General features: G+C 64.0%; 109 protein-coding genes (1 of these 109 cut by a window edge). 65 read left to right on the plus strand and 44 right to left on the minus strand.

Going from position 1 to position 111547, the window contains the following annotated elements; genetic code table 11:
- Positions 1-140, minus strand: a 140-nt coding sequence (locus tag ACFOW6_RS13970; RefSeq protein WP_382423172.1) for an adenosylhomocysteinase, incomplete at its 3' end; no start/stop codon positions are given.
- Positions 141-400: 260 nt separating this feature from the next.
- Here ACFOW6_RS13970 and ACFOW6_RS13975 point away from each other — a divergent pair.
- From ACFOW6_RS13975 to ACFOW6_RS14000, 6 genes are all read left to right on the plus strand, one after another.
- Positions 401-1108 carry a corrinoid protein gene (locus ACFOW6_RS13975; protein WP_382423013.1) on the plus strand — a complete coding sequence of 236 codons (708 nt, stop codon included), beginning with the start codon at positions 401-403 and terminating at the stop codon, positions 1106-1108.
- 32 nt (positions 1109-1140) lie between these two features.
- Positions 1141-1764: a DUF1638 domain-containing protein gene (locus tag ACFOW6_RS13980; RefSeq protein ID WP_382423014.1), complete on the plus strand. Its 624-nt coding sequence runs from the start codon at positions 1141-1143 to the stop codon at positions 1762-1764.
- Positions 1752-2072 carry a virulence factor gene (locus tag ACFOW6_RS13985; RefSeq protein WP_382423015.1) on the plus strand — a complete coding sequence of 107 codons (321 nt, stop codon included), beginning with the start codon at positions 1752-1754 and terminating at the stop codon, positions 2070-2072. Before ACFOW6_RS13980 ends, ACFOW6_RS13985 begins: the two co-directional genes overlap by 13 nt.
- 16 nt (positions 2073-2088) lie before the next feature.
- Positions 2089-3033 carry a methylenetetrahydrofolate reductase gene (locus ACFOW6_RS13990; protein ID WP_382423016.1) on the plus strand — a complete coding sequence of 315 codons (945 nt, stop codon included), beginning with the start codon at positions 2089-2091 and terminating at the stop codon, positions 3031-3033.
- Between the two features lie 136 nt (positions 3034-3169).
- Complete coding sequence (locus ACFOW6_RS13995; protein ID WP_382423017.1) at positions 3170-4087, plus strand: methyltetrahydrofolate cobalamin methyltransferase; 918 nt, start codon at positions 3170-3172, stop codon at positions 4085-4087.
- A gap of 22 nt (positions 4088-4109) precedes the next feature.
- Positions 4110-6146, plus strand: a complete 2037-nt coding sequence (locus ACFOW6_RS14000) for an ASKHA domain-containing protein (RefSeq protein WP_382423019.1) — start codon at positions 4110-4112, stop codon at positions 6144-6146.
- A gap of 15 nt (positions 6147-6161) precedes the next feature.
- Here ACFOW6_RS14000 and ACFOW6_RS14005 read toward each other — a convergent pair whose 3' ends face one another.
- The gene (locus tag ACFOW6_RS14005; RefSeq protein ID WP_382423020.1) at positions 6162-7157 is read right to left on the minus strand and encodes a GlxA family transcriptional regulator; all 996 of its coding nucleotides are present in this window, start codon (positions 7155-7157) and stop codon (positions 6162-6164) included.
- Positions 7158-7450: 293 nt separating this feature from the next.
- Here ACFOW6_RS14005 and ACFOW6_RS14010 point away from each other — a divergent pair, with 293 nt between their 5' ends.
- Genes ACFOW6_RS14010 through ACFOW6_RS14025 form a run of 4 tightly spaced genes read left to right on the plus strand, consistent with a single transcriptional unit; the run spans position 7451 to position 12675 of the window.
- Positions 7451-8704: a sarcosine oxidase subunit beta family protein gene (locus ACFOW6_RS14010; protein ID WP_382423021.1), complete on the plus strand. Its 1254-nt coding sequence runs from the start codon at positions 7451-7453 to the stop codon at positions 8702-8704.
- Positions 8705-8715: 11 nt separating this feature from the next.
- The gene (locus ACFOW6_RS14015) at positions 8716-9009 is read left to right on the plus strand and encodes a sarcosine oxidase subunit delta (protein ID WP_382423022.1); all 294 of its coding nucleotides are present in this window, start codon (positions 8716-8718) and stop codon (positions 9007-9009) included.
- 32 nt (positions 9010-9041) lie between these two features.
- Complete coding sequence (locus ACFOW6_RS14020) at positions 9042-12053, plus strand: sarcosine oxidase subunit alpha family protein (RefSeq protein WP_382423023.1); 3012 nt, start codon at positions 9042-9044, stop codon at positions 12051-12053.
- Entirely contained in the window at positions 12046-12675 is a 630-nt protein-coding gene (locus ACFOW6_RS14025; protein WP_382423024.1) for a sarcosine oxidase subunit gamma, read from the plus strand. Before ACFOW6_RS14020 ends, ACFOW6_RS14025 begins: the two co-directional genes overlap by 8 nt.
- A 28-nt stretch (positions 12676-12703) precedes the next feature.
- On the opposite strand, the gene ACFOW6_RS14030 is transcribed toward ACFOW6_RS14025, so the two are convergent.
- On the minus strand, positions 12704-14182 hold the full coding sequence (locus ACFOW6_RS14030; RefSeq protein WP_382423025.1) for a hypothetical protein: 1479 nt from the start codon (positions 14180-14182) through the stop codon (positions 12704-12706).
- A 23-nt stretch (positions 14183-14205) separates the two neighbouring features.
- The gene (locus tag ACFOW6_RS14035) at positions 14206-14595 is read right to left on the minus strand and encodes a response regulator (protein WP_382423026.1); all 390 of its coding nucleotides are present in this window, start codon (positions 14593-14595) and stop codon (positions 14206-14208) included.
- A gap of 315 nt (positions 14596-14910) precedes the next feature.
- On the opposite strand from ACFOW6_RS14035, the gene ACFOW6_RS14040 reads away from it, so the two are divergent.
- On the plus strand, positions 14911-16476 hold the full coding sequence (locus ACFOW6_RS14040; RefSeq protein WP_382423027.1) for a hypothetical protein: 1566 nt from the start codon (positions 14911-14913) through the stop codon (positions 16474-16476).
- Positions 16477-16535: 59 nt separating this feature from the next.
- On the opposite strand, the gene ACFOW6_RS14045 is transcribed toward ACFOW6_RS14040, so the two are convergent.
- Entirely contained in the window at positions 16536-17153 is a 618-nt protein-coding gene (locus tag ACFOW6_RS14045; RefSeq protein ID WP_382423028.1) for a hypothetical protein, read from the minus strand.
- 271 nt (positions 17154-17424) lie between these two features.
- Positions 17425-19020 (minus strand): trimethylamine methyltransferase family protein, encoded by a 1596-nt coding sequence (locus ACFOW6_RS14050; RefSeq protein WP_382423029.1) that lies wholly within the window; start codon positions 19018-19020, stop codon positions 17425-17427.
- 230 nt (positions 19021-19250) lie between these two features.
- Between ACFOW6_RS14050 and ACFOW6_RS14055 the strand changes: the two genes are divergently transcribed.
- The 5 genes from ACFOW6_RS14055 to ACFOW6_RS14075 all read left to right on the plus strand — a co-directional run bounded on the left by ACFOW6_RS14055 (position 19251) and on the right by ACFOW6_RS14075 (position 25758).
- On the plus strand, positions 19251-21704 hold the full coding sequence (locus ACFOW6_RS14055) for a GcvT family protein (protein WP_382423030.1): 2454 nt from the start codon (positions 19251-19253) through the stop codon (positions 21702-21704).
- Positions 21705-21880: 176 nt separating this feature from the next.
- On the plus strand, positions 21881-22267 hold the full coding sequence (locus ACFOW6_RS14060; RefSeq protein WP_382423031.1) for an MliC family protein: 387 nt from the start codon (positions 21881-21883) through the stop codon (positions 22265-22267).
- 36 nt (positions 22268-22303) lie between these two features.
- Positions 22304-23323: a betaine--homocysteine S-methyltransferase gene (bmt, locus tag ACFOW6_RS14065; RefSeq protein WP_382423032.1), complete on the plus strand. Its 1020-nt coding sequence runs from the start codon at positions 22304-22306 to the stop codon at positions 23321-23323.
- A gap of 31 nt (positions 23324-23354) precedes the next feature.
- Positions 23355-24818, plus strand: coding sequence for a betaine-aldehyde dehydrogenase (betB, locus tag ACFOW6_RS14070; RefSeq protein ID WP_382423033.1), 1464 nt, complete (start codon positions 23355-23357; stop codon positions 24816-24818).
- A 340-nt stretch (positions 24819-25158) separates the two neighbouring features.
- Positions 25159-25758 carry a hypothetical protein gene (locus ACFOW6_RS14075; RefSeq protein ID WP_382423034.1) on the plus strand — a complete coding sequence of 200 codons (600 nt, stop codon included), beginning with the start codon at positions 25159-25161 and terminating at the stop codon, positions 25756-25758.
- Positions 25759-25864: 106 nt separating this feature from the next.
- Here ACFOW6_RS14075 and ACFOW6_RS14080 read toward each other — a convergent pair whose 3' ends face one another.
- The 3 genes from ACFOW6_RS14080 to ACFOW6_RS14090 form a co-directional block, all read right to left on the minus strand.
- Positions 25865-27436, minus strand: a complete 1572-nt coding sequence (locus ACFOW6_RS14080; RefSeq protein ID WP_382423035.1) for a cisplatin damage response ATP-dependent DNA ligase — start codon at positions 27434-27436, stop codon at positions 25865-25867.
- Between the two features lie 5 nt (positions 27437-27441).
- The gene (locus tag ACFOW6_RS14085) at positions 27442-28470 is read right to left on the minus strand and encodes a ligase-associated DNA damage response exonuclease (protein WP_382423036.1); all 1029 of its coding nucleotides are present in this window, start codon (positions 28468-28470) and stop codon (positions 27442-27444) included.
- Positions 28471-28532: 62 nt separating this feature from the next.
- Entirely contained in the window at positions 28533-29702 is a 1170-nt protein-coding gene (locus ACFOW6_RS14090; protein WP_382423037.1) for a LacI family DNA-binding transcriptional regulator, read from the minus strand.
- Here ACFOW6_RS14090 and ACFOW6_RS14095 point away from each other — a divergent pair.
- The 5 genes from ACFOW6_RS14095 to ACFOW6_RS14115 are packed head-to-tail and all read left to right on the plus strand — an operon-like array spanning position 29701 to position 35409.
- Positions 29701-30768: a sugar phosphate isomerase/epimerase family protein gene (locus tag ACFOW6_RS14095; protein ID WP_382423038.1), complete on the plus strand. Its 1068-nt coding sequence runs from the start codon at positions 29701-29703 to the stop codon at positions 30766-30768. The genes ACFOW6_RS14090 and ACFOW6_RS14095 overlap by 2 nt on opposite strands.
- Complete coding sequence (locus tag ACFOW6_RS14100; protein WP_382423039.1) at positions 30761-31897, plus strand: Gfo/Idh/MocA family protein; 1137 nt, start codon at positions 30761-30763, stop codon at positions 31895-31897. Before ACFOW6_RS14095 ends, ACFOW6_RS14100 begins: the two co-directional genes overlap by 8 nt.
- Positions 31894-33402, plus strand: coding sequence for a sugar ABC transporter ATP-binding protein (locus ACFOW6_RS14105; RefSeq protein ID WP_382423040.1), 1509 nt, complete (start codon positions 31894-31896; stop codon positions 33400-33402). The genes ACFOW6_RS14100 and ACFOW6_RS14105 overlap by 4 nt, the downstream gene beginning before the upstream one ends.
- Positions 33399-34403 (plus strand): ABC transporter permease, encoded by a 1005-nt coding sequence (locus ACFOW6_RS14110; RefSeq protein WP_382423041.1) that lies wholly within the window; start codon positions 33399-33401, stop codon positions 34401-34403. The genes ACFOW6_RS14105 and ACFOW6_RS14110 overlap by 4 nt, the downstream gene beginning before the upstream one ends.
- Before the next feature lie 43 nt (positions 34404-34446).
- Complete coding sequence (locus tag ACFOW6_RS14115; protein ID WP_382423042.1) at positions 34447-35409, plus strand: ABC transporter substrate-binding protein; 963 nt, start codon at positions 34447-34449, stop codon at positions 35407-35409.
- Between the two features lie 117 nt (positions 35410-35526).
- Here ACFOW6_RS14115 and ACFOW6_RS14120 read toward each other — a convergent pair whose 3' ends face one another.
- Positions 35527-36426 (minus strand): VOC family protein, encoded by a 900-nt coding sequence (locus ACFOW6_RS14120; RefSeq protein WP_382423043.1) that lies wholly within the window; start codon positions 36424-36426, stop codon positions 35527-35529.
- 169 nt (positions 36427-36595) lie between these two features.
- Here ACFOW6_RS14120 and ACFOW6_RS14125 point away from each other — a divergent pair, with 169 nt between their 5' ends.
- On the plus strand, positions 36596-37015 hold the full coding sequence (locus ACFOW6_RS14125) for an HIT domain-containing protein (RefSeq protein WP_382423044.1): 420 nt from the start codon (positions 36596-36598) through the stop codon (positions 37013-37015).
- 11 nt (positions 37016-37026) lie between these two features.
- Positions 37027-37926, plus strand: a complete 900-nt coding sequence (locus tag ACFOW6_RS14130; RefSeq protein WP_382423045.1) for a pseudouridine-5'-phosphate glycosidase — start codon at positions 37027-37029, stop codon at positions 37924-37926.
- 2 nt (positions 37927-37928) lie between these two features.
- Here ACFOW6_RS14130 and ACFOW6_RS14135 read toward each other — a convergent pair whose 3' ends face one another.
- The 6 genes from ACFOW6_RS14135 to ACFOW6_RS14160 all read right to left on the minus strand — a co-directional run bounded on the left by ACFOW6_RS14135 (position 37929) and on the right by ACFOW6_RS14160 (position 44053).
- On the minus strand, positions 37929-38099 hold the full coding sequence (locus tag ACFOW6_RS14135; RefSeq protein WP_382423046.1) for a hypothetical protein: 171 nt from the start codon (positions 38097-38099) through the stop codon (positions 37929-37931).
- On the minus strand, positions 38096-39493 hold the full coding sequence (locus ACFOW6_RS14140; protein WP_382423047.1) for an amidase: 1398 nt from the start codon (positions 39491-39493) through the stop codon (positions 38096-38098). The genes ACFOW6_RS14135 and ACFOW6_RS14140 overlap by 4 nt, the downstream gene beginning before the upstream one ends.
- Positions 39483-40898, minus strand: coding sequence for a TRAP transporter large permease (locus tag ACFOW6_RS14145; protein WP_382423048.1), 1416 nt, complete (start codon positions 40896-40898; stop codon positions 39483-39485). The genes ACFOW6_RS14140 and ACFOW6_RS14145 overlap by 11 nt, the downstream gene beginning before the upstream one ends.
- Before the next feature lie 63 nt (positions 40899-40961).
- Positions 40962-41564, minus strand: a complete 603-nt coding sequence (locus tag ACFOW6_RS14150; RefSeq protein WP_382423049.1) for a TRAP transporter small permease subunit — start codon at positions 41562-41564, stop codon at positions 40962-40964.
- Positions 41565-41653: 89 nt separating this feature from the next.
- Entirely contained in the window at positions 41654-42844 is a 1191-nt protein-coding gene (locus ACFOW6_RS14155) for a TRAP transporter substrate-binding protein (RefSeq protein WP_382423050.1), read from the minus strand.
- A gap of 243 nt (positions 42845-43087) precedes the next feature.
- Positions 43088-44053, minus strand: coding sequence for a 2-hydroxyacid dehydrogenase (locus ACFOW6_RS14160; RefSeq protein ID WP_382423051.1), 966 nt, complete (start codon positions 44051-44053; stop codon positions 43088-43090).
- 140 nt (positions 44054-44193) lie between these two features.
- Between ACFOW6_RS14160 and ACFOW6_RS14165 the strand changes: the two genes are divergently transcribed.
- Together ACFOW6_RS14165 and pdeM are read left to right on the plus strand one after the other, a co-directional pair.
- Positions 44194-46644, plus strand: a complete 2451-nt coding sequence (locus ACFOW6_RS14165) for a ligase-associated DNA damage response DEXH box helicase (protein ID WP_382423052.1) — start codon at positions 44194-44196, stop codon at positions 46642-46644.
- A 49-nt stretch (positions 46645-46693) separates the two neighbouring features.
- On the plus strand, positions 46694-47419 hold the full coding sequence (gene pdeM, locus ACFOW6_RS14170; RefSeq protein WP_382423053.1) for a ligase-associated DNA damage response endonuclease PdeM: 726 nt from the start codon (positions 46694-46696) through the stop codon (positions 47417-47419).
- Here the strand turns inward: pdeM and ACFOW6_RS14175 are convergent.
- The gene (locus tag ACFOW6_RS14175; protein WP_382423054.1) at positions 47371-48087 is read right to left on the minus strand and encodes a cation transporter; all 717 of its coding nucleotides are present in this window, start codon (positions 48085-48087) and stop codon (positions 47371-47373) included. The genes pdeM and ACFOW6_RS14175 overlap by 49 nt on opposite strands.
- Positions 48088-48165: 78 nt before the next feature.
- On the opposite strand from ACFOW6_RS14175, the gene ACFOW6_RS14180 reads away from it, so the two are divergent.
- Positions 48166-48624 carry a MerR family transcriptional regulator gene (locus ACFOW6_RS14180; RefSeq protein ID WP_382423055.1) on the plus strand — a complete coding sequence of 153 codons (459 nt, stop codon included), beginning with the start codon at positions 48166-48168 and terminating at the stop codon, positions 48622-48624.
- Here ACFOW6_RS14180 and ACFOW6_RS14185 read toward each other — a convergent pair.
- Positions 48616-49122: a hypothetical protein gene (locus ACFOW6_RS14185; protein WP_382423056.1), complete on the minus strand. Its 507-nt coding sequence runs from the start codon at positions 49120-49122 to the stop codon at positions 48616-48618. The two genes, ACFOW6_RS14180 and ACFOW6_RS14185, sit on opposite strands and share 9 nt — an antisense overlap.
- 33 nt (positions 49123-49155) lie before the next feature.
- A complete protein-coding gene (locus ACFOW6_RS14190; RefSeq protein ID WP_382423057.1) occupies positions 49156-49632 on the minus strand; it encodes a fasciclin domain-containing protein in 477 nt (158 codons plus the stop codon).
- A gap of 178 nt (positions 49633-49810) precedes the next feature.
- Between ACFOW6_RS14190 and ACFOW6_RS14195 the strand changes: the two genes are divergently transcribed.
- From ACFOW6_RS14195 to ACFOW6_RS14220, 6 genes are all read left to right on the plus strand, one after another.
- Positions 49811-51253 carry a cryptochrome/photolyase family protein gene (locus tag ACFOW6_RS14195; protein WP_382423058.1) on the plus strand — a complete coding sequence of 481 codons (1443 nt, stop codon included), beginning with the start codon at positions 49811-49813 and terminating at the stop codon, positions 51251-51253.
- Entirely contained in the window at positions 51250-52581 is a 1332-nt protein-coding gene (locus ACFOW6_RS14200; RefSeq protein WP_382423059.1) for an NAD(P)/FAD-dependent oxidoreductase, read from the plus strand. The genes ACFOW6_RS14195 and ACFOW6_RS14200 overlap by 4 nt, the downstream gene beginning before the upstream one ends.
- Before the next feature lie 8 nt (positions 52582-52589).
- On the plus strand, positions 52590-53393 hold the full coding sequence (locus ACFOW6_RS14205) for a DUF1365 domain-containing protein (protein WP_382423060.1): 804 nt from the start codon (positions 52590-52592) through the stop codon (positions 53391-53393).
- A complete protein-coding gene (locus ACFOW6_RS14210) occupies positions 53390-54616 on the plus strand; it encodes a class I SAM-dependent methyltransferase (protein WP_382423061.1) in 1227 nt (408 codons plus the stop codon). Before ACFOW6_RS14205 ends, ACFOW6_RS14210 begins: the two co-directional genes overlap by 4 nt.
- Positions 54617-54624: 8 nt before the next feature.
- Complete coding sequence (locus ACFOW6_RS14215) at positions 54625-55965, plus strand: MFS transporter (protein ID WP_382423062.1); 1341 nt, start codon at positions 54625-54627, stop codon at positions 55963-55965.
- A 63-nt stretch (positions 55966-56028) separates the two neighbouring features.
- Entirely contained in the window at positions 56029-56577 is a 549-nt protein-coding gene (locus ACFOW6_RS14220) for a DUF3833 domain-containing protein (RefSeq protein WP_382423174.1), read from the plus strand.
- A gap of 30 nt (positions 56578-56607) precedes the next feature.
- On the opposite strand, the gene ACFOW6_RS14225 is transcribed toward ACFOW6_RS14220, so the two are convergent.
- Both ACFOW6_RS14225 and ACFOW6_RS14230 read right to left on the minus strand, forming a co-directional pair.
- Entirely contained in the window at positions 56608-57243 is a 636-nt protein-coding gene (locus ACFOW6_RS14225; protein WP_382423063.1) for a glutathione S-transferase family protein, read from the minus strand.
- Between the two features lie 172 nt (positions 57244-57415).
- The gene (locus tag ACFOW6_RS14230; protein ID WP_382423064.1) at positions 57416-58252 is read right to left on the minus strand and encodes an alpha/beta fold hydrolase; all 837 of its coding nucleotides are present in this window, start codon (positions 58250-58252) and stop codon (positions 57416-57418) included.
- Between the two features lie 110 nt (positions 58253-58362).
- Between ACFOW6_RS14230 and ACFOW6_RS14235 the strand changes: the two genes are divergently transcribed.
- The 3 genes from ACFOW6_RS14235 to kdsA all read left to right on the plus strand — a co-directional run bounded on the left by ACFOW6_RS14235 (position 58363) and on the right by kdsA (position 61367).
- Positions 58363-58971, plus strand: a complete 609-nt coding sequence (locus ACFOW6_RS14235; protein ID WP_382423065.1) for a CGNR zinc finger domain-containing protein — start codon at positions 58363-58365, stop codon at positions 58969-58971.
- Between the two features lie 287 nt (positions 58972-59258).
- A complete protein-coding gene (locus ACFOW6_RS14240; protein ID WP_382423066.1) occupies positions 59259-60281 on the plus strand; it encodes an alpha/beta hydrolase family protein in 1023 nt (340 codons plus the stop codon).
- A gap of 246 nt (positions 60282-60527) precedes the next feature.
- Positions 60528-61367 (plus strand): 3-deoxy-8-phosphooctulonate synthase, encoded by an 840-nt coding sequence (gene kdsA / locus ACFOW6_RS14245; protein WP_382423067.1) that lies wholly within the window; start codon positions 60528-60530, stop codon positions 61365-61367.
- A 146-nt stretch (positions 61368-61513) separates the two neighbouring features.
- Here kdsA and ACFOW6_RS14250 read toward each other — a convergent pair whose 3' ends face one another.
- Positions 61514-61966 (minus strand): Lrp/AsnC family transcriptional regulator, encoded by a 453-nt coding sequence (locus ACFOW6_RS14250; protein WP_022728168.1) that lies wholly within the window; start codon positions 61964-61966, stop codon positions 61514-61516.
- Positions 61967-62039: 73 nt separating this feature from the next.
- Here ACFOW6_RS14250 and ACFOW6_RS14255 point away from each other — a divergent pair, with 73 nt between their 5' ends.
- Positions 62040-62642 (plus strand): LysE family translocator, encoded by a 603-nt coding sequence (locus tag ACFOW6_RS14255; protein ID WP_382423068.1) that lies wholly within the window; start codon positions 62040-62042, stop codon positions 62640-62642.
- 33 nt (positions 62643-62675) lie between these two features.
- Here the strand turns inward: ACFOW6_RS14255 and ACFOW6_RS14260 are convergent, their stop codons facing one another.
- Positions 62676-63611: a GNAT family N-acetyltransferase gene (locus ACFOW6_RS14260; protein WP_382423069.1), complete on the minus strand. Its 936-nt coding sequence runs from the start codon at positions 63609-63611 to the stop codon at positions 62676-62678.
- A gap of 143 nt (positions 63612-63754) precedes the next feature.
- Between ACFOW6_RS14260 and ACFOW6_RS14265 the strand changes: the two genes are divergently transcribed.
- Positions 63755-64840 carry an Ldh family oxidoreductase gene (locus ACFOW6_RS14265; RefSeq protein ID WP_382423070.1) on the plus strand — a complete coding sequence of 362 codons (1086 nt, stop codon included), beginning with the start codon at positions 63755-63757 and terminating at the stop codon, positions 64838-64840.
- A gap of 69 nt (positions 64841-64909) precedes the next feature.
- On the opposite strand, the gene metE is transcribed toward ACFOW6_RS14265, so the two are convergent.
- Positions 64910-67204 carry a 5-methyltetrahydropteroyltriglutamate--homocysteine S-methyltransferase gene (metE, locus tag ACFOW6_RS14270; RefSeq protein WP_382423071.1) on the minus strand — a complete coding sequence of 765 codons (2295 nt, stop codon included), beginning with the start codon at positions 67202-67204 and terminating at the stop codon, positions 64910-64912.
- Positions 67205-67304: 100 nt separating this feature from the next.
- Here metE and ACFOW6_RS14275 point away from each other — a divergent pair, with 100 nt between their 5' ends.
- Positions 67305-68267, plus strand: a complete 963-nt coding sequence (locus ACFOW6_RS14275) for a LysR family transcriptional regulator (protein ID WP_382423072.1) — start codon at positions 67305-67307, stop codon at positions 68265-68267.
- Here the strand turns inward: ACFOW6_RS14275 and ACFOW6_RS14280 are convergent.
- Positions 68219-68689, minus strand: a complete 471-nt coding sequence (locus ACFOW6_RS14280; RefSeq protein ID WP_382423073.1) for an Lrp/AsnC family transcriptional regulator — start codon at positions 68687-68689, stop codon at positions 68219-68221. The two genes, ACFOW6_RS14275 and ACFOW6_RS14280, sit on opposite strands and share 49 nt — an antisense overlap.
- 117 nt (positions 68690-68806) lie before the next feature.
- On the opposite strand from ACFOW6_RS14280, the gene ACFOW6_RS14285 reads away from it, so the two are divergent.
- Positions 68807-70012, plus strand: coding sequence for a methionine gamma-lyase (locus tag ACFOW6_RS14285; RefSeq protein WP_382423074.1), 1206 nt, complete (start codon positions 68807-68809; stop codon positions 70010-70012).
- A 21-nt stretch (positions 70013-70033) separates the two neighbouring features.
- Here the strand turns inward: ACFOW6_RS14285 and ACFOW6_RS14290 are convergent, their stop codons facing one another.
- The 4 genes from ACFOW6_RS14290 to ACFOW6_RS14305 all read right to left on the minus strand — a co-directional run bounded on the left by ACFOW6_RS14290 (position 70034) and on the right by ACFOW6_RS14305 (position 72347).
- Positions 70034-70471, minus strand: coding sequence for a nuclear transport factor 2 family protein (locus ACFOW6_RS14290; protein ID WP_382423075.1), 438 nt, complete (start codon positions 70469-70471; stop codon positions 70034-70036).
- The gene (locus ACFOW6_RS14295) at positions 70468-71253 is read right to left on the minus strand and encodes an SDR family NAD(P)-dependent oxidoreductase (protein ID WP_382423076.1); all 786 of its coding nucleotides are present in this window, start codon (positions 71251-71253) and stop codon (positions 70468-70470) included. Before ACFOW6_RS14295 ends, ACFOW6_RS14290 begins: the two co-directional genes overlap by 4 nt.
- A 9-nt stretch (positions 71254-71262) precedes the next feature.
- On the minus strand, positions 71263-71964 hold the full coding sequence (locus ACFOW6_RS14300) for a DUF6134 family protein (RefSeq protein ID WP_382423077.1): 702 nt from the start codon (positions 71962-71964) through the stop codon (positions 71263-71265).
- 164 nt (positions 71965-72128) lie between these two features.
- Positions 72129-72347, minus strand: a complete 219-nt coding sequence (locus ACFOW6_RS14305; protein WP_382423078.1) for a hypothetical protein — start codon at positions 72345-72347, stop codon at positions 72129-72131.
- A gap of 190 nt (positions 72348-72537) precedes the next feature.
- Between ACFOW6_RS14305 and ACFOW6_RS14310 the strand changes: the two genes are divergently transcribed.
- Positions 72538-72834 (plus strand): hypothetical protein, encoded by a 297-nt coding sequence (locus ACFOW6_RS14310; protein ID WP_382423079.1) that lies wholly within the window; start codon positions 72538-72540, stop codon positions 72832-72834.
- 69 nt (positions 72835-72903) lie between these two features.
- Here the strand turns inward: ACFOW6_RS14310 and ACFOW6_RS14315 are convergent, their stop codons facing one another.
- A complete protein-coding gene (locus ACFOW6_RS14315) occupies positions 72904-74019 on the minus strand; it encodes a zinc ABC transporter substrate-binding protein (RefSeq protein WP_382423080.1) in 1116 nt (371 codons plus the stop codon).
- A gap of 155 nt (positions 74020-74174) precedes the next feature.
- Between ACFOW6_RS14315 and ACFOW6_RS14320 the strand changes: the two genes are divergently transcribed.
- From ACFOW6_RS14320 to znuB, 3 genes are read left to right on the plus strand one after another with little or no spacing between them, the layout of a single operon-like run.
- A complete protein-coding gene (locus tag ACFOW6_RS14320) occupies positions 74175-74639 on the plus strand; it encodes a transcriptional repressor (RefSeq protein ID WP_382423081.1) in 465 nt (154 codons plus the stop codon).
- 12 nt (positions 74640-74651) lie between these two features.
- Positions 74652-75446, plus strand: coding sequence for a zinc ABC transporter ATP-binding protein ZnuC (znuC, locus tag ACFOW6_RS14325; RefSeq protein ID WP_382423082.1), 795 nt, complete (start codon positions 74652-74654; stop codon positions 75444-75446).
- The gene (gene znuB / locus ACFOW6_RS14330; RefSeq protein WP_382423083.1) at positions 75436-76233 is read left to right on the plus strand and encodes a zinc ABC transporter permease subunit ZnuB; all 798 of its coding nucleotides are present in this window, start codon (positions 75436-75438) and stop codon (positions 76231-76233) included. Before znuC ends, znuB begins: the two co-directional genes overlap by 11 nt.
- On the opposite strand, the gene ACFOW6_RS14335 is transcribed toward znuB, so the two are convergent.
- Both ACFOW6_RS14335 and ACFOW6_RS14340 read right to left on the minus strand, forming a co-directional pair.
- Positions 76153-77913: a Na/Pi cotransporter family protein gene (locus ACFOW6_RS14335; protein ID WP_382423084.1), complete on the minus strand. Its 1761-nt coding sequence runs from the start codon at positions 77911-77913 to the stop codon at positions 76153-76155. The two genes, znuB and ACFOW6_RS14335, sit on opposite strands and share 81 nt — an antisense overlap.
- Positions 77914-78098: 185 nt before the next feature.
- Positions 78099-80882 carry an ATP-binding protein gene (locus ACFOW6_RS14340; protein WP_382423085.1) on the minus strand — a complete coding sequence of 928 codons (2784 nt, stop codon included), beginning with the start codon at positions 80880-80882 and terminating at the stop codon, positions 78099-78101.
- Positions 80883-81180: 298 nt separating this feature from the next.
- Between ACFOW6_RS14340 and ACFOW6_RS14345 the strand changes: the two genes are divergently transcribed.
- On the plus strand, positions 81181-82674 hold the full coding sequence (locus ACFOW6_RS14345; RefSeq protein WP_382423086.1) for an AMP nucleosidase: 1494 nt from the start codon (positions 81181-81183) through the stop codon (positions 82672-82674).
- Between the two features lie 76 nt (positions 82675-82750).
- Here ACFOW6_RS14345 and ppa read toward each other — a convergent pair whose 3' ends face one another.
- Positions 82751-83293: an inorganic diphosphatase gene (gene ppa, locus ACFOW6_RS14350; RefSeq protein WP_382423087.1), complete on the minus strand. Its 543-nt coding sequence runs from the start codon at positions 83291-83293 to the stop codon at positions 82751-82753.
- Between the two features lie 252 nt (positions 83294-83545).
- Between ppa and ACFOW6_RS14355 the strand changes: the two genes are divergently transcribed.
- Complete coding sequence (locus ACFOW6_RS14355) at positions 83546-84181, plus strand: rhomboid family intramembrane serine protease (RefSeq protein WP_382423089.1); 636 nt, start codon at positions 83546-83548, stop codon at positions 84179-84181.
- Here ACFOW6_RS14355 and ACFOW6_RS14360 read toward each other — a convergent pair.
- The gene (locus ACFOW6_RS14360; protein WP_382423090.1) at positions 84178-84939 is read right to left on the minus strand and encodes a sulfite exporter TauE/SafE family protein; all 762 of its coding nucleotides are present in this window, start codon (positions 84937-84939) and stop codon (positions 84178-84180) included. The genes ACFOW6_RS14355 and ACFOW6_RS14360 overlap by 4 nt on opposite strands.
- Before the next feature lie 133 nt (positions 84940-85072).
- The gene (locus tag ACFOW6_RS14365; protein WP_382423091.1) at positions 85073-86635 is read right to left on the minus strand and encodes a bifunctional aminoglycoside phosphotransferase/ATP-binding protein; all 1563 of its coding nucleotides are present in this window, start codon (positions 86633-86635) and stop codon (positions 85073-85075) included.
- Between the two features lie 163 nt (positions 86636-86798).
- Between ACFOW6_RS14365 and ACFOW6_RS14370 the strand changes: the two genes are divergently transcribed.
- The 11 genes from ACFOW6_RS14370 (at position 86799) to ACFOW6_RS14420 (ending at position 96720) form a co-directional block, all read left to right on the plus strand.
- The gene (locus ACFOW6_RS14370; RefSeq protein ID WP_382423092.1) at positions 86799-87701 is read left to right on the plus strand and encodes a DMT family transporter; all 903 of its coding nucleotides are present in this window, start codon (positions 86799-86801) and stop codon (positions 87699-87701) included.
- A 147-nt stretch (positions 87702-87848) separates the two neighbouring features.
- On the plus strand, positions 87849-88163 hold the full coding sequence (gene groES, locus ACFOW6_RS14375; RefSeq protein WP_382423093.1) for a co-chaperone GroES: 315 nt from the start codon (positions 87849-87851) through the stop codon (positions 88161-88163).
- A gap of 18 nt (positions 88164-88181) precedes the next feature.
- On the plus strand, positions 88182-89816 hold the full coding sequence (gene groL / locus ACFOW6_RS14380; protein WP_382423094.1) for a chaperonin GroEL: 1635 nt from the start codon (positions 88182-88184) through the stop codon (positions 89814-89816).
- Positions 89817-89961: 145 nt separating this feature from the next.
- Positions 89962-90366 carry a peptide-methionine (R)-S-oxide reductase MsrB gene (msrB, locus tag ACFOW6_RS14385; protein WP_382423095.1) on the plus strand — a complete coding sequence of 135 codons (405 nt, stop codon included), beginning with the start codon at positions 89962-89964 and terminating at the stop codon, positions 90364-90366.
- A gap of 8 nt (positions 90367-90374) precedes the next feature.
- Positions 90375-91142, plus strand: a complete 768-nt coding sequence (locus tag ACFOW6_RS14390; RefSeq protein ID WP_382423096.1) for an SDR family oxidoreductase — start codon at positions 90375-90377, stop codon at positions 91140-91142.
- A gap of 371 nt (positions 91143-91513) precedes the next feature.
- Entirely contained in the window at positions 91514-93532 is a 2019-nt protein-coding gene (gene uvrC / locus ACFOW6_RS14395; RefSeq protein WP_382423097.1) for an excinuclease ABC subunit UvrC, read from the plus strand.
- Positions 93533-93609: 77 nt separating this feature from the next.
- Positions 93610-94167, plus strand: coding sequence for a CDP-diacylglycerol--glycerol-3-phosphate 3-phosphatidyltransferase (pgsA, locus tag ACFOW6_RS14400; RefSeq protein WP_382423098.1), 558 nt, complete (start codon positions 93610-93612; stop codon positions 94165-94167).
- A 26-nt stretch (positions 94168-94193) separates the two neighbouring features.
- Positions 94194-94742: a molybdopterin-guanine dinucleotide biosynthesis protein B gene (gene mobB / locus ACFOW6_RS14405; protein ID WP_382423099.1), complete on the plus strand. Its 549-nt coding sequence runs from the start codon at positions 94194-94196 to the stop codon at positions 94740-94742.
- Positions 94726-95988 carry a molybdopterin molybdotransferase MoeA gene (locus ACFOW6_RS14410; RefSeq protein ID WP_382423100.1) on the plus strand — a complete coding sequence of 421 codons (1263 nt, stop codon included), beginning with the start codon at positions 94726-94728 and terminating at the stop codon, positions 95986-95988. Before mobB ends, ACFOW6_RS14410 begins: the two co-directional genes overlap by 17 nt.
- 21 nt (positions 95989-96009) lie before the next feature.
- Entirely contained in the window at positions 96010-96261 is a 252-nt protein-coding gene (gene moaD, locus ACFOW6_RS14415; protein ID WP_382423101.1) for a molybdopterin converting factor subunit 1, read from the plus strand.
- Positions 96262-96264: 3 nt separating this feature from the next.
- Positions 96265-96720, plus strand: a complete 456-nt coding sequence (locus tag ACFOW6_RS14420; protein WP_382423102.1) for a molybdenum cofactor biosynthesis protein MoaE — start codon at positions 96265-96267, stop codon at positions 96718-96720.
- 80 nt (positions 96721-96800) lie between these two features.
- On the opposite strand, the gene ACFOW6_RS14425 is transcribed toward ACFOW6_RS14420, so the two are convergent.
- Positions 96801-97706: a branched-chain amino acid aminotransferase gene (locus ACFOW6_RS14425; protein WP_382423103.1), complete on the minus strand. Its 906-nt coding sequence runs from the start codon at positions 97704-97706 to the stop codon at positions 96801-96803.
- Between the two features lie 213 nt (positions 97707-97919).
- Here ACFOW6_RS14425 and ACFOW6_RS14430 point away from each other — a divergent pair, with 213 nt between their 5' ends.
- From ACFOW6_RS14430 to ACFOW6_RS14440, 3 genes are all read left to right on the plus strand, one after another.
- The gene (locus ACFOW6_RS14430; protein ID WP_382423104.1) at positions 97920-98432 is read left to right on the plus strand and encodes a MarR family winged helix-turn-helix transcriptional regulator; all 513 of its coding nucleotides are present in this window, start codon (positions 97920-97922) and stop codon (positions 98430-98432) included.
- A gap of 30 nt (positions 98433-98462) precedes the next feature.
- Positions 98463-99155, plus strand: coding sequence for a response regulator (locus tag ACFOW6_RS14435; RefSeq protein ID WP_382423105.1), 693 nt, complete (start codon positions 98463-98465; stop codon positions 99153-99155).
- Between the two features lie 91 nt (positions 99156-99246).
- Positions 99247-100632, plus strand: coding sequence for an ATP-binding protein (locus ACFOW6_RS14440; RefSeq protein WP_382423107.1), 1386 nt, complete (start codon positions 99247-99249; stop codon positions 100630-100632).
- A 41-nt stretch (positions 100633-100673) separates the two neighbouring features.
- On the opposite strand, the gene ACFOW6_RS14445 is transcribed toward ACFOW6_RS14440, so the two are convergent.
- The 7 genes from ACFOW6_RS14445 to ACFOW6_RS14475 form a co-directional block, all read right to left on the minus strand.
- Positions 100674-101045 (minus strand): tRNA-binding protein, encoded by a 372-nt coding sequence (locus ACFOW6_RS14445; RefSeq protein ID WP_382423108.1) that lies wholly within the window; start codon positions 101043-101045, stop codon positions 100674-100676.
- Between the two features lie 177 nt (positions 101046-101222).
- Entirely contained in the window at positions 101223-101762 is a 540-nt protein-coding gene (locus tag ACFOW6_RS14450; protein ID WP_382423109.1) for a phasin family protein, read from the minus strand.
- A 98-nt stretch (positions 101763-101860) separates the two neighbouring features.
- Positions 101861-102502, minus strand: coding sequence for a TetR family transcriptional regulator (locus ACFOW6_RS14455; protein ID WP_382423110.1), 642 nt, complete (start codon positions 102500-102502; stop codon positions 101861-101863).
- 59 nt (positions 102503-102561) lie between these two features.
- Entirely contained in the window at positions 102562-103044 is a 483-nt protein-coding gene (locus tag ACFOW6_RS14460; protein WP_382423111.1) for a YbaK/EbsC family protein, read from the minus strand.
- Positions 103044-103862, minus strand: coding sequence for a pyrroline-5-carboxylate reductase (proC, locus tag ACFOW6_RS14465; RefSeq protein ID WP_382423112.1), 819 nt, complete (start codon positions 103860-103862; stop codon positions 103044-103046). Before proC ends, ACFOW6_RS14460 begins: the two co-directional genes overlap by 1 nt.
- A 7-nt stretch (positions 103863-103869) precedes the next feature.
- Positions 103870-104370, minus strand: coding sequence for a type III secretion system chaperone family protein (locus ACFOW6_RS14470; protein WP_382423113.1), 501 nt, complete (start codon positions 104368-104370; stop codon positions 103870-103872).
- Positions 104371-104523: 153 nt separating this feature from the next.
- A complete protein-coding gene (locus tag ACFOW6_RS14475; RefSeq protein ID WP_382423114.1) occupies positions 104524-104910 on the minus strand; it encodes an accessory factor UbiK family protein in 387 nt (128 codons plus the stop codon).
- A 141-nt stretch (positions 104911-105051) separates the two neighbouring features.
- On the opposite strand from ACFOW6_RS14475, the gene lgt reads away from it, so the two are divergent.
- The 5 genes from lgt (at position 105052) to ACFOW6_RS14500 (ending at position 109993) form a co-directional block, all read left to right on the plus strand.
- On the plus strand, positions 105052-105876 hold the full coding sequence (gene lgt, locus ACFOW6_RS14480) for a prolipoprotein diacylglyceryl transferase (RefSeq protein ID WP_382423115.1): 825 nt from the start codon (positions 105052-105054) through the stop codon (positions 105874-105876).
- The gene (locus tag ACFOW6_RS14485; RefSeq protein WP_382423116.1) at positions 105873-106988 is read left to right on the plus strand and encodes a class I SAM-dependent methyltransferase; all 1116 of its coding nucleotides are present in this window, start codon (positions 105873-105875) and stop codon (positions 106986-106988) included. The genes lgt and ACFOW6_RS14485 overlap by 4 nt, the downstream gene beginning before the upstream one ends.
- Complete coding sequence (gene pgeF / locus ACFOW6_RS14490) at positions 106985-107752, plus strand: peptidoglycan editing factor PgeF (protein ID WP_382423117.1); 768 nt, start codon at positions 106985-106987, stop codon at positions 107750-107752. Before ACFOW6_RS14485 ends, pgeF begins: the two co-directional genes overlap by 4 nt.
- Entirely contained in the window at positions 107667-108932 is a 1266-nt protein-coding gene (locus tag ACFOW6_RS14495; protein ID WP_382423119.1) for a M24 family metallopeptidase, read from the plus strand. The genes pgeF and ACFOW6_RS14495 overlap by 86 nt, the downstream gene beginning before the upstream one ends.
- Positions 108933-109009: 77 nt before the next feature.
- On the plus strand, positions 109010-109993 hold the full coding sequence (locus ACFOW6_RS14500; protein WP_382423120.1) for a hypothetical protein: 984 nt from the start codon (positions 109010-109012) through the stop codon (positions 109991-109993).
- Between the two features lie 75 nt (positions 109994-110068).
- Here the strand turns inward: ACFOW6_RS14500 and ACFOW6_RS14505 are convergent, their stop codons facing one another.
- On the minus strand, positions 110069-110989 hold the full coding sequence (locus ACFOW6_RS14505) for a methyltransferase domain-containing protein (protein ID WP_382423121.1): 921 nt from the start codon (positions 110987-110989) through the stop codon (positions 110069-110071).
- Between the two features lie 235 nt (positions 110990-111224).
- Between ACFOW6_RS14505 and ACFOW6_RS14510 the strand changes: the two genes are divergently transcribed.
- Positions 111225-111547, plus strand: partial view of a PAS domain-containing protein gene (locus ACFOW6_RS14510; RefSeq protein ID WP_382423122.1) — the 5' portion only. The gene runs 121 nt beyond the window's last position; 323 of the gene's 444 nt are visible here — the first part of the coding sequence; its start codon is at positions 111225-111227; its stop codon lies beyond the right edge, outside the window.

Genomic DNA, 111547 nt, shown 5'->3' on the forward strand with positions numbered 1-111547 from the left:
CCCTTCAGCGGCTGCGACGAAGCATACTCCTCGCGCGTCGCCATCAGACCCGGCATCTCCGTCTCAGCTATCTCAAGCTCAAGACGGCCCCAGTCCGCCAAACCAATGTCCTTAACCTTGTAGTCGGCTTCTTCGCTCATCCTTCGTTCCATTCATGACAATGGGCCTGATTATCAGCTGATGTAGCAACCCCCGCACCCCCCGGCAAGAGCTCGGAGTCCGCAGGAGACTGCGACTGTCGCGTTTCAGCCACGACGAGTCGCGGCCACCGAAGCTGGAGAAAGCCCAATCAAGAGACCATGCAGTGACAAAACAGCACAGCCAGCCAAAGGCCGCTGTGTCTGTTTGGCAACAGGTAACCGGGCGGTACACCGGGCCGCAGAAACAAGGGTGTGGTGACATGGCTGACACGGACGATCTGGACCTGCGTTCGCTCAACGACGAGGACCTCGTGCAGCAGATGCACGACGACCTTTACGACGGCCTCAAGGAAGAGGTGGAGGAAGGCGTGCACATCCTGCTGGAGCGCGGATGGGAGCCCTACCGCATTCTGACCGAGGCCCTGGTGGAAGGCATGCGCATCGTCGGCATCGACTTCCGCGACGGCATCCTCTTCGTGCCCGAGGTCCTGATGGCGGCCAACTCCATGAAGGGCGGCATGAACATCCTGCGCCCCCTGCTGGCCGAGACCAATGCCCCCAAGGTCGGCAAGATGGTGATCGGCACCGTCAAGGGCGACATCCACGACATCGGCAAGAACCTGGTCTCGATGATGATGGAAGGCGCCGGCTTCGAGGTCGTCGACCTGGGCATCAACAATCCGCTTGAGAATTACCTGGCAGCGCTGGAGGAGCACAAGCCCGACATCCTCGGCATGTCCGCCCTGCTGACCACGACCATGCCGTACATGAAGGTCGTCATCGAGGGCATGAAGGAACAGGGCCTGCGCGACGACTACATCGTGCTGGTGGGTGGTGCGCCGCTGAACGAGGCCTTTGCCGAGGCCATCGGTGCCGATGCCTACTGCCGGGACGCCGCGGTCACGGTGGACACCGCCAAGGACTTCATGCAGCGCCGGCATAACAGCCTGGCTTCGGCCTCCGCCTAGTGTGCCCGGCAATGCATGGCCAGGAGGTTGCCATGTCCGAACAGAAGACCCTGGTCCTTGCCTGCGGCGCCCTGGCACGCGAGATCGTGGACGCGATCGGCCTGAACGGCTGGACGCACCTGCAGGTCCGCTGCCTGCCGGCGATCTGGCACAACACGCCCCAGCGCATTCCCGAAGCCCTGCGCGAGAAGATCCGCAAGGCGCGCGCGGAGGGCTACCGGGACATCCTGGTGGCCTACGGCGATTGCGGAACTGGCGGCCAGCTCGATGCCATGCTGGCCGAGGAGGGCGTGGAGCGCATCGCCGGCGATCACTGCTATGCCTTCTATGCCGGCCTGGACAGCTTTGCCGAGCTTCAGGAACAGGACCCGGCTACCTTCTATCTGACCGACTACCTGGCACGCCATTTCGAGCGCTTGGTGGTGCGCGGCCTGGGCCTGGATCGGCATCCGGATATGCTGGGGCTGTGCTTCGGCAACTACAACCGCCTGGTCTATCTGGCCCAGACCCACGACCCCGCTCTCCAGCACCGGGCGAAAGCGGCCGCCGAACGACTGGGGCTGGCCTATGAATACCGCTACTGCGGGCTGGGTGAACTGGCGGACTTCCTGCAGCAGGCCGCCCGGCAAGAGGGGGCTGAGCCATGGCCAGCCTGACGATCCTCTACTGGCGGGATATTCCAGCCCAGGTCATCGCGAAGGAGGGGCGGCGCAACGCGAAGGCCGTCCTCTCGAACCGCTTCGAGACGGCCATCGATCGCGCTGCCATGAAAGCCGGATTGCGCGACACTGATGGCTACCTGGCGCACTGGCGGCGCGGGGAGCCACTTCCATGCGGCGCGAACCTTGAAGCGGCCGTCCAGGACATGGCCGCACAGCTGGAAGAGGATTACGACATGCAGCGTCTGCAAGGCCTGATCGACAGCGGCGGTCTGGCAGCGGATCAACCTGCGGACCACCTGTAGTGTAAGGACAAGGGCCATGAGCGTATTGGAAATGACCCCGATGCAGGACACCGACATCGATATGAAGGCCGCGGTCCGCGACTTCATGGAGGGTTTTACCGTGGAAACGACGCCGGGGGCCTCTGCCAAGACGGCAGATTATCGCGAGATGCTGCGTCCGGGCACCTCCGTGGCCGTAACCTTCCTGCCGGGCTCGGATTTCGCGGATACCATCGCCACGGCGGCCCGCTTGAAGCAGGAGGGCTTTCGCCCCCTGCCCCACCTGGCCGCGCGCTCGATGCCAAGTCAGCAGGCATTCGAGGATTGCCTCGCTCGCCTGCAAGGCGAGGTCGGCGTGGACGAGGTCATCGTGCTGGGTGGTGCCGTTCCCACGCCGCTGGGGCCCTTCGACAACTCCATGCAGCTTCTGGAAAGCGGCCTGCTCGATCACCACGGCATCCGCCGGATCGGGGTGGCCGGCCATCCGGAAGGCAGCCCGGATATCCGCGACGAAGACGTCATGGACGCGCTCAAATGGAAGAATGCCTTTGCCGAACGCACGGATGCCGAGCTTTACGTCATCACCCAGTTCTGTTTCCAGGCCGAGCCGATCATCGCCTGGGACCGCCGCATCCAGGCGGAAGGCAATCGCCTGCCCATTCGTATCGGCGTTCCGGGCCTGGCCACGCTCAAGACCTTGCTCCACCATGCGCGCAACTGCGGCATCGGCGCCTCCATGGGCTTCCTGGTGAAACAGGCGCGCAATGTCGCCAAGCTCATGACGGTCAACGCTCCGGACAAGCTGATTGTGGACCTGGCGCACTACAAGGCGACCGATCCCAACTGCGGCATCCACGATGCGCACATGTATCCGCTGGGTGGTCTGCGCAAGACTGCGGCTTGGAGCTACGCCGTGGTTGATGGCGACTTCGAGCTTAAACCGGACCACAGCGGGTTCACCGTCAACCGCAGCGTCGAATAACCCGCACTTCCAGGCTCCGCTTTTGGCCGCGGTGCAGGCGCAAAGCCGCCATTGAACGTCGCGCCGACACGAGCCCGACTCCGCCGCGAAATCCCCTAATGGCCTGACAGCGGCCAGCAATCAGGAGTTCCCCCGCATGTCCCGCACTGTCGTTTCCTCCCAGAGCCGGGAAGTGATCATTGGCTTCGATCAGCCTTTCTGCATCATCGGAGAGCGGATCAATCCCACAGGGCGCAAGAAACTTGCCGCCGAAATGGCTGCCGGCGACTACAGCACGGTCGAGCGTGACGCCCTGGCCCAGGTCCAGGCCGGCGCCAGCATGCTGGATGTCAACGCCGGCATCCCGCTCGCCGACGAGCCGGCCATTCTCGCGGATACGATCAAGCTGGTGCAGTCCCTGGTCGATGTGCCGCTGAGCATCGATTCCTCGATTGTCGAAGCCCTGGAGTCCGGGCTGTCGGTCTATCAGGGCAAGCCTCTCATCAACTCGGTCACCGGCGAGGAGGAGCGCCTGGAGGTGGTCCTGCCACTGGTCAAGAAGTATGGTGCGGCTGTGGTGGCCATTTCCAACGACGAGACCGGAATCTCCGAGGATCCGGACGTGCGTTTCGCGGTGGCGAAGAAGATCGTCGAACGCGCCATGGATCACGGCATCCCGCGCGAGGATGTGGTGGTGGACCCCCTGGTCATGCCGATCGGCGCCATGCGGACCGCCGGACAGCAGGCCTTCAGCATTATCCGCCGGCTGCGCGAGGACTTGGGCGTGAACACCACCTGCGGCGCCTCCAACATCTCCTTCGGGCTGCCCAACCGGCATGCCCTCAATGCCGCCTTCCTGTCCATGGCAGCCTGTTCCGGCATGACATCGGCCATCATGAACCCGTTGCACAGCGAGGAAATGGCTGGCGTCATGGCCGCCGACGTCCTGCTCGGCACCGACCGGGATTGCCGCGCCTGGATCCGCAAGTTCCGCGAACCGGCTGCAGAGGGCTCTGCCGAAGCTACGGCACGCGAAGCGCGCGGCGAACGCAGACGCAGGAGGGCGGCGGGCTGACAAGGCCGGCGTCACCAGATCCATGTCGGATAAATCTTCGCAGGCCTTGGTCGTCTTCACACCTTCGGGAAAGCGGGGGCGCTTTCCCGTTGGCACGCCCCTGCTGAAGTGCGCCCGCAACCTGGGAGTGGATATCGACACGGTCTGCGGCGGCCGGGGCCTCTGCGGACGCTGCCAGGTCACGGTCGGCGAAGGTGAATTCGCCAAGCACGGAATTGTCAGCCGCAAGGAAAATGTCTCCGAGTGGAGCAGTGTTGAGGCGCGCTACCAGGCGAAGAAGGGGATGAAGCCCGAGCGGCGCCTGTCCTGTCAGGCCATGCTCCAGGGCGACACCGTCATCGACGTGCCGGCGGAAAGTCAGGTGCACAAGCAGGTCGTGCGCAAACGTGCGGAAGTGCGCAACATCGAATTGGACCCGGCCATCCGTCTGCATTACGTCGAGGTGGAACAGCCCGATATGCACAATCCCACGGGCGACCTGGAACGCCTGCTCAAGGCGCTCGAAACCCAGTGGGGACTGACGGACCTGACGGCCGAGCTGCGTGTCCTCCAGGGCCTGCAGCAAGCCCTGCGTGCCAGTGACTGGAAGGTCACCGTAGCCGTCCACCGCGGCCAGGTGCTGACCACCATCTGGCCCGGCTTCCGCGACAAGGCTTATGGCTTGGCCGTCGACGTCGGCTCCACCACCATCGCCGCCCATCTCTGCGACCTGGCCACGGGCGAAGTCCTTGCATCCAACGGCATCATGAACCCACAGATCCGCTTCGGCGAGGATCTCATGAGCCGGGTTTCCTACATCATGATGAACCCGGGCGGCGACAACGAGATGACCGAAGCCGTGCGCGATGGCATCAATCGCCTGGTCCAGGAAATCTGTGGCGAAGCCGGCCTGATGCCACAGGACATTCTCAATGCCACCTTCGTCGGCAATCCCATCATGCACCACTTGCTGCTGGGCATCGACCCGACGGAGCTGGGCGGCGCGCCCTTCGCGCTGACCTTCAATTCCGGGATCACGCTCTGGGCCGAGCAACTGGGTATCGATTTGGCACCGGATGCACGCGTCTATGTCCTGCCCTGCATCGCCGGCCATGTGGGCGCGGATACAGCCGGCGTGATTCTCTCCGAACAGCCCCACCTGCGTGATGAAACCACGCTGGTGGTCGATGTCGGCACAAACGCCGAGATCGTGCTGGGCAATCGCCATCGCCTGCTGGCCTGTTCCTCGCCCACTGGTCCGGCCTTCGAGGGTGCGCAGATCTCGGGCGGTCAGCGTGCCGCCCCGGGCGCTATCGAGCGGGTGCGCATCGACCCGGAAACACTCGAGCCGCGCTTCAAGGTGATCGGCTGCGAGAGCTGGTCCGACGAGACCAGCTTCACCGAAGAGGTTCGCCGGATCGGTGTCACGGGGATCTGCGGTTCGGGGATCATCGAGGTCCTGGCCGAGATGTTCCTGGCCGGAATCATCCTGCCCGACGGCACCGTGAACGGTCGCAAGGCCGCCCAGAGCACCCGTGTCTTCATGGAGGGCCGCACCTTCAGCTATCTGCTCCATGAACCGGTGAACCCCGAAGAACCGCGCATCGTCATCACCCAGAACGACATTCGCGCCATCCAGTTGGCCAAGGCGGCGCTGTTCGCCGGCATCCGTCTGCTGATGGAACGCTTGGGCGTCGATCATGTGGACCGGATCCAGCTTGCCGGCGCCTTCGGCAGCCACATCGACGTGAAGTATGCAATGATCCTGGGCATGCTTCCGGACTGCGACCTGGACAAGGTGAGCTCGGCTGGCAATGCCGCTGGAACAGGTGCCCGCATTGCCCTGCTCAACCAGAAGACCCGCGACGAGATCGAACGTGTGGTCAGGCGCGTGGAGAAGGTGGAAACGGCCGTTGAGCCGGCCTTCCAGAAACACTTCGTCGAGGCCATGGCCATTCCGCACAAGAACCTGCTTTATCCGTCGCTGTCGCAGGTCGTCTCCCTGCCAGTCCCGGAACCAGAAGGGCTGTCTCCTCTGGAGGGAGACCAGCCACGCCGGCGGCGCCGGCGCGCCTCCTGACTTCTCCCCGGGCGCCTAGACGCCCTCGTGAACGCCCTCGGGCGCCGGCGGCAGGCCGCGCTCCTTGCGTGGTGTGCGTCCGAAGAAATCGCGATAGCACTTGGAGAAGTGCGAGGCGGAGACGAAACCGCAGGCCAGCGCCACATCGATCACCGACAGGTTGGTCTGCAGCAGCAGCAGGCGCGCCCTGTTGAGTCGAAGTTCCAGGTAATAGCGCGCCGGCGAGCGGCTGAGATACTTGCGGAACAAGCGCTCCAGCTGGCGTGTCGATAGTCCGGCTTCGCGCGCCAGCTGGGCCCGCGACAGCGGCTCCTCCAGATGGCGCTCCATGGTGGAGATAACGCTGAGGAGCTTGGGATGACGCACGCCCAGGCGTGCCGGCAGGCTCATGCGCTGGTGATCGTTCTGGTCGCGGATTCGTTCATGCAGGAACTGTTCGGCCACCGCGGCGGCCAGCTCATGACCGTGCTGCAGGCTGATGACGTTCAGCATCATGTCCAGAGCGGCCGTACCGCCAGCGCAGGTGAAGCGGTGCCGGTCGATCTCGAACAGCTCGTTGGTAACGTCCAGCTCGGGAAAGTCCTCGACGAAACCCGCCAGGTTTTCCCAATGGATGGTGCAGCTGTAGCCTTCCAGCAGACCCGCCTTGGCCAGAATGTAGCTGGCCGTACACATCCCCCCGATATCCGCGCCCTGGCGATCCATGCGCCGCAGCCAGGACAGCAGCCGCCTGTCCGCCACCTTCTTCACATCAAGGCCGGAGCAGAGAACGAAGGTCAGGATCTTCGAGGCATGCTCGAGATTGCCTTCGGGTGTGATCTTCAGACCGTTCGAGGCCTCGACGGGATCTCCGTCAATGGAGAAGACGGGCCATGAATAGAGATCCCGTCCGCTCTGTCGGTTGGCCTGACGCAGGGCTTCGACGGCCGAGGCAAAGGCGATCATGGAAAAGTTCGGCAACAGGATGAAGCCGATTGCCTGTGGGAATTCTCTCGGCACGTTGCCCAGCATCACACCCTCTGATCGCTCATCTTATCGTTGAATAGCCGAACCCAATTGAAGCGCACTATGCCATATTCCATCTGTGTTGCACGTGCCTTTGTGCCGCAAATTGCCATGTCGCGAAATGGAAACTAGCCGACGGCGTTACGAGAGCCAGGAAGCAGTTGAGCAAGTGGTGTAAGAAGTGACTTTACAGACGGCTTCGGAATAATTTCATAACGAATTAGCATTAATAATAAGCTTATAAATAAGTTATACGGGTTAATGGAAGACATGGTCGCATCAGGGAGTCGCCGCGGATAATGACAAAACGCTACTCCATTTTCTCCCTCGCGCGTAACGCGATGACTGGACACCGCGACTGGCCCCGGGCCTGGCGTTCGCCGGAGCCCAAGAAGCGTTACGACGTGGTGATCATCGGCGCCGGCGGCCACGGCCTGGCGACTGCTTTCTATCTTGGCAAACTGCACGGCATCACCAATGTCGCCGTGATCGAGCGCGGCTGGCTGGGCGGCGGCAATATGGGCCGCAACACCACCATCGTGCGTTCCAATTATCTATGGGACGAATCCGCTGCCCTCTATGAGCACGCACTCAAGCTCTGGGAGAGCATGAACGAGGACCTGAACTACAACGTGATGTTCAGCCAGCGCGGCGTGCTCAATCTCGCCCACAACCAGCACGACCTGCGCGAAGTCCACCGACGCGTCCATGCCAACCGCCTGAACGGCATCGATTCGGAGTTCCTGGATGCCGAGGGGGTTAAGGCCTACTGCCCGATTATCGACCTGCGTGGCAACGGGCGGCATCCGGTTCTCGGCGCCTCGCTGCAGCGTCGCGCTGGCACGGCCCGGCATGACGCGGTCGCCTGGGGGTATGCCCGGGCCTGTGATGCCATGGGCATGGACATCATCCAGGAATGCCCGGTCAACGGCTTCCGGATCGAAGAGGGACGGGTCAAGGCCGTGGAAACGCCGAAGGGCACCATCGAGGCCGGCAAGGTCGGCATCGTGGTCTCGGGCAACTCCACCGTCCTTGCTGACATGGCGGGCTTCCGCCTGCCGGTTCAGTCCCAGCCGCTGCAGGCCCTGGTCAGCGAGCCGGTCAAGCCGGTCATCGACTGCGTCGTCATGTCAGGGACAGTGCATGCCTATGTCAGCCAGTCGGACAAGGGCGAGCTGGTCATCGGGGCCGGGGCCGACAAGTACATCGGCTACGGCCAGCGCGGCAGCCTGCCGATCACCGAGGAGACCCTGGCCGCGGTCTGCGAACTCTACCCCATCTTCCGGCGCATGCGCATGATGCGCCAGTGGGCCGGCGTGGTGGACATCTGCCCGGACGCCAGCCCGGTCATTTCCAAGACTCCGGTGGAGAACATGTTCATCAACTGCGGGTGGGGCACGGGCGGCTTCAAGGCCACGCCCGGCTCGGGCTGGGTCTTCGCCCACACCATCGCCAAGGGAGAGCCCCACGAGATCAACGCGCCCTTCAGCCTGGACCGCTTCCGCACCGGCTATCTGATCGACGAACACGGCGCCGCCGCCGTCGCCCATTGAGGAGTACGACGATGCTACAGATTCCCTGCCCCCACTGCGGCCCGCGCGAGGAAACGGAATTCTCCTACGGTGGCGAGGCGCACATCATGCGCCCGGGCAATCCCGACGAGATGAGCGACGCCGACTGGGGCGACTTCCTGTTCATGCGCCGGAATACGAAGGGCGTTTTCTTCGAGCGCTGGGTGCATGCCCACGGCTGCCGTCGCTGGTTCAACGTGGCCCGCGATACCGTGACCTACGAGGTCCTGGCCGTTTACCACATGGGTGAGACGCCACCGACGGTTCCCGAGAGAACCTACCTGTAACCGCCGTACAAGACTGGAAGACCCGACGAACCATGGCGCAGACTCACCGCTTGGCCGAAGGCGGCCTGATCGACAGAAGCAGGACGATCGAGTTCACGTTCGATGGCCGGCGCTACGAGGGCCATCCCGGCGACAGCCTGGCCTCGGCCCTGCTGGCCAACGGCGTGCACTTCGTGGGGCGAAGCTTCAAGTATCACCGTCCCCGGGGCATTTTCAGCGCCGGCGTCGAGGAGCCCAACGCCCTCCTCCAGCTGGGAGAGAACCCCCGGACCGACCCCAACCAGCGCGCCCCGCAGGTTGAGCTGCATGGCGGCCTCGACGCGCATTCGCAGAACGCCTTTCCCTCCCTGAAGTTCGACTTGGGCGAGATCAACAGACTCTTCTCCCGCTTCATGCCCTCGGGCTTCTACTACAAGACCTTCATGTGGCCGAGCTGGAAGGTCTACGAGGGCGCGATCCGCCGGGCTGCCGGCCTCGGCCAGGCACCGGAACAGCCGGATCCGGACCACTATGACAAGACCAATGCCCATTGCGACGTCCTTGTGGTGGGCACCGGACCGTCCGGGCTTGCGGCGGCGCTTGCCGCTGGCCGCAGCGGCGCGCGTGTGCTGCTGGTGGAACAGGACAGCGAACTGGGCGGCAGCCTGCTGTCGTCCGAGCGCGAAGCCGAGATCGCGGGACAGCCGGCCATGGACTGGGTGAAAGCCGCCCGTGCCGAACTTGAGAGTCTGCCGGATGTCCGGATCCTGACGCGCACACAGTGCTTTGCCTATTACGATCATAATTTCCTGGGCCTGCTGGAGCGCGTTACCGATCACCTGCCGCAGGCTGAACGGCCGGCACACCTGCCGCGGCAACGCTTCTGGAAGGTGCGGGCCGGCCATGTCGTGATGGCCACCGGCGCCATCGAGCGGCCACTGGTCTTCCGCGACAACGACCGACCCGGCATCATGCTGGCCAGTGCGGCCAGCGCCTATGTCAATCGCTATGCCGTGAAACCGGGCAAGCGGGCGGTCCTGTTTACCAACAACGACAGCGGCTATGCCGCCGCCCTGGACCTGAAGCAGGCCGGCCTCGAGGTGGTCGCCGTCCTCGATGCCCGGGCCGAACCCTCCGGGCCCCTGACGGAACGGGCCCGCGAAACCGGAATCCCCATTAAGGCCGGCCGGGTGGTCACCGGCACGAAGGGCCGCTTCCGTATCACCGCACTCACTCACATGGCTCTCGACAAGGACGGCAAGTCCGTCAGCGGGCAGGCCGAGGAGATTGCCTGCGACCTGCTGCTGTCCTCCGGCGGCTGGACACCAAGCGTTCATCTCTTCTGCCAGTCGAAGGGCACGCTGCACTGGGATCACGAACTCTCCTGCTTCCGCCCGCACGAATCCATGCAGAAGGCCCAGGGCGTCGCCGGCAGCGCCAACGGAAGCTTCGGACTGGGACGCTGTCTGGCCGAGGGGCATGCAGCCGGACAGGCTGCAGCAGAATCCACCGGCCACAACACGAGCACCGTCGGCGAAGTGGCAAACTCCGAGGACCGAGGTTTCCTGCCGATCCGGGAACTGTTCCTCGTCCCCTCGGACAAGCCGGTAGGCGCAGGCGGCAAGCATTTCGTGGACCTGCAGAACGACGTCACCGCCGCCGACCTGCTGCTGGCGCTGCGCGAGGGGTACAGCTCCATCGAGCATGTCAAGCGCTACACCACCACCGGTATGGGCACCGACCAGGGCAAGACCAGCAACGTCAACGCCATCGGCATCGTGGCGGAACAGTTCAATGCGACGGTCCCGGAGGTCGGCGTCACCACTTTCCGGCCGCCCTACACGGCGGTGACATTCGGTGTCTTTGCCGGCCGCGACGTGGACGAGCTGCTGGATCCGGCGCGCATCACGCCCATGCACTCCTGGCACGTGAACAACGGCGCCCTCTTCGAGCACGTGGGGCAATGGCTGCGCGCCTGGTACTACCCACGGGAAGGCGAGGACCTGCGCACGGCCGTGTCCCGCGAGGTCAAGGCCACGCGCGACTCCCTCGGCATCCTGGATGCCACCACGCTGGGCAAGATCGACATCCAGGGACCGGACGCCGCGAAGTTCCTCAACCTCGTCTATTCCAACGCCTGGAGCAAACTGCAGGTCGGGCGCTGTCGCTACGGCCTGATGCTGAAGGAAGACGGCATGGTCTTCGATGACGGCGTGACCTCGCGGATCGACGAGAACCGCTACATCATGACCACGACCACAGGCAACGCTGCACAGGTACTGGCACATCTGGAGTCCTATCTGCAGACCGAGTGGCCGGACATGCAGGTCTACCTGACCTCGGTCACCGAGCAGTTCGCCACCATGACCATTGCCGGTCCCAATTCACGCGCCCTGCTTTCGGAACTTGCGGATTTCGATGTCTCGACCGAGGCCCTGGCCCACATGGGCATGACCACCGGCAAGGTGGCGGGCGTACCGGCGCGGGTCTTCCGCATTTCCTTCACCGGCGAGATGTCCTACGAGATCAACGTGCCGGCCCGATACGGCCTCGCCGTCTGGGAGGCCCTGATGCTGAGTGGCGAGAAGTACGGCATCACCCCATACGGCACGGAGGCCATGCACGTACTGCGCGCCGAGAAGGGCTTCATCATCGTCGGGCAGGAAACCGACGGATCGGTCACGCCCATCGATCTCGGCATGGACTGGATCGTCTCCAAGAAGAAGGATTTCATCGGCCGGCGCTCACTGTCCCGACCCGATATGCTGAAGGAGGACCGCAAGCAGATGGTGGGTGTGGTGACCTCGGACCCGAAGGAGGTCATTCCCGAAGGCGCCCATCTGGTGGAGAGCAGCGCCGGGCATCCGCCTATCCCGACGGTCGGCTACGTCACCTCCAGCTACTGGAGTCCCAATTGCGGCCATTCCATAGCGCTGGCCCTGGTCAAAGGTGGCCGTGCCCGCAAGGGACAGACCCTTTACGCCAACCTGACGGACCGGAACATCGCCTGCACCGTCACGGACTCCGTGTTCTTCGACAAGGAAGGGGAACGACTTCATGGTTGAGGTCAATCTGAAGCGACCGGCACTGGCCCATCTCGGCCTTGAGGCCGCCGCAGCCGACTTCCGGGCGCAAGAGCATGGCGTGGCTCTTGGCGAAACGCCCTTCCGCGCGGCCATCAATCTCCGCGGCCAACCCTCCAATACGGCTCTCATGAAGGCTTTCGCCAAAGTGCTTGGCGTGGACCTGCCGCACACGCCCAATACCATCGCCAAAGCGGGAGATATCTCCGTGCTCTGGCTGGGCCCCGAGGAATGGCTGGCCACCGGCCCCGAAGAAGCCGAGGAGCGGCTTGAACATGACCTTCGTGAGGCCGCCGGAGATCACTTCGCCTCCGTAAGCAACGTCAGTGATAACTACACGGCGCTGCGCATTTCCGGACCGGCCGCACGGGCAACGCTGGAAAAGGGATGCCCTCTTGACCTGCACCCCCGTGTGTTCGGTATCGGCAGCTGCGCCCAGAGCCTGGTCTCCAAGACAGCGGTCATACTCGAACGGCTTGAGGCCGATGAGGGGGAGGAATGGTGCTATCGGCTCCATGTCCGCCGGAGCTTTGCCGACTATCTGTGGCGCTGGCTCCAGGACGCCGCCAGGGAATACGGTGTCACCGTCCTGAAGAGCTCCTGAGCCGAGCAGCAGGGAGGACTTTGGCCGCTCAGGCCTCCTGCTCCGTTTCCCCGAGGGCCTCCTGGACCTTCGGCGCATAGACCTGTTCCCAGTCATAGCGGCGTAGCTTCGAGGTCATGCTCTCGATCGGGTCGAGGCGATCCAGGTCGATGAAGTCATAACCGGCGGCCGTGGCCGCCAGCAGCTGGCTGGTCTTGTGAACCCCGAACAGATAGACGCCCTGCCTGTTCTGCTCCGCCTTGGTGGCGAAGGTTTCCAGAGCCTGGAGCAGCTGGGCATCCTCCAAGCTCTTGTTCTGCAGCAGGACATCCAGGTCCTGCCCTATGGCGAAGAATCCCATGCCCTTCACGCGGGACAGAAGTTCACTCGAGAATTTCGTTCTCAGAAGGAACCCCTTGGCGCTGGAGCGCAGGTAATCCTGGACTTCCCCCAGCCTGAGCAGTGGAGTTTCGGTATTCACGCCGCAAAGCTCGATCAGGGTCAGGGAGGCATAGGGCGCCACATAGGCCTTCAGCAGGCGGCCAAGCTCCTCGCGATTCCGGCGTGAGGCCAGGCTCTGCACATGGATGGGCAGGACCATCACCATGGGGAACTTGTTCTGCCGGGCCTGTTCATGGACCTGTCCGACTTGCCGGGCCGCCAGGCAGTCGATCCGGCAGAGGGTATCTTCGGCCGCGCTGCCCAGGTCGTCCGGAATGCGTTGCCAGCTTCCGTCCTCGGCCTGCCAGAGCGTGTTGAGATGATTTGCGGCAATCACGCACTTGTGAACGTTCCAGACGGCGCGCAGGCTGTAGCTGACTGCCCGTTCACGCCCCTTGTAGATCACCGTCGGTCGGCGGCCGCCCTCTTCGGAATCCACGGGCGGTAAAGGAGCTTCCTCGGAAGCATAGTCATCGCTCAACGGGCGGATTGTGGTCGACTGAGGGCCTTTTTCCTGGTCTTTCCTGGCTGCCGGCTGCGGCCGCGGCTCTTCCGAGTGCGGCACCAGGGTTTCTGCACTTTTGAGCCCTTCCAGCAGGCGTTCCGCGTCCACGCCCTCGAACTCGATCTCGCCGTCGACGCGCTTCAGGCCGGTGCTGATGTTCACCTCCTGCAACGCCGGCTCCCCCAGGAAATACTGGTAGATCTCGGAAGCGATGCTTGCCAGCTTGAGCTGGGATTCCCTCTCGTCCAGATGCGCAAAGACGACGACGAACTCCAGCTCCCCGACCTCGGCGAAAATATCCTGCTTGTCGATGTGGCCCCGGATGCGCTTGGTGACCGCTTCGCATATCGAGTCGCGCATCTCGCCCCAGCGCTCGCCGAAATGCCTTTTCAGCAGATCCAGGTTGAGCAGATTGATCTGCCCGGCCGGCACCCAGCTGTGGTTATAGAGCATGGACATCAGCTGGTCGCGGAACGCCTCGAGGGTATCCTTCTGCTGCACCCGCGAACGATGTTCGCGCACCACCACCTTTTTCGACTCTTCCTGCCCGCCCAGCAGTCGGGACATCCAGGACCGAATCATGAGACCTCCACCGGTGTCAGGGTTTACTCAGTTGGCGCTGGCTGCGTCCTCTTCAGAAGATCGTCCAGCTCCGCAATCAGATCCGATGGCTTGAAGGGTTTCTGTAGTACTCGGTCCGCACCGAAATTGCGGCTCATTTCCAGGAAATGCATTTGGCGTGTACGCCCACCGCCGGAGATCGCGAGAATCGGCATATCCTTCGCCATGGCACGAATCTCGATGATGGTCTCAATGCCTTCCTTCTCGGGCATGATGATATCGGTGACCACGACATCGACAGGCTCGCTGCGCAGCAACTCGAGCCCCTCTTTCCCATCACCAGCGGACAAGACCGTGTAGCCTGCCTTGCCGAGAGAGTTTCCCATCACCTCCAGGATACTCTTCTCATCATCGATCAGCAGAATGGTCGACATGCTATAAGGCCTTGTATTATGAAAATTCTTGAATCCGAATGATTAGAATTTATGCAGCTAATGTATTTTATAAAAATTAACAAATAGAAAATATTCTATCGGAGAAAATCTCTTACTACATATTCTTATTTTTAAGAAAATTTGATAATAACTAATTATGAGGATATTTATTTAAATGTTACTCATTTTTGCTAACAATCCCTTTCACGAAGGTGCCGGTTTTGGATAATCTCACCAAACACGCGGGGAGCGGCTTGCCAATCCCGTTTCTACGGATCTCTCCGAAAGCATTGAAAAGAAAAGGGGGGCTATAAAATGTTCAGGAAATGGAAAACTGCCTGCGGTGCTCTCGCACTTGGCGCCTGGGCGATTCTGTCCGTCATGCCGGGCGCAGTCGCAGACGACAGCAAGCCCGACGGCATCGACTACGCCATGTATTTCATGAGCGAAGCCAAGGACGCGGAACAGTGTTCCATGTCCGTCGTGGAGGATACGCTCGTGGTCTCGCCAGAGATCAGCAATCCGGCCATGACCTGTCCGGACATGAGTGCTTGGAAGCTGTTCACGGAGGTGATCCAGGACCGCTTCTGGCGCAACTGGGCCAGCGACGACCAGGTCTGGCCCAGCCAACCCTACGGCATGTGCGAGCCTGGCGAGACCGGCCCAGACTGCTGCGCGCCGGGCGCCGAGAACCCCGGCTACGACAGCGACACGCCCGCGGCTCATTGCCCATACTATCCGGGCGATCACTTGGAGGAAGGCGAAAGCCTGACACGAACCGGACGGGCTTTGTCGAAGGCGCACTCCACCAATATGACCCAGGCCATCGGGCACAGCGTCCACCCGACGCGCTCGGACATCGACCCGGGCCGAGTCGCGCGCCAGGAGATGGCCGAGATCGTCCAGCGCAACAAACCGATGTTCGACTACATCTTCGAGCACAATCTCTACAACACCCAGGGCCTGGCCGACGCCTTCAAGGCCAACGCCCGGAATATCGACCGGAACGCCCCCTATCGCGTCGGTGATGGCAAACTGGCGAAGCTCGACCTCCCGGTGCAGTCGATCATGATCAAGAGCAACTGGCTGCTCGAGGAACAGGCCCAAGAGCTTGGTTTCGAGCAGGATAACGATCACCCCTACATAACCATGACCATCGACAAGAAGGAGGAGGACCGATTTGGAGAGAAGATCCAGCCCGGGACCTACTGGCTGGTAGCCATGCACGTCAGTTCCAAGGACACGCCGAACTGGGTCTGGGCCACATTCGAGCATGTGGATAATCCCGGCCGTTGCGACTACACCGGCTGCAACGACTCCTACGGATTTGCCTCGGCCGACGACCTGCCCGAAGGGGCAGCCGACAACTACACGGCACCGCACCAGACCAGCGACGATCTGGCCACGCCTCAGCAGGTGTTCGAGCACGGCCAACCCTATGACAGTGGCCCCATCAACCCGGAACTGGAGGACATCCTCGTGGACCTGGATATTGCCACCGAGCCGGGAAGCGACGAGCCCAGGATCACGGACCGAGCCTGGCGGTCCTACCGCCTGAAGGGCAGCCAGGTCGAGTTCACGGACTCCATGGGACGTGCGACCTACCTGGGCAATTCCGTGACGGAGGGCGGCTTCATGAATTCCGCCTCCTGCATCTCCTGCCACGCGCGTGCGGGCACCGATGGCGTGGCGGACAGCAAGCCGCCGCAGATGCCGCTGGGGGTTTTCGAGAACCGCCTGAACGTCACCGGCTATCAGCAGAGCAACAGCGGCGTGCCCAATCCGGCCTGGTATCACACCTCGGGTCAGCCACCGGAGCTCCAGGTCCTGCAGACCGACTTCAGCTGGGGCTTCATGCACGCCGCCCCAATAGAGAAATAGCGCTGCGATTCCCTCAATCCATTCGGGCCCTTTCTCCTCAGCAGAAAGGGCCCTTTTCCTTACGCCATCTCCAGCATGCCAACGCAGCTCGGGCAGATGCCGTGACTGACACGGACATCGGAATGTCCGCCCCGTGCATAATAGTCCTCGGGCGTGATCCATTCCCGTGCGTCTTCCCGATGCTCGCTAAGGGGCCAGGCCACTTTCTGGCAATACGAGCAGAGGGCGACAATGGGGAAATTGCGCTCGTTGGCCATGACTCCCAGGATCAGGTCAGGGTCAAGCAGATTGAGAGGCGGGCGCGCAACCTCCGAAAGCAGCTGTGACTGATAGAGAACCGCCCCACCAATCCCGTCCAGGGAAAGGTGCGACATGGACATGCGCATCTCGCGCTTCACCGAGGGTCCGTCGCAGCGATACTGGAAAGACAGCTTTTGCCCCTGGCCATGCCAGACGCTTTCATGCAGGCGCTGGTAACTGGATCTCACTTCGGCGCCGGTGATGAAATCAAAGAGGTTGTGCCCGATAACGTTCTTCGTCGGAGAGGCAGCGAAACCGGTTTTCTCGAGGAAGTCCTGCCATTGCGGCTGTCCCACCGCGAGAATGCGCCCGCCCCCTTCGACAATATAGCCGATCCCGTCCAGGGCATTCAGGAAGTTCTGGATATCTTCGTTCATGAAGGAAACGGATACTTGCATCTTGATTGCCGGGTCGTGAACGGAACAGCCACTGCCGTTTGTCCATCGGCACGACTTCGGGGTCGGCCGCATTGTGTGGACCAAACGTTAGTATCCGATGAACACACCTCGCTTAAGCAGATGGCACTCCGCTGTATTCTGAAGATGACCCCGATTGGGAAAGTCTATCGAGGCACCCGAGTCTCGTCCAGAACACACCGGCCAAGCCGACAAAGCGCCGGCTCAGTGGATGCCTGGCCAGCCTGCCCGGTCAGGCGAAGGCATCAGGCATGGAGTCCTTGCGCTGCCGGATGAAGTCCTGCAGCGCCTCGTCGACGCCCGGATCCAGCCCCGGCTCCTGGTAGGACTCCAGCCACTGCTTCCATAGCCGGTGCGCCCGCGCGGTGGTGTCCAGGCCGCCTTCCGACTGCCACTGCTCGAAGGAGTTGTTGTCGGCAACGCTGGAGCGATAGAAGGCGGTCTCGAAATTTGCCTGGGTATGGGCACAGCCCAGGTAGTGCTTACCCGGCCCGACCTCGCGGATGGCGTCCATGGCCTGGCCGTTCTCGCTGATGTCCACGCCGCCGGCGATCACCTGCAGCATGCCCAGCTGGTCGATATCCATCATGAACTTCTCGTACGAGGAGACCAGGCCGCCTTCCAGCCAGCCGGCGGCGTGCAGTGTGAAGTTCACCCCGCCCATCAGCGTGGCATTCAGCGTGTTGGCCGATTCATAGGCCGCCTGCGCATCCGGCAGCTTGGAGGCGCAGAGCCCCCCACCCGAGCGGAAGGGCACGCCAAGGCGCCGTGCCAGCTGGCCCATGCCGTAGAGCACCAGGGCCGGCTCCGGCGTGCCGAAGGTGGGCGCGCCCGACTGCATGGACATGGAGCTCGCAAAGGATCCCAGCACCACCGGTGCACCGGGCCGCACCAGCTGGGCCAGCGCCATACCGCCCAATGCCTCGGCCAGCGTCTGGGTCATGGTGCCAGCCACCGTGCAGGGCGCCATGGCCCCGGCCAGGATGAAGGGCGTGCAGATGACCGCCTGGTTGTGGCGGGCATAGACCTTCAGCGCCCCCACCATGGTGTCGTCCCAGACCATGGGCGAGTTGGCGTTGATCAAGCTGATCATCACCGTGTTGTTCTCGACGAAGTCCGCACCGAATAGCAGCTTCGCCATGGCGACCGAATCCTCGGCGCGTTCCGGCGCGGTTACCGAGCCCATGAAGGGTTTGTCGGAATAGCGCATGTGACTGTACACCATGTCCAGATGGCGCTTGTTCACCGGCACGTCGGTGGGCTCGCAGACCGTTCCGCCCGAGTGGTGGATCGCCGGCGCCATGTAGGCCAGCTTCACGAAATTGCGGAAGTCCTCCATGGTCCCGTAGCGGCGGCCGCCTTCCAGGTCGCTGACGAAGGGCGGGCCGTAAACCGGCGCGAAGACCGTGGCATCGCCGCCGATCTCCACAGAGCGCTCGGGGTTACGCGCGTGCTGGGTGAAACGGGCGGGCGCACTGTCCTGGATCAGCTTGCGACAGAGACCGCGCGGGAAATGCACCCGTTCGCCCTGCACGTCGCAGCCGGCCTCCCTCCACAGCTGCAACGCCTCGGGATCGCCACGAAACTCCAGTCCGATCTCCTCCAGCAGCGTGTCGGCATTGTGCTCGATGATCCCCAGCGCCTCGTCGTTCATCACTTCGAAGCGCGGGACCTTGCGCAGGATATGGCGCAGCTGCTGCTGTCCGCTGCCACGCCGCGCCGCACGCCGGCTTTCCGCACCGCCGCGCCCGCGACGGCCGGCCCGTCCGCCACCAGTCTGCTCCTCGGCTGTCGCGTCCGCCTTGTCGTCCACTGCCTGATCGCTCATGGCCCTGATTCCACTTCTGGTAAGTGAGTCGCACGCATCCCATTGGGCGCCGCTCAACCGGCAACGGCTTGCGAAACAGCGACCTCGAAAGGCGCAGAAACGCCGCATTTTCGTGGCGGTCTCATGTCGCTATCGACAAGGCTGGTGTCGCGATTCGCTCGGCAGAGTCTCCCAACCATTGCAATGCTTGGGCTGGAAAGTTCATCGCATTTTCGAGAAAGGCAGCGGCCATGAAAACACAAGCACGGGTGGTTGTTATCGGCGGCGGCGCTGTCGGCGTTTCGACCCTTTATCATCTGGCACAGTTGGGCTGGTCGGACGTTGTCCTGGTGGAACGCACCGAGTTGACTGCCGGTTCGACCTGGCATGCCGCCGGGCTGCTGCCGCTGTTCAACATGAGCTACAGCGTTGGCCAGATCCACAAGTACTCGGTGAATTTCTACAAGACGTTGGAAGAGGAAACCGGCCAGAACGTCTCCTTTCACGTCAACGGCAATCTGCGCCTTGCCCAATCGCAGGACCGTATGGATGAATTCCGCAAATACTGCGGCACGGCCAACACCATCGGCGTGCCCTATGAACTGCTCACGCCCAGCGAGGTGAAGGAACTCTGGCCTCTGGCCGAGGTCGACGACATCGTGGGTGCGATCTACCACCCTGACGACGGGCATATCGCGCCGGCCGACCTGACCACTGCGCTCTCCATCGGGGCCCGCAACCGTGGTGCCGAGATCTATCGCCAGACGGCCGTGACCGGCGTGACGCAGAAAGAAAACGGCGAGTGGATCGTCCACACCAGCAAGGGCGACGTCACCTGCGAGCATATAGTCTGCGCCACCGGCAACTATGCCCGGCAGACGGGCGCCATGTTCGGTCTGGATATACCAGCCATTCCGGTGGAGCATCAGTACATCGTCACCGAACCCCATCCCGCCCTGATGGAACGCCACAAGGAAGGCAAGCCCGAGCTTCCCGTCCTGAGACCTGCCGACGAAGCCTACTACTTCCGCGAAGAGCGCCAGGGATTCCTGCTCGGCCCCTACGAGAAGGGCGCGCCCGCCCGCTTTGTCGACGGCGTGCCGGACTCCTTTGGCCAGGATCTCTTCCCCGGCGACCTGGAGCGGCTGATGCCCCACGTGGAAGCTGCCATGAAACGCATACCGGCCTTCGCCGAAGCCGGTATCAAGGACATCATCAATGGCCCGATCTCCTACACGCCGGACGGCAATCCGCTGGTCGGGCCGGCCTGGGGCGTGAAGAACCTCTGGCTGAGCGAGGGGCATTCCTTCGGCATCACCGCCGCCGGCGGTGCCGGCCGTTTCCTTGCTGAGTGGATCGTCGAAGGCGAACCTTCCATCGAGCTGATCGATGTGGACCCACGCCGCTACGGCGCCTATGCCAACAAGCGCTATACCAAGGTGAAGAACGAGGAAGCCTACGAGCATGTCTTCGTCATCCACTACCCCGACGAAGAGCGACCCGCTGCGCGTCCGGCAAAGATGAGCCCGGTTCACGACCGGCTGGATGCCGCCGGGGCCGTCTGGGGCCAGCGCTACGGTTGGGAGCGGCCCAACTGGTTCGCGCCCGAGGGCGTCGAGCGCAAGGACGTCTGGTCCTTCCGCCGCACCAACTATTTCGAGCATGTGGGCAACGAGGCCCGGCACATGCGCGAGAAGGCCGGCCTGATCGACCTGACCTCGTTCTCCAAGTTCGAGATCTCGGGCCCGGGGGCCGAGGCCTACCTGGACCGTCTGGTGGCCAATACCATCCCCAAGAAGGTGGGCCGCATGTCGCTCAGCCATGCCCTGACCCAGGCGGGGGGCGTGCGCAGCGAGTTCACCATCACCAAGCTGGCGGAGAACCGCTACTATCTGATCTCCTCGGGCTCGGCGGAACGCTTCGACTGGGATTTCCTCTACAAGAACCTTCCCGATGACGGCAGCGTGCGTCTGGACAACGTGACCAACAGCCGGGGCGTCTTCGTGCTGGCGGGACCCAATGCACGGCATATCCTGCAGCAGCTGACGGACAGCGATCTCTCCACTGCCGCCTTCCCCTGGCTGACCGGCCAGACCATCAACGTCGGCCTGGCCGGCGACGTGCGCGCCCTGCGCGTCAACTTCGTCGGCGAACTGGGGTGGGAGCTGCACCATCCCATCGAGTACCAGCGCCACATCTTCGACGAGATCATGCGGGCCGGCGAAGCCCACGAATTGGGTCTGGTTGGAATCCGGGCCATGGACGTGCTGCGCACCGAGAAGTCCTATCGCATGTGGGCCAAGGACCTCAGCCGCGAATACTCCGCCTTCGAATCCGGGCTGGACCGCTTCGTCCGGCTCAACAAGGGCGAGTTCACCGGCCGCGAGGCCCTGGTCCGCCAGCAGCAGGAAGGTATCCCCCAGCGCTTCGTGACGCTGGAGGTCTTCCCTGAGGCCCGCAACGGCCGGCCCATCGCCGATCCCGGCGGCAATGAACCGCTCTACAGCAACGGCACCATGATCGGTCGCGCCACCTCGGGCGTCTATGGCCACAATCTCGGCAAGAGCATTGCTCTGGGCTACGTCACGCCCGACTTCGCCGAGCCCGGGACGGAACTGGAAATCGAGATCCTGCGCGACCGTTTCCAGGCCCGGGTCGTGCCGGAGTCCCCCTGGGATCCGGAGAACGAACGCCTGCGTGCTTGACTCCTCCCGTGCGAAGGTCTTCCCGGCGGCCGGCATAGCCGGCCGCCGCTCTTTTTCGCCCTGGAGCGGGTGCCCCATATTCACGACGGAGGAGGCGAGGAAAAAGGTCCGGGACAGCAAGGGAGCCACGGCTTATTCTCCGGCATGACCCAAGCCCGTGATCAGGAGTCTCAAGGATGCAAGCACCCCGTCTCGCCCTCGCTCTGTTTACAAGCCTCGCACTGACCGCCTGCAGCCAGACCGGCATTCCCGGCGCCGAGCGTGGCAGTGCTCCGGCACCGAGCACCGCCGCACAGGGGGATGACGAGGGCCTGCCGGAAACCAAGCCCATCGTCTATATCTGTGACGGGGGCGCCATGGTGGCCGCAATCTATGAGGATGACGAGGCCGTGGTGACCTACGAAGGCCGTTCGGAGCAGATGGAGACCGTTCGCTCGGCAAGCGGCGCCCGCTACGCCGGCGAGGAGTGGATCTGGTGGACCAAGGGGAACACCGGCTTCCTGCAGACCCGCGCCGACGAGACAACCATTGTCGACGGCTGCTCCCTCCACGGCGAGGAGTGAGGCGAAGATCCGGAACCCGACGAGGAAAGCCCTTTCATGAGCGACCTGCTGCAAGACCTGCTCTCCCACCGCCCCTGGCTGCTGGCTGACGGAGCGACCGGCACCAACCTCTTTGCGCTGGGCCTGCAGCACGGCGATGCGCCCGAGCTCTGGAACCTGGCCGAGCCGGACAAGGTGCGGCGGCACTATCGCTCCTTCATCGAGGCGGGCTCCGACATCGTGCTGACCAATACCTTCGGCGGCACCGCCAACCGGCTGAAGCTGCACGGCGCCGAGGAGCAGGTGCACGAGATCAACCGCGAAGCCGCGCGCCTGATGAAGGAAGAGATTGCCCGCAGCGGGCGGGACGTGGTCTGCGCCGGCTCAGTCGGCCCCACAGGGGATCTCTTCGTGCCGCTGGGTCCCCTCAAGCACGAGGACGGGGTGGCCGCCTTCACCGCGCAGTGCGCCGGACTGCTCGAGGGCGGCGCCGACGTGGCCTGGATCGAGACCATGTCCTCGCCCGACGAGCTCAACGCCGCCATCGAAGGCGCAACAAGGGCTGGCCTGCCCGTTGTCTGCACGCTGTCCTTCGACACCAACGGGCGCACCATGATGGGAGTCACGCCCGAAGACCTGAGCCGGCTGGCCCACCAGGCGTCCTCCGAACCGCTGGCCTTCGGCGGCAACTGCGGCACCGGCCCGGCCGAGATGGTGGCCGCCCTGGTCAACATGCGCAACGCGGCCGGTCCCACCGATACCCTGGTCGCCAAGGCCAACTGCGGCATCCCCGTGTTCGTGGAAGGTGAAGTACGCTACAATGGAACACCGGAATTGATGGCCCGCTACGCCGTGCTGGCCCGCAACGCCGGGGCGCGTATCATCGGCGGCTGTTGCGGCACCACGCCGGAGCATATCCGCAGCATGCGCCACGTGCTGGAAACCACCGAACCCGGCGACAGCCCGTCGGTGGAGGACATCACCCGGGAGCTGGGCGCCATCTCCGCCGGCGGACGTGGCGAGAAACCCGGCGAAAGCGCCGGGCGACGCGGTTCGCGGCGGCGCAGCCGGGTCTGACCCCCGAACGAACGCGAAAAGGCAAGAGACCATGGCCGAGATACAGAACTGCAAGCTCTATATCGCCGGCACGCATCAGGATGCCGCCGACGGAGAGACCTTCGACAACCTGAACCCCGCCACCGGCGAGGTGATTGCCCGGGTTCACCAGGCCGGGAAGGCCGACGTCGACCGCGCGGTAGAGGCGTCCCACAAGGGCTTTGCCGTCTGGTCGGCCATGACCTGCGCCGAACGCGGACGCATCCTGCGCCGGGCCGCCGATCTGCTGCGCGCCCGCAACGACGAGCTGGCCCGCCTGGAAACCCTGGATACCGGCCGCCCGATCCAGGAGACCTCGGTCGAGGACATCAACAGCGGCGCCGACTGCCTGGAATACTTCGGCGCCATCGCGGCCGGGCTGGCGGGCGAGCACATAGACCTCGGCCAGTCCTTCGCCTACACCAGACGCGAACCGCTGGGCATCTGCGCCGGCATCGGCGCCTGGAACTACCCCACGCAAATCGCCTGCTGGAAGGCGGCGCCGGCACTCGCCTGCGGCAACTCCATGATCTTCAAGCCGGCCGAGCTGACCCCGCTGACGGCCGTGAAGGTCGCCGAGATTCTCAGCGAGGCCGGACTGCCCGACGGTGTCTTCAACGTGGTGCACGGCTTTGCCGAGACCGGGCAGCTGCTGACCCGGCATCCGGAGATTGCCAAGGTCTCGCTGACCGGCGAGGTCGGCACCGGCCGCAAGATCATGGCCGATGCCGCCGGCACGGTGAAGCAGGTCACCCTCGAGCTCGGCGGCAAGTCGCCCATCCTGATCTTCGACGACGCCGACATCGACCGTGCCGTGACCGGCGCCATGCTGGGCAACTTCTACAGCGGCGGCGAAATCTGCTCCAACGGCACCCGGGTCTTCGTGCACGAGAGCGTCAAGGACGCCTTCCTGGAGCGTCTGGTGGCGCGCACCGAGGCGCTGAAGATCGGCGATCCCCTGGATCCCGACACTCAGGTCGGCGCCCTCATCTCGCTTGAGCACACCGAGAAGGTGATGCAGGCCATCGCCGATGGCCAGAAGGAAGGCGCGCGCCTGGTGACCGGCGGACAGCGCCTGACCGAACCCCCCTTCGACCGCGGCGGCTTCGTCACACCGGCCATCTTCGATGCCTGCAACGACGACATGAACCTGGTGCGCGAGGAGATTTTCGGTCCCGTGCTGTCGCTTCTGTCCTTCAAGGACGACGAGGAGGCCATCACCCGCGCCAACGCCACGCCCTATGGCCTCGCCGCCGGCGTCTTCACCCGCGACCTGACCCGCGCCCACCGCACCGTGGCCCGCCTGCAGGCCGGCATCTGCTGGATCAATAACTACAATCTCACGCCCATCGAGATGCCCTTTGGCGGCTACAAGCAGTCCGGCCTCGGCCGCGAAAACGGCAAGGCGGCCATCGAGTACTATTCCCAGCTGAAAAGCGTCTACGTGGAACTGGGTGAGCTCGAGAGCCCTTACTGAAGCGGACAAGATGAGTGGGTCTTGCGGAAAGGCCTGTGCCGGCATGCTTCGAGTGCGCTTCGCGCAACCTCAACATGAGGTTTTAGTTAAATTGCTGAAATTAAATAATAATTCTCATTCTGAGGTGCACGGTCCGCAGGGACGGGCCTCGAAGAATCGGCCCCAAGCCCAGACGCTACTCCAAGACTGTGCCCCCATCGAGATAATCCCTTTGACCGCTGGCCCGAGGCGCTTCGCCAGGTTTACGCTCGGATGGATCGAGCGTGGAATGCTCGGCCTGTAGAGGGCGTGAGTCATGAGATCGTTGCTGGTGAGCCTTCTGCTTATGGGAAGCTTGGCCTTGCCGACAGCAGGCAACGGCGCCGCCTTGCCGAGCCTGCAAGACATTCTGACGCTTGCCGGGCAGGGGTCCGCTTTCCAATCCCAGAGTCATTCCCGCATCCGGACCACTATCACGGGACCGGACGGCAAGACAGTACCGGTGGAGCTTTCGGTGCGGCTGCAGAGCGAGGGGCCGGACGAGGCCTTTCTGACTCTGCGGAAAGCCGGGGCGCCGGGCGATCTCGTGCTGGCCCTGCCGGAGACGGCACTGACGCCGGATGACCTAGCGGGCTTTGTCGTGCTGGAAGAGGCGGCCACCACAGCCGAGATGCATTTCACCACGATCGGAGCGCTGCGCGATGCGACCCAGCGCCATGGCCATTCGCTCCGCCATGGAAGCATCCGTGAGGATACACCGGCCATCCTGCTGAAGCCTGGAGAGTCCGGAGAGCTGGAGGTCAGGCTGCGCTTGCGGGACAGGGCGCGACTGGGACGAATCTTCGTGACGCTTGACGGGTCGAATAGCTGGATGTCGGTGCTGGCGAAGGCGGACGGTTTGCCGTATGAGCTTGGGGCCGGTCCTTCGAGGCTCGCTAACGCTCGCACCTCAGGATTATAATAATCGTTTAATATCAGCTTTTTAAATCCTATCCTCATGTTGAGGCGCACCCCACAGGGGTGCCTCGAAACATCTCGGCACAGGCCGCTCAGCCCGCAGCGCCACCTTACTCCTCCACCAGCTTCTGCAGGGTCTCCAGCCGGTCCGCCTCGGCGGCCGGCTTGTCCCAGCGGATGCGGCTGATGCGCGGGAAGCGCATGGCCAGTCCGGACTTGTGGCGGGTGGAGGGCTGGACGGCGTCGAAGACCACCTCGAAGACCAGGCCGGGGGCGACGGCACGCACCGGGCCGAAGCGCTCCACGGTATGATCGCGCACCCACTTGTCCAGCTTCTTCAGTTCCGCGTCCGTATAGCCGGAATAGGCCTTGCCCACCGGCACAAGCTCGCCCGCCTCGGTCCAGGCGCCGAAGGTGTAGTCGGAATAGAAGGAGCTGCGCTTGCCGTGGCCGCGCTGGGCATACATCAGCACGGCGTCCAGCGACAGCGGGTCGCGCTTCCACTTGTACCACAGCCCGCGTGGTCGGCCGGCGACGTAGCTGCTGTCGCGACGCTTGAGCATCAGGCCCTCCAGCCCCTGCTGCCGCGCTTCGGCGCGCAGGCGGGCCAGGGTCTCCATGTCGTCGGCCACAACCAGCTGCGAGAGGTCCATGCGCGGTGGCCGGTGGCGGGCGTACCAGTCCTCCAGCCGGCGGCGGCGCTCGGTGAAGGAGAGATCGCGCAGGTCCGCATCGCCCTCCAACAGCAGGTCGTAGAGGCGGATGTGGGCCGGATGCTTGCGCAGGCCGGCCGCGGTCACGGACTTGCGGTTGAGGCGCTGCTGCAGGTCGTTGAAGGGCGCCACTTCGCCGTCCCGCATTACCAGCAACTCGCCGTCCAGGACGGCCTCGAAGTTCACCCCCTCCAGCACGTCGGGGAAGCTGTGGCTGATTTCCTCGCCCGTGCGGCTGAACAGCCGGGCCTTGCCGTCATAGGCGACCAGCTGCACACGGATGCCGTCCCACTTCCACTCCACGGCGAAGTTCTCCAGCTCCAGGCTCTCCACCTCGCGCTCCTCCAGCGGATGGGCCAGCATCAGCGGACGGAAGGCGGCGCTGCGGTCCGGCTGGGGACGCGCGCCCTGCCCCTCCAGCCAGGCGAAGAGCGCTTCGTAGGGCGGCGCCAGGCCGTGCCACAGCTCCTCGATCTCGCCGACATCGCAGTCGCCAAACTCGGCCAGCGCGGTCTTGGCCAGACGTTCGGAGACGCCCACGCGCAGGCCGCCGGTGATGAACTTCAACAGCGCCCAGCGGCCCGTGGCGTCCAAGGCATCCAGCCAGCCTTCCAGCAGGCCCGGCACCTGGGCGCGCGGCGCCTCCTGCAGGCGCTCGACGATCTCGTTCAGCTCCGGCGGGCGGTTGGCGCCGGCCCGGGCCTGCCAGATCAGCGAGACCGTCTCCGCCAGGTCGCCCACATAGTCGTGGGACCAGCGGAACAGCACCGGATCATGGCGTTCCTCGGCCAGCGCGCGCACCTGGGCCGGCTTGGCGCTGCGGAAATCCAGCGTGCCGGTCAGCGCGCCCAGCGCCCATCCGCGATCGGGGTCGGGCTCCTGCGCGAAATAGTCCACCATCAGGCGCAGCTTGTCGTTGCGCCCGGGCGTCAGACTGAGGCGATCGAGCAGGAGGGCGAAACGCTCCATGGGTCTCAGACGGCCTCCTGCTCCTCATCGCCGCGACCGATCAGCGACAGGGCGCGGGCGTGCAGGCCCTGCTGCTGCGCAAAATGGATCAGCGCCTCCTCGTTGCCGTGGGTAACCCAGATCTCCGGCGCACCCACATCGGCGAAGGTGTCCGTCAGCTCGTCCCAGTCGGCATGATCGGAAATCACCAGCGGCAGCTCCACGCCGCGCTGGCGGGCACGCTGGCGCACCTGCATCCAGCCCGAGGCCATGGCGATCACCGGCTCGCTCAGCCGCCGCGCCCAGCGGTCAGCGATGGCCGAGGGCGGCGCCAGCACCAGGGCCCCCGCCATCTCCTCCTTCTGGCTGGCGGTGGCCGGACGCAGCTCGCCCAGTTCGACCCCGTGGGCGCGATAGAGCTCGCAAAGTTCTTGCAGCGCGCCGTGGATGTAGATCGGCGCGTCATAGCCTGCACGGCGCAGCAGCGCGATCACTCGCTGCGCCTTGCCCAGAGCATAGACGCCCACCACGTGCGTGCGCTCGGGAAAGAGCCGCATCGAGTTCAGCAGCTTGTCGACCTCCCGGTCCGGATCGGGATGGCGGAACACCGGCAGCCCGAAGGTGGCTTCCGTGATGAAGACGTCGCAGGGCACCGGCTCGAAGGGTGCACAGGTGGGATCCTCCCGCCGCTTGTAGTCGCCGGAGACCACGATGCGCTGACCATCATACTCCAGCACCGCCTGGGCCGAGCCAAGTACATGGCCTGCCGGCACCAGCTGGACCCGTGCCTCGCCGATATCGATCACCTCTCCATGGGCCAGTGCCTGCTGTTCGCGGCCCGCCTTGTCCGTGTAGCGGCTGCGCATGATGGCCAGCGTCTCGGCCGTGGCCAGGACCTTGTCGTGTCCGGGACGCGCATGGTCGGCATGGCCATGAGTGACCAGCGCGCGCGGCACGGCGCGATGCGGATCGACATGGAAATCCCCGGGTGCGCAGTACAGGCCCTGGTCGGTCACATAGAGCCAGCTTTCGGGTCGGAGTTCGCGTCGTGGCATGGTTCAGGATATGGCGATCCGGCACGTCTTGACCAGCCCTCGCTGCCGCACCGCGCCAGGCGTCATGCCGGTCCGGCACTGCCTCCGCTCAGGAACTCGACGGGCAGGACCTGGTCTGAGAGCGGCAGTGTCGCCTCGCTCGCCAGTAGGTCGAGCAATGCCCGGGCGGCGGTCCGCCCGATCTCGCGTCGCGGCTGCCGGATCGTGGCAAGTGCTGGCGCCAGGTGGGCCGCCAGCTCGATGCCGTCGAACCCGACGACGGACAGGTCGTCTGGCAGTTTCACGCCGCGGCGCTGCAGTTCCCCCATCAGTCCGCAGGCCATGGCGTCGCTGGCGCAGAACAGGGCCGTGGGACGATCCGTCAGCTCGAGCCAGGCCCGGGCGGCGCGTTGGCCCGAAGCATAGGAGAAGTCCCCCGGCAGGAACCAGTCTCCCCGCACCTCCAGCCCCCGCGCCGCCAGCGCCTGTTCCACGCCCATTTGCCGCGTCTGCGTCAGCACGTTGCCCGGCGGCCCCTGGACATGGCCGATGCGCCGATGGCCGAGCCCGGCCAGGTGAGCGATCGCGAGCTCCGCGGCGGCCGCATTGTCGATACGCACCCGCGGTGCCTGCAATCCCTCGATCCATTCGCAGGCGAGCACGGTGGGCGGTGGTGAACCGCCGCGGCCGCCACGCACCAGGGCATCCGCCGGAATCGCGCCGTCCAGGGCGATCAGCCCGTCCGCGCGTCGACGGTCGGCGTAGTCCAGTGGATTCGAACCGCCGCGCGTATCGGCGATCAACAGATTGTAGCCGGCCGGCGACAGCACCTCGGCGATGCCCCCCAGAATCTCGGAGAAGAAGGGATTGGCCAGATTCGGGACAAGTGCCACGATCCCGCCCGAGCGCTGCCGGCGCAGGTTGCTGGCGGCATGATTGACGGTGTAGCCGATGCGCTCCACGGCGGCGAGGACGGCATGCCGGGTTGTGGCCGTAACCGTCTCGGGCCGTGACAGGGCGCGGCTGACCGTGGCGGTGGAAACACCTGCCGCCTCGGCCACGTCCACAATGCGCGGCGGGCGCTTCCCGGGCCCCTGGCCGTCGTTCATCGGCGGATCCTCATCGGCGGTCTCGGCACGCTTCGATTCCCTCTTGTAATCGATTACATTCCCTTCATACACTACCTGAACCGAGTACAGAAGCGCGGCCACGGCAATCTGCCCTGAGACCACGCCAGCGACGGGAGGAAACATGAAGACCATCCAGGGCCCTGCGCTGTTCCTCGCGCAGTTCGCCGACGACGAGGCGCCCTTCAACTCCTGGGACAGCATCACGCGTTGGGCGGCGGATTGCGGCTATATCGGCGTTCAGGTTCCAAGCTGGGACACGCGCCTGATGGACCTGGCGCAGGCGGCAGAGTCGACAGGCTACTGCGAAGACCTCAAGGGTCGTGCCGCCGAGAACGGCATCCAGATCACCGAGCTCTCCGCCCACCTCCAGGGCCAGCTGGTCGCCGTCCATCCCGCCTATGACGAAGCTTTCGACGGCTTCGCGGCCTCCGAGGTGCGCGGCGACCCGAAGGCACGGCAGGCCTGGGCCGTGGACCAGGTGCACAAGGCCATCACGGCCTCGCGCAATCTCGGGCTCAGCAAGCTCGCCGTTTTCTCTGGCGCGCTGGCCTGGCCCTACGTCTATCCCTGGCCGCAGCGCCCGCCGGGCCTGATCGACACGGCCTTCGACGAACTCACCCGCCGCTGGCGCCCCCTGCTCGATCACGCCCGGGACAACGGCGTCGATCTCTGCTTCGAGATCCACCCCGGCGAGGACCTGCACGACGGCATCAGCTTCGAGATGTTCCTGGACCGCCTCGATCAGCACCCCAGCGCGCAGATGCTCTACGACCCCTCGCACTACGTCCTGCAGGCGCTGGACTACATCGCCAACATCGAGATCTACCACGAGCGCATCGGCATGTTTCACGTCAAGGATGCCGAGTTGAACCCCACGGGCAAGCAGGGCGTCTACGGCGGATTCCAGCCCTGGACGGAGCGTGCCGGCCGCTTCCGGTCGCTTGGCGACGGCCAGGTGGACTTCGGGGCCATCTTCTCCGAGCTTACCCGGCACGGCTTCGGCGGCTGGGCCGTGGTGGAATGGGAATGCGCCTTCAAGCATCCCGAGGACGGCGCCCGCGAAGGCGCACAGTTCGTGCGCGACCATATCATCCGCGTGACCGACAAGGCCTTCGACGACTTCGCCGGCGCCGGGACCGACGAAGCGGCCAACCGGCGCATGCTGGGACTGGACCGCGGCCATGGCTGAGCGTGTGCGTCTCGGCATGGTGGGCGGCGGGGCCGATGCCTTCATCGGCGCCGTCCATCGCATCGCGGCGCGCCTGGACGGACACTACGAACTGGTGGCCGGTGCACTCTCCTCGACCCCAGACAAGGCCCGTGCCTCGGGCGAGGCCGTGGGCCTGCCGCGAATCTACGACACCTACGCCGAGATGGCGAAGCGCGAGGCCCGGCGGAAGGACGGCATCGAGGCGGTGGCCGTGGTCACGCCCAACCATCTCCACTACGCGGTCGCGCGCGAGTTCCTGAAGCGCGACATCGATGTCATCTGCGACAAGCCGCTGACCGGCACCCTGCCCGAGGCGCGCCGGCTCGCCCGGCTGGCGGAAAGGTCGAAGGCCCTCTTCATCCTGACCCACAACTACACCGGCTATCCCATGATCCGCCAGGCACGGGAGATGGTGGCCGACGGGGAACTCGGCAGGCTGCGGCTGGTGAACGTGGAGTATCCGCAGGACTGGCTGACGGAACCGGTGGAGCAGCAGGGGGTGAAGCAGGCGGAATGGCGCACGGACCCCGATCGCTCCGGCACCGGTGGTGCCATTGGCGACATCGGCACCCACGCCTTCAACCTGGCCCAGTTCGTGACAAGGCTGGAGCTGGATCGGCTGAGCGCCGACCTCGACAGCTTCGCACCGGGCCGACGGCTCGACGACAATGCCCATGTGATGCTGCGCTTCGAGAGCGGCGTGAAGGGACTGCTCTGGTGCTCGCAGGTAGCCCCGGGCGTGGAGAACGGGCTGCGCCTGCGGATTTTCGGCGACCGCGGCGGCCTGGAGTGGTTCCAAGAGGAACCGGGCCGGCTGTGGGTGACCCGCCACGGCGAACCCAAGCGCCTCTACACCCGCAACGGCGCCGGCGCCACGCCGGGCAACACCGCCAGCAGTCGCATCCCGCCCGGGCACCCTGAAGGCTACCTGGAGGCCTTTGCCAACCTCTATGCCGAAGCGGCCGAGGCGATCCGCGCCCGACGCGAGGGTCGGCCCGCCCCGGCGAATCTGCTGCCATCCGTGAACGACGGCCTGCGCGGTGTGGCCTTCGTGGACGCCTGCGTGCGCTCCTCGGCCCGCGACGCGGCCTGGGTGAGGCCGCGATGAGCACTCCGGAGGCCGTCGCCGCGCTCGCGGGCGTCTCGCATCGCTTCGGACCGGTGCAGGTTCTCTTCGACCTCGATTTCGACCTGCGTCCGGGCGAGGTCCACGCCCTGATCGGCGAGAACGGCGCCGGCAAGTCCACCGCCATGAAGATCCTCTGCGGCTATCTGACGCCCAGTGAGGGGACGGTGATGCTGGACGGCCAGTCCGTCCGCTTGTCCTCGGTCGAACAGGCGGAAGCGCACGGGCTCGCCATGATCCACCAGGAATTCAACCTCGCCGACCAGCTGACAGTGGTCCAGAACATCTTCCTCGGCCGCGAGCGCTGCCGCGGCCCCTTTCTCGACCATCGCGCGATGCGGGCTGAGACCCGCGCGCTGCTCGACCAGCTGCAGTGCCGGGTGGACGTGGATGCCACCACGCGTGATATCTCCGTTTCCGACAAGCAGATGGTGGAGATCGCCGAGGCCCTGTCGAAGAACGCCCGCGTGCTGGTCATGGACGAGCCGACCGCGGCCCTCACCCGCCGCGAGATCGACATCCTGTTCGAACAGATCGAACGGCTGCGCGCCCAGGGAACGGCGATCCTCTACACCTCGCACAAGCTCGACGAGGTTGAGCGCATTGCCGACCGCGTGACCGTGCTTCGCGACGGCCGCATGGTGCTTTCGGCGGCGGCAGGCGAACTGGACAGCGATCGCATGGCCAACGCCATGGTCGGGCGCGAGATGTCTGACCTGTTTCCCGCCCGCAGCGGGCACGCGGGCTCCGAACAGGCGCTGGAGGCGGAGAATGTCTCCGTCCCCGGCCTGGTCGAGAATGCCTCCTTCACGCTACGCCGGGGCGAGATCCTCGGCTTCGCCGGCCTCATCGGCGCGCGGCGCACGGAGCTGATGGAGAGCGTCGTGGGCCTGCGCCCGCGCAGCGGCAGCGTGCGCCTCCAGGGGCGCCTCCTTCGTCCCGGCTCGGTCGATGCCGCGCGGCGCACCGGCCTCGTCTACCTCACCGAAGACCGGAAGTCCCGCGGGCTGCTCATGAACAAGTCGCTGCGCGAGAACCTGACCCTGCTGGCGCTCGACCGCTTCTCCAACGGGCTCATCGATCGTCGGGCCGAGGACGCGGCGCTGGATCAGGCGGCGGTGGACTACGATATCCGCATTCCCGACCGCGACATGCCCGCCGGCAACCTGTCGGGCGGGAACCAGCAGAAGCTGCTGCTCGCCAAGACCATGCTGGCGGATCCGCAAGTGGTGATCATCGACGAACCAACCCGCGGCATCGATATCGGCGCCAAGCGGCAGATCTACGAGTTCATTCACAAGCTCACCGCCGAGGGACGCAGCGTAATCGTGATATCCTCCGAGATGACCGAGGTCATTGGCCTCTCCGACCGGGTGGTGGTGATGCAAACCGGGCGCATCGCCGGCGAGCTGTCAGGCAGCGACATCACCGAGCAGTCCATCCTGCGGCTCGCCATGGGCCTGAGCACCGAGGAGGTCACATCATGAGCCAGGCCGACCGCTCTGCTGCTCCTGCGCGGCGTACGCTGCGGATCAACCTGCATGCGCTCGGCCCCCTGCTGGCGCTGATCGTCCTGTTTCTCATCGGCATTGCGCTGCACGAGAACTTCCTCAGCTACGCCAACATCACCAACGTCCTGGCCCGCTCCGCCTTCATCGGCATCATCGCGGTGGGCATGACCTTCGTCATCACCGCCGGGGGGCTGGATCTCTCGGTGGGCTCCATGGCGGCCTTCATTGCCGGACTGATGATCATGGTGATGAACGGCCTCCTGCCGGTCATGGGACCGGGCGTCGGTGTGATCCTCGTCGGCGTAGCCGCGGCGCTGCTGACGGGTCTCGTCGCCGGGGCGATCAACGGCCTGCTGGTGGCCCGCGCACGCATCGAGGCGTTCATCGTCACGCTTGGCAGCATGGGCATCTATCGCTCGCTGGTCACCTGGCTGGCGGACGGGGGCACGCTTTCGCTCGACTTCCAGCTGCGTGAGATCTACAGGCCCGTTTATTACGAAGGCATCCTGGGCGTCAGTTGGCCGATCCTCGTCTTTGCTCTGGTGGCGCTCGTCGGCGAGATCGTCCTGCGCCACACCCCCTTTGGCCGGCATTGCGCCGCCATCGGCTCGAACGAGCAGGTCGCCCGCTACTCCGCCGTCCATGTGGACCGGGTCCGCACGGCCACCTTCGTCCTGCTGGGCCTTCTGGTGGCGGTGGCGACAATCATGTACGTGCCCCGCCTCGGCTCAGCTTCATCGGCCACCGGCGTGCTGTGGGAGCTGGAGGCCATCGCCGCCGTCATCATCGGAGGAACGGTGCTCAAGGGCGGTTTCGGGCGCGTCTGGGGGACGGTCATCGGCGTCCTTGTCCTCAGCCTGATCGGCAACATCCTGAACCTCACGGACGCCGTCAGCCCCTATCTCAACGGCGCCATCCAGGGCGCAATCATCATCCTGGCCGTCGTTCTGCAGCGCGGCAGAGCCGCCCTGCGGTGACGACCAGGCAACAGCCGCGCAAGCGGCAGAAGCAAGGGAGGTTATGATGACATTCAGAAACGGCATCGCCGCAACAGCAGCGGCATTCGCCATGACCATGGCCGTGCCGGCCATGGCCCAGGACGAAGAAACCACGGTAATCGGCGTTTCCATTCCCGCCGCCACCCACGGCTGGGCGGGCGGCATGAACTACCACGCCAAGCAGGCCGTGGACCGGCTCGAGGAGCAGTACGAGCAACTCGACTTCGTGATGGCGACGGCCTCCGATCCCTCCAAGCAGGTCAACGACATCGAGGACATGGTCGCCGCCCGCGAAATCGACGCGCTGGTGGTCCTGCCCTTCGAGTCCGAACCCCTGACGGGTCCGGTGAAACGCGTGGCCGATTCCGGAACCTGGGTGACGGTGGTCGACCGCGGCCTGGCACAGGAAGGGATCGAGGACCTCTACGTCGCGGGTGACAACCCGGGCTTCGGGCGCACGGCGGGCGAATACTTCGCCGAAAACCTGGAGGAGGGCTCCAAGATCGTGGTGTTGCGTGGCATTCCCACCACCATCGACAATGAACGCGTGGAGGCCTTCCAGAAGGCCATCGAGGGCTCGGGCATCGAGATCCTGGGCATGGAGCACGGCAACTGGAACCGCGACGACGCCTTCACGGTGATGCAGGACTTCCTCTCCCGCTTCGACGAGATCGACGCGGTCTGGGCGGCCGACGACGACATGGCCATGGGGGCGCTCGCCGCCATCGACCAGGCCGACCGTTCCGACGAGATGTGGGTGGTCGGCGGCGCCGCCATGAAGGAAATGGTCAAGCGCATCATGGAAGGCGACCCGCAGGTTCCCGTCGACGTCACCTACCCGCCGGCGATGGCGGCCACGGCCATCGAGATGACGGCCCTGCGGTATGTCGCGAACATCCCGGTCTCGGGCGAGTTCATCATCGGCTCGGTCCTGGTGACGCCGGAGAACGCCGAGGACTACTACTACCCCGACAGCCCCTACTGAACGGGAAGCTCGACTGAACTGGCAGGGGACCTGGGCCGGACTGTGCCGGAAGGCACGTGTCCGGCCCAGGCTTGCCGGGCCTTCACAAAGGCTTCGCTGCAGCTTTGCCGTGAAGCTTCAGAGCGACTCGATCCCGCCGATACGTCCCATCCGCGGTTCCGGAACGGCGCCCCAGTAGTCCATGGAGGCCGGCGTGCGCGGCAAGGTTCTGGGCGGACGCGGACCCGTTTCGGGAAACTCCTCCATGCCGAAGCTGTACTCCACGGTCAGGCCATCGGGGTCGAGGAAATAGAGGAACATGGACTCCGAGGGCGGATGCCGGCCCGGCCCGAAGACGATGGGCACATCGTTCTTCTTCATGCGCCAGAATGCCTTCCCGATATCATCCACGTCGGTGACCATGAAATTGACGTGGTGAAAGTGGTTGGCAGACGCATGGGCGAGGCCCAGGGAGTGATGCAGCGGATTGGGGAAGCAGCGCATGAAGGTAATGGCGCCCTCGATCCTGTCGGAGGCACGGAAGTTCAACTGCTCAAGCAGGAACTGCTCGGTCCGGGCATGGTCACTTGCGCCCAGGACCACATGGCCCAGCCGCTCGATCTTGGTGTGCGTTGGCGTGAACGGCCGGTCCGCTTCCTCGAAGGAATGGAAGTATTCGAAGGTGGCGCCCGTGTTGGGTTCGCTGACGCGGAAGGCGTCGCGGATGCCCAGGTCCGCACTCTCCTCACTGTCCACCTCTTGAATGGGACAGCCGAGGGACGCCAGGTGCCTGCGCACATGGTGCAGGTCCTCCACGCTTTCCATCTGCCATCCCACGCGCCGCAGTCCCGGCTCGTGCGCCTGGTGGAGAATGATGTCGTGATGCCGCGGACTGCAGCGGAACAGCCGCTCGCCGGTCCCGGTCTCTCCTGTCTGCTGCAGGCCCAGAAGGGATTCGTAGAACCTGGCGGAGCGATCGAGATCGGTGACATTGAGTGCAACATACCCGAGACGGCGATACCTGAAATCGAGAGCCATGTGTCCTTCCCCGTGAACTGCGTAGGCCGGCAAGCATAACCATGCAGGCCTGTGTTACGAAACCGGCCAGGGCTCTGGAAATGTCATAGACTGGGGGCCGGCTTTTCCGTTGCACCTGCGGCGCAGTACTGGAACCTTTGTGAACAAGACGAAACGGGAGGTCCCTTCCATGACGGAGAACTTCGAACTGCACCCGGACCTGACGCGCGACGGCGTCGAGGTCATGGACCTCAGACTCTCGCGCCTGCTGCTGATGAACGACGCGGCCTGGCCCTGGCTGGTCCTGGTTCCCCAGCGGCCGAACAAGAAGGATTTCCATGACCTGGACCCCATGGACCAGTACCGCGTCTGCGACGAGATCACGATCTGCTCCCAGGCACTGAGCCGGCTTTTCAGTCCGGACAAGGTGAACGTGGCCGCACTCGGCAACATGACACCGCAGCTCCATGTGCACGTGATCGCACGCTTTGCCGACGATCCCGCCTGGCCGGGCCCGATCTGGGGCAAGCAGGACAAGCAGCCCTATGAACCCCATCAGCTTGAGGAACGTGTGCTGGCCCTGCGCCGGGAACTGAGCCATCCGCTGTGAGCAGGCCCCCCTTGGAGATCGCCCCCGACGTGGCCGCGGCCCTGCAGGCCGGGCAGCCCGTGGTGGCACTGGAATCCACCGTCATCGCCCAGGGCCTGCCCTGGCCCGATAACCTGGAAACGGCTTGGGCCATGGAATCCGAGGTGCGTGACGCCGGCGCGCTACCGGCCACCATCGGCGTGGTTGGCGGCCGTCCGGTCATCGGCCTGGACGAGACCCGGCTGGAGCATTTTGCACGGAACGGCGCAGCCATTGCCAAGCTCGGCAGCCGTGACCTGGGATCGGCCATGACCGGCAGCCGGGACGGCGCCACCACGGTTTCGGCCACGGCACGCCTGGCCGCACTGGCCGGCATCCGACTCTTCGCCACCGGCGGCATCGGCGGGGCGCATCGCAACAGTCACATGACCTTCGACATCTCCGCCGACCTCATGGAACTGGCGCGCAGCCCGGTGGCGGTGGTGGCCTCGGGCGCCAAGTCCATCCTGGACCTGCCGCGAACCCTAGAGCTGCTGGAGAGTCTTTCGGTGCCGGTTGTGGGGCTGGATTGCAGCGAGTTCCCGGCTTTCTATACGCGCAGCAGCGGCCTCTGCCTGGACCAGCGCGTGGGCAGCGCAACCGAGGCTGCGGCTCTGCTGCATGCCCATTGGCAGCTGGGCGGCAACGGACTGCTGTTGGCACACCCGGTCCCGGAGAAGGCCGCCCTGCCCTCTGCGAAGCTGGATGCCTGGATCGAGCAGGCGCTACAGGAAGCCTCGAGCGAGGGAATAACGGGAAAGGCGGTAACCCCCTTCCTGCTGTCGCGCCTGCACGGGATAAGCGAGGGTGCGACTTTGGCCGCCAATCGAGCTCTCTTGTTGGCCAATGCGCGTCAGGCCGGAGAGATCGCTTCGGCCTGCGCCAGGGCGTGACCTCACAGCTTGGAGTCGGACTTTCCCGAATGCTTCCAGAAATCCCAGCCCGCCAGGACCAGCGTTATGATCACGACCAGGATAAGGTCGATGTGCGGAACGCCGACAGCCAGGACCACCAGGAAGCCCAAAAGAAACAGGTAGGCCACCAGGGCCATGATACGGTCCGTCATGCTTTAGCCTCCAGCAGTTCGGGGGACTCCGTCATCTGCAGCGCCAGCCAACGGGCCGTACGCAGCAGGCGCGCATCGTCTCCCTTGCGTCCGATCAATTGTACACCCATGGGCAACCCGTTCTCCGCTTCCAGCAACGGAATGGTGACCACAGGCAGGCCGCAGAGCGTCCAGACGCCATTGAAGACCGAGTTGCCTGTGCTTTCCAGGCCAGCCGGCGCGGGCGTTGGCGTGGCCGGCGTCAGGAGGACATCGCAACGCTGGAAGATCTCGGCCAGCCCCGCATTCAGCACGTTCGGCCAATCCAGGGCGGCAATATAGTCGCGGGCCGGAATCTGCTTGCCCTTGTCCATCGCCGTGCGCAGGGGCTCGGACAGCTGATCCCAGCCCCGGCGTTCGTAGGTATAGTAGCATTTCGCCATCTCGGCGAAATTGATCCGCTCCCGGATCGTCGGCGCTTCTTCGAACACATTGGGCAGCAGGGCCTCGAAGCAGCCCTGACCCAGCAGGTCGGTCAGCTCCTTCATGGCCATCTGTGTCTGGGAATCGGCTTCGTCCCAGCCGGGTGGCCGCACGAACGTGATCATCGGCGTGACCGGCACATCCGCCTGGGCCGTCTTCAGCATGCGCGGCGGCGGCGTCGGCTCGGTGGCACTGTCCGCCTCGTCATGACCGAACAGGCAATCCCCAAGCAGGGCCGCATCCTGGAGGGTGCGGGCAAACACGCCGACAGTATCCAGGCTGGGCGATTGCGTCAGAATCCCGCGCCGGGGAATCGCACCGAAACTGGGCTTGAACCCGACCACGCCGCAATAGGCGGCCGGCCGGATCACCGATCCGTCTGTCTGCGTCCCGATCGCCAGCGGCACCATGCCCGCGGCCACCGCCGCCGCCGAGCCCGACGACGAGCCACCGGGAGTATGCTCGGGATTGTGGGGATTGCGCGTCTTGCCGGGCTGGCGGTAGGCCAATTCGGTGGCCACGGTCTTGCCCATGACGATTGCGCCGGCCGCCTTCAAGCGTTCGACCACATAGGCATCATCGCCGGGAACCCGTCCTTCGTCGATGACGGTTCCGTTCTCGGTGGGAATGCGCCGGGTGTCGATGATGTCCTTGAGCGCAACCGGTAGACCGTGCAGCGGACCGGTGGCGCGTCCCGTGCCGCGATACTTGTCGAGAGCCTGCGCCTGCTCGAGCACGTGATCGCTGTCCAGCCAGGTCCAGGCCTGCACCTCGCCTTCGCGCTCGGCAATGCGGTCCAGATAGCCCTGGGCCACCTCCTCCACCTTGAGCTGGCCCCGGACCATGCGATCCCGCAGCTCGACCGCGCTGAGGTCGAGCTGGGCATCTAGCTGCCCCTTGCGTGTCTGTATGCTCTTGTTCTTAGCGGCCATAGAACACCTGCGGCAGATAGAAAACCAGTTCGTTGAAGTTGTAGATCAGGGCCATGGCAAGGAAAACCATGAACAGGAAGGGCAACACGCCCTTGAAGATCTGCGTCAGCTGCACTTCGGGCGGCGCGATTCCCTTCAGGTAGTATGCCGACATCGCCATGGGCGGTGTCAGGAAGCTGGTCTGCAGGTTCAGCGCCACCAGGATGCCGAAGAACAGGGGGTCGATCCCGAACATCGGCAGCAGCGGCAGGAAGATCGGCACGAAGATGATGATGATCTCCGACCACTCCAGCGGCCAGCCCAGCAGGAAGATGATCAGCTGTGCCAGCAGCAGGAACTGCAATGGCGTCAGGTCAAGTCCCTCGACGAACTGCGAGATCAACTGCTCGCCACCCAGGTAGGAGAACACCGACGAGAAGACATAGGAGCCGACGAACAGCCAGCAGACCATCGCCGTGGTGCGCACCGTCAGGTAGACGGATTCCCGCAGGCGCTGGAACGTCATGGCCCGATAGATCACGGCCAGCAGCATGCCGCCCAGTGCCCCCACTGCAGCGGCTTCCGTCGGTGTCGCCAGGCCGAAGAGGATCGAGCCCAGGACCGCCAGGATCAGGAAGGCCAGTGGCAGGAAGGAGGTCGCCAGCATCAACAGCAGCCTCGGAAGAGAGATATCGGGCACCTCTTCCTTGGTGGGCTTTGGCGCGGCGCTGGGCTGCAGGATCGACCGGCCGACCACATAGGTTATGTAGAGCCCGACCAGCACGAGGCCCGGCAGCAAGGCGCCCGCATAGAGCCGCACGATGGACACGCCCGAGGATGCGGCATAGACAATCAGCATGATCGACGGCGGGATCAGGATGCCGAGCGTACCGCCGGCACAGATGATGCCGCTGGCGAAACTGGTGTTGTAGCGCACCTTCAGCATGGCCGGCAGGGCCAGCAGGCCCATCAGGGTCACCACGGCGCCCACGATACCCGTCGCCGTGGCAAACAGCATGCAGGTAATCAACGCGGCCACGCCCATGGAACCCGGCACGTTCTTGGCCGCGACATTCAGGGTCGAGAACAGGCGGTCGACGATGTTCGCCCGTTCGACGATATAGCCCATGAAGAGGAACAGCGGAACGGCGGTCAGAACCTCGTTCGACATGACCGTATAGGTCTGGTTGACGAAGAGGTCGAAGATCCGGCTGTTGAGCAAGCCGTCCAGCCAGCTCGTGGCCGAGGTCCACCAATCGGCGTCCTCCAGGCGCAGGTATTCGCGCCACATACGGTTGGGCTCGAAATAGGCGTAATAGCCCATGAACATGCCCAGGGCCATCAGCGTGAAGGCAATGGGAAAACCCAGGAACACAAGCACGATGAAGACGGCCAGCATCAACAGGGCGACTTGGGGGTCAGTCACGTTCAGCGGCTCCGTTCAAAATTGTTCTCGACGAAAGATGCAGCCTCGGCAGGCGCATCGGGTTCAGAGTTTATGCTTGTCACTGTCGGGGCCCGTCATCTCGTGCTCCGGGCCCGAGTGCAGCAGCATGTCCTCGGTCTCCTGCACATCCTCTTCCGGCAGGCGCCAATAGCCCTCACGCATGCAGAGGATACAGCGGAAGACCTGAGCGACGCCCTGAATCACCAGTAGGAGCGCCGCCAGGGCCATGGCGGTCTTGAACTGATAGATCGGCACACCGGCCGGGCTGTTCACGCTGACCTCGCCATAGCTCCAGGCCCGCTCGGCATAGTCCCAGCCACGGATCATCAGGGCCAGGATGCCGGGAAAGAAGAAGAAGATGTAGAGAACCAGGTCGACAGCGGCCTGGGTACGGGGCTTCCAGAGGCGATACAGGAAATCCCCGCGCACATGGCCGCCACGCGACAGGGTATAGGCCCCGCCGACCATGAACAGGCTTCCATACATGATGAAGGAAACGTCGAGCGACCAGGTGGTGGGGGCATTCAGAAGGTATCGCACGAAGACCTCGTAGCTGACACCGAAGGTCATCAGGATGATCAGCCATCCGAAACCCTTGCCGAACCAGCCCGAAAGCTTGTCAGCAAACTGAATATACCAGAGCATCTATTCCTCGCCGCTTCATTCAAGCGGCTCCGGCATCACAGGGCCTGCAATGCCGGAGCCGGTCTGTCCACCTGTTCTTGTTTGCCGGCTTAGAGAGCCAGCTTGCCCGGGAAGAAGTGCTCATAGGCCAGGGCATAGTCGGGCGCATTCATCAGCTCGTAGTAGCTGACCCGCTCGACCCATTCACGCTGGCTGTCCATGATGCGCTTGTTGAGATCATCCTCCTCCGCAAGCCGCTCGATGAGGACATCCCAAGCCTCCAGCTGAGCCGCCAGGATTTCCTCGGACGTACGATGCACGCTGACATTGTATTCGTTCTCGATCTTCTGGAGATCAGCCGAATAGTTGTCCATGGCAGAGGCCGTATTGGACGTGGAGGCCGCTTCCACCGCGTGCTTGAGAATCGCCTGCAGGTCCGGATCGAGGTCCTCATAGAAGTCCTTGTTGAAGATGAACTCGAAGCTTTCCGAAGCCTGGTGATAGGACGACAGGTAGTAGTTCTTGGCCACGTCCGGTGCACCGAAGCGCAGGTCGGACGAGGGGTTGTTGAACTCGAAGGCATCGATCACGCCGCGCTCCATGGCCGGCACGATCTCGCCGCCCGGCAGCTGGGCAACGGACATGCCCATCTCCTGCAACAGGTCGGCCGCCAGGCCCACGGTGCGGTACCTCAGTCCTTCGATGTCCTCGACGGTGCTGACCTCTTCCTTGAACCAGCCGAAGGGCTGGGCAAACATCGGGAAGCCCATGTAGCCAATCACGTTCAGGCCCAGGATATCTTGGGTAAGCTCGCGATAGAACTCGTCACCGCCACCCTGATAGAACCAGGACAGCATGGTGGTGGCCGAACCGCCGAACACAGGGCCGGTGCCGAAGAAGGACGCGGCCTTGTGCTTGCCGTACCAGTAGACCGGCACCGAGTGCGCACAGTCGATCACGCCGTCATGCACGCCGTCCATGACCTGGAAGGCGCCAACGACCGCACCGGCCGGCAACAGGTCGACCTCGATGCGTCCATTGGACATGTCCTGAACGCGATTGACGAATTCCTGGGCAAAATCCATCCAGATGTCCGAGGAGGGCCAGGATGTCTGCATGCGCATGACGATCGGGCTCTGGGCGAGAACGGCCGGAGCCGCGAAACCGGACGCCGCTGCGACACCGCCGGCAAGCGCGCCCTTGCTCAGGAACGAGCGGCGCGAAACACTCTTGGATTCAGAGGTGGCGTCCGTCGACGCAACATCCGTCTCCTCAGATACAGTATTGGTAATTTCTGTCATCGTTTACCTCCCGTAACATATTCTTTGAACTCATTCTTACCGTCCGCAATCTTCCGGACTGCTGGCCGAAGAGTAAATCATAAAGTTGTTTTCTTCGAAAGATGGATAAGACACATTCTCGCCATTCTTTCTCAACTCTGCCTGGCTAGTTCCCAAAATATCCATTTATAATCAATATTATATGTCCTGGTTTTTGATTTTTATAACGACAAATTTTCGACGTCCCAAGGGTCTGCCATCCCTTCAATTTACTATATCCTCGGGCTTATGCCCGGCAAAGAACGCGTCCAGGTTGTCAAGCGCGCGGAAGCCCATGGCATCCCGCGTCTCCCGCGTAGCCGAGCCGATGTGCGGCAGCAGGAAGACGTTCTCCAGTGCTGCGATCTCCGGATTCCCGCCCGGTTCGTTCTTGAAGACGTCCAAACCGGCCGCAAACAGCTTGCCGGAAGTCAGCGCGGCAATCAGCGCCTTTTCGTCCACCAGGTTGCCGCGGGCGGTGTTCACCAGGATCGCGCCGTCCGGCAGCTTCGCCAATGTCTCGGCATTGACGATGTCGCGGGTGTCAGGCGTTGCCGGACAATGCAGCGACAGCACGTCCGAAACCGCCAGCAGGCTGTCCAGATCGGAATGGAACACCGCCCCCTTTTCCAGGTGATCCGGCAGGCGCGCGCGATTGTGATAGTGCACCTCCATGCCGAATCCGCGTGCCCGCTCGGCCGCGACCTGTCCGACCCGCCCCATGCCGAGCACTCCGAATCGCTTGCCCGTTACCTGGCTGCCGACCATGAAGGCCGGCGACCAGAAGTCCCACCTGCCCTGGCGAATCAGGCGGTCGCCCTCGGCCCCGCGCCGGGCCGCCCCCAGCATGCAGAGCATGGCGATCTCGGCCGTCGCATCCGAGAGCACGTCCGGCGTGTTTGTCACCAGGATGCCCCTCTCCTTCGCCGCCGTCAGGTCCACGTGGTCGACACCCACCGAGTGATTGGCGATCACCTTGAGGCGCTCCGGCAACTGCGCGATCACCTCGGCCGTGAAGTGCTCGGAATGGCAGGGCAGGACCGCATCCACCTCCTGACAGCGGGCGATCAGTTCGTCGCGCGAGAAGACCCTGTCGTCCATGTTCAGGATGGCCTCGTAGTCGCGCTGGGCGCGGGCATGCACGGCATCGGTCAGGCGGCGGGTGATCAGGAGCACGGGTTTGTCGGACATGAAGCCTCCCTTTGTTCTGTGCTTTCGTTGTCTTCGGGAATGTCCCTTCGCCGCGCAGCCTAAACCGGATTCGCGGCCTTGCCCAGACGAGGACGCCCAGGGGGCTTGACGAACGCCTGCCACACGCCATGAAGAGAAGGATGGAACCGCCGTTCGACAGCGCACCCAAGGCCGCCCCCCTGCCCCCAACCTTCGACGCGTGGTTCGCCGCGCGTGGCTGGCAGGCGCACGCGCACCAGCTGGAGATGGTCGCAGCAGCACGCGCTGGGCAGTCGGCGCTGCTGATCGCACCCACCGGCGGCGGCAAGACCCTGGCCGGCTTCCTGCCCACGCTGATCGAGCTCGCCGAGGCACCCCACGCCGGCCTGCACACCCTCTATGTCTCGCCGCTCAAGGCCCTGGCTGTGGACATCGAGCGCAACCTGGACACTCCGATTCGCGAGCTGGAGCTCGGTCTCTCGGTGGAAACGCGCAGCGGCGACACGCCCCAGGGCAAGAAACTGCGCCAGCGCTCGCAACCGCCGCAGATCCTGCTGACCACGCCGGAGTCGCTCGCCCTGATGCTGAGCTACCCGGACGCGCCCGAGATCTTCGGCGGGCTGCGCTGCATCGTGCTGGACGAACTGCACGAGCTGGTGGCCAGCAAGCGCGGCGACCTGCTGTCCCTCGGCCTGGCGCGGCTTGGCAGCCTGGCCCCGCAGGCCCGGCGCGTCGGCCTGTCGGCCACGGTCCACGACCCCGACAGCCTGCGCGCCTGGATCTCGTCCGAGGCCGACCCGATGGATGCCAGGGTCCGGCAGGTGCGCGGCATGCCGGCCGAGAAGCCCGAGGTGGAAATCCTGACCACCCGCGAACGGCTGCCCTGGTCCGGGCACATGGCCCTGCACGCCATGCCCGAGGTCTACGAGCGCATCCAGCAGGCCCACACCACGCTGGTCTTCGTCAACACCCGCGCCCAAGCCGAGCTGGCCTTCCAGGAACTCTGGCGGCTGAACGACAATGCCCTGCCCATCGCCATGCATCACGGCAGCCTGGCGGTGGAGCAGCGGCGCAAGGTTGAGGCCGCCATGGCCCGCGGCGACCTGCGCGCCGTAGTCGCCACCTCTTCGCTCGACCTGGGCATCGACTGGGCGTCGGTGGACCTGGTGATCCAGGTGGGGGCGCCCAAGGGTGCGGCACGCCTGCTGCAGCGCCTGGGCCGCGCCAACCATCGCCTGGACAAGCCCAGCCGTGCCCTGCTGGTTCCCGGCAACCGCTTCGAGGTGCTGGAGTGCCGCGCCGCCCTGGACGCCATCGAGGCCCAGACCCTGGACGGGGAGCCACCGCGCCGGGGCGGCCTGGACGTGCTCGCCCAGCACATCCTGGCCACCGCCTGCAGCGGGCCTTTCATTGCCGACCAGCTCTACGACGAAGTACGGCAGGCCGCACCCTACCGCGCGCTTGCCCGCAAGGAATTCGACGATGTTCTCGCCTTCGTCGCCCACGGCGGCTATGCCCTGCGCAGCTACGAGAAATACCGGCGACTCAAGACCGACAAGCAGGGCCGCTGGCGAGTCGCCTCGACCCAGCAGATCCGTCGCTATCGCCTGAACGCCGGGGTCATCGTCGACGCCCCGACCCTGAAGGTCACGCTGGGCCGTGGCCGCGTGCTGGGCGAGGTCGAGGAATACTTCGCCCAGGGCCTGCAGCCGGGCGACACCTTCGTCTTCGCCGGCCAGCTGCTGAAATTCGAACGCTTGCGCGAGACCCGCATGGAGGTTTCCAGCGGTGGCAGCGGAGAACCCAAGGTGCCGGCCTACATGGGCGGGCGCCTGCCACTGTCCACCCACCTTGCCGAGCGGGTGCGCGGCCTGCTGGAAGCCCCGGACCGCTGGCAGGGCCTGCCCGAGGCGGTCTCGGACTGGCTGTCGCTGCAACGCCATCGCTCGCTGCTGCCGCCCGGCGACGGCCTGCTGGTGGAGAGCTTCCCGCGCGGCGGCAAGACCTTCACGGTCGCCTACTGCTTCGAGGGGCGCAACGCGCACCAGACTCTGGGCATGCTGCTGACCCGGCGCATGGAGCGCGCCGGTCTGCAACCCCTGGGCTTCGTCGCCACCGACTACGTCATCGCCATCTGGAGCCTGCAGCCGGTGGAGGATGCCGCCGCGCTATTTGACCAGGACATGCTGGGCGACGACCTGGAGGAATGGATGGCCGAATCCTCCCTGCTGCGCCGCACCTTCCGCAACGTCGCCGTGATCGCCGGACTGATCGACCGCCGCGCCCCGGGGCAGGAGAAGACGGGCCGGCAGGTCACCTTCAACTCGGACCTGATCTATGACGTGCTTCGCAAGTACGAGCCGGACCATGTGCTGCTGCGCGCCACCCGCGCCGACGCGGCCAGCGGTTTGACCGACATCGGCCGGCTGTCGGCCATGCTGACCCGGGTCCAGGGCCGGATCGTCCATCGCCGCCTGAAGCGCATCTCGCCGCTGGCCGTGCCGGTCCTGCTGGAAATCGGCCGCGAGCGCGTGTCCGGCAGCGCCGAGGACGCCCTGCTGGAGGAGGCCGCCGAGGAGATGATTACCGAAGCCGCATCTCAGCACGGCTGAACTACGACAAGGCTGGTCGACTCCCCCTTTGCACGACTAGGATGCTCGCATGCAGCAAGCCTTCGATTTCCCCGAAACTGCGGAGCCCGGAAGCTTCCGCTTCAACGGCGCCGCGTTGGTCAGCGACCCTTCGGGCGCACTCTGGTGGCCGGCCGAACGTTGCCTGGTCGTGGCCGACCTGCATCTGGAAAAGGGCTCGTCCTTTGCCGCGCGCGGCCAGTTCCTGCCACCCTATGACAGTCGTGCGACCCTGGAGCGCCTGCAGGAGGTGATTGCCCGCCTGCAGCCGAAGCGCGTGATCTGCCTGGGCGATTCCTTCCATGACGCCGAAGCCGGCGGGCGCCTGAGCGATGCCGAGAAGGAGCGGCTCCGCGCCCTCACCTCCGGTCATGACTGGATCTGGATCACGGGCAACCATGACCCCGAACCACCGCGCGAGCTGGGCGGAGACGTCTTGAACGAAGTGGAGATGCACAGGCTGATCTTTCGCCACGAGGCCGAGGAAAGCCCGGAAGGGTACGGCGAAGTCTCGGGCCACTACCATCCCAAGGCCGCCGTGCGGGTCAAAGGCCGCCGCTTCTCCCGGCCCTGTTTCGCGTTCGACGAAGGCCGTTTGATCCTGCCGTCCTTCGGCGCCTACACGGGGGGCCTTGATGTTCTGGCTCCGGCCCTGCGCGAGTTGTTGGCGCCCGGCTTTCGCGTACGCCTCATCAGCGCCCGGAAAGTCTATGCCTTTTCCTCGGAGATGCTGGAGCCCTTCGGCGTCCCGGCCTGATCCCCGCTGTCCACACGGCGCCACTCGCCCAGCGCCTGGCGCAGGATCGAGACCGCCGAGGACAGGAAGATCGCCCCCATCAGGCCGCCGACGGCCAGGTCGGGCCAGGGCGTGCCACTGGCCCAAACGCCGCTGGCCGCCAGCAGGACCGCGCCGTTGCCGATGGCATCGTTGCGGCTGCACAGCCAGACCGAGCGTACGTTGGCGTCGCCGTCCCGGAAACGGAACAGCAGCAGCGCGCAGAAGAGGTTCACCAGCAGGGCGACGATGCCCACGGTACCCATGGTCATGGCATCCGGCGTGCCCAGCACGAACACCCGATAGAGCGCGGCGCCCAGGATGAAGAGGCCCAGGGCCGCCAGGGTAAAGGCCTTGAACAGGGCCGCGCCGGCCCGCACGCGCAGCGCGCTGCCGAGCACCGCCAGGCTGATCGCGTAAGTGAAGGTATCCCCCAGGAAATCGCCGGCGTCGGCCAGCAGTGCCAAGGACCCTGCAGCGACACCCGCGACGAGCTCCACGGCGAACATCACGCCGTTCAGGCCCAGCACGGTCCAGAGGACGCGCCGGAAGGCCTTCGAATTGCCGTCAAATGCCGTTTCGTGGTGGCAGCAGCCCGCCATGTCGCTCCGTCCTTTCTCGAGCGCTCCCCCGTGCAAGCGGGAGCGCATCTTGCATTCTGCGAACGACTCACAAAATAGGAGCTACAGTCACTGTAGGTTCAAGGGATTTTTTCGAGAGGACAGATCATGGCCGATACACTTTCCATCGGCGACCTGGCGAGCGACAGCGGCGTCAAGGTCCAGACCATCCGCTATTACGAATCCATAGGCCTGATGCCGCCGGCCGGACGCACGGCCGGCAACCAGCGGCGCTACAGCCAGGCCCACAGGGAGCGCCTGCGCTTCCTGCGCCATGCCCGCGAACTGGGCTTCACCCTCGACCAGATCCGCAGCCTGCTGAGTCTCAGCGAACGTCCCGACATGCCCTGCGAGGAAGCCGACAGCATCGCGCGCGAACATCTGGAAACCGTGGAACAGCGCCTGGAGCGCCTGAAGAGCCTGCAGACCGAGCTGCAGCGCATGCTGCGCCAGTGCGCGGGCGGCAAGGTCGAGGACTGCCGCGTCATCGAGGTGCTCTCGGATCACACCCTCTGCGCCACCGAGCATGGGCACGCGCACAATTCTGAGCCAACACCGTCAGAATGAAGCAGAACCGAACAGGGCCTCTGTAACCTCGGAGATGGTACTGAATTCCCGGAATTCACTTCTCCGAAGGATGCGAATATTCGTACGCATCGCTTTCTCGCCCCTGCTGTTCGCTTTCGCATGCTTCGCGATATGCTCCCCCAATGGGGGCAATGGCTGACCTGGTGATCCGCCAAACCAGAGATACGGGCCGAGATCGAGCGTTTCAGGATCAACGGAAATCCATATAACGCAGCCACTTGGCTTTTTGGAAAGCGCGGTGTGTATATTCACCTGACGGGTTTTTGCAGTGCGAGAACTGGCCTTTAGCTGCACATGACGCAACACGCCGTTGGCTTCGAGCACCAGGTCATAGCCAGCATCATCAACTTCGGCTCTTAGAACTTCGATGCCCTCGGCCTCCTGAAGCCAAAGACTACGAAGTAAATCGCCAACAAAAACATGTTCAACAATTTTCTCGCGCAGGCTGGAAGAAAGGAAATGAGATTCATCAGCCATACGCGCAGCCCCGTTGGGCATTGGTCTTGAAGCTTATTCTTCCTCTTCCCCGAGCACGCGATTCACGGGACGGATGATGCCGTTGTCGGCGCTGACCTCGCCGTCGATCTCGGCGTCTTCGACACGCGGTTGATCACCGTTCTCGATATTCAGGCGCTTGCCTTCCATCGTCTTGATCTCCTGCCCGCCTTCGCTCAAATCCACTTCGCCCTTGATGATGTGCCGGGACAGCAGGGCGAAGGTCTCCTCCTTGTTCTTGGGATCCAGCAGGGCCTCGACCCGCTCCGTGGGCAGTCGGCGGAATGCTTCGTCGGTGGGGGCCAGGACGGTGAAGGGCCCGTTGCTCTTGAGAACCACCACCAGCCCCACGGTCTGGGCCGCCGTGATGAATGTGCGGAAGCGGCCGTCGGTCAGGGCCGTATCGATAATGTCGGCCGCCCGGGCGTGAGCCGGCAGCAGGAGGGCGAGCGAGACGAACGCGGCCAGGGAACTGCGGATCAGGAACTTCATTGGGCATCCTTGCTCAAGGGGCGTGTGAAGGTTCGGAAATTGCCTAAAATGCGGCAGAATTATGAAACAGGCCGGAGCATGAAACAACCCGGAGCCTCTGTTCGGCACACCGGCTGATCCACTGGTCAACGACCTCCGTACTCCTTCCAGACAGTCAGACTGACAAAAAAGTTCCCGCATGAATGAAATCCCGCCTGCCATCGTCTGGTTCCGCCAGGACCTGAGACTTGCCGACAACCCGGCCTTGCGGACAGCTGTCGACCGCGGCGGTCCGGTCATTCCGCTGTTCGTCCTGGAGGATGCGGATGCCGGACACCGTGCCCCCGGAGGCGCGGGACGCTGGTGGCTGCACGGCGCCCTGGCCGCCCTCGCGGAGGCCCTGAAGACCCACGGGGCACAGCTCGTCTTGCGCCGCGGGCCGGCCGACAGGGTCCTGACCGACGTCGTCCGGGAGAGCGGCGCCGGGGCCGTTTTCTGGAACCGCTGCTACGAACCCTGGCGGATCGCCCGCGACACGCGGATCAAGCGACAGCTCCAGGACGACGGCATCGAGGTGGACAGCTTCAATGCCGCCCTGCTGTTCGAGCCCTGGACGGTCGCCACCGGCAGCGGCACGCCCTTCAAGGTCTACACCCCCTTCTGGAAGGCCGTGCGGGACCGCGAGGTGCCACGCCCGGAGCAAGCACCCGAGCATGTTCCCGGCCGGGCCAACGTGACTACGGAGCGGCTTGAGGACTGGGGCCTGCGCCCCACTCGCCCGGACTGGGCCGGCGGCCTGCGCGACAGCTGGCGACCGGGTGAAGTCGCCGCCCGCGAACGGCTGTCGGATTTCCTGGATCATGGCCTGGCCGACTACGGGCGTCTGCGCGACCGGCCCGACCGGGCGGCCACTTCGCGCCTGTCCCCGCATTTGCATTGGGGCGAGATCGGCCCGCGCCAGGTCTGGCACGCCACGCGCCATCGGATTGACCAGGACGATCTCGGCCAGGCCGGCTGGACGTTCCTCGGCGAAGTAGGCTGGCGCGAATTCTGCCATCACCTGCTCTATCACTGGCCCAGCCTGCCGGAGGAGAACTGGCGCACGGCCTTCGACGACTTCCCCTGGTCCAACTCCGAAGCCCACCTGAAGGCCTGGCAGGCCGGCCGGACCGGCTATCCCATTGTCGATGCCGGCATGCGCGAGCTCTGGCACACGGGCTGGATGCACAATCGCGTGCGCATGATCGTCGGCTCGTTCCTGGTGAAGGACCTGCGCCTGCACTGGACGGCGGGCGAAGCCTGGTTCTGGGACACGCTGGTGGATGCCGACCTGGCGAACAACGCAGCCGGCTGGCAGTGGATCGCGGGCAGCGGGGCCGATGCCGCCCCCTTCTTTCGCATCTTCAATCCCGTCACCCAGTCGGAAAAATTCGATCCAAACGGCGACTACCTGCGTACATGGATACCGGAGATCGCGGCCCTGCCCGATCCCTACGTGCACAAGCCTTGGGAGGCACCCGAGCGCGTGCTCCAGGAGGCCGGCGTGGTCCTCGGGGGGAATTACCCCCGCCCCCTGGTGGACCACGCCCAGGCCCGCCGGGATGCCCTGGCGGCGTTCGAGACGATCAAGAAGGATCAATGATGCGCATAGCCATTGTAGGCGCCGGAATAACAGGCCTCTCGACAGCCTGGCTGCTGTCGCGGACCCATGATGTCACCCTGTTCGAAGCGGACAGCCGCCTGGGCGGTCACAGCAACACCGTCTGCGTTGCCGAGAACGATCGCACGATCCCGGTCGACACCGGCTTCATCGTCTACAACGAGGTCAACTATCCCAACCTGGTGGCCTTGTTCGATCACTTCGGCATCGCCACCGAGCCCAGCGACATGTCCTTCGCGGTCTCGGCCGACGACGGCGGGTTCGAGTATGCCGGCAGTCTGCCGGGCCTGGTCGCCCAGCGCCGCAACCTGCTGCGCCCGCGCTTCTGGCGCATGACACGCGAGATCCTGCGCTTCTATCGCCAGGCCGAGCACTTCCTGGACGACCCCGACCCGACACTGTCCATAGGCGGTTACCTGGACCGCGAGGGCTACAGCCAGGCCTTCCGCCGGGACCACCTGCTGCCCATGGCGGCGGCCATCTGGTCCTCGTCCTTCAACGAGATCCTGGACTTTCCCGCCGTCAGCTTCCTGCAGTTCTTCCGCAATCACGGCCTCCTGAAGCTCGCCGACCGCCCGCAGTGGCGCACGGTGACGGGCGGCAGCCTCAGCTACGTCCAGCGCCTGGCCGCCGCCGTCGACGGGCAGGTCCGAACCTCCGCCCCCGTAAAGCGCCTGGAACGCTCGGGCACGGGGGTCCGCCTCGTCCTGTCCGACGGCGAGGTCTCCGCCTTCGACCAGGTCGTCCTGGCCTGTCATGCCGACCAGGCGCGCGCCATCCTTGGGGATCAGGCCAGCCCTCTGGAAGGCGTGCTGCTCAACGCCTTCCGCTACGAGGCGAACCGCGTCGTCCTGCACCGGGACACCCGCCTGATGCCGCGCCACCGCCGCGCCTGGGCCAGCTGGAACTATCTCTCCCACGGCAATGCCGGGCCGGATCGCGCCGTCAGCGTCACCTACTGGATGAACCGCCTGCAGAACCTGGACACCGAGAGCCCCCTGTTCGTCAGCCTCAACCCCGTCACCGAGCCCGACCCGGAGCTGGTGATGGGCGAATACAGCTACATGCATCCCCTCTTCGACGCGGCCGCGATCGCAGCCCAGAAGGACCTGCCCGCCATCCAGGGGCGGGATCGCGTCTGGTTTTGCGGCAGCTACTGCGGCTACGGCTTTCACGAGGACGGACTGCAGGCCGGGCTGGCCGTGGCGGCCGCGCTGGGCTGCCCGGCGCCCTGGGCCGACGACATCCCGACCGGCGCGCCGGCCCTGCCCCAGGCGGCCCCCGAAACCACGGCCATGGCGGCGGAGTGAACCCAGTCATGTCTCATGCCTCCGCGCTTTATTTCGGTCAGGTGATGCACAAGCGGCTCCGGCCCTTCGGGCACCGCTTCGTCTATCGCATCTTCCAGCTCTGGCTGGACCTGGACGAACTGCCGGACCTGGACCGCCGGCTGCGCCTCTTCTCGCACAACCGCTTCAATCTCTTCAGCTTTCACGACCGCGACCACGGCGCCCGCGACGGCGGCGCGCTGCGCCCCTGGATCGAGAGCCAGCTGGCAGCCGCAGGCATCGACCTGGACGGCGGGCCGGTGCGCCTGCTCTGCTTCCCGCGCATCCTCGGCTACGTCTTCAATCCGCTGACCATCTGGTTCTGCCACCATCGCGACGGCCGCCTGCGTGCGGTGCTCTACGAGGTGCGCAACACCTTCGGCGACAAGCACGGCTACCTGATCCCGGTGGCCAGCCCGCTGGCGCCGGGCGAGCCCCTGCAGCAGGACTGCGACAAGGCGCTCCACGTCTCACCCTTCATCCCCATGCAGGCGCACTATCGCTTCCGCCTGTCCCTGCCGGACGAACGGCTGTCCGTGGTGATCCGGGAATCGGTCCCCGAGGGCGAACAGCTGGTGGCGGCACAGAGCGCCCACCGCGCCGAGCTCACCGATGCCCGGCTGCTGCGCGCCTTTTTCACCCACCCCCTGCTGACCCTGAAGGTGATCGGCGCCATTCACTGGCAGGCCCTGCGCCTCTGGCTGAAGGGCGCACCCTTCCATCGCCGGCCGCGACCGCCGGCCCAGGCGGTCAGCCTGGCATCACAGAATTCCCACCGGAGAGTTTCCGAATGACTGAAGGTTTCGGCGAAATGGACATGAGCTGGTTTCCCAAACGCCAACCTGTGCCCGCCCTGTATCGCCCCCTGGTGCTGCTCGGCCAGCGCCTGCGCTACGGCGAGCTGACGCTGGTACTGCCCGATGGGGGGCGCCACCATTTCATCGGCGCCAGCCAGGGGCCGCATGCCGAATTGCAGGTTTACAACGCACAGTTCCTCCCACGCTTCCTGCTCGGCGGCTCCAATGGCTTTGCCCAGGCCTACATGGCCGGCCACTGCGACAGCCCGGACCTGCCTGCCTTTCTCCATCTGGCGGCACTGAACATGGAGTACTGGTCCGAGACGCTGCGCGGGAACGCCGTCTATCGCGGGCTGCAACGGATGTTCCACCTGGCCAGGCCCAACAGCCGCAACGGGTCCAAGCGCAACATTGCCTACCACTACGACCTGGGCAACGACTTCTACAGGGCCTGGCTGGACGAGAGCATGACCTATTCCGCGGCCCTGTTCGAAGGCACGGGGCAATCCCTGGCCGAGGCGCAGGTCGCCAAGTACCGCCGCATGGCCGAGTATGCCGGCATCCAGGCGGGCGACCACGTGCTCGAGATCGGCTGCGGCTGGGGCGGTTTCGCCGAGTACCTGGCGCGCGCCTACAACGCCCGCGTCACCGCCATCACCATCTCCGACGAGCAATACGCCTATGCCTGCGAGCGGATCCGCCGGGCCGGCCTGGAGCACCTGGTCGAAATCCGGCACCAGGACTATCGCGACCTCGACGAGCGCTTCGACCGCATCGTCTCCATCGAAATGCTTGAGGCGGTGGGCGAGCGCTACTGGCCGCTGTTCTTCGAACGCCTGCGCGCCTGCCTGAAGCCGCGCGGGCGCGCCGCCCTGCAGGTCATCACCATCTCCAACCGGCACTTCGAACGCTACCGCCGCGGCGCCGATTTCATCCAGCGCCACATCTTTCCCGGCGGCATGCTGCCCTCGCCCGAAGTGCTGCAGGCCCATATCCGCCAGGGCGGCCTGGTCTGCACCACCGACCGCGGCTTCGGCCCGGACTATGCCCGCACGCTGGCCATCTGGCGCGCCCGCTTCGAGGCCGCCTGGCCGCGCCTGGACCCCGGCGCCTTCGACGAGCGTTTCCGCCGCATGTGGACCTATTACCTCGCCTATTGCGAGGCGGGCTTCCGCACCGGGCGGATCGACGTGCGCCATGTCGCCCTGGCCCACAGCTGAGCGCCGCAATGTCCTCTTCCCACGGGAACAGGCACCTGTCCGCCAGGGTGCTGGCGGCCTATGGCCTGCCCGGCCTGCCGCTGGCCGCCCTGCAGTTCCCGCTGTTCATCCACCTGCCGGCCTATTACGCCCAGGACCTGGGGCTGGGCCTGACGGCCGTGGGCGCGGTGCTGCTGATCGCACGGCTGTGGGACGTGGTGACCGACCCGCTGATCGGCCTGCTGTCCGACCGCACCCCGGGCCGCTTCGGCCGACGCAAGCCCTGGCTGCTGCTCGGCACGCCCCTGCTGCTGCTGGCCGCCTGGCAGCTGCTGGTGCCGGCCCCCGACGTAGGCTGGGGTCATCTGCTGGTCTGGACGCTGGCGATTTACCTGGCCGGAACGCTCATCACTCTGCCCTACCAGGCCTGGGGGGCCGAGCTGTCGCCGGACTACAACGAGCGCAGCCGCATCTCCTCGGCGCGCGAGGTCTTCGTGGTCGTCGGCACCCTGCTGGCCGCCGGCCTGCCCGCCCTGTTCGGCAACACGGCCGAGCAGTCCCTGAAACTGATCGCGCTCGGGCTGTTCGTCACCCTGCCGCTGACCATTGCCGCCTGCCTCGCCGTCGTGCCCGACGCCGCGGTCCGGCGCCGCACGGCGCTGACCTGGCGCCAGGGCCTGCGGGCGCTGCACGACAACGCGCCTTTCCGCCGCCTGATCGCGGCCTACCTGCTGAACGGTATCGCCAACGGCCTGCCGGCCACGCTCTTCGTGCTCTTCGTCACCCGCTACCTGCAGCTGCCCCAGGACCCCTGGGTGGGCCTGCTGCTGTTCACCTACTTCTTCTGCGGCATCGCCGCGGTGCCGGCCTGGCTGTGGATGTCCTATCGCTTCGGCAAGCACCGGGTCTGGGCCGGGGCCATGATCTGGGCCTGCCTGGTCTTCGCCACCGTGCCGCTGCTGGGACCGGGCGACGTCTGGTGGTTCTTCGCCATCTGCGTGCTGACAGGCGTCAGCCTGGGCGCCGACCTGGTACTGCCAGCCTCCATGCAGGCGGACGTGGTGGACCAGGACACTCTGCAGACGGGCGAGCGGCGGGCCGGCCTCTACTTCGCGCTCTGGGGCATGGTGACCAAGCTGGCCCTGGCGCTGGCCGTGGGCCTGGCCTTCCCCCTGCTCGACCTGGCCGGCTTCCGGGACCAGGCCGACAGCCAGGATGCCCTGGCCCGCTTCGCCCTGTCCGGGCTCTACGCCCTGGTGCCCATCGCCTTCAAGATCCCGGCCATCGCCCTCATCGCCCGTTTCCAGATCACCGCCGCGGAACAGCTGCGCATCCGCCGCCTGATCGAGCAGCAGGCCCAAACAAGTTAGGACCCGACCATGCGCGTCCCGATCCCGAACCCGAGACACATCCTGAAAGCGTTCGCCGGCCTCATGGCCCTTTCCCTCCTCCTGACAGGATGCAGCAGCATGAAACCGGAAGATTTTGAGAACAAGGAGCCACGCCTGGTGCTCGAGGAGTACTTCCTGGGCGAAACCCGCGCCTGGGGCATCTTCGAGGACCGCTTCGGCAACCTGCGCCGCGAGTTCACCGTGGACGTGGAGGGCAGCTGGGACGGCGACACCCTGGTCCTGGACGAGCGCTTCCACTACGCCGACGGCGAGAAAGACCGACGCGTCTGGCGGCTCGAGAAGATCGACGACCACCGCTGGGAAGGCACCGCCGACGACGTCCAGGGCACCGGCGTGGCCGAGGTCTACGGCAATGCGCTCAACCTGCGCTACACCCTGGCGCTGGAGATCGGCGGCCGCATTTGGAACGTCGACTTCGACGACTGGATGTTCCTGATGGACGACGGCGTCATCATCAATCGCGCCCGCGTCAGCAAGCTGGGCATCGAGCTGGGCCAGGCCACCATCTTCTTCAAGAAGCCGGACGACAGCGAGGGCCTGGAAGAAAGCCGGCGGAAGGCCGCCGAGTAGGCCGCCTACCCAGGCTATGCCCCTCGCACCCTACCGGCTTGCCTTGTCCAGAACGCTGGCCTTGTTGCCGAGCATCACCTGGAAGGCATCCCGCCTCTCCAGCGTCGCGACCCAGCTTTCGAGACTGGGGACAGGCGTGCGCTCTCCCGGGAAGTCCAGGCAGCGTTTCAGGATCGGGCCAAGGGCGATATCGGCCAGGGTCAGACGGTTGAGCGCGAAATAGCTCTTGTCCCCCATGTGGGCCTCGGCAAGGGACAGCAGTCCGTCGAGCTGGCTGACAGCCGAGGCGAAAGTGGCACTGCTGCGCTCTTGCTCCGGCTTCTTGCTTTCCTGGAAAGCCGTCATGTAGTGCGGATTGACGGAGGCCAGCAGCCAGTCCATCCAGCGTTCCACGTCGGCCGCCTGGGCGGGCGAGCTGCCATTCAGCTCCGGATTCCGGGTCGCCGCCAGATAGCGCAGGATGGTGTTGGATTCCCAGATGACCGTCTTGTCCTCGATCAGGGTGGGCACCTTCCCATGCGGGTTCAGCGCAAGGTACTCCGGCGTCTGGAGCTTGCCGAACTCGCCGCCGTAATCCTCGCGTGCGTACTCGACGCCGAGTTCCTCCAGCAGGAATATGACCTTCTGGACGTTCCCCGAGGTCTGGCGGCCTAAAAGTCTGATCATCCGTCAATCTCCTTTTGGTTCGCGACGAGCGTGGCTCGACGCATTCAACGGGTACGGCATGATCCCCCTCTGTCCCCTGTGGAGCAAGAGACGGAGAACGGATGGCAAAACTCTCATGACGACCGCCGAGCACACCATCCGCTCAAGGCCGTCCGCTCTACGCCATCACGCTTCACAGGAAGTCCCACAGCGCATCCACGATGGCCTCGGGCGCGTCCTCCTGCATCAGGTGGCCGCAGTCGGGCACAGGGATGAAGCGGGCCTGCGGGATCATGGTCGCCAGGTCACGGCCGTGTCCGATGGGCACCCACTGGTCCTCCTCGCCCCAGAGGATCTGCACCGGGCAGTCGATCTCGCCATAGCGGCCCTGGACCTCGTCGGTATAGGCCATGTCCATCTGGGCGATCTGGCGATAGAAGGCCGCCTGGCCCCGCTCGCCGATCCAGGGCGCGATATAACCCTCCAGGGTCGCATCGGCCACCGGGCGATGCATGGCCGAGCGGATATAGGGCGGCAGGATGGCTTGATGCATGTAGGCCGGCATGCCGGCGAAGGCTTCCTGGTGGTGGTGCACGTGCTGTACCAGCGGCGAGCCCCAGGGGCGGATCGCCACGGGATCGATCAGGGTGAGCGAGCGATAGCGGCAGCCGTCCAGCAGATGGGTGCGCAGGGCCGTTGCCCCGCCGAAATCGTGCGCCACCACATGCGGCAGGCTTGATCCCTCCTCGGTGAGTCCGCAGTGCTTGAGCAGGGCCGCGAACACCCGGTTCTGGATGCCCAGCGAGACATCCCGGCCCGCCTCCATCGTCGAGCGGCCATAGCCCGTCATGTCATAGAAGTGAACCTGGTAGCGCTGCGCCAGTAGCGGCGCGATCCGGCGCCATTCGTAGGAGGAGAAGGGCGTGCCGTGCAGCAGCACCAGCGGCGGCGCCTTCGCATCTCCCAGGATGCCGTAGCGGACCTCCTGTCCTTCGAACTCGAGGGCCAGCGGCAGCTCCCATGTGTCCATGCTTCGCTCCTTCTTCCGAAATTTCTAACTGTTATAATTTATAAAAATGGTTATAATTGCGTGCAAGAAATTTCTCAAGAGATACGAATTTTTACAGGAACAACAAAGTGATGCCGGAGAGTTTCGAACCATGGAGCGCGGACATCCTGGTCGGAGGCCATCCCTGCCTGGACCTGGTGAACACGCGCGGCGGCCCGACCAAGGCGCGCGACCTGGACCGCCTGACCGGCTATGACGTCGCCTTGGCCTGGGCCCAGGCGACGGGCCTGATCACGGCTGGCGAAGCAACGGAGCTGGCACGGAGCTCCGAGACACAGCAACGCGCCGCGCTTACGCGCCTGCGGCGCTTTCGCGACAGCCTCTATACGGTGCTGACCGGCATGGTCGACCAGCGCGTGCCCGAGCCGGCCCCCTGGAAGGCGGTGCAGGACACGCTGCGCAAGGCCCACGCCAAGGCTATCCTCTGGCCCGACGGCCTACGCCTGCAATGGCTGGTGCCGGTGAAGGGCGCCGGCCCGGACACCCCGCGCCTGCGCGCGGCACTCGCCGCCCAGGAGCTGCTCACCGGTGAAGAGGTCACCCGCATCCGCAGCTGCGAACGCTGCTCCTGGCTCTACATCGACCGCTCCCGCGGCAAACCCCGCCGCTGGTGCTCCATGGCCATCTGCGGCAACCGAGCGAAGGCGGAGCGGCATTATCGGCGGAAAACGGCTGTTTGAGTTCAGGGAGTCATGTTTTGCAAGAAGGCAACTATCACCATGCTTCAATAGCAAAGGATGTACCAACTTCCGCTAACGACCTTTAGCTGCCTTTTGATGCAACTCAGCGGATCTCAGTTCTTTGTGTATGGTGAGAGGAGACCTTGAGAGTATCTCCACCGTCCCATCCTACAACAGAATGCCTTTAGGGCTCACCCACCATTTCCCGGTGGATTGGGATACGTTTCCCTTGAAACTCCTATAAATTTTCCCGTCTGATAAGACCCTATCAATCAGGCGGGTCGATCATGAGATGCTTCAAGGTTGGGTTCCGGGAAGGTAAGGCCAGCGATCCTCAGCGACGCAACTGGTCCGATGACGGTCCTCGGCCCATTCGATGGTCCGCCTGGTATCCAGCCCGGAACGACGCTGTCGAGCAAGTGGTCACTCTTCCCACAACGTCACCCCTATTCGTCATGGGGTCGGTTGCACGTGAGGCCGCGTTTAATACTGATTATGAGCGGTACCCTGTCGTCTTGCTTTCACATGGCACCGGCGGCACGGCATCGAGCTTGGGCTGGTTGGCACAGCATATTGCGTCAGCCGGTTTCATCGTTATTGGCGTCGATCATCATGGAAACACGGCCTCAGAGCCTTATCGACCGGAAGGTTTCCTGTGCTGGTGGGAAAGGCCGCGGGACCTGTCTGTGATTCTGGATCAACTCATGCTAACAGGTCCCTTCGCCGACAGAATGGATCTGGAGCGTGGGTCTGCTGCCGGCTTTTCCCTCGGTGGCTACACAGTCTTGTCGCTCGCGGGCGCCATTACCGATGTAAATCTTTATCTGGAATGGGCGGGAGAGTCTCGATTTGCCCGAGGCCCTAGAGAACTCCCTGACGTTGTAGACCACATCGAGGCTCTCACAGATAAAAACCCAGTTTTCAAAGCGTCTTGGGAGAGCCAATCCGCCTCAAACTACGATGCCCGAATCAAAAGATTCATTGCGCTCGCACCGGCTCCCACCCGAGCACTCACCGTGCAAAGCCTCCAGGGTATCCACGCCCCGGTAACCATCATCGTGGGCGAAGGAGATACCGAAGCTCCGGCCGATCTATTTTCAGTCTGGATGCATGAGCAGCTCCCTCGAAGCAGCCTGCATCTGCTGGGCCGCGATGTCGGTCACTACACCTTCCTGTGTGAATGCACTGAGGCGGGCAAGAACAATGAGCCCACACTCTGCCAAGATCAAAGCGGCATCAACCGTGCTTCGGTTCATGAGATGGCAGCGAGCATTGCCTTGTCCGCACTGCGGGTGACTGGAGGATCCTGACATGCTCCTGGCAACGATTTGCGCCTGAAGCAAACAGAAACCACGATGTGATGCTCCTTACCCCCGCTGGTCCTTCGACGAGTCCAGCACTACGTAGCTCGTCATCAAAGTGACCTGTAGCAGGGCGCCTAGAACTTCGGTGTGGAAACGCTTGTAAGCCTTGGTGATAAATGCGGGCTAGTCTGAGTTGCTCAGAAAATGGCAAGGTGAGCATATATTGTAAGGGTCAAGTGCATGACTATTAGGATGCTGGAAAACTGGAATTTTTGTATCGGCCGCGGTCACCCACTCGTTTGTATAGCGGGCCTCAATGTTCTTGAGGACGTTGAATTGGCTCTTGAGACTGCGGCTCACTTAAAGGCCGTAACCAGCGAGCTGGAAATACCATTCATCTTTAAAGCGAGTTTTGACAAGGCTAACCGGTCATCCTTGGAGAGCTATCGCGGACCGGGACTATCTGCTGGGTTGCGCATACTAGCAGAGGTAAGAGAACGAATTGGTGTTCCGATTGCGACCGATATCCACGAGGTCTCACAGGCAGAGACAGTAGCAGCGACAGCGGAAGTGATTCAGATACCGGCTTTTCTGTGTAGACAAACCGACTTGGTGGTCTCAGCAGCCCGAGCCGTAATGAAATCGGGAGGATGGCTCCATATAAAGAAGGGGCAATTTCTTTCCCCTGAAGATTGCAAAAATATTGCAGAAAAAATAAATGATGCCGCACAAAATAACATTTCTATTTTATGCGAACGCGGCAGTTCTTTTGGTTATAATAACTTGATCGTAGATATGCTGGGCATTGGCAGAATGCAGCAACTCGGCGTTCCTGTTACAATCGATGCGACGCACGCCGTTCAACTGCCTGGTGCTGATCTGCAGACAGGAGGCAAATCAACAGGGGGAAGGCGCGACGGGGTACCTATCATAGCAAAGGCTGCTGTTGCGGCAGGTGCCGACGGAGTCTTCCTAGAGTTTCACCCAGATCCCGACAAAGCCCTCTGCGACGGCCCAAGTTGCCTCCCACTCGGTTCCGCTGGCAGCTTATTGCGCTCGCTTAAGGCGATCCATACAGCAATCCACCCATAGTGTCAGTACTACCCTCAGCAGGGTATCTCCAAAGGTAAGCTGCGCCGGAACTCTCGGTCCCAAACGCAATCGGGGCAGAAGGACCCTGACATGCTTCTGGCAACGATTTGCACCTGAAGCAGGCAGAGATCACGATGTAATGTCTCTCACCCCCGCTCGTCCTTCGAGGAGTCCAGCACGACGTAGCTCGTCATCGAGGTGACCTGCGGCAGGGCGCCCAGGACTTCGGTGTGGAAGCGCTTGTAGGCCTTGATGTCGGCCACCTCGATGCGCAGCAGGTATTCCACCGTGCCGGTGATGTTGTGGCATTCCACCACCTCGGGTGCGTGGGCGACGGCGCGTTCGAAGGCCTCCTGGCTGGCCTTGGAGTGCGCCGACAGGCCGACAGCGATATAGGCGAGGAAACCGGCGCCGACCTGGGAGCGGTCGATGACGGCGCGATAGCCCTGGATCACCCCGGCCCGCTCCAGCTCCTGGACGCGGCGAAGGCAGGCCGAGGAAGACAGGCCGACCCGTTCGGCCAGCCGCACGTTGGGCTGGCGCGCGTCGCGTCTCAGCTCTTGCAATATTCGCTCGTCAATCTCGTCTATATTCGTCATTCATTGCAAATTTTCTCTCATTCTTCGTGAGAAAGCAACCATATGCAATGAACCTACCGCTATTCTTGCGGGCATGACTGACCTGACCGTTCTCCTGCCCTATATCGTCTTTTGCATCGTGATGACCGGCACTCCCGGCCCCAACAACGCGATGGCCCTGGCTGCGGGCGTCAAGGTGGGGTTCTGGCGCTCCATGCCCCTGGTCGCCGGCATCGCGGTGGGCGTTGCCGTGCAACTCATCATGATTGGCCTGGGTCTAGGCGCCGCCTTCGAAGCCTTTCCGCTGCTCCACGACCTGCTGCGCGTGGCCGGCGCGGCCTACCTGTTGTGGCTGGCCTGGAAGATCGCGCACAGCGGGCCGCTGCGCAGCGACGGCGACGAACGCCCGCCGCTGGGCTTCCTGGGCAGTGCCGTGTTCCAGTGGGTCAATCCCAAGGCCTGGGCGATCACCACCAGCGCCGTGGCAGCCTATGTGCCAACCGCCGACTTTCGGCTGAACATCCTGCTCGCCGCACTGGTCATGGTGCTGGTCTCGGTGCCCTGCGTCTCGGTCTGGACGGCCGGCGGCATGGTCCTCAGGCGCTTCCTCTTCCAGCCGCTCTATGCCCGGATCTTCAACGTCACGGTGGCCCTGCTGCTGGTCGCCACGACCATCTCGATCCTGCTGGATGGGTGACGGATCGCCTGACGCACTGTCACAAGGCATCCCTCACCCCAGGGCCTGACTGGCGAGGCCATGCACCTTGAGGGCGCCCTCGCGGCCGTCAAGGGGATCGGGGCCGCGCTGCATCCGGGTGACCAGACCAACGGCCGGCAAGCTCCGGCGCTGGACCCAGTCGGCCAGGGGGCTCTCGGCCGGGACGTCGAAGCGCAGATGGCAGCCGCCGGGTACTTCCGACAGGCAAGCGGCGGCCAGCGCGACGGCGCCGGCGTCACTGTCGGCCACGACGGGGCCGACCTGGACGCCGCGTCCGAACGGCCGGCTGACGGCATAGCCGCGCAGGCCCTTCTCGCCGTGCAGGCCGTAACAGCGGCCCATTCGGGCGATCCCGGACAGCAGGTCGCGGCGGTCCGCGCCGGTGGCCCGGGCGTCGAGTTCCAGGATATCGTCCAGGGCAGACGGCTCCAGAGGGCGCACAGCGGAAATGTCCTCGGACAGGGCAAAGCCCTGCTGCGGTGCTTCACCCTGGCATTGCCGCACCTGCCCCACGGGCGTGAAGTCGAAGGCGCGATAGAGCGGCACGGCCTGGTCCGTGGCATGCAACAGGACGGTCGGCGCGCCGATGCGCGCCATCAGCCGCGTGAACAGCGCCTTGCCCAGGCCGCTGCCCCGGCGCTGCGAATGCACCAGCACCATTCCCACCGTCGAGACGGCTTCGCCGAACGGCCAGGCCAGGGCCGTGCCGATCAGCTGCCCGCCATCGAAGGCCGCCAGACCTTCTCCCAGCTGCAGCATGAAGCGCCAGTCCTCCTCTCGGTGCGGCCAGCCCTCGGCAGCGGACAACTGGCGCGCCTGCGCGAGATCCGCGTCCTGCAGGTCGCGGAATTGCACCACCGTACCTGAGTCCACCTCCTTCGACTCGTGAGCCACTCGTGCCTCCTTGTCGTCACCCACTCTCAGCCAGCACGCGCTGGCATTCTCCATTGCACCCTGCCAGCACAAATGTATCGTGCAGACAACGGCATAGGGCAACAGGGAGGTCCGATGACGGAGCGCCTGAAAGACATGATGCACGAGACGGGGGTGACCCCTGATTCCTGCCCCAAGGCTGAGGGAGGTCTGACACCGTGACCAAAGGCGAGGAAACGTCAAACGAAGCTCTCGGGCCCGTTTCGCTGAGCGACCTGGAGCGCTTCTGTCGCGAGGTTCTGGCAGCAGCCGGCGCCGACGACGCGACCGTGGACGCCGCCGCTCGGGCCATGATGCATGGCACGCGGCTGGGGGTCGACAGCCACGGCGTGCGCCTGCTCGACCATTACGTGACGGCCCTGACTCACGGCCGGGTCAATCCTCGTCCCCACCTGGAACTCACGCACGAGAGCGGCGCGATCGCCACCCTCGACGCCGATAACGGACATGGGGCGCGTGCGGCCTATTATGGGATGGAGCAGGCGATCCGCCTGGCCGGGCAAAGCGGGATCGGGGCGGTTGCCATCCGCAACAGCTCCCACTTCGGGCCGGCCGGGGCCTACGCGCTTGCCGCCGCCGAGGCCGGCCTGATCGGCGTTGCCACCTGCAACTCCGACAGTTTCATGCGGCTGCACGACGGGGCGGCGCCCTTCCACGGCACCAACCCCATCGCCTGTGCCGTTCCTTCGGGGGACAACCAGCCCTGGCTGCTCGACATGGCGACCAGCGCGATTACCTACAATCGCGTCCAGCTGTACAAGAGCCTGGGCCAGGAACTGCCGGAGCACACGGCCTCGGATGCCGAGGGCCAGGACACCCGCGACCCGGAAGCCGCATCCATGCTGGCACCCTTGGGCGGCAGCCAGGGCTTCAAGGGTGCGGGCCTGGCGGGCCTGGTCGAGATCTTCAGCGCCGTGCTGACCGGCATGCGGCTCAGTTTCGACATCGCCCCCATGGGCGGGCCGGATTTCAGCACGCCGCGCGGCCTCGGCGCCTTCGTCCTGGCACTCAAGCCCGATGCCTTCGTCGACACGGCAACCTTCGAGGGGGGCATGGCGCGCTACCTGGAGGTTCTGCGCAGCTCTGCACCGCGCAGCGGGGCCAGCGTCATGGCCCCGGGAGACCGCGAATGGGCAGAAGCCGAACGCCGGATAAGAGAGGGTGTTCCGCTCGACCCGGCAACGAGCTCGGCCTTCGCGCGCCTGGCCGAAACCTATGGCGTCGCCTTGCCACGCGATGCATAGGCAGGCAGGTGAGGCGACCGGGAACAGGGATCCCAGCCGCCTCGCACCCCGGCATCGGACGGAGGGAGCCTAGTTGCCGCCCGCGCGGAGTTGCTCTGCCGCCTTGACCATGTTGGTCAGGGCCGGGTCGACCTCCTCCCACGAGCGGGTCTTCAGGCCGCAGTCGGGATTGACCCAGATCTGATCGGGCGCCAGGCGCTCTCGTGCCCGGGCCAGCAGATCGGCCATTTCCTCAACGCTCGGGCAGCGCGGCGCGTGGATATCATAGACCCCCGGCCCGATCTCGTTGGGGTAGCGATAGGTCGTGAACGCCTCGAGCAGCTCCATCTTCGAGCGGGCGGTCTCGATGGAGATCACATCCGCATCCATGTCCGCGATGGAGTCGATGATGTCGTTGAACTCCGAATAGCACATGTGGGTGTGGATCTGGGTCTCATCCGCCACCACTGAGGACGACAGCCGGAAGCAGTCCACCGCCCACTCAAGATAATCCTGCCAATCGGCACGCCGCAGCGGCAGGCCCTCGCGGAAGGCCGGTTCGTCGATCTGGATGATGCGAATGCCGGCCCGTTCCAGGTCAGACACCTCGTCGCGCAGCGCCAGGGCGATCTGGCGACAGGTCTGTTCGCGCGGCTGGTCGTCACGCACGAAGGACCACTGCAGCAGGGTGACCGGCCCGGTCAGCATGCCCTTCATGGGCTTGTCCGTCAGCGACTGGGCATAGCTCGACCAGTCCACCGTCATCGGCCGCGGCCGCGCGACGTCGCCATAGAGGATCGGCGGGCGCACATAGCGCGAGCCGAAGCTCTGCACCCAGCCGTGGCGAGTGAAGGCATAGCCCGACAGCTGCTCGCCGAAATACTGCACCATGTCGTTGCGCTCGAACTCGCCGTGAACCAGGACGTCGAGCCCCATCCTTTCCTGCCTTTGAACGGCGGCTTCCGTCTCGTGGCGCAGGAAGTCCCGATAGGCCGCATCATCCATCACGCCCTTCGCATGATCGGCCCGGGCCCGGCGCACTTCCTGCGTCTGCGGGAAGGAGCCGATCGTGGTGGTAGGAAACGCGGGCAACTCAAGCAGTTCCCGCTGGGCCTGGCGTCGCTCGGCGAAACCGTGCGCGCGCCTGGCCATGGCGGGCGTCACGGCATCCACGCGTTCCTTGACGGCCGTGTCATGGATCTTCGGGGAGGTCCTGCGGGCCGCGGCAGCGTCGGCGGAGGCGGCAAGCTGTTCCTCCACGGCAGCGCGCCCCTCGTTGAGCGCCCGTCCCAGGATGGCGACCTCGTCGATCTTCTGCGTGGCAAAGGCAAGCCAGGACTTCAGCTCGGGGTCGAGCTCGGTCTCCAGCTCCAGATCGACAGGCACATGCAGCAGGGAGCAGGAGGTGGCGACCACCAGGTTATCGGAGCCGCGCTCGGCCACGACGGGTTCGATGCGCTCCAGAATCGCCGGCAGATCGCTGCGCCAGACATTGCGCCCGTCGATAACGCCGAGCGACAGAACCAGATCCCTCTGAGCCTGGACCAGCACCTCGCCCAGCTGATTCGGCGCCCGCACGAGATCCAGATGCAGGCCGTCGACGGGCAGGCCCAGCGCCATGCCCTGATTGTCGCCCAGCTCTGCGAAATAGGAGGTCAGCATCAGGCGGACACCGGTGTCCGCCCTGGCCAGTTCGGCATAGGCGGACCTGAATGCGTCGTGAGCCGCATCGCCCAGATCCAGGGCCAGGCAAGGCTCGTCGATCTGTACCCAGTCGGCCCCCTCTGCCGCCAGCTGTTTCAGCACCTCGACATAGACCGGGATCAGCCCGGACAGCAGCGTCAGCGGATCGAACGCCTCCTCCTTACTCTTGCCGAGCAGGAGAAAACTGACGGGTCCGATCAGCACCGGGCGCGTGTGGATGCCCAGCTCCTTCGCTTCCCTGAACTCGTCGATCGGCTTGGTCGAGGACAGTGCGAAAGCCTGGTCGCGCGTAAACTCGGGCACCATGTAGTGATAGTTGGTATCGAACCACTTGGTCATTTCCAGTGCCTGAAGGTCACCGCCGGCACGACCGCGCGTGCCGCGGGCCATTGCGAAGTAGCTGTCCAGGGACACGGGGCCGCCGCTCCAGTCATAGCCGTCGGGCACCGCCCCCACCATGGCGGCGGCGTCGAGCACCTGGTCGTAGAAGGAAAAGTCGTTCGAGGGTATGACCTGGATCCCCGCCTCCTTCTGCAGCTGCCAATGCCGGGCGCGCAGCTTCCGCCCCTCTTCCAGGAGCTCCTCGGCCGTCAGGTCGCCCTTCCAGTAGCCTTCGGTCGCTTTCTTCAGTTCACGCCTGGCCCCGATCCGGGGAAAACCGAGATTTGCTGTCTGTATCATCACTGTCTCCTTCTTCTTCGGTTAAGAAGAAACATAGGGAAAGCGACGCATGACAAAAAATGGCTTGTTTTCATCAATCAATGATGAATAGTCATGCATCATGATCGATATCCAGCATCTCGCCATCGTGCGTGAAATCTACCGCAGCGGCAGCCTGACGGCCGCCGCCGACAAGCTCTGCCTCAGCCAGTCGGCGGTCAGCCATGCCATGCGCCGCTTCGAGCAGCGCTTCGGCGTCTCGGTCTGGGAGAAGCAGGGTCGCGGTGTCCGGCTGACCGAGGCGGGGACCTACCTGTTGGCCCTGGCCGAGCGCGTGCTGCCGCAGATCGAGCATGCCGAGACGGCCCTTGAGGACTATGCCTCCGGACGCAGCGGGGTCCTGCGCATCGGCATGGAATGCCATCCCTGCCATCAGTGGCTGATGCGCGTGGCGAACCCCTATCTGCAAACCTGGACGCGCGTGGACCTGGATGTGACCAGCGCCTTTCGCTTCGGTGGCCTGGGCGCCCTGCTGGGGCACGAGATCGATCTGCTGATCACCCCCGATCCCATAGAGCGTCCGGGCCTGATGTACGTCCCGGTCTTCGACTACGAGATAGTACTGGCGGTGGCGCCGGACCATCCGCTGGCCTCGAAGAGCGAGGTCGAACCCTCAGACCTCAACGGCGAGACCCTGATCACCTATCCGGTAGCCACCGAACGCCTCGATATCTTCACGCGCTTCCTGGTGCCCGCGGGCTGCCTGCCGCGACGCCACAGGACCGTGGAAACCTCGGAACTCATGCTGCAGATGATCGCGACGGGACGCGGCGTCAGTGCCATTCCGGACTGGCTGTTGCGCGAACTGCCGGGCGGCGAGGAGCTTCACACACTTCGCCTTGGCCCCGCGGGCATGGACAAGAGCATCCATATCGGAATGCGCCGCGAAGACGCGCAAACGCCCTATATCGAGGGGTTCCTGGAGATCGCACGGGCAACCAGTAGCCAGACTGAGAGGCCGTCAGGCCCCGCCCGTCAGCCTTCGGGCCTGGGGAAGACCCGGGACGACTTGACGGTGCCATAGACGAAGCTCGTCGTGATCGAGCTGATCCCCGGAATGGCGTGCAGGCGTGAGCGCACGAACTCCTCGTAGGCCTCGAGATCGGCGACCATCACCCGCAACAGGTAGTCGGCCTCCCCCGTTAGCAGGTGACAGTCGAGGATTTCCTCGATGCTGCGCACCCGTTCCTCGAATCGTTGCACGACATGGTGATCATGCCGCTCCAGCGAGATGCGGATGAAGGCGGTGATCGTCAGGCCATAGGCCCGGGGCGCCACGTTCGCCGAATAGCCGGTGATGACCCCGGCCTCCTCCAGCAGTCGGACCCGCCGCAGGCAGGGCGTGGGCGACAGGTTGACCCGGGCGGCCAGGTCGGTGTTCGTCAGCCGGGCATCCTTCTGCAGCTCCCGGATGATCTGGAAATCCTTGGCATCAAGTGACTTCAAACGACGCTCCAGTTAGTGAAATCCACTATTACAGAGCACATTATTGACATCATTTGGCAGCACTCGCCAGCGCAATCCTGCAATACTGCCCCTAGACAGCATCGAAGGGACAGCCCCATGAACCCGACCCAGCCCGCCGGCTTCGCCACCCGCGCCATCCACCTCGGGTATGATCCGCAGGACAACGAGGGCGCCCTGACGCCACCGCTACACCTGACCTCCACATTCGCCTTCGAGACGGCCGAGCACGGGGCTGCCCTCTTTGCCGGGGAGGCCCAGGGTCATGTCTATTCACGCATTTCCAACCCCACGCTGGACCTGCTCGAACGGCGGGTAGCGGCGCTGGAAGGCGCCGAAGCGGGGCTTGCGCTCGCCTCGGGCATGGGCGCCATCACCTCGGTCCTCTGGACCTTCCTGGCGCCGGGGGACGAGGTCATCACCGACGAAACGCTCTACGGCTGCACCTTCGCCTTCATGCGGCACGGACTGGAGAAGTTCGGGATCACCGTCACCCATGTGGACCTGACCGACCCGGCAGCACTGGAGGCCGCGATCTCGTCCCGCACGCGAATCGTCTATTTCGAAACGCCCGCGAACCCGAACATGCGGCTGGTGGACATCTCCGCGGTCTGTGCCATCGCCCGGCGACACGATGCAAAAACGGTGGTGGACAACACCTATGCCACCCCGGTGCTCACCCGCCCGATCGAGCTGGGCGCCGACATCGTGGTCCACTCGGCAACGAAGTACATGGGCGGGCACGGCGACCTGGTCGGCGGCCTCGCCGTCGGCGGAGCGGAAGACATGGGCGAGGTCCGCATCATCGGCATGAAGGACATGACCGGGGCTGTGATGGCGCCGTTCAACGCCATGCTGGTCCTGCGCGGTCTGAAGACCCTCAAGCTGCGCATGGAACGGCATTGCGAGAACGCCATGGAAGTGGCCAACATGCTCGAGCGCCATCCTGCGGTGACGACAGTTCACTACCCCGGCCTGGAAAGCTTCCCGCAGCACGCCCTGGCCCGCCGCCAGATGCCCGGTTTCGGCGCGATGATCGCCTTCGAGCTCGAGGGCGGGCACGCGGCCGGCAAGGCCATGATGGACCGGCTTCAGCTGATCCGGCGGGCCGTCTCCCTGGGCGATGCGGAAAGCCTGATCCAGCACCCCGCCAGCATGACCCACTCGACCTATACCGCCGAGGAACGCGCCGCTCACGGCATCACCGAAGGGCTGATCCGATTGTCGGTCGGGCTGGAAGAGGTGGAGGATATCATCGCCGACCTGAAGGAGGCCCTGACGGCACCCGTCCCCGCAGCAGGCTGACGGGGCAGGCCCCTTACCGGCCTAATCCACCTGCAAACGCCTGCGCAGGCTGCGCAAAATGCCGCCGATCACCGGCAGCCGCTCGTAGAGCTGCCCGGCGGCATCCCAGTGATCGATGTGGGCGCTAACACGCCCGTCCTCGGACAGGGCGATCTCGCTCATGCCCTCGATGCGCCGCTCGGGGCCCTGCTTGCGCCGGTAAACCATGGTCCAGCGCAAGTAAGCGGCCGTGTCGCTGTGCGCCACGTCCAGCACCTCGAAGCGCACCTCGTCCAGCAGTTTGAACATGTGGCGGAAGGCCCGCTCCATGCGCGGTCGCCCGGTGAAGTCATTGAAGGGATCGCGGAAGTGAACGTCGTCCGTCACATGTTGGGACAACTCCGGGAGGGTGTCGGGCGACAGCGACTCGAAGAAGGCGACATAGCGCCCGACGGAAGCAGTGCGTTCCGCGATGTTCATGACGATCCCTCTTGCCCACGGCGCACCATGCGCGCGGTCACGGCGAATTTCAGCGGATAGGGCAGGACGCGCAACAGCTTCACCATCCAGGTGAAGCGCCGCGGAAAGGTGATCTCGAAACTGTCGCGCGAGAGCCCCCGGTAGAGAGCATGGGCGGCAGCTTCGACCTCCATCAGGAAGGGCATGGGAAAGTCGTTGCGGTCGGTCAGCGGCGTGCGCACGAAGCCGGGATTGACCACCTGCACCGTGATGTTGTCGGGCGCCAGCTCCACCCGCAGGGCCTCGCAGAGATTGATCATCCCGGCCTTGGTCACGCCATAGGCAGAAGCCTGGGGCAGGCCGGTGTAGCCGGCCACCGAGGCCACCACGGCGATCCGGCCGGCTTGTCGCGTTCGAAAGCGTGCAATCAGGATTTCCAGGCAATTGATGGTGCCCATCAGGTTCAAGTCCACCAGCTTGCGGAAATCCGCCGCCTTGAAGTCATGGGCCGGGGTCGGCTGGTGCGTGCCGGCATTCAGCACCGCCTGGTCGATGGGCCCCACCTCGCTCTCGATCCGCTGTACCGTCCGGCCCACGGCATCCAGATCACTCACGTCCAGTGGATAGGCGACAATGTGCCCGGAAGCGCTTTCGGCCTCGGCCACCAGGCTGTCCAGCTTTTCGGCGGAGCGGGCCGAAACGGCGACGCTCCAGCCATCACGTGCCATCTGCAGCGCCAACTCCCGGCCCAAGCCGCTGCTGGCGCCGGTGATCCAGGCTCGTTTGCCGGCAATCGCGATCATTGCAGCGGCTCAGGAGTTCGGTGCGGAGGCGGAGTCGACCGGCGCACGCAGGTAGCGCACGGGCTCGCCGCGGGCCTGGAATTCCAGGCCGCTCCATTGACCGTCCACGTCGTACCAGATGTCCATGTCCAGGTCGCCGCTCACGGAATAGCGCGTGGCCTGGACGGAGCCTTCCAGGGTTTCCAGCGACTCGCGGCCCCGTTCCTCGATTTCCAGGTCCACGATCCGGCCGTACTGGGTGTCCAGCAACTGCTCCCGCTCCATGGCCTCCGGGTTCCAATAGCTCGTGGTCAGGATATCCGCCGGCGCCGTGAAGCTGCCCTCTTCGCTAGACTCGACCTGCAGTCCCTCCTCGGTGGCCTCGGCCTCGACGCGATAGGTGGTGCCGTCGTCGTCGGTCTCACTGGACAGCGAAACCAGACGGCCATCGCGCCAGACTTCGTGATTGCGGTGGCTGTAGGTATAGACCGGGACAAAGGCGATGCGGACCTCGAGCTCGATGTTCACATGCACATGAAGCTCTTCGCCCTTCTCCTCGAAGCGCAGTGTATGGGTTCCGATGTCGCTTCCGTCACGCTGGACCTGGAACTTCAGGGCCTTCGATTCGGGCACCTCCGCGAAAGCGGGGGCCACGACCAGGGTCAGCATCAGGGCGAGAGCACCCCAGCGCCGGGCATCGGCAGCCACTTGAACCATCCTGCAACCCGACATGGCCGGCTGTCCTTCCTATCCGATGGAGAACGGGCCGCCAATCAATGCCGGATCGTCGTGTCCCGTCACTCCAGCACAGGCCGCATCGCCGTGCTTTCAGAGGATCTTACGACGCCGCTGTTGGTTTGGATTTCCCTCAGGTCTTCACGGGCTGCGGAGATGGGTCACTCATCGCCGCGCAAACGCTTCTTCATGCGGCCGGTCATGCGGCCGGCAAAGCGCATCGGATTCTCCGACGGCTTGGTTTGCGAGGCCTGCTCCTGCCAGTCCTTGCGCAGCTCCTGGCTGGTTTCCGTCAACTTGGGCTGCACCTGCGTCTGATAGACTTCCTTGGCCTTGCCGCGAACACGCGGGTCCGTTGCGGCTCGGCGGGCTGCTTTCATCAAGAAACTTCTGACAAGCGTCATGGCAGTCTACCCTGCTTTCTTCGCTCTAGCCCCGGGCTTTCCCGGTGGGCCGGACATTCGTTGTTGGCGAAGCGCATCGATTACGTCATCTCCGACGTCTCCGCGCTTCAGCCTTCTTGCAAGCTGTTATATTGTGTCTCTCAAGGCTACAGCAAAAGGGCCGTTCATGAAACTGAATCGACGCCGTGCCATCTCGCTCGGCCTGGCAGGGCTCGCGAGCAGTGCTCTCGTGCCGCTGCGCGTCGAGGCGCTTTCGCGCCAACCGCTGTCCCCTGAGAATGAAGCCCTCTATCTCGAGACCTGCAGCACGTCGCATGCCTCATACCATGCCGAACTGATATCCGAGGTCACGCGGATGATGGAACAGCAGAAGGTCGAAACCTCGGACGCGAACCTGGACACCGTCCTGGCCTCACTTTCCTGCCCGCTGTGCGGCTGCAGCCTCGACAAGGCGAAAAGCTGAAGCTTCCCGGAAGAATCGACTGGTAACACGCCTCAAGCGCCGCTGAAGCGAAGTGGAAGAGCCGGCACCTCAGCCGTTTCCGCGCAGGCAGGCGCTGATGTCGTCGCCCAGGCTGCGCATCAGCTCGAAGTAAGCCTGCGGTCCTGGTTCCAGGCCCACACCCAGCGGATCGAGTTCGCCCGTTTGCACGGAGGTCCCCTGGACCAGGCTGGCCACCAGGCGCGGCTCGAACTGGGGCTCGCGGAAAACGCAGACGGCGTCCAGCTGCTCCACCTTCTCCCTCAATTCGGCCATCCTGCGCGCACTCGGCTGGCGTGCGGGATTGAGCGAGACCGCCCCCACCGCGTTCAATCCAAAGGCCTCCTCGAAATAGTGATAGGCGTCATGGAAAACGATGTAGGGTCGCTCCACCACCTCGGCCAGCTGCGACTGCAGCTCGGTCTCCAGGCTGTCCACTTCCTCCAGGGCCGCCTGCGTATTCGCCTCATAGCGCTCGCTGTTGCCGGGATCCAGCTCGCTCAGCGCATCGCGCACCCCGGTCAGGATGGCGCGTGCGTTGTCCGGGGCGAGCCAGATGTGCATGTCGAGACTGCCGTGCACATGCCCGTTCCCGTGACCGCCTTCGTCATGCTGATCATGCGCCCCGTCGTGACGATGTGCCTCATCATGGTCATGATGCTCGTGCTCATCGGCCTCATCATGATGGCCGTCCTCGTGGTGGTGGGCATGATCATGGGTCTCTCCGTCGTGGCCATGAGAGTCGTTGCCTGCGCGAGAGGCATGTCCCTCGGGTCCATGCGCATGGTCGTCCCAGCTGCCGCCGCTGCGTGTTTCCAACAGCTGCACGTCGGGCAGCTCCGACAAGGTCACCAGTCGTGCATCGGTACCAAGCGCCTCCAGCGGGCGCTGCAGGAAGGTTTCGAGCCCCTCACCCACCCAGACGATCGCATCGGCCTGTTCCAGGGCGCGCGCCTGGGAGGGACGCAGGCTGTAGCTGTGCGGCGAGCCTCCACTCTCGACGAGCAGTTCCGGCGTTGCCACGCCCTCCATCACCGCCGAGACCAGGCTGTGAACCGGCTGGATGGTGGTGACCACGCTGGGAGCGGCCTGCGCCCCCGCTGCGCCGGATACGAGGAAAGCCCCTGCCAGAACGCCGCCGAACAAGCCGTTTTTCAAAGTCTGCATGGGATCCCTCGATCTGTAAGCTGGTGGGTTTGTCGCAATCGGTCCGGCATGCCAACGTGCCGAGCAGGTTTGAGCTTGTGTTATATTATAACATTTTTAGCTCGACAAGAGAGGTCTTCTGTCCTATTCCTTCGTCATGCAAGGGATCCTATGCCATGCAGCAGCGAGATCACGATCACGACCAGTGCCTGAGCGAAGCGCTTGATCGGGTTCAGGCCGTCTGCGCCGAGCGCGGCTTGAGGCTGACCGAGGTACGCCGGCGCATCCTGGAACTGATCTGGACCAGCCATCGTGCCTACGGGGCCTATGACCTGCTGGAAATGCTGCGCGCCGAACGCGGCCGGGTGGATCCGCCCACGGTCTATCGGGCCCTTGATTTCCTGCTGGAGCAGGGCTTCATCCACCGCGTGGAAAGCCTGAACGCCTTCATCGGCTGTCCCCTGCCGGATCGCAGCCACTCTGTGCAATTCTTCATCTGCGACCACTGCGGCACCACGCACGAAGGCCAGGACAGGACCATTACCAAGGCCCTGGAGCGCAGTGCAGAGGCACAAGGCTTCCGGGTCCAACAGAAAATCGTCGAACTGCGCGGTCTCTGTGCGAGCTGCCAGACGGACTGAGGCGAACCCCCCATGACCGAAACCACGTCCACGCTGGTCGAAACCTCCAGCGTCGGCCTGACACTCGCCGGCCGCCGGATCCTGGAGTCCATCGACCTTGCCATTTCTCCCGGCGAGATCGTCACGCTGATCGGACCCAACGGTGCCGGAAAGACCAGCCTGCTGCGAATCATACTCGGCCTGCAGAAACCGGACAGCGGTCATATGTACCGACGTCCCGGCCTGCGCATGGGTTATGTGCCCCAACGCATCTCCATCGGCCCGACCCTGCCCATGACGGTGCTGCACTTCCTCTCGCTGCCCGACCGCCAGCCACGGGCCAAGCGCATGAAGTCCATGGAGGAACTGGGCATAGCTCATCTTGCTAGATCACAGCTCCACACGCTGTCCGGCGGCGAGTTCCAGCGCGTGCTGCTGGCACGCACGCTGCTGCGCGATCCGGACCTGCTGGTGCTGGACGAGCCGGCCCAGGCCATCGATTTTATCGGCCAGACAGAGCTCTATCGCCTGATCGACAGGGTTCGGAACGAGCGCGGCTGCGGCGTCCTGCTGGTTTCACATGACCTGCATCTGGTCATGGCCGCCACCGACCGGGTGATCTGCCTCAATCGCCATGTCTGCTGCTCCGGCGAGCCGGAAACCGTCAGCCAGCATCCCGAATACCAGGCCATGTTCGGCCCACGCGCTGCCCAGGCGCTCGCCGTCTATCACCATCACCATGATCATCATCACGACCTGACGGGAGCCCCGGTCGAGTCCGAGGATACGTCCGAGCGGGAGAAGGAAGAGACATCCCATGCTCGATGATTTTCTGGTCCGCGCCTTCCTGGCCGGCACGGGCCTGGCCCTGGTGGCCGGGCCGCTGGGCTGCTTCGTTGTCTGGCGGCGCATGGCCTATTTCGGCGACAGCCTCTCGCACACGGCCCTGCTGGGCATCGCCCTGGGCTTTCTGCTGGGCATCGACCCGCAACTCGGGGTCGTTGCCAGCTGCATCGCCATGGCCCTCCTGGTCGTCGGCCTGCAGCAGCAGAACCGCCTGCCCACCGACACGCTGCTGGGCATTCTCGCCCACTCGGGCCTGGCGCTGGGCCTGGTCGCCATCGCCTTCCTCGACAATCTGCGCGTCGACCTGATGGGCTATCTCTTCGGCGACATTCTCGCGGTGACCGTGGTCGACCTTGCCTGGATCTACGCCGGCGCCGTACTGGTGCTGGGTCTCCTGGTGCTGGTCTGGCGGCGCCTGCTCTTCGCCACGCTTCACGAAGACCTGGCCCGTGCCGAGGGTGTCTCCGTCCTGCTGCTGCGGCTCGTCCTGATGCTGACGATGGCCGTTACCATTGCCGCCGCGATGAAGATCGTCGGTATCCTGCTGATCACCTCCATGCTGATCATCCCCGCGGCAACGGCCCGACGCTTTGCCTCCACGCCGGAGCAGATGGCTGTACTTGCCGCCCTCGCAGGCGTGGTCTCGGTGGCAGGAGGGCTCTGGGGCTCGCTGCTTTACGACACGCCCTCAGGTCCCAGCATCGTCGTCTGCGCGCTTCTGCTGTTCCTCGTCAGTCTTGCCCTTGGCGGTCTTCTGCGTCGCGCCTGAGTGGGCTCCGGCCTCGGCTTCCTTCTTCTCGAAGGCTCTCAGGCGGGAGTCCAGCAACTCGCCGTGGCTCTTCAGGATGGGGTGTGCGAACGAGGTCAGGTGGGCCGTGATCCGCTTGAAGTCCCGCAGGATGTCCAGGTGCAGGGCACTGGTCTCGATGCTCTCCGTCTGGCCGTGGCGCAGCCGCTGCATGTGGCGTTCGGAGGCGTCCTGCTCCCAGTCCCGGATCTTGTCCTTCTCGCGGACCAGCTGGCGCGCCATCTCGATATCGCGGCTGAAGAAGACCGTCATGGCCAGCTGCATCTGGGCGACGACCAGCCCATGGAACTCCTTGATCTCCTGCCAGCCTTCCTCCGAGAACTGCAAGCGGTTGCGCAGGCGCTTGCTGGCCGTGCGTAGCAGGTTCTTGTCGATGACATCACCGATATGCTCCAGGTCGGTGATCATCGCCATGATATCGAAGCTGCGCTTCATTTCCTCCTCGGACAGCTCGTTGCGCATGACCTTGGCGACATAGAGCTTGATGGCTTCGTGCAGGCGATCGACGTCGTTGTCGCGGCGACTGATGGTGTTGATGGTCTCCTGCTCGTCCGCCTTGAAGGCGTCCATCGTGTCGCGCAGCATGCCCTCCACGACGTCCGCCATGCGCATCATCTCGCGCGTCGCGCCCGCCAGTGCCATGGAGGGCTGGTCGATCACGGCCTCGTCCAGGAATTTCGGTTCCGCGACTTCCTCACGCGTCTGCTTCTGTTCGGGAACGGCCTTCTCCAGAAAGCGTGCCATGGGCCCGATGAAAGGAACGAACACCAGGGCGAGGGCAATGTTGAACAGGGTGTGGAAGTTGGCCAGCTCGCGAGCGGAGTTGTCCTCCAGCATGGTCAGGCCGGCACTGATCGGCTCCAGGAACGGCAGAACGACCAGGGCCCCCGTCAGGCGGAACAGGAGGTTGCCGATGGGCAACCGCTTCATCGTGGCATCCCCCTGGGCCGTCAAACCGATCATCACCAGTCCCGACCCCACGTTGGCCCCCAACACCAGGGCAAGGCCCAGGGTGCCGGGAAAGACTCCACCGAGTGAAAAGGACATGATCAGCAGCACGATGGCGGCACTGGAATGGGACACCCAGGTCAGCAGGGCGGCGATGATGAGGGCCACGACGGGCTGGCCGGACAGGCCGTCGAGAACCGTTTTCACCAACTGGCTCTCCCGCATCGGTTCGGTGGCATCCACGATCATGTTGAGCGAGAGGACCAGCAGGCCCAGAGCCAGGATGATCCGGCCCAGATTGCGCAACCAGGCGAACTGCCCGACGGAAAAGGCCAGGAAGCCGGTGATCAGCAGCGCCGGCGCCAGGAAGGAGATGTCGAACGACAGGATCTGGACCACCACAGTGGTGCCGATATCCGCCCCCAGCATGATGGCCAGGGCGGGGGCAAGCAGCACCAGTCCCTGCTTCAGGAAGGTGACCAGCAACAGTGCGGTGGCCGTGGAACTCTGGAGGGCCGCGGCCACCCCGGTCCCGGTCAGGCACGCAATCCAGCGATTTCGGGTGGCACGTCCAAGGAAGCGCCGGAAATCGGCCGCAAAGGACTCCTGGACATAGGTCGACACCATTTTCGTTGCCCAGAGCAGCAGGGCAACGCTTCCCAGGAGATGAACGAGCCAGAAATCTTCCGACATGGGCAGGAACCGGGACTTGGAAACAGAAGAACAACAGCCTCCAGGGGGCGGCTGTCATACGAGTGTAATAAAACTGAAACAGTTCGCCACTATGTCAGACAATCCAGATTTGTCCAACGCTGTCCACGAACATCGCCTGCTTGTCTGACCGGGAACCGCAGTGGACCGCTAGCGGAGGTGGGTCCTCAGGACAAGAGCATGGTACCTATCTTATCCACCAGGTCCGAGCGGCGATAGGGTTTGTGCAGGACCTCCGCGTCTTCGGGCAGTTCCGTCTCGTCCGGGCGCTCCGTTTCGGCGTACCCCGAAGTATAGAGAACCTTCAGCGAAGGCTGGAGTTTCAGGGCCTCCCGGGCAAGCTGACGGCCGTTGGTGTCTCCGGGCATGATCAGGTCGGTAAACAGCAGGTCAAAATCCCGGGTTTCGTTCAGGCGCGCGCGTGCCTGCTCCGCATCGCGCACGGCAACCACCTCATAGCCCAGACTCTCAAGCTGGGTGGCAACATAACTGCGCACCAGATCGTCATCCTCGACGACCAACAGCTTGCCGGCACCCTCGGGACGCCTCTTCCGGTCCGAACTCACCTCCTGCCGGCCGGCTGTCTCCACTGCCGCTTCGGCAAGGGCTTCACTGCGTGGCAGATATACGCGGATCACGGTCCCGGCCCCCGGTGTCGATTCGATACCTACATGTCCTCTCGACTGGCGCACGAAGCCATAGACCATGCTCAGGCCCAGTCCACTGCCCTTCCCGACTTCCTTGGTGGTGAAGAAGGGTTCGAAAGCCTTCGCCTCGACGTCCGGTGTCATCCCCGAGCCGTTGTCGGTCACGGAGATCTCGACGTAGTCTCCGGCTGCAAGCTGAAGGGCCTCGGCTGCCTGACCGGAAAAGGTGACATTGCCCGTTTCGATCCTGATCCGCCCCTTGGCCCTGATGGCATCGCGTGCATTGATCACCAGATTCAGCAAGGCCACTTCCAGCAGCACCGGATCCACATGGATGGTCCAGGTTCCCTCGTCACAGCGAATGGCAATCTCAATGTTCTCCCTCAGCGTCCTCTGGAACAGCGTTTCCAGTCCGCTCACGAGATCATTCGGATTCACGAGGCGCGGCTCCAGTGTCTGTTGCCCGGCAAAGGCAAGCAGGCGACGGGTCAGGTCAGAGCCACGCTCGGCCGCATTGGCAGCGGTTTCCGCCAGCTCGCGCAATTCCGGATCGGAGACTCGGGTTCCCAGGATCTCGGTATTCCCCAGGATGACGGTCAGCAGATTGTTGAAGTCGTGAGCGACCCCTCCGGTCAGCTGCCCCAGGGCCCGCAGCCGCTCGGACTGGGTCAGCTCCTCGGCCATCTGGCGACTGTGCAGCATGCGCCCGATATGGGTGGCCACCCCGTCAACCAGCTGCCTCTCCTCTGCGGGCAGTAAGATGTCCTGTCCTGCGTCGCTCTCACCGGGATCCGCGGATCCAACCTCGATGAAGCCGACCTGTTTGTAGACGCCCTGAATGAATGCGCGATAGTGCCCTGCAAGCACCTCTCGGTTTCCCGAAAGAAAGGTTTTGCCCTCGAGTTCGAGGCGCACCACCGGACTGGGGAGCTGGATCAGGCTCTTTTCCAGGAGCGGCACGATATCCCGGCAGATATCACCGACCGGCCGGGACCGATCGGATGTCAGCTCCAAGACATCGTAGAGACAACGCAGTTCGCTCATGCGCTTGCGCAGCGCAAGACGCATGTCTTCCAGGGCATCCTCCAGCTCCGCCAACTCCCGGATCCGCGAACGGCCCTGCGCAGAGGCCGTGAAATCCAGATGCGCAATGCGCCCCACATTTTCAGCAAGCCGTTCCACGGGCCGGGCCAGGGCCCGCCCGGACAGCCAGACCATGGGGGCCGCCACCAGCATGACCAACCCGAATGTCTGCAGCATGCGCGCCCGCACCAGCCGAGGTCCGGCGGCGATTTCCTCCATGGGAGCCGCCATCACGAACGTCGTGCCGCGTCCATCCAGCGGCACCAGGGTCGAAAGCCAATCTTGACCGTCAATGGAAAGCGCCTCTGTCGAGCTTTCCTCGATTTCCCTGCTTCTTGCCGACAGGGCGCTCAGAACCGGTGGGCCGACACTTTCGGCGGACGGCAGGGCTTCAAGCTCATGCGAGTCACCACCGACGCCGCTTTGCACCGCTTCCTTAAGGCGCTGGAGGTCCGTATGGGCCAGCACACTGCCGTCGGAATCCAGTATGGCAGCCTCGGTCGCGGGCACGAGGCGACCGGCCTGAAGGCTTTGCGACAGCTCCCAGAGCGAAACGTCTACGCCGGCCACGGCACCGGAGGGTGCACGCCGCGCCGCGGTAATTCCAGGCTCCCGCGTGGTGAAGAAGACATATGGGGCCGTGACGATGGTTTCATCTACGCGCCTTGCCTTCTCGTACCAGGGTCGCTCTCGGGGGTCGAAGTCATAGGCGACGTCGGTGCGAGTCTCCAGGACATCCAGGTCCTCATCGAGGAACTCGAAGCGCGCGCCCTGCGTGTGGGCCCATTGCACCAGCCAGGCCGCATCGGGCGGTGCACCCAGTTGCTCTTCGTGCCGCCCCACCGGGCGCAAGAGCAGGAAATCGCCGTCCGTCCAGCCCACATAAGCCGCGGAAACACCCGGGACAGACCTCAGAACCGTGGCCAGCTGATGGAAGTGCTGCCCTCGCTCTTCCTGGGTTTCCGCCTGGATGATCGGATTGGCCGCCAGGGCTTCGGCCGCCGAACGTGCCGTCTGTTCCAGCTGATCCAGTTCCAGCAGGGCGAGATCCGCACTTTTCAGGAACGACGTGGACACTGTCTCATCGACGAGTCTCTGGGAGGTCCGGCTGGCGACCGTGCCAAGCACGAGACCCAGCACGCCGAAGAGAAAAAGGAAGAGAATAATGATATTCAGGCGCAAGGGAATGCGGAGTCTGCGCTTTCCCGAGTGTCTGTCCACTTTGCGCCCGCCCGCTCGCATTCAGCCTGTCCCTTCCGCTGCCGGAGCCAATGAGGAGTGACGCCCAGAACACGTCTTCCCTTGCTTGCAGCCATCAATAGCGGAACTGAGGGCCACTGGCTTTCCTCTCCTGTGGAATCAGGTTATACCAGCGACCTTCTCAACGCCAACGGGAAGTTCCCCGTGTTCGAATGTTCCGCTCTGGGCATCGCTCACGGACGATCCGCGGGTTTGCGCAACCCCGGAGAGCCGATAGACTGCAGAGAACGAAAACCACCTGCAGCAGTACGAAAGCGACATGCCGGAGATATTCAGCCCCCCACCGATGGAGACAGCCACATTCCGTGATCCCGAGGCCGCCCTGGCCCGGATCCGGGAAATCTATGAGCGCAATACCGCGTTCTTGCGGGAGAACTTCGCAGCCTTCCTCTCAGGCCGTGTCCCGGCCGGGAAGGCACGCGCCACCTATCCTTTCGTGCGGGTGACCACCAGCTCTCACGCCCTGATCGACTCCCGCTTCGCCTATGGCTTCGTCTCCCGGCCCGGCATTCACGAAACCACGGTGACTCGCCCGGATGTCTTCGGGGATTACCTGCGCGAGCAGATCGCGCTGCTGATCGAGAACCACGACGTTGAGGTGGAAATCGGTGAATCGGACGAACCCATCCCCATCCACTTCGCCTACAAGCGCGATATCAATCTGGAAAACAGCCCGCCCAGCCAGGAGTTCGAGAAGATCGAACGCCCCTTGCGTGATTTCTTCGACGTGCCCGACCTCGCCGGCATGGATGACACCATCATCAACGGAACCCTGGAGGTGCCCGAGGGCAAACCCCAGCCCCTCGCCCTCTTTCGGGCGGGACGGATCGACTACTCGCTGCACCGCCTGCTGCACTACACGGGCACAAGCCCGACATATTTCCAGAACTTCGTGATTTTCACGAACTATCAGTTCTATCTCGACGCCTTCGTGCGGATCGGGCGGGAGCGTGTCAGCCAGGGCGAGAGCGGCTGTCTTGCCTTCGTGGAGCCCGGCGATGCCGTCACCCGGCAGGGAGAAGACGGCCGTGTCGAGACAAGCGGAACACCCCGCGAGCGAATGCCGCAGATGCCGGCCTATCACCTTGTGGGGGAGGACAATTCCGGAATCACCATCATCAACATCGGCGCCGGCCCCTCCAACGCCCGGACCATGACCGACCATGTGGCGGTGTTGCGACCCCATGCCTGGCTGATGCTGGGCCACTGCGCCGGCCTGCGCAACACACAGAAGCTGGGCGACTATGTGCTGGCACACGGTTACGTGCGCGAGGACCACGTCCTCGACGAGGACCTGCCGACCTGGGTGCCCGTGCCGGCCCTGGCCGAGGTCCAGGTGGCACTGGAAGCCGCCGTGGCCGAGGTCACGGGCTTTTCGGACTACGACCTGAAGAAGGTCATGCGCACGGGCACGGTCGCCAGCGTGGACAACCGCAACTGGGAACTCAGCGAACATACGGCGGTCATGCGGCGCCTGTCACAGTCCCGGGCGATCGCCCTCGACATGGAATCCGCGGCCATCGCCGCCAACGGTTTCCGCTGCCGTGTCCCCTACGGCACTCTGCTGTGTGTCTCCGACAAGCCGCTGCACGGCGAGATCAAGCTGGCGGGCATGGCCGGGGAATTCTACCGGCAACGCGTGGATCAGCACCTGGACATCGGCTTGAAGGCCCTGGAGCGCCTGCAAAGCCAGGAGCGCGAACGGCTGCATTCGCGAAAACTGCGCAGCATTACCGAAGTGGCCTTCCAGTAAGTTCATGCAAGAAGGCCCGGGCCTTCACCCCAAAGGGCAAAGGTCACCGGGCCCAGGAGAACCGTGGACGCGGAGATTACGCCGCGGAAGACGTCCTGTTGGCGCGGGCGATGGAATCCTCGATCATCCTGCGGGCTTCGGCATCGTCGCCCCAGTGCTTGACCTTGACCCATTTCTCCTTCTCGAGGTCCTTGTAGTGCTCGAAGAAGTGGGTGATCTGCTCCAAAAGGATCTCCGGCAACTCGTCGTAGCGCTTGATGTCCTTGTAGTAGGGATGCAGGCGGTCGGAGGGAACCGCGAGAATCTTCTCGTCCTCGCCCTTCTCGTCCTCCATGACCAGAACACCGATCGGCCGGGCCGCGACCACGGCACCCGGCAGGATCGGACGGCGCGAGACGATCATGACATCGATGGGATCACCGTCGTCGGAAAGCGTATGCGGAATGAAGCCGTAGTTGCAGGGATAGTGCATCGCGGTATGCAGGAAGCGATCGACGAAGAGCGCACCGGAGTCCTTGTCCAGTTCGTACTTCACCGGCGAGCTGCCGATCGGAACCTCGATGAGCACATTGCAGTCTTCAGGCGCATTCTCGCCGACGGGGATTTTGTTGATGTCCATCTTCTTCTCCGCGATTGATCGCTCATGACAGGGAATGCGGCACAAGGAACATCGAGGTCCGTTTACGTCAAGGAAAGTTTTGCGCTGCAACATTGAAAGTCGGCCCGGAAGACATGGACTCCGCAGCCGCTTCATTCTACATGCGGGAGGAACGGGTTCTTCCCCCAGATCACAGACAGAGGCCGCATGACCGCCGACCCCGCGAAGAAACAATCTCCGCCGCCTCCGCCGCCGAGTCAGCCGGCGCTCAACATGCCCCGTACAGTCTTGGTTCTGCTGCTCGTGATGGCCGGCATCAGCCTGCTGCGCGCCCTGTTGCCGCCTCATCTGGACTATCAGTTCATTGTCTGGTTCGCGCTCTACCTCTTCGTGAACGGGGAGTTCGTCTGGGAACGGCTCTACAGCCTCGTCACCAGCGTCTTCATCCATGAAGGCCTGGTGCATCTGCTGTTCAACGGCTTCTGGATCGCCACCATCGGCACGCTGGTACAAAGAACCTTGAACTCCCGTGACTTCCTGATCCTCTTCCTCGGCAGCGCCGTTGCCGGCGGGGTCCTGTTCGTCGCCCTGAACTGGGGGGTGACCGCCATAGCCGTCGGCGCATCGGGGGGTGTTTTCGGCCTGCTGGGCGCGTTCGGACATATTGGCGTCGCACGCCCCTGGGAGGATAGACCCACGCGCTGGCGCAAGCTGGCCGCCTTCACGGCGGTGATGATGGCCCTCAACATCGCCTATGCCATGGTGGGCGGTGTCGGCGGCCCGGAATCACCCTCTATCGCCTGGGAGGCCCATGCCGGCGGCTTCTTCGCCGGTCTCTTCCTGTTCCCCTGGCTGTTGAGGCGGAACCTGCAGGAAAAGCAGAAGTCTCGCTTCCACGTGGTCGACTAGCCTGCGTAGGCCCGCCAGATGAAGGACAGGCCGATCACGACCAGGACCAGCAGCACCACGGTCTGGAAGCGGGCCTGGGAGACGAATTTCCGGACCCACTGACCCAGGAAGACTCCGCCGAACACCGGGATGACGGCAAAGGCTGAAAGCAGCAGTTCGTACCACCCCAGGACGTCATGCAGCGCCAGCGCGGCATAGAGAGGCGCGGAATTGATCAGAAAGAAGATCGAGATGGCGCTGATGAAGAAAGTCTTTTCGAGGCGCAGGGCCACGAGATAGAGCGCAAGCGGGGGGCCTGGCAGGTTGGAGACGCCCCCCAGCACCCCCGCTCCGAAACAGACGCCGAGGCCCACCGGACGTTCCTGGCTCGGCTTCAGAGTGAAGCGCGGGCTGGAGAGCGTCAGGAGCGCCATTCCGGTGATCGCAATTCCCAGCAGCAGGTAGAGCAGCTGCGGATCCAGCGAGACCAGGAGCTGGACACCCAACAATACACCGAGCACCAGAGACAGCATCACAGGCCAAAACCGTTTCAGCACTCCCAGGAAGTGACCACCCTGGAACGCCTGGACCAGGTTGCTGAGCACGACCGGCAGGGACAGAACCGTGATCGCCTCCGGCACCGGCATCATGTAGGCCAGCACCGGCAGGGCCACCAGCGGCAACCCCATGCCGATGACGCCCTTGACGAAACCGGCCAGCAGCAGGCCACTGAAGCCCACCGCATAGAGCGCAAAGGTATCGGCTGTCAGGGGGTCCATGGTCTCCGGCTGTGTGTCCTGAATTCCGCGCCGCACGAAGCCGGGCGCAAGGGACTGCCAGCATAAGACCTCAGCCGGACGGGGAAAGTCCCTTGCCGCAACCTGTTACCCCGATTTCCGCAGATCAGCCATGTCAGGACTCGAGGCCAAGCCTCTCCTGTGCCCGGGCCAGCACGGCCTCGGCCCCATTCCCCGTATCCAGGCGCGGCCAGGCGATCTCACCGGTCTCGTGGGTCAGTTGGTGTTCCAGAACCGACACGGTCGCATCCGAGCTGTCGTTGCGTCGCCCCTCGATCCGTGCCTCCAGCGTCTCGCGCGGGGCCTCCAGCCAGAGACCCCGGAACGCAGCACCACAGTCTCGTGCAAGTGCCTCCAATTGCCCGCGCTCCTCGGGTTTGGCCCAGACGGCATCGGCAATGACAGACTGTCCAGCCTTCAGCGCCGCCGTCGCCTCGGCAAACAGCGTGTCGTAGACCTTTCGGCTCACGTCGGCACTGTAGGCGTCCTGAGGAAGCCGTGTTTCCGGAGCCACGCCTTGCAGTCGCTTGCGGATCATGTCGCTGCGCAGGTGCAGGGCGCCGGGCGCACGCCCCACCGCGGGCGCCAGGCCTGCCGCCAGCGTGGACTTTCCGGTTCCCGAAAAGCCTCCGACCGCAATCAGCCGCGGTTGATCCGCAGGCTCCAGAAACTGGCGGGCCAGCGCGAAGAAACGCCCGGCAGCATCTGTCAGCCTCTCGGCCTCGGCCTTGTCCTCCTGCGCGTCCACGGCGGCCGCTGTCACCTTTGCCCGTACGGCTGCGCGGATACTCAGCATCAACGGCAGGGCGTCCAGGACCCCCACCTGCCCCACCCGACTGAGGTAGCGATTCATGGCCAGGTTGGCGAAATGCCGGTGATCCCGGTTGACCAGGTCCATCAGCAGATAGGCCAGGTCGTAGACGACATCGATGCCGGCAATACGCTGGCTGAACTCGATACAATCGAAGGGAGTCGCCTGCTCCTGCCAGAGCACCACGTTGCCCAGGTGCAGATCCCCATGGCACTGCCGCACCCAGCCCTCCTCACGGCGTCGGTCCAGCAGCGGCCCGACGCGCTCCAGGGCGGTCCGGCTCCGACGGGTCAGATCTGCCACAGCGTCCGGCGTGAAGCAGGCCGGCATCGCCTTCATGTCCTCGGCATTTTCCTCCACCACGCCTTGCAGGCCCTCGGTCCCGCCGTAGGGCGCGGCGAGGCGCTCGGCCTGCACATGCAGGTCATGGACGCGATCCACCAGGTCGATGATGTGGCGCGGCTCCAGCTCCCCCTGTTCGATCAGGTGATCGAACATCAGGGCCTGGTCGAAACGGCGCATCTCGATGACCCAGTCCAGGGTTTCGCCCGCGCCGTCGAACTCCAGGCCGCCATCTCTGGCCCGGGTTATGGCATGAACACCGAGGTAGATCTGGGGCGCGGTCCGGCGGTTCAGCTCCACTTCCCTGCGGCAAACCTCCTCGCGTGCCTCCAGGCCGGTAAAATCCAGGAAGGAATAGGCCACCGCCCGCTTGATCTTCCAGGCCCGCTCGCCGGCCAGGAAGACGTGGGCCACGTGGGTGGTGACGTGCCGGACCTCGCCGGCAGCCTCCGGGTGGGTGGACGGGTCCTTCAGGAAGGCAATGATCTCTTCCTGTCCGCTTTCGCTGTCGTGCTGATCCGTCATGCTGCCTCTTCCTGTTTATCTTTTGAAAAACGCCGAGACCGCCCCGGCCCTGTCCACCGTGCAATGCACCCCCGCAGGATTGGCAATTACGCCGAGAGGGTTGCAGGGTCTACAAAGACAGTCGGCGAGAATCATAGCAATGCAATCGCCTCCGGGGGGCTCCATGTCAACGCACCTGCAACCTGTCGACGCACTGTCCGTCGCGGCCGCCAACAGGCGGGGCATCTTCTGGATGCTGTTCGCGGTCTTCCTGTTCGTCAGCATGGATGCCATCGCGAAGACCCTGTCCCAGAGTTATGACATCGCCCAGATCGTCTGGGCCCGCTATACATTCCACGTCCTGATCATGGTGGCCTTGCTGAACCTGCGCCTGCCGGCCCTGTTGCGCACGCGCCGCCTGCCCCTGCAGCTGTTCCGCTCGCTGATGCTGCTGGTGACCACCAGCCTGTTCTTCCTGGGCATTTCGCATATCCCGCTGGCCGAGGCCGCTGCGGTGATGCTGGCCGTGCCCTTGATCGTGACCGCGCTGTCCATGCCCCTGCTGGGCGAACCGGTGGGCATTCGCCGCTGGACGGGCGTGCTGCTGGGCTTCATCGGCGCACTGATCATCATCCGCCCCGGCAGCGACCTTTTTGATCCGGCCACCCTCTATGTCCTGGCAGCGGCCTGCACCAATGGCCTCTATCACATCAACACGCGCCAGCTGAGCCAGAGCGAATCGCCCATGACCACGCTGACCTACAGCGCGCTCATCGGCATGATCGTCATGTTCTTCGTGGTCCCCTTCTTCTGGACCACGCCGGATCTCTGGGGCTGGATCGGCCTGGTCTCCATCGGGGCCATCGGCGGTGCCAGCCACTTCTGCATCATCAAGGCCTACCAGGCGGCGCCGGCCGCCGTGGTGGCGCCCTTCAACTACTCGAACATGATCTGGGCCACATTCTACGGTTTCCTGCTGTTCGGCGACCTGCCCGACGGGTTCACGCTCCTCGGTGCGGTCATCCTGATCGCCAGCGGCCTCTATGTTTTCTACCGCGAACAGAAGAAACAGGCACAGAGCCGATAACTTCCTGAAAACGCCCTGTTCTATTTTTTCACAAGGCTCTTGAAAAAGGGTCGGGGTGGTCGTAAATGAAGCCTGCCTTAGCACTCGCTTAAAAGGAGTGCTAACAGCATCCCCTCAACACGTCAGTCTCTATTGGGAGGACGATTAATGAAATTCAGGCCGCTTCATGACCGCGTGGTGGTTCGGCGCATCGAGGAAGACGAGCGCACCGCCGGCGGCATCATCATTCCGGATACCGCCAAGGAAAAGCCGATGCAGGGCGAAGTCGTCGCCGTCGGCCCGGGTGCCCGTAACGACAAGGGCGAGCTGATCGCGCTCGACCTCAAGGAAGGTGACCGGATCATCTTCGGCAAGTGGTCGGGAACCGAGGTCAAGATCAACGGCGAAGAGCTGCTGATCATGAAGGAATCCGACATCATGGGCATTCTCGAGGGCAAGAAAGCCTCGAAGAAGGCCGCTTAACACAAGGGACGACAAGACATGTCTGCCAAGGAAGTCAAATTTTCACAGGATGCACGCCAGCGCCTGCTGCGCGGCGTCGATATCCTGGCCGATGCGGTCAAGGTGACGCTCGGCCCCAAGGGCCGCAACGTGGTCCTCGACAAGTCCTTCGGCGCGCCGCGCATCACCAAGGACGGTGTGACGGTGGCCAAGGAAATCGAACTGTCCGACAAGTTCGAGAACATGGGCGCCCAGATGGTGCGCGAAGTGGCCACCAAGACCAACGACATGGCCGGCGATGGCACCACCACGGCGACCGTCCTGGCGCAATCCATCGTGCGCGAGGGCTCCAAGGCCGTGGCCGCGGGCCTGAACCCCATGGATCTGAAGCGCGGGATCGAGCTGGCCGTTGACGCCGTGGTCGCCGACCTGCGCAAACGCTCGCGCGATATCAGCCAGAATTCCGAGATCGCCCAGGTGGGCACCATCTCGGCCAACGGCGACAAGGAAATCGGCGAGATGCTGGCCAAGGCCATGCAGAAGGTCGGCAACGAGGGCGTGATCACGGTCGAGGAGGCCAAGTCGCTCGAGACCGAACTCGAGGTCGTCGAGGGCATGCAGTTCGACCGCGGCTATCTCTCCCCGTACTTCGTCACCGACGGCGACAAGATGCGCGTCGAGCTTGAGGACCCCTACGTGCTGATCTTCGAGAAGAAGCTGGGCAATCTGCAAGCCCTCCTGCCTGTGCTCGAGTCGGTCGTCCAGTCCAGCCGTCCGCTGCTGATCATTGCCGAGGATGTCGAGGGCGAGGCCCTGGCCACCCTGGTGGTCAACAAGCTGCGCGGTGGCCTCAAGGTCGCGGCCGTCAAGGCCCCCGGCTTCGGTGATCGCCGCAAGGCCATGCTGCAGGATATCGCGGTCCTCACCAACGGCACCGCCATCTCCGAAGACCTGGGCATCAAGCTGGAGAACGTGACCCTCGACATGCTGGGCCGCGCCAAGAAGGTGACCATCACGAAGGAAGAGACCACCATCGTCGATGGAGCGGGCAAGAAGAAGGACATCGAAGCCCGCGTGAACCAGATCAAGGGCCAGATCGAGGAGACCTCCTCGGACTACGACCGCGAGAAGCTGCAGGAGCGCCTGGCGAAGCTGGCCGGCGGTGTTGCCGTGATCCGCGTCGGCGGGTCCACGGAAACCGAAGTGAAAGAGAAGAAGGACCGTGTCGACGACGCCCTGCACGCCACGCGCGCAGCCGTCGAGGAAGGCATCCTGCCGGGCGGCGGTGTCGCCCTGCTGCACTCGATTGCCGCGCTCGACAAGGTGAAGCCGATCAACAACGACCAGAAGGTCGGCGTGGACATCATCCGCCGGGCCCTCCAGGCCCCGGTGCGTCAGATCGCCCAGAACGCCGGACTGGATGGCGCCGTTGTCGCCGGCAAGCTGGCCGAGCACAAGGACTACAACTGGGGCTTCGATGCCTACACCGGCGAATACACCGACATGGTGAAGGCCGGCATCATCGACCCGACCAAGGTCGTGCGTACGGCCCTGCAGGACGCCGCTTCCATCGCCGGTCTGCTGATCACAACCGAAGCCATGGTTGCCGAGAAGCCGGAGAGCAGGAAGTCTGCGGCGGGCGCCGGTGCCGGAATGGGTGACATGGACTTCTGATCCACGTCCTCATTGACTTGGCAGAAAAGCTTCGGGCCGGCATGGAAACATGCCGGCCCTTTGCTTTGCCATTGGCACTTGTCCCTCAGAGACCCAATATCCGGGGAGATGACAACATTCCATCGAGGAAAGGCAAGGAAGCGGCATGACTGCGGAAAAGCAACGATCCAGCATTGATGTTTCACACCTGACCCCCGAGCAGCGGGAGGTCACGCAGAACGAGGGAACCGAACGCCCCTTCAGCGGCGCATTGCACGATGAAAAGCGGGCCGGCACATACAGTTGCATCGTCTGCGGCACGCCCCTCTTCTCATCCACGCACAAGTTCGACAGCGGCACCGGCTGGCCCTCCTTCTGGCAGCCGATCGTGGAAGATGCCGTGGGAACCAGGGAGGATCGCAAGCTCTGGATGAGCCGCACGGAAACACACTGTGGAAACTGTGGCGCACATCAGGGGCATGTCTTTCCCGACGGACCGGAACCGACGGGCCTGCGCTATTGCATCAATTCAGCGGCGCTGGATTTCGTGCCGGAAGACAAGGACGAGTGAATCAGACCATGGCAGCCACGGACCGGCATCCGGACACCTATCCGACCAGCGCTCTGGTAACAGGGGCCGGCCAGCGGCTCGGGCAGGCCATGGCCCTGGAACTGGCAGCCCATGGCTACCGTGTGGCCCTGCACTACAACACATCTCAGGCCGCCGCCGAGGAGACGGCGCAGATTATCACCGACAGCGGCGGCGAAGCTGTTATCTTTCAGGCTGACCTGTCCCAGGAAGAAGACACGGAAAACCTGGCAGAGGCCGTGCTGGAGCAGCTTGGTCCCCTTGGCGTGCTGGTCAATAACGCCGCCACCTTCGTGCGCGATGAATGGGACGATACCACCCGGCAGAGCTGGGACCTGCACATGGAGCCCAACCTGCGCGCACCCTACGTCCTCGGCCAGGCCCTGGGGCGTGCTCTGCCACAGGATCGGGGAGGGCTGATCCTCAACATGCTGGACCAGCGGGTCTGGAACCTGACGCCGCACTTCATCAGCTACACGCTGAGCAAGAGCGGCTTGTGGACCCTGACACGGACGCTCGCTCTGGCCCTCGCCCCGCGCATCCGGGTTAACGCCATTGGCCCCGGACCGACCCTTCCCAGCCCGAATCAGACCCGAGAACAGTTCAACGCCCAGGTCGGGAAGGTCCCCCTTAGACGGGGCCCCGACATGGATGAACTGCGCAACACCTTGAGCTATCTTCTCAAAGCGCGTTCCGTGACCGGCCAGATGATCGCGCTGGATGGCGGACAGCACCTTGGATGGGGGCAAGTGAACTGACTTTGGGGATTGACTCTTCGAAAGTTTTACACATCGCCCGGAAAAACTCGGGGCTACCCCCCTTTTCCTCAAATTTCTTTACATATTACTGTTTTATGAAGATTGACATTGAAAAATGTATTAAACAACAGACACTTAAACTGTTGCCCAAAAATTGGGCAGTCTATAGAAAAGCTTGATTCTGCTGGGCCCCGGCTTTGACAAGACGAAGATAACCACAGAGTTATCCACAGAAACCGTGGAAAGTCTTCCAAGGCCCAGAGATTCCGCGTGATTCGCACAGGCGGACCTCGGGGTGGCTTGCAAGTGGAGGAAGATACCCTTGGAAACGTTCCGCTGACAGTCAGGCACAAAGCTGCGATTTTCTGAGAATGGCAAAGGCAAAAGGCAACCGACGAATCAAGGATCCCTCGGCCGGCGGGAAACGGGCTCCGCGGTTCCACGATGACACCCCGGACTCGCTGGAATTCCATGGCGCGATTCCCGGTCTGGCCGAGGCGGCAGAAGGCTTCGAGGCAGAGGGCCCGACGCATTCCGAGACCTCCCTGGCCCAGGGTGTGGGCGTTCTGGAAAAGGCGGTGAAAACGCTGCCGGAAAGTCCCGGCGTCTATCGCATGCTGAATCGCCGCAACGACGTGCTCTATGTCGGAAAGGCGAAGAACCTGCGCAAGCGCGTTTACAGCTACACCCAGATCTCCAAGCAACCCCGTCGTCTGCAGCGGATGATTGCGGAAACCTGTGGCCTCGAGATCGTGCGCACCAACAGCGAAGTCGAGGCCTTGCTGCTGGAAAGCAATCTCATCAAGCGCTTCATGCCGCGCTACAACGTGCTGCTGCGCGACGACAAGTCCTTTCCCTATATCTTCCTCAGCAGTGACCATTCCTATCCGCGCCTGACAAAGCATCGCGGATCCCATGAGCGCGAAGGCGCCTACTACGGTCCCTTTGCCTCGGCCGGCGCGGTCAACCGCACGCTGACAGCACTGGAGAAGGCCTTCCTGCTGCGCTCCTGCTCGGACCATGTCTTCGCCAACCGGACACGGCCCTGCCTGCTCTACCAGATCAAACGCTGCTCGGCGCCCTGCGTTGGGCGCATCAGCCAACAGGAGTACGGCCAACTGGTGGAGGCCGCCCGGGCCTTCCTGTCGGGCAGGGACAGTGCCATCCAGGGGGAACTTGCAGGCCTGATGCAGGAGGCCGCGGAAAACCTGGACTTCGAGACGGCTGCGCGCTATCGCGACCGCATTCGCGCGCTCGCCCACATCCAGTCCAGCCAGGACGTGAACGTGGAAGGCATCAACGATGCCGATGTCATCGCGGTGCATCAGGAAGGCGGCCAGAGCTGCATCCAGGTCTTCTTCTTCCGGGCCGGTCGTAACTATGGCAATCGCTCCTACTTTCCGGGACACGACAGCAATCTGGAAACGACCGAGGTGCTGGGCGCCTTTCTGGCCCAGTTCTACGACAACAAGCCGGTCCCCGCTGTAGTCCTGCTGAGCCACGAACCAGCCGAGAAGGACCTGTTGCTTGAAGCCCTGGAAATGCGGGCCGGACATCGAATCCGCATGCAGGTTCCGCGACGCGGCGAGAAGCGCAAGCTACTCGAGACCGCTCTGCTGAATGCCAAGGAAGCACTTTCGCGCCGACAGGCCGATGTCACGGCCCAGAGCCATCGCATGGAGGAACTGGCCCAGCTGCTGGAACTGGACGGGCCACCCGAACGCATCGAGGTGTATGACAACAGTCATATCCAGGGCAGCAACCCCTATGGCGTGATGATCGTTGCGGGCCCCGAAGGCTTCCGCAAGAACGCTTATCGCAAGTTCGCCATTCGCTCTCTCAAGGACAGGGACGACATCGGTGATGACTACGCCATGATGCGCGAGGTGCTGACGCGACGCTTTTCCCGGGCCGTGAAGGAGGATCCGGATCGTCAGGGCGGGCAGTGGCCGGATCTGGTTCTGCTCGATGGCGGCCGCGGCCAACTGAGCGTGGCCGAGGAGGTCTTTGCCGAACTGGGCATCGAAGATATGCCGGTGGCAGGCGTGGCCAAGGGGCCAGACCGGGACGCCGGCCGCGAACGCATCTTCCTGCCGGGGCGCGAGCCCTTCCTGCTGACGCCGGACACGCCGCTTCTGCACTACATCCAGCGCTTGCGGGACGAGGCCCACCGCTTCGCAATCGGCACGCATCGGGCCGGCCGCAGCAAGAGCCGGCTGACCTCGTCCCTGGACGGGGTTCCGGGGATCGGTGCCAAGCGCAAGAAGGCGCTGCTGCTGCATTTCGGCTCGGCCCGGGCTGTTGAACAGGCGGCCCTGGCCGACCTGGAAGCCGTTGACGGAATCAGCCGCACCGTGGCCAAGAAGATCCATGAGCATTTTCATGAATGACCACAGCCGTGATATTTCGTATTAAAGCCGTGGACGCATAGTGCAACGGCCCGGTTTGAAAGCAGAGCGGAGACTCCATGCTGACCAGTCTGCCCAATCTATTGACCCTGGGACGTATCCTGGCCATTCCCGCTCTCATCATCCTGCTTTACATGAATGAACCGGGTACACGGTGGGCGGCCCTTGTCCTCTATATTCTGGCGTGCGCCACGGATTGGCTGGACGGCAAGCTGGCGCGCTCCATGGGGGAGGTGTCACCTCTCGGCCGTTTCCTCGATCCCATAGCCGACAAGCTGCTGGTAGCGGCGATCATCATCATGCTGGTGGCCCTCAGCGACATCAGCGGTGTCTCCCTGCTGGCGGCGATCGTTATCCTCTGCCGGGAAATCCTGGTATCCGGCCTGCGGGAATACTTGGCGGAACTGCGCGTTCCCATGCCGGTCAGTCGGCTTGCCAAGTGGAAGACCATGGTGCAGATGACGGCTCTTGGCGTCCTCATCCTGGGACCGGCGGGCCCTGCCCTGCTGATGCTGCCCCTGGTGGGCGACGTATTGCTCTGGATTGCGGCTGTTCTGACGCTGATCACGGGTTATGATTACCTCATGCGAGGCATTGCCCATATGAAAGCGCATTGAGACAGAGACTGGCAGGTTCGGGAAAGATGAAGGTTATCGGTCTGGCTGGTTGGAGTGGCAGCGGAAAAACCACATTGCTGTCGCGCTTGCTGCCCGAACTGACTGGCCGCGGCCATCGGGTCTCGACCATTAAGCACGCCCATCACAAGTTCGACGTGGACAAGCCCGGCAAGGATTCCTGGGTGCATCGCGAGGCCGGGGCAAGCGAGGTTCTGGTCTCCTCCAATCAGCGCTGGGCCCTCATGCATGAGCTTCGCGAGGAGCCCGAGGCCACGCTGGAGTTCCTGATGAGTCGGCTCTCACCGGTGAACCTGGTGATCGTCGAAGGCTTCAAGCATGATCCCCATGACAAGCTGGAGGTCTACCGCGCCAGCCTCGGCAAGCCACTGCTGGCCGAAGAGGACCCCCACATCGTGGCCGTGGCGAGCGACAGCGAAATGACAACGGAGCACTTGCCCGGCCGCCCACGCCGGCTGGAGTTGAATGATATCGTGGGTATCGCCGATTTCATCGAAAGCCATTGCGGCCTGGAGCGAAAGAAGACACGGGAAAGCCTGCATGGCCCAGCTGAGTGACGACTGTTTTGCCCACGGCGGCCCGCTCATGCACTTTGACCGGGCGCTGGAACTGCTGTCCGAGCGTCTCGAGCCTGTCACGGAAACGGAAGAACTTCCGCTGCAGGCGGCGCTGGGACGCGTCCTGCGCCAGGACCTGCTCTCGCCGATCGACGTTCCGCCGGGTGATAATTCCGCGGTTGACGGCTACGCCTTGCGGCACGCCGACCTGCATTCGGAAGCGGAAAGCCGCCTGAAGCTGGTGGGACGGGCTGCCGCCGGCCACCCCTGGAAACAGGAGGTCGCCACCGGCACGACAGTCCGCATCTTCACCGGCGCCCCCATGCCACCCGGAGCGGATACCGTCATGATGCAGGAGGACTGCACCGAGGAGGAGGGATGGGTGCGGATACGCCCCGGCATCAGCCAGGGCGCCAATCGCCGCCTCAGCGGCGAGGATATCCGTGCCGGAACCACGGTACTGCCCGCCGGACGCGTCCTGAAGCCCGTGGACCTGGGACAGGCGGCTGCAATCGGCTGCAGTCGACTGCCAGTATCCCGTCCGTTGCGCGTGGCACTGCTCTCCACAGGCGACGAGCTCTGCGAACCCGGAGAAACCCCAGGCGATGGCCAGATCTATGACTCCAATCGTCAGGTTCTGGCCGGTCTGTTGAGCAATCTCGGATGTCAGGTCACGGATCTCGGCATCCTGAAGGACGAGAGCGCCGGACTTGCCGCGACGCTGGAAGAGACCGCGGCCGGCCATGACCTGATCGTCACGTCCGGCGGAGTTTCCAGTGGCGACGAGGACCATGTGAAGCAGGCCGTGGAACAAGCCGGCGGCCGACTCCACTTCTGGCGCGTCGCCATCAAGCCAGGCCGGCCTGTGGCTCTGGGTCAGATTCACCGTGTCCCCGTCATCGGATTGCCCGGCAATCCCGCGGCTGTGGTCGTTACCTTCCTGCAGCTTGCGCGGCCCATGGTCCTCCAGCTCATGGGCGCAGATCCTCAGCGTCCACAGCGTTTGCCGGTGAGCGCAAACTTTGCCCATCGCAAGAAGAAGGATCGACGCGAATGGGTGCGTGTGCACATAACTTATGATGAGAACGGCCTTCCGCTGGCCGAGAAATTCGCCCGCGAAGGCGCCGGTATTCTCAGCTCGCTTGCGGAAACCGACGGACTGGTGGAGCTGCCGGAGGACTTGACCAGCCTGCAGCCCGGGACCACGGTATTCTATACGCCCTACAGCGCATTGTTTCATGGCTGATCATGAATGGAAGGTCTGAACGTGAAACTGCTTTATTTTGCCTGGCTGAAGAACAAGATCGGAACGGCCAGTGAGGAGATCACGCTGCCGGCCGAGGTGGTCGATGTGACCGGTCTGCTGGACTGGCTGCACGCCCGCGGGCCGGATTATGCGGAAGCTTTGGGTGATCGCAGGCGAATCCGCGTGGCGGTCAACCAGGAATACGCCCGGTCCGATACGCCGGTCTCCGGCACCGACGAGGTTGCACTCTTCCCGCCCGTGACGGGAGGCTGAGCCATGGCGGTTCGGGTCCAGGAAGCTGATTTCGACCCGGGCGCGGAGCTCGAGCAGTTGACTCGTGGCAGCACCACGATCGGCGGTGTAACCTCCTTTATCGGGCTGGTGCGCGACATGGCCGGCGATCAGCCGGTCAGCGGCATGACCCTGGAACACTACCCCGGCATGACCGAGAAGATGCTGGAACGCATCGAGAGCGAAGCACATGAACGCTGGCCGCTGGACGCCAGCCTGATCATCCACCGTGTGGGCCCCCTGAACCCAGGCGATCGCATCGTGCTGGTGGCCACCGCGAGCGCGCATCGTCAGGCGGCCTTCGAATCCTGCCATTTCCTGATCGACTGGCTGAAGACCAAGGCCCCTTTCTGGAAGGCGGAACACGCGCCCGACGGCGCGGCGCAATGGGTCGAGGCCCGCGAAAGCGACGAGGAAGCCAGCGCCCGCTGGAACAGTTGATAGAACTGGAACAGTCGATAGAAAAAGGGCGGGCCCGAAAGCCCGCCCGTCGTGGCATCGATTACAGGAAAAATTCTGGTTCAGGCCGCACTGGTGGAAGCATGCGCGGCCATGTCGTGGGAGCGCTTCACCAGTTCGTCATAATCACGCAACAGGTTCAGGGTGATGTCCCCCGGCGTGAAGCTGTACTGATCGATCTCGCGCACCGGCGTCACCTCCACGGCCGTGCCGCAGATGAACACTTCGTCGGTCTTGGCAAACTCCTCCGGGAAAATGGCGCGCTCGATCACCTCGTAGCCGCGCTTTTGAGCGAGCTCGATGACTGTGCGCCGCGTAATGCCGTTGAGGAAGCAGTCCGGGCTCGGCGTGTGCAGCTTGCCGTCCTGGACCAGGAAGATGTTCGCCCCCGTCGCCTCGGCGACCTGGCCACGCCAATCCAGCATCAGGGCGTCGTTGTAGCCCTTCTGCTCGGCCTCGTGCTTGGACAGCGTGCAGATCATGTAGAGACCGGCCGCCTTGGAGTGGACCGGCGCCGTGCGCGGATCCGGACGGCGGTACCGCCCCTCGGTCATGCGGATGCCTTCCAGGCGCGCTTCCGGAGAGAAATAGGCCGGCCATTCCCAGGCGGCAATCGCCAGGTGAATGCGCGATTTCTGGGCCGAAACCCCCATCATCTCGCTGCCACGCCAGGCTACGGGCCTGACATAGCCGTCGGAGATTCCGTTGGCCTGCAGAACCTCGGCCGCGGCCGCATCGATCTCGGCGACGCTGTAGGGAATCTCGAACCCCATGATTTCGGCGGAGTCATGCAGCCGCTGATGATGCTCGCTGGGCTTGAAGATATTGCCCCCGTAGGCGCGTTCGCCCTCGAAGACACAGCTTGCATAGTGCAGGCCATGGGAGAGAACGTGGAGATTGGCGTCGCGCCAGGGAACCAGCGCGCCGTCGTACCAGATGACACCGTCACGATCATCGAAAGGAAGCATGGATAACCGGGGTCCTTAGGCCCTATAACAGACAAGCAAACATAACGCGGCCCCTTATATCGGGGGTGAAACTCAGTACAGACTCCGTTACAGGACGTTCCGACCGCGAAGTCAAGCGCTACAGGCCAAGGAATTTCCTGCTAACCGGAGAATTTGTTAGATTATGTCACGACTGACCCTGATTAGGTAACAACTTTAGCCAAGTAAGTCAATATGACTGACGTAAAAACTGCTATCAATCCGCTTTTTCTCCGTGAGGAGGAGTTGCGCCAGGCCATAGAACTGCTGTTTTTCGCCTACCGTGATTCCACCGCGGAACCCGATCGCATTCTGGCCAAGTACAACTTCGGACGCGCGCATCACCGCGTGATCTATTTCGTGGGGCGCAATCCGGATCTGCCGGTCAGTGAACTCCTGCGCATCCTCAAGATCACCAAACAGAGCCTGTCCCGGGTGCTCGGTCAGTTGGTGGAGGAGGGTTTCATCGAACAGAAGGCCGGCCAGCACGATCGGCGTCAGCGACTGCTGCGCCTGACCGAGCAGGGCCGCAGCCTGGAGCAGCAGTTGAGCGAGGCCCAGCTGGCCCGCTTTGCCCGTGCCTACAGGGCCGCCGGTGCGGAATCTGTCGTCGGTTTCCGCACCGTCCTGCTGGGCCTGATCAACGAGGAGGATCGTGAACGCTTCCTGGCTGACCGCGATCCCCAGCGCCTTCCCGGCGAGCGCTGACGGCGTGTCTTCAAGGGAGCACCAGGGTCCATGAACGATAACCAGGCCCACATCCTCGTCGTCGATGACGACAAGCGCCTGCGCGAACTGCTGCACCGCTATCTCAGCGACCAGAACCTCCGCGTCACCACGGCTGCTGATGCCGAAGAGGCCCGCAGCAAGCTGTCCGGGCTGGAGTTCGATCTCATTGTGCTCGACGTCATGATGCCCGGGGAAAGCGGGTACGATCTGGCCCGTTGGCTGCGCCAGCAGGAACGTCAGATCCCGATCCTGATGCTGACGGCGATGGAGGAGGTCGAAAGCCGCATCACGGGCCTGGAATCCGGTGCCGACGACTATCTCTCGAAACCCTTCGAGCCGCGCGAGCTGATCCTGCGCATCAATGCGATCCTGCGCCGCTCCAGCCAGGTCCAGGCTGCCGGCAGTGCCGACAAGGTCTTCTTCGGCGGTTTCTCTTTCGACCTAGCCCGTTCGGAACTTCGCCGCGGAGAAGCCTATATCCACCTGACCGCAGTCGAAACCTGCCTGCTGAAGGCACTGGCGGAATCGCCCGGTGTGCCGGTCAGTCGCGACCGTCTGGCCGACGCCAGTCCGGAAATCGGCAACCAGCGCAGCATCGACGTGCAGATGACCCGCCTGCGCCGCAAGATCGAACCCGATCAGAAAACACCGCGATACCTTCAAACAGTCCGCGGAACGGGTTACGTTCTGATGCCCGACTAGCCCTGCGCGTCGTGCAGAAAGGAAGCTTCATGGAACGCGGCATGCCCCCGAACATCAATTCCTGCCGGGGAGCACCCCCCTGTCGTCCGGCATGAGCGACGATCCCAAGAGCATACGCCGCCCCCGTGCACTCGGTGGCGGCCAGAGCGGACGCCGGCGCACGCGTTTCAAGCTGAAGCGCCTAATCCCGCGCAGCCTGCTGGCCCGCTCCCTGCTGATCATCATCATGCCGCTGATCCTGCTGCAGGGAATCTCCACCTGGGCCTTCTATGAACGCCACTACCAGACCATCACCCGGCGTCTCAGCCAAGCCGTGGCGGGCGAGATCGCCTCGGTGATCGACGTGCTGGAGCGCGAGTCGCGCACCATGACCAATGTCGAGATGTTCGCCCTGGCGGACGCGCATATGTGGCTCAACATGCGCCTGCTGCCGGACCAGGAACTCAAGGAAGTGGATAGCAAGCTCCTGCCCTCGGTTCTGGACAGCCGGCTGGGACAGGCCCTGCGCGAACAGCTCTGGCATCCCTACGTCGTCGACAGCCAGAGCCTCACGCACTACGTGGAGATCCAGGTGGATCTGGGCGACTCCATATTGCAGGTCCTGGTGCCGCGACGCCGGCTTTTTAGCTCCACGATCTATATCTTCCTGATCTGGATGTTCGGCAGCTCCATCGTGCTGTCCGCGGCCGCCACGCTTTTCATGCGCCACGAGGTCCGACCCATTCGGCGTCTTGCCAAAGCCGCGGATAATTTCGGGCGCGGCGTGGACGTCACCGGATTCCGCCCGGAAGGCGCCACCGAGGTTCGCCTGGCCGGCACCGCCTTCCTGCAGATGCAGGACCGCATCAAGCGACAGATCCAGCAACGCACGGACATGCTGGCCGGCGTCAGTCACGACCTGCGCACGCCCCTGACCCGTTTGAAACTGGAACTGGCCCTGCTGGGCGACGATGCCGCCACGGAGAGCATGCGCGCCGATATCCAGCAGATGGAACACATGATCGAGGGCTATCTCGCGTTCGCGCGCGGCGAAGGCACCGAGAATCCCCAGGAATGCGATATCAGCGAGATCCTTCGCCAGGTCGTCGACCAGGCCCGGCGGGACGGTGCCCATGTGGACCTGCACATCGAACACTCGATGCCTACCGTGGCCCGCAAGGAAGCGCTGCGCCGCTGCCTGGCCAACCTGATCAACAATGCCTGGCGTTACGGCGGGAATATCTCCATCACCGGCCAGTGGTATCGCAAGGGTGTCCAGATCCTGATCGACGATGATGGCCCGGGCATTCCATCCGAGAAGCGGGAAGAGGTCTTCCGGCCTTTCTTCAGGCTGGACACCTCGCGCAATCCGGAGACCGGCGGAACCGGTCTGGGATTGACCATTTCACGAGACATGATCCGCAGCCAGGGCGGCGACCTGAAGCTCGAGGAGGCTCCCGGAGGTGGTCTGCGCGCCAACATCTGGCTGCCGGGCTAGGAAGAAAACAGGGGCGAAAAGCCCGCTTCGCGACGGTTCGCTCAGTGCATCCGTGCCCCGTTGGGGACCTTCAGGTTGGGCTCGGCCAGCACCACGGCCCCGTCCTCGTCGGCAAAACCCAGGACCAGAACCTCCGAGACGAACTTGCCGATCTGCTTGGGCGGGAAGTTCACCACGCCCATGACCTGTCGTCCTTCGAGATCCTCCAGGCTGTAGTGCTCGGTAATCTGGGCGGAGGTTTTCTTTTCGCCGATCTCGGGACCGAAATCGATCCAGAGCTTGTAGGACGGGCGACGGGCCTCCGGATAGGGTTCGCAACGCACCACGGTCCCGACGCGAATATCGACCTTCAGGAAGTCGTCGAAGCTGATCTCGGGGGATTCTTTTATCGGGGAATCTTCTATGTCTGCCATCTCTTGGTTTCCTGCCACGTTTGCACACACGAGTAACCGGCCCCCAACATCCTGGGATGTTCCGAGAACCGGCCACTCATGGTCTGAAGTGTAATGAACCTATCAGGGGACAGAACCCCGATAAAGCCGACTTTGTCGCTGTCCCAGCGCTCGTCGGCAGGCCACAGAGGACCCTCGTCAGTTCTGTCCGCCCTGGCTGCCCTGGCCGCCGCCGCTGGTCGACTTGCTCTGCTCGCCGCGCGCGCTCTTGGCCTCCTCGGACATCGTCTGCAGGGTGGACTGGATCTCCTCGATGCTTTCCGAAACGCGCTTGTTGATCAGATCCTGCGCTTCGCTGTTGGACTTGGCGCCCATCTCGGCGAGTTCACGCATGTTGGCAATGGCCTTTTCGAAAGCCTGGCGGCAAAGTTCCGCCTGCTTCGCCATGCGATCCTCGGGGGCGCCGGCAGCCGCCATCTCATTCATGACGCGGCTGGCTTCTTCCATGGTGGTTCGGAAGATCTCGGTCTGGCGCTGGGTAATGGCTTGTGCGCCTTCGTAGGCCACACGGTTCGCGTTTGTGATGGCCTCGAGATTCTTGCGCTGAGCATCCAGGACCTGTTGCGGGTCAAAACCGGGAACCTGCCAGTTCTCGGCCATCTTGGAAAAATCCATCATCTTCTGGAAATCCGCTTCCAGAAAGGGATTGCTGTAGGTTGTCTTCTCTGACTTGGCCATGGTCGCTCTCCTGTAGCCGTGGGTGACAGAACTGGGCACAAACTAATGCTTTATGTTGCACTGCACAATAGAGAATATTGTGCAGTGCAACATAGTCGTCAACCCGGTGCTGTGGCCGCACCCTCCGTGTCGGAGGTGCCCTCTTGGGCGCGCCGTCCGCGGCGCCGCCTGCGCAGACGCCCCAGCAGGTTGTCCGCGCGCGCCAAGGCGCGATCCAGTGCCGACATGGTCTTTGCCATGTCCTCGCTGTCGTCCTTCAGCCAGACCCTCAGAACTGAGAGATAAATGGCCGACAATCCCTTCACGCGCACCGCTCCGCGCCACCCGCCGGCCGACACACCGGCCACTTCCAGCATCCAGGCCATGGAACGTCCCAGTCCTGGCAGAGCGCAAAGCGCGTTCACGGGTTGGCAGCGATAGGAATCCAGGATGTTGGCGATCGCCGCCTTGTGACGGGACAATTCGTCGAACCGCCGCATCAGCACGTCGAATAGCCGATCACGCGGACTGCCATTCATGTCTATGGAGTCACTGTCGCCCAGCACCGCGGCATCAACCTCGCGGCCATAGGCGGCAAGAATGGCCTGTTTACTGCCGAAGCGTTCATGAATGACGGCCAGGGAAACACCAGCCTCACCCGCGATATCGGACAGGGTCACATCCTGCCAGTCGCGTTCCGCAGCCAGTTTCAGCGTCGCATCGATAACCTTGCGCGCAGGATCCTGCTTTCGAGTCGCCATAACGTAACGCCTCCTTGGTTCATCCCTATCAGGTAGGCGCAAGAGGACGGGAATCCAAGTCAGGCCCGGCAAATCTCCGTGAATTCCGCCCCGGTCAGCGTCGCAAGTTCCTGCGGTGTCAGGCGGAAAACCGCATTGGAGGTGCCGGCCGCCGCCCAGATTTCCACATAGGCCTGCAGGTCCCGATCCAGCAGGGTGCGCGGTGGATGACTGTGCCCCACCGGCGGCACCCCGCCAATGGAGTATCCCGTCTTCTCGCGCACGAAAGCAGCATCGGCCCTGGTGATGTCATGCCCCAGGTGCCGGGCCACCTTCGTCTCATCGACGCGATTGACGCCGCTGGCCACCACCAGGACGGCTTCGTCGGTCTCGGGCAACCTGAAGATCAGCGACTTGGCAATCTGGCCCACCTCGCATCCGATAGCCCTCGCCGCCTCTTCGGCCGTCCGGGTGCTCTCGGGAAACTCACGCACATCACAGGTCAGCCCGCGATCTTCGAGCGTTTTCTGAACCCGACCGGCCGCGGCCTTGAGCGTGGACATCAGGAGGCCAGCTCGCGACTGCGCCGGGTGGCTGCCGCGATAGCCTGGACCATCAGGGGTTCCAGCCCCTTCTCGTCCATCAGAACAGCCAGGGCCTCGACGGTCGTGCCCCCCGGGCTGCTGACATTCTTGCGCAACTGTGCGGGCGTTTCAGAGGAGGTGTGAACCAGTTCCCCGGCTCCGGTCACCGTCGCACGTGCAATCCGCTCCGCCACCTCCTTGGGCAGGCCGGCTTCTTCGCCAGCCTTGGCCAGACACTCGATCATGTAGAAGACATAGGCAGGACCGCCACCAGAGACGGCAGTCACGGCATTCATCTGATCCTCGTCCTCGACCCAGTCCGCCAGGCCGACAGCCGACATCAGTTCCTGGCAGAACCGTTTCTGCGCATCGCTGGTCCGTGCGCCGGCGACAAGGACACTGACCCCGCGCCCCACGGCAGCCGGCGTGTTCGGCATGGCCCGAACGATCGCTGCCTCCGCGCCGAGCTGGCTGCTGAAGTAATCAAGCGTCTTGCCGGCGGCGATCGAAAGAAAGACCGTTTCGGGGGCCACGAATCGCCTGAGGTCCGGCAGGACGTCATCCATCTGCTGCGGCTTGACCGCCAGCATAACCAGAGCCGGCTTCAAGTCCGAAGGCAACTCGGGGAGATGCTGAACATGGTTGAGCGGACTGTCGCCGAAAGGTTCGAGCGCTGCCGGGTTGGGATCCAGGATGTAGACGTTTCGGGGATCGACGCCGCGTTCCAGCCAGCCGGAGAGCAGCGCACCTCCCATCTTGCCACAGCCGATCAGCAGCAGCGGACCTGGTACATTCATTCTGTCTCTAAGCCTCTCCTACAGTGTCCATCATTGCGGCCGTCAGCGCCTCCTCGACGGGACGGCCGCCCCACACCACCATCTGCAAAGCGGGATAGAGACGTTCGCACTCCAGCAGGGCCGTGTCGAGCAGGTCTTCGAGCTGCTCGACGGAAATCCCGCTGGTCCCGCGCAGGGGGATCGTGTGGCGGAAGAGAACGGCGCCATCTTCGGGAGAATAGTCGAAATGCCCGAGCCAAAGGCGCTCGTTGGCGGCCGCCAGCAGTTCGAAGACAGCAGCACGACGGGTAACGGCAACACGCGCCTCAAGATGGCAGGAGAGATACATGGCACCAATGTCCGATTGCCAGAGCGCGCAGACATTGTAGTCGCACCACTGACCGGCGACCTGGACGATCAGTTCCGAGTCACTCGAGCGATCGTGTATCCAGTCGTTGGCAGCAACCAATTCCTCGAAGAGATCGAGGGGGTTCGCGGAAATTCGGGAATGTTCGATGAGCAGACTCATGGAGGGCCTCCATTATGCGCCCGGGCGCTTATGCCGGCGGCGATCAGGTTGGCTCAGGCCACTCGGGAGGACTCTAAATATCGAGAGCCTGAGGCCTCATCCCACCAGATATAGCGTGCCAAATTCCTTTCCGCGATGCAACAAGGATACCGCTCAGCCTGCGTCTTTCTTGCCGCTGCTCTTGCCCTTGCCCGTCGAGCCGGCCTTGCTCGAAGCGGCGGCCGTGCGCTTGCCGGAGGTCGTTCTGCTCGAGGCGGCCTTGCGCCCCCCTCCGGAAGCCGCGGACGTCTCGAGTTCGGCCAGCCGGGCTTCGAGAGCCGCGACTCGCCCGGCCAGTTCCTCCTGCTCCGAGCGGGCCTTCGCGGCCATCGCCTGCACTGCCTCATGTTCTTCGCGCGTCACCAGATCCATACCGGACAGCAACTTTTCCAGTTGATCACGCACCCGCGCCTCGGCCTCGGTGCGGACGTCACTGGCGACACCGGCGGCACCACCGAACACCCGTGCGAGATCATCGAACAGACGGTTCTGGGATTGCATCACCTGAACTCCTTCTCATTCCCGGGGCACTTCCCTTAAAGTAACGCAGTGTCCCCGTCTTGCCACTGCCCTTTTCTTGGAACAGTGCGCCGCCTATAACATCACGAATATCCATTCGCTGAAGAGGATCGACGGACCGCAATGGAAAATCTGCTGCTCTGGGGCGCGCTCGCTTTTCCGCAATTCGATCCCGTGGCCCTGGAGATTGGCCCTCTCGCCATACGCTGGTACGCACTGGCCTATATCGTCGGTCTGGTGGGCGCATGGCTGTATTGCCGGCACCTGATCACCCTCTCTCCGGCCGGCCTCACCCGGGAAGCCATCGACGACTTCCTGCTCTGGGCGACCCTGGGGGTGGTTCTCGGCGGACGACTCGGCTATGTGCTCTTCTATCAGCCCGCCTACTATGCCCAGCATCCACTGGAAATCTTCTTCCTCTGGCAGGGTGGCATGGCCTTTCACGGCGGCCTGCTGGGAGTGATCCTCGCGATCGTGCTGTTCGAGCGCAAACGCGGCCTGGCCTTCATGTCGCTGACCGACATCGTGGCCTGTGCCACCCCCATCGGCCTGTTCCTCGGACGCATCGCCAACTTCATCAACGGCGAACTCTACGGCCGGCCCAGCGATGTGCCCTGGGCCGTGGTGTTTCCCGGTGCCGGCCCGGAGCCGCGCCATCCGAGCCAGCTTTACCAGGCCGGGCTCGAGGGCCTGGTGCTGTTCCTCCTCCTCTTCGTCATGGTCCGGGCCGGTGCCCTGAAATGTCGGGGCCTGATGTCCGGCAGCTTTCTCGCCGGATACGGGCTGGCGCGTATCATTGGTGAGCTCTTCCGCGCCCCCGACCCGCATCTTGGCTTCCTCGCCGGTGGCCTGACCATGGGGCAGCTGCTGTCGCTTCCCATGCTGCTGGCCGGGGCCGCCCTGATCCTCTGGGCTCGGCGCAACAGCAGGATGGGACAGGCATCATGAGCACAGCGCTCCTGGACAGTCTTGTCCGCCGAATCCGCTCAGAGGGACCGATTTCCGTTGCCGAGTACATGGCACAGGCCCTGGCCCACCCCGAACACGGCTATTACCGCAAGCAGGACCCGTTCGGAGCCGCCGGCGATTTCACCACTGCCCCCGAGATCAGCCAGATGTTCGGCGAGCTGATCGGGTTGTGGTGTGCCGACACCTGGCAGGCCCAGGGCAGCCCCCACCCCTGTGCCGTTGTCGAGCTGGGGCCCGGGCGTGGAACGCTGATGTCCGACGTCCTGCGCGCCGCCCGTACCCTGCCTGGCTTCAGCGAAGCCCTCCAGGTGCATCTTGTCGAAACCAGCCCGGCGCTGCAAAACCTGCAGGAACGCAACCTTTCGCAACAGGCACGCGTCACCTGGCACGAGAGCCTGGAGGAGTTGCCGAACATGCCGGCCTTCTTCATTGCCAACGAGTTCTTCGACGTCCTGCCGGTCCATCAGTACCAGCGCGGTCCTGAGAGTTGGCACGAGCGCCTCGTGGGTCTCGATTCCGAAGGACAGGGTTTGGACTTCGGCCTTTCAGGGCCGCTGCCCGAAGCTCTGGTCCGGGATCTGCCGTCCTGCGAGAGCGGTGCCGTGATCGAGGTCTCACCCGCCGCCCAGCGCTACGCCGAAACCATGGCATTGCATCTCTGCCAACACGGCGGGGCCGCGCTCTGGATCGACTACGGTCATGACCACACGGCTCCCGGAGAAACACTCCAGGCGGTCAAGGGACACAGCTATCACCCCGTGCTGCAGGACCCGGGCGAGGCGGATCTGACCGCTCATGTGGACTTTTCCGCACTCGCGCGCGCCGCCGAATCAGGCGGCGCCCGTCCTCACGGTCCCGTCGCTCAGGGAGATTTCCTGAAAACGCTGGGCATCGAAACCCGAGCGGCCATGTTGAGCGAGAACGCAACGCCTGATCAGCGCACGACCATGGCCAGCGCCGTGAAGCGGCTGACCGAGGCCGAGGAAATGGGCACGCTTTTCAGGGTCATGGCCGTGACAGGACCGCAGGCTCCGGTTCCGGCCGGGTTTCCAATCCCGCACTCCGAGTCCCGGGAAAGGGCCGCAGGATGAAACTCTCAGCAGCCTGCCTGTCGGCGGAGCCCCGAATCGCACACGGCTTCTTCACCCGCCGCGGCGGCGTCAGCGAAGGAATATACACGTCTCTCAACTGCGGACTGGGCAGCCAGGACAATCCCGACGCCGTGGCCGAGAACCGGGCCCGGGCCGCCACCCAGCTGGGCGTTCTCCCCGAGCACCTGCTGACCTGCTATCAGTTCCATTCAACCGAGGTGCTGGAAGTCTCCGGTCCGTGGGACAGCAACGGTCCCAGACGGGCCGATGGCCTGGTCACGACCACACCGGGTCTTGCTCTTGGCATCCTGACGGCCGATTGCCTGCCGGTCCTTCTGGCCGACAGCCAGGCCGGCGTGGTGGGAGCGGCCCATGCCGGCTGGAAGGGGGCCCTCGGGGGTGTCCTGGAAGCGACGCTGTCCGCCATGCAGCGTCTGGGGGCCGAGACGGACAGGATCACGGCGGCCACGGGACCGGCCATCTCCGTGGAGTCCTACGAGGTCGGCCCGGAATTCCGCGACCGGTTCCTGCAGGACAGTGCCGAGTACGACCGCTTCTTCGTGCCTGGTTCGAACGGACGGCCGCATTTCGACCTCAAGGGCTTCGCCCATGCACGCCTGCACGCGGCCGGCGTGCGGCAGGTCGAAATGCTTCCCCAGGATACCTGCAGCGCAGAAGATGACTTCTTCAGCTATCGCCGGGCCTGCCATCGCGGAGAACAGGATTACGGGCGAGGGTTATCCGCCATCTGCCTGGAAACCTGATCCTTTGGCGCAACAGGGAGAAACCATCGTGCCCTTGCATTTCAGTGAAGCAGAATTCGAGGATCGCCGCCGACACAGCTGTACCGCCATGGCACAGGAGGGGCTCGACGCGCTGCTGATCTTTCGCCAGGAGTCCATGTACTACCTGAGCGGCTACGACACCTTCGGATATGTCTACTTCCAGTGCCTTCTTCTCACGACCGACGGCGATATGGCTCTGCTGACCCGGGCTCCGGACCTGCGTCAGGCCCAGCAGACCTCATGCATCCCGGATATCCGCATCTGGGTCGACGATCCCGACGCCAATCCGGCCGAGGAGCTGAAAGCGCTACTGCGCGAGAAGGGCCTGCAGGGCACACGCCTGGGCGTGGAGTACGAAGCCTATGGTCTGACGGGCTACAACTGCAAGCGCTTGGAGGCTGCACTTCAGGGCTTCTGTGACCTCGAGGATGCCTCCTGGCTGGTCAGTCGCCAGCGGGTCGTGAAGAGCTTGGCCGAAATCGAATACCTGCGCCGGGCAGCGGAGTTGGCCGATGCCGCCGGCGAAGCGGCCCTGTCGGAAACCCGTGCCGGTGCCTACGAAGGGGACATCCTGGCTGCCATGCACGGTACCATCTTCCGCGGCGGCGGCGATGATCCGGCCAACGAGTTCATCATCGGCTCGGGGCCGCAAGCCCTGCTCTGCCGCTACCATACGGGTCGCCGACACCTGGATGCTGAGGACCAGCTGACCCTGGAATGGGCCGGCACCTATCGCCACTACCATGCCGCCATGATGCGTACCGTTCCCGTTGGCACCTGCCCGCCGGAACAGAAGGACATGTTCAAGGCCGCGCGGGAGGCGCTGCTGGCTGTCGAGGATGCGCTTGCACCGGGCAACACGGTTGGCGCCGCCTTCGACGCCCATGCCCGGGTCCTCGACCGGGCCGGATTGAGCGCACATCGCATGAACGCCTGTGGCTATTCGATGGGGGCCACCTTTGCTCCCAACTGGATGGACTGGCCCATGCTCTATCACGGCAACCCCGTTGTGATAGAACCCGGCATGGCGTTCTTCGTTCACATCATCATCTTCGACAGCGACAAGAACCTGGCCATGACCTTGGGGCGGTCCTCCCTGGTCGGCCAGCACGGCTCCGAAAGCCTGTCGAAAGCACCGCTGGACCTGATCGTGAAATAGGATCCTCTCGTGCCGCATGTCATTCTCTTCATCTTCTTCATATTGCTGGGGATGCTGGCCACCTGCGTGATGATGTGATGCGCTGCGTCGGCCTGTTCCTATTGGTAATCCTGCTGCTCGGCGGCTGCGGCGAGCTGCCCCGGCCCTTCAGCCAGCCGGGGCAGCAGAACCTGGACCTCCATATCGCCCGCGAACGCAACACGATCCATGTGAGAGGACCGCTGGAGCTGCCGTCCCAGAGCAAGGCGCTCTTCGAGCAGCTGATCGTCGCGCAGCTGCGCGACAGCGGGTTGGCGGCGCGCCGTGCCGCGGCACCACCAAGTGGGGTCGCCCGCCTGTACGCCAGCACGGAGATCCAGCCCGTGGGCGAGGATCGCGAACGGCTGAGACTGTCCTGGCAGCTCATGTCCATGGATGGGGAGCCCCTGCTCGCGCCCGTCCAGGAACGGATCATCCAGCAGGGAGCCTGGCAAAGCGGGGACAAGGCGCTACTGGAATCCCTCAGCCGGGACTTGACGAACCAGATCGGTGAAAGCTTCGGCATGAACTACCAGCCGCCTGCTCTCACGCCGGAAGAGCTTGCAGACGAGCAGCCCCCCGAGGAAAGGCGGGAGCCCGACGCGCGCACGGAGGCACCAACGCCGGAGCCACGCGAAACCAGGCAGCAACCAGAGCAGGAGCGCAGCGGCGAGGTGATCGTCCTGCCCATCGAGGAAGCGCCCGGCGACGGGCGGGAAAGCCTGGAGATTGCCATGATGCAGGTCCTGCGGGATGCCGGCGTACCTGTGCGCCGCGTGCCGGAGAAGCAGGATTTCCTGCTGGACGTGGACATCGATCTCGGGACGCCGCAGGACGGCAGCCAGCGTATCCGCATTCTCTGGACCCTGCTGTCCGCCCGTGACTTCTCGGAGATCGGGACACTCACGCAGGAAAATCGCATTCCGGCGGGCAGCCTCGACGGCGAATGGGGCGACACCGCCTACCTGATCAGCCGCGCGGCGGCCGAAGGGCTGATCGAACTGTTCAGGGAGTCGGGCCTGGCCATTGCACCCGGGCAATGACACGCGCTTGGAGCACACCGAAAACGACCGTCAAGGACCCGCGTTGACAAGCCATGGCGTTCTTCCCGACGCACATCAGCGACGTGTCTGCTTTCCGCCGTGGAAGATGCCGTGGAAGCGATAGACGCGCAGGTGCCCGCTCTCCATGGCCGAAGCCCGGCCGGTCCAGAGCTCGGCTTCCGACATCATCACCTTCGCCATCTCCTCGGGCGGACGGGCATTGTGCGTATGGTCCAGGTATTCCGCCCATGAGGACCGGATCATCTGGACAAAGCGGTGGGTTATATCCTCCTGGACGCGGATCTCGATGTTCCTGGACACGAGGTTCCTCTGGTATTCGGCAGCCGTCCAGGGGTGCGGCGCCATGGGTTCCTTGTCCCACCACTCCTTCAACGGTCCGTCCAGGGACTCGGGAGCGTCCACCACGTAGTCGGTGAAGAGCAGCTGTCCCCGCGGCTTCAGCGCCTTGACCAGATGGTCCAGCAGATGCTCCTTGTCGATGATGCGGAAAAAGGCATCCTTGGAGAAGATCGCATCATAGCCGCGCGGCTTGAGTTCGGCCTCGGACAGGTTGGAATAGCTGACCGGGGCACGCCGTGACATGCCTGCTGCCTCGGACATGGCCGCACCGGCTTCCGCCAGGGCCGGGTCCTCTTCCAGGGCCGTGACCCAGGCACCGAAGGACTCCGCCATGACACGGGCGCTGCCCCCCAGTCCGGCACCCATGTCCAGAACGCTCATCTCGTTGTTGAGCCCCAGGGGCTTGACCATGTCCTGGATGAATTCGGGGTTGCCGGGCGAGACCATGCCGGTCCCCCAGAGGGCCTGCACAAGCTCGATGCGCTCCGTTTCCCAGGGCATACGTTCGCGTTCATATGTGATGTTGTGGTGCGGCGGCTCCTCGTCCGGGATTTCCAGCGGACGTTCCTTCACGCGCAGGTCATAGCCCTGCCACCAGGCTTTCACGCGCATGCTGAACGGGATCTTTCTGGTCACAGAACGTCCCCTGCCCTCATAAGCTTGATCACGAGCCGCACCACTTGGATCATACACCGTCATAACCGCGTAAGCGTAACGGCAAGTGGTAAAACCAATGTTAACTTTCGCCAGGCCGGCCAATCCACCTCCAGCTATCCTTGAAGCCTGCAAAATCCCGGAGCTGCGCGAAAGTCTCTTGGCCTCTGCCCCTTTTTTGTGATTCATCTATGGGGGCATACTTTGGGGGTGACTCATGACCGATCCGCAATCCGGGCTGACGCTGCGTCACCCACAGCTGAAGTCTCTCTATCGCGAATGGGTTAAGCTCTGCGGAGACGGCAGTTTCCCCATGGCAGCCGACCTGGATCCGCGCAGCCTGCGGCCCTGGCTCGACCACCTCGTCGTGATCCGGATCACGACGGACGGGCGCTTTGTTTACGGCTACTACAACCCGAACTATGCTGAGATCTTCGATGGGGATCGCGTCGGGCAATCGCTGGAAGCCTTGCCGGAGGAACAGCGCCGCCTGCTGGACGCCGAATACAGGCAGGTGCAGCAGGAACGCCTGCCGACCTC

This window comes from Fodinicurvata halophila, from assembly GCF_042651425.1.
Taxonomy (GTDB): Bacteria; Pseudomonadota; Alphaproteobacteria; order Kiloniellales; family DSM-21159; genus Fodinicurvata; species Fodinicurvata halophila.

Excerpts from the sequence above, each read along its gene's own strand:
- ACFOW6_RS13975 (WP_382423013.1), top strand. The coding sequence starts at position 401 with ATGGCTGACACGGACGATCTGGACCTGCGTTCGCTCAACGACGAGGAC.
- ACFOW6_RS13980 (WP_382423014.1), top strand. The coding sequence starts at position 1,141 with ATGTCCGAACAGAAGACCCTGGTCCTTGCCTGCGGCGCCCTGGCACGC.
- ACFOW6_RS13985 (WP_382423015.1), top strand. The coding sequence starts at position 1,752 with ATGGCCAGCCTGACGATCCTCTACTGGCGGGATATTCCAGCCCAGGTC.
- ACFOW6_RS13990 (WP_382423016.1), top strand. The coding sequence starts at position 2,089 with ATGAGCGTATTGGAAATGACCCCGATGCAGGACACCGACATCGATATG.
- ACFOW6_RS13995 (WP_382423017.1), top strand. The coding sequence starts at position 3,170 with ATGTCCCGCACTGTCGTTTCCTCCCAGAGCCGGGAAGTGATCATTGGC.
- ACFOW6_RS14000 (WP_382423019.1), top strand. The coding sequence starts at position 4,110 with ATGTCGGATAAATCTTCGCAGGCCTTGGTCGTCTTCACACCTTCGGGA.
- ACFOW6_RS14005 (WP_382423020.1), bottom strand. The coding sequence starts at position 7,157 with ATGCTGGGCAACGTGCCGAGAGAATTCCCACAGGCAATCGGCTTCATC.
- ACFOW6_RS14010 (WP_382423021.1), top strand. The coding sequence starts at position 7,451 with ATGACAAAACGCTACTCCATTTTCTCCCTCGCGCGTAACGCGATGACT.
- ACFOW6_RS14015 (WP_382423022.1), top strand. The coding sequence starts at position 8,716 with ATGCTACAGATTCCCTGCCCCCACTGCGGCCCGCGCGAGGAAACGGAA.
- ACFOW6_RS14020 (WP_382423023.1), top strand. The coding sequence starts at position 9,042 with ATGGCGCAGACTCACCGCTTGGCCGAAGGCGGCCTGATCGACAGAAGC.
- ACFOW6_RS14025 (WP_382423024.1), top strand. The coding sequence starts at position 12,046 with ATGGTTGAGGTCAATCTGAAGCGACCGGCACTGGCCCATCTCGGCCTT.
- ACFOW6_RS14030 (WP_382423025.1), bottom strand. The coding sequence starts at position 14,182 with ATGATTCGGTCCTGGATGTCCCGACTGCTGGGCGGGCAGGAAGAGTCG.
- ACFOW6_RS14035 (WP_382423026.1), bottom strand. The coding sequence starts at position 14,595 with ATGTCGACCATTCTGCTGATCGATGATGAGAAGAGTATCCTGGAGGTG.
- ACFOW6_RS14040 (WP_382423027.1), top strand. The coding sequence starts at position 14,911 with ATGTTCAGGAAATGGAAAACTGCCTGCGGTGCTCTCGCACTTGGCGCC.
- ACFOW6_RS14045 (WP_382423028.1), bottom strand. The coding sequence starts at position 17,153 with ATGAACGAAGATATCCAGAACTTCCTGAATGCCCTGGACGGGATCGGC.
- ACFOW6_RS14050 (WP_382423029.1), bottom strand. The coding sequence starts at position 19,020 with ATGAGCGATCAGGCAGTGGACGACAAGGCGGACGCGACAGCCGAGGAG.
- ACFOW6_RS14055 (WP_382423030.1), top strand. The coding sequence starts at position 19,251 with ATGAAAACACAAGCACGGGTGGTTGTTATCGGCGGCGGCGCTGTCGGC.
- ACFOW6_RS14060 (WP_382423031.1), top strand. The coding sequence starts at position 21,881 with ATGCAAGCACCCCGTCTCGCCCTCGCTCTGTTTACAAGCCTCGCACTG.
- bmt (WP_382423032.1), top strand. The coding sequence starts at position 22,304 with ATGAGCGACCTGCTGCAAGACCTGCTCTCCCACCGCCCCTGGCTGCTG.
- betB (WP_382423033.1), top strand. The coding sequence starts at position 23,355 with ATGGCCGAGATACAGAACTGCAAGCTCTATATCGCCGGCACGCATCAG.
- ACFOW6_RS14080 (WP_382423035.1), bottom strand. The coding sequence starts at position 27,436 with ATGGAGCGTTTCGCCCTCCTGCTCGATCGCCTCAGTCTGACGCCCGGG.
- ACFOW6_RS14085 (WP_382423036.1), bottom strand. The coding sequence starts at position 28,470 with ATGCCACGACGCGAACTCCGACCCGAAAGCTGGCTCTATGTGACCGAC.
- ACFOW6_RS14095 (WP_382423038.1), top strand. The coding sequence starts at position 29,701 with ATGAAGACCATCCAGGGCCCTGCGCTGTTCCTCGCGCAGTTCGCCGAC.
- ACFOW6_RS14090 (WP_382423037.1), bottom strand. The coding sequence starts at position 29,702 with ATGTTTCCTCCCGTCGCTGGCGTGGTCTCAGGGCAGATTGCCGTGGCC.
- ACFOW6_RS14100 (WP_382423039.1), top strand. The coding sequence starts at position 30,761 with ATGGCTGAGCGTGTGCGTCTCGGCATGGTGGGCGGCGGGGCCGATGCC.
- ACFOW6_RS14105 (WP_382423040.1), top strand. The coding sequence starts at position 31,894 with ATGAGCACTCCGGAGGCCGTCGCCGCGCTCGCGGGCGTCTCGCATCGC.
- ACFOW6_RS14110 (WP_382423041.1), top strand. The coding sequence starts at position 33,399 with ATGAGCCAGGCCGACCGCTCTGCTGCTCCTGCGCGGCGTACGCTGCGG.
- ACFOW6_RS14115 (WP_382423042.1), top strand. The coding sequence starts at position 34,447 with ATGATGACATTCAGAAACGGCATCGCCGCAACAGCAGCGGCATTCGCC.
- ACFOW6_RS14120 (WP_382423043.1), bottom strand. The coding sequence starts at position 36,426 with ATGGCTCTCGATTTCAGGTATCGCCGTCTCGGGTATGTTGCACTCAAT.
- ACFOW6_RS14125 (WP_382423044.1), top strand. The coding sequence starts at position 36,596 with ATGACGGAGAACTTCGAACTGCACCCGGACCTGACGCGCGACGGCGTC.
- ACFOW6_RS14135 (WP_382423046.1), bottom strand. The coding sequence starts at position 38,099 with ATGACGGACCGTATCATGGCCCTGGTGGCCTACCTGTTTCTTTTGGGC.
- ACFOW6_RS14140 (WP_382423047.1), bottom strand. The coding sequence starts at position 39,493 with ATGGCCGCTAAGAACAAGAGCATACAGACACGCAAGGGGCAGCTAGAT.
- ACFOW6_RS14150 (WP_382423049.1), bottom strand. The coding sequence starts at position 41,564 with ATGCTCTGGTATATTCAGTTTGCTGACAAGCTTTCGGGCTGGTTCGGC.
- ACFOW6_RS14155 (WP_382423050.1), bottom strand. The coding sequence starts at position 42,844 with ATGACAGAAATTACCAATACTGTATCTGAGGAGACGGATGTTGCGTCG.
- ACFOW6_RS14160 (WP_382423051.1), bottom strand. The coding sequence starts at position 44,053 with ATGTCCGACAAACCCGTGCTCCTGATCACCCGCCGCCTGACCGATGCC.
- ACFOW6_RS14165 (WP_382423052.1), top strand. The coding sequence starts at position 44,194 with ATGGAACCGCCGTTCGACAGCGCACCCAAGGCCGCCCCCCTGCCCCCA.
- pdeM (WP_382423053.1), top strand. The coding sequence starts at position 46,694 with ATGCAGCAAGCCTTCGATTTCCCCGAAACTGCGGAGCCCGGAAGCTTC.
- ACFOW6_RS14175 (WP_382423054.1), bottom strand. The coding sequence starts at position 48,087 with ATGCGCTCCCGCTTGCACGGGGGAGCGCTCGAGAAAGGACGGAGCGAC.
- ACFOW6_RS14180 (WP_382423055.1), top strand. The coding sequence starts at position 48,166 with ATGGCCGATACACTTTCCATCGGCGACCTGGCGAGCGACAGCGGCGTC.
- ACFOW6_RS14185 (WP_382423056.1), bottom strand. The coding sequence starts at position 49,122 with ATGGCTGATGAATCTCATTTCCTTTCTTCCAGCCTGCGCGAGAAAATT.
- ACFOW6_RS14190 (WP_382423057.1), bottom strand. The coding sequence starts at position 49,632 with ATGAAGTTCCTGATCCGCAGTTCCCTGGCCGCGTTCGTCTCGCTCGCC.
- ACFOW6_RS14195 (WP_382423058.1), top strand. The coding sequence starts at position 49,811 with ATGAATGAAATCCCGCCTGCCATCGTCTGGTTCCGCCAGGACCTGAGA.
- ACFOW6_RS14200 (WP_382423059.1), top strand. The coding sequence starts at position 51,250 with ATGATGCGCATAGCCATTGTAGGCGCCGGAATAACAGGCCTCTCGACA.
- ACFOW6_RS14205 (WP_382423060.1), top strand. The coding sequence starts at position 52,590 with ATGTCTCATGCCTCCGCGCTTTATTTCGGTCAGGTGATGCACAAGCGG.
- ACFOW6_RS14210 (WP_382423061.1), top strand. The coding sequence starts at position 53,390 with ATGACTGAAGGTTTCGGCGAAATGGACATGAGCTGGTTTCCCAAACGC.
- ACFOW6_RS14215 (WP_382423062.1), top strand. The coding sequence starts at position 54,625 with ATGTCCTCTTCCCACGGGAACAGGCACCTGTCCGCCAGGGTGCTGGCG.
- ACFOW6_RS14220 (WP_382423174.1), top strand. The coding sequence starts at position 56,029 with ATGGCCCTTTCCCTCCTCCTGACAGGATGCAGCAGCATGAAACCGGAA.
- ACFOW6_RS14225 (WP_382423063.1), bottom strand. The coding sequence starts at position 57,243 with ATGATCAGACTTTTAGGCCGCCAGACCTCGGGGAACGTCCAGAAGGTC.
- ACFOW6_RS14230 (WP_382423064.1), bottom strand. The coding sequence starts at position 58,252 with ATGGACACATGGGAGCTGCCGCTGGCCCTCGAGTTCGAAGGACAGGAG.
- ACFOW6_RS14235 (WP_382423065.1), top strand. The coding sequence starts at position 58,363 with ATGCCGGAGAGTTTCGAACCATGGAGCGCGGACATCCTGGTCGGAGGC.
- ACFOW6_RS14240 (WP_382423066.1), top strand. The coding sequence starts at position 59,259 with ATGAGATGCTTCAAGGTTGGGTTCCGGGAAGGTAAGGCCAGCGATCCT.
- kdsA (WP_382423067.1), top strand. The coding sequence starts at position 60,528 with ATGCTGGAAAACTGGAATTTTTGTATCGGCCGCGGTCACCCACTCGTT.
- ACFOW6_RS14250 (WP_022728168.1), bottom strand. The coding sequence starts at position 61,966 with ATGACGAATATAGACGAGATTGACGAGCGAATATTGCAAGAGCTGAGA.
- ACFOW6_RS14255 (WP_382423068.1), top strand. The coding sequence starts at position 62,040 with ATGACTGACCTGACCGTTCTCCTGCCCTATATCGTCTTTTGCATCGTG.
- ACFOW6_RS14260 (WP_382423069.1), bottom strand. The coding sequence starts at position 63,611 with ATGGAGAATGCCAGCGCGTGCTGGCTGAGAGTGGGTGACGACAAGGAG.
- metE (WP_382423071.1), bottom strand. The coding sequence starts at position 67,204 with ATGATACAGACAGCAAATCTCGGTTTTCCCCGGATCGGGGCCAGGCGT.
- ACFOW6_RS14275 (WP_382423072.1), top strand. The coding sequence starts at position 67,305 with ATGATCGATATCCAGCATCTCGCCATCGTGCGTGAAATCTACCGCAGC.
- ACFOW6_RS14285 (WP_382423074.1), top strand. The coding sequence starts at position 68,807 with ATGAACCCGACCCAGCCCGCCGGCTTCGCCACCCGCGCCATCCACCTC.
- ACFOW6_RS14290 (WP_382423075.1), bottom strand. The coding sequence starts at position 70,471 with ATGAACATCGCGGAACGCACTGCTTCCGTCGGGCGCTATGTCGCCTTC.
- ACFOW6_RS14295 (WP_382423076.1), bottom strand. The coding sequence starts at position 71,253 with ATGATCGCGATTGCCGGCAAACGAGCCTGGATCACCGGCGCCAGCAGC.
- ACFOW6_RS14300 (WP_382423077.1), bottom strand. The coding sequence starts at position 71,964 with ATGTCGGGTTGCAGGATGGTTCAAGTGGCTGCCGATGCCCGGCGCTGG.
- ACFOW6_RS14305 (WP_382423078.1), bottom strand. The coding sequence starts at position 72,347 with ATGAAAGCAGCCCGCCGAGCCGCAACGGACCCGCGTGTTCGCGGCAAG.
- ACFOW6_RS14310 (WP_382423079.1), top strand. The coding sequence starts at position 72,538 with ATGAAACTGAATCGACGCCGTGCCATCTCGCTCGGCCTGGCAGGGCTC.
- ACFOW6_RS14315 (WP_382423080.1), bottom strand. The coding sequence starts at position 74,019 with ATGCAGACTTTGAAAAACGGCTTGTTCGGCGGCGTTCTGGCAGGGGCT.
- ACFOW6_RS14320 (WP_382423081.1), top strand. The coding sequence starts at position 74,175 with ATGCAGCAGCGAGATCACGATCACGACCAGTGCCTGAGCGAAGCGCTT.
- znuC (WP_382423082.1), top strand. The coding sequence starts at position 74,652 with ATGACCGAAACCACGTCCACGCTGGTCGAAACCTCCAGCGTCGGCCTG.
- znuB (WP_382423083.1), top strand. The coding sequence starts at position 75,436 with ATGCTCGATGATTTTCTGGTCCGCGCCTTCCTGGCCGGCACGGGCCTG.
- ACFOW6_RS14335 (WP_382423084.1), bottom strand. The coding sequence starts at position 77,913 with ATGTCGGAAGATTTCTGGCTCGTTCATCTCCTGGGAAGCGTTGCCCTG.
- ACFOW6_RS14345 (WP_382423086.1), top strand. The coding sequence starts at position 81,181 with ATGCCGGAGATATTCAGCCCCCCACCGATGGAGACAGCCACATTCCGT.
- ppa (WP_382423087.1), bottom strand. The coding sequence starts at position 83,293 with ATGGACATCAACAAAATCCCCGTCGGCGAGAATGCGCCTGAAGACTGC.
- ACFOW6_RS14355 (WP_382423089.1), top strand. The coding sequence starts at position 83,546 with ATGCCCCGTACAGTCTTGGTTCTGCTGCTCGTGATGGCCGGCATCAGC.
- ACFOW6_RS14360 (WP_382423090.1), bottom strand. The coding sequence starts at position 84,939 with ATGGACCCCCTGACAGCCGATACCTTTGCGCTCTATGCGGTGGGCTTC.
- ACFOW6_RS14365 (WP_382423091.1), bottom strand. The coding sequence starts at position 86,635 with ATGACGGATCAGCACGACAGCGAAAGCGGACAGGAAGAGATCATTGCC.
- ACFOW6_RS14370 (WP_382423092.1), top strand. The coding sequence starts at position 86,799 with ATGTCAACGCACCTGCAACCTGTCGACGCACTGTCCGTCGCGGCCGCC.
- groES (WP_382423093.1), top strand. The coding sequence starts at position 87,849 with ATGAAATTCAGGCCGCTTCATGACCGCGTGGTGGTTCGGCGCATCGAG.
- groL (WP_382423094.1), top strand. The coding sequence starts at position 88,182 with ATGTCTGCCAAGGAAGTCAAATTTTCACAGGATGCACGCCAGCGCCTG.
- msrB (WP_382423095.1), top strand. The coding sequence starts at position 89,962 with ATGACTGCGGAAAAGCAACGATCCAGCATTGATGTTTCACACCTGACC.
- ACFOW6_RS14390 (WP_382423096.1), top strand. The coding sequence starts at position 90,375 with ATGGCAGCCACGGACCGGCATCCGGACACCTATCCGACCAGCGCTCTG.
- uvrC (WP_382423097.1), top strand. The coding sequence starts at position 91,514 with ATGGCAAAGGCAAAAGGCAACCGACGAATCAAGGATCCCTCGGCCGGC.
- pgsA (WP_382423098.1), top strand. The coding sequence starts at position 93,610 with ATGCTGACCAGTCTGCCCAATCTATTGACCCTGGGACGTATCCTGGCC.
- mobB (WP_382423099.1), top strand. The coding sequence starts at position 94,194 with ATGAAGGTTATCGGTCTGGCTGGTTGGAGTGGCAGCGGAAAAACCACA.
- ACFOW6_RS14410 (WP_382423100.1), top strand. The coding sequence starts at position 94,726 with ATGGCCCAGCTGAGTGACGACTGTTTTGCCCACGGCGGCCCGCTCATG.
- ACFOW6_RS14420 (WP_382423102.1), top strand. The coding sequence starts at position 96,265 with ATGGCGGTTCGGGTCCAGGAAGCTGATTTCGACCCGGGCGCGGAGCTC.
- ACFOW6_RS14425 (WP_382423103.1), bottom strand. The coding sequence starts at position 97,706 with ATGCTTCCTTTCGATGATCGTGACGGTGTCATCTGGTACGACGGCGCG.
- ACFOW6_RS14430 (WP_382423104.1), top strand. The coding sequence starts at position 97,920 with ATGACTGACGTAAAAACTGCTATCAATCCGCTTTTTCTCCGTGAGGAG.
- ACFOW6_RS14435 (WP_382423105.1), top strand. The coding sequence starts at position 98,463 with ATGAACGATAACCAGGCCCACATCCTCGTCGTCGATGACGACAAGCGC.
- ACFOW6_RS14440 (WP_382423107.1), top strand. The coding sequence starts at position 99,247 with ATGAGCGACGATCCCAAGAGCATACGCCGCCCCCGTGCACTCGGTGGC.
- ACFOW6_RS14445 (WP_382423108.1), bottom strand. The coding sequence starts at position 101,045 with ATGGCAGACATAGAAGATTCCCCGATAAAAGAATCCCCCGAGATCAGC.
- ACFOW6_RS14450 (WP_382423109.1), bottom strand. The coding sequence starts at position 101,762 with ATGGCCAAGTCAGAGAAGACAACCTACAGCAATCCCTTTCTGGAAGCG.
- ACFOW6_RS14455 (WP_382423110.1), bottom strand. The coding sequence starts at position 102,502 with ATGGCGACTCGAAAGCAGGATCCTGCGCGCAAGGTTATCGATGCGACG.
- ACFOW6_RS14460 (WP_382423111.1), bottom strand. The coding sequence starts at position 103,044 with ATGTCCACGCTCAAGGCCGCGGCCGGTCGGGTTCAGAAAACGCTCGAA.
- proC (WP_382423112.1), bottom strand. The coding sequence starts at position 103,862 with ATGAATGTACCAGGTCCGCTGCTGCTGATCGGCTGTGGCAAGATGGGA.
- ACFOW6_RS14470 (WP_382423113.1), bottom strand. The coding sequence starts at position 104,370 with ATGAGTCTGCTCATCGAACATTCCCGAATTTCCGCGAACCCCCTCGAT.
- ACFOW6_RS14475 (WP_382423114.1), bottom strand. The coding sequence starts at position 104,910 with ATGCAATCCCAGAACCGTCTGTTCGATGATCTCGCACGGGTGTTCGGT.
- lgt (WP_382423115.1), top strand. The coding sequence starts at position 105,052 with ATGGAAAATCTGCTGCTCTGGGGCGCGCTCGCTTTTCCGCAATTCGAT.
- ACFOW6_RS14485 (WP_382423116.1), top strand. The coding sequence starts at position 105,873 with ATGAGCACAGCGCTCCTGGACAGTCTTGTCCGCCGAATCCGCTCAGAG.
- pgeF (WP_382423117.1), top strand. The coding sequence starts at position 106,985 with ATGAAACTCTCAGCAGCCTGCCTGTCGGCGGAGCCCCGAATCGCACAC.
- ACFOW6_RS14495 (WP_382423119.1), top strand. The coding sequence starts at position 107,667 with ATGACTTCTTCAGCTATCGCCGGGCCTGCCATCGCGGAGAACAGGATT.
- ACFOW6_RS14500 (WP_382423120.1), top strand. The coding sequence starts at position 109,010 with ATGCGCTGCGTCGGCCTGTTCCTATTGGTAATCCTGCTGCTCGGCGGC.